Source organism: Aeromicrobium sp. Root495 (assembly GCF_001426755.1).
Lineage (GTDB): Bacteria > Actinomycetota > Actinomycetes > Propionibacteriales > Nocardioidaceae > Aeromicrobium.
Genome location: NZ_LMFJ01000003.1, coordinates 22733 through 116015, shown reverse-complemented (window position 1 = coordinate 116015; position 93283 = coordinate 22733). Strand labels below are relative to the sequence as shown.

At 69.3% G+C, this 93283-nt stretch carries 87 protein-coding genes, 1 tRNA gene and 1 other RNA gene; 32 read left to right on the top strand and 57 right to left on the bottom strand.

Going from position 1 to position 93283, the window contains the following annotated elements; all coding sequences use genetic code 11:
* Positions 1–68: 68 nt before the first annotated feature.
* From ASD11_RS17610 to ASD11_RS17580, 6 genes are all read right to left on the bottom strand, one after another.
* A complete protein-coding gene (locus ASD11_RS17610; RefSeq protein WP_056290773.1) occupies positions 69–1040 on the bottom strand; it encodes an NAD-dependent epimerase/dehydratase family protein in 972 nt (323 codons plus the stop codon).
* A gap of 45 nt (positions 1041–1085) precedes the next feature.
* Positions 1086–2528, bottom strand: a complete 1443-nt coding sequence (locus ASD11_RS17605) for a sugar transferase (protein ID WP_162246517.1) — start codon at positions 2526–2528, stop codon at positions 1086–1088.
* A gap of 270 nt (positions 2529–2798) precedes the next feature.
* The gene (locus ASD11_RS17600) at positions 2799–3950 is read right to left on the bottom strand and encodes an acyl-CoA dehydrogenase family protein (RefSeq protein WP_056290808.1); all 1152 of its coding nucleotides are present in this window, start codon (positions 3948–3950) and stop codon (positions 2799–2801) included.
* Between the two features lie 943 nt (positions 3951–4893).
* Positions 4894–7584 (bottom strand): aminodeoxychorismate synthase component I, encoded by a 2691-nt coding sequence (locus tag ASD11_RS17590; protein WP_056290766.1) that lies wholly within the window; start codon positions 7582–7584, stop codon positions 4894–4896.
* Between the two features lie 7 nt (positions 7585–7591).
* Positions 7592–9607, bottom strand: a complete 2016-nt coding sequence (locus ASD11_RS17585; RefSeq protein ID WP_056290763.1) for a DNA polymerase III subunit gamma and tau — start codon at positions 9605–9607, stop codon at positions 7592–7594.
* A gap of 60 nt (positions 9608–9667) precedes the next feature.
* Positions 9668–10654, bottom strand: a complete 987-nt coding sequence (locus ASD11_RS17580) for an alpha/beta hydrolase (RefSeq protein WP_056290761.1) — start codon at positions 10652–10654, stop codon at positions 9668–9670.
* A gap of 30 nt (positions 10655–10684) precedes the next feature.
* Here ASD11_RS17580 and ASD11_RS17575 point away from each other — a divergent pair, with 30 nt between their 5' ends.
* The 3 genes from ASD11_RS17575 (at position 10685) to ASD11_RS17565 (ending at position 14391) form a co-directional block, all read left to right on the top strand.
* Entirely contained in the window at positions 10685–11989 is a 1305-nt protein-coding gene (locus ASD11_RS17575) for a threonine/serine ThrE exporter family protein (protein ID WP_056290758.1), read from the top strand.
* Positions 11990–12120: 131 nt separating this feature from the next.
* Entirely contained in the window at positions 12121–13275 is a 1155-nt protein-coding gene (locus tag ASD11_RS17570) for an acyl-CoA dehydrogenase family protein (RefSeq protein ID WP_056290755.1), read from the top strand.
* A gap of 9 nt (positions 13276–13284) precedes the next feature.
* Positions 13285–14391, top strand: coding sequence for an acyl-CoA dehydrogenase family protein (locus ASD11_RS17565; protein WP_056290753.1), 1107 nt, complete (start codon positions 13285–13287; stop codon positions 14389–14391).
* A gap of 76 nt (positions 14392–14467) precedes the next feature.
* On the opposite strand, the gene ASD11_RS17560 is transcribed toward ASD11_RS17565, so the two are convergent.
* On the bottom strand, positions 14468–15949 hold the full coding sequence (locus tag ASD11_RS17560) for a SulP family inorganic anion transporter (RefSeq protein WP_056290750.1): 1482 nt from the start codon (positions 15947–15949) through the stop codon (positions 14468–14470).
* A gap of 73 nt (positions 15950–16022) precedes the next feature.
* On the opposite strand from ASD11_RS17560, the gene ASD11_RS17555 reads away from it, so the two are divergent.
* Positions 16023–16412: a MerR family transcriptional regulator gene (locus tag ASD11_RS17555; protein WP_056290749.1), complete on the top strand. Its 390-nt coding sequence runs from the start codon at positions 16023–16025 to the stop codon at positions 16410–16412.
* A 74-nt stretch (positions 16413–16486) separates the two neighbouring features.
* A complete protein-coding gene (locus tag ASD11_RS18325; RefSeq protein ID WP_156464877.1) occupies positions 16487–16654 on the top strand; it encodes a hypothetical protein in 168 nt (55 codons plus the stop codon).
* A 25-nt stretch (positions 16655–16679) separates the two neighbouring features.
* Here ASD11_RS18325 and ASD11_RS17550 read toward each other — a convergent pair whose 3' ends face one another.
* Positions 16680–17912 (bottom strand): MFS transporter, encoded by a 1233-nt coding sequence (locus ASD11_RS17550; RefSeq protein ID WP_056290746.1) that lies wholly within the window; start codon positions 17910–17912, stop codon positions 16680–16682.
* Positions 17913–18141: 229 nt separating this feature from the next.
* Between ASD11_RS17550 and ASD11_RS17545 the strand changes: the two genes are divergently transcribed.
* The gene (locus ASD11_RS17545; protein ID WP_056290744.1) at positions 18142–19149 is read left to right on the top strand and encodes a diiron oxygenase; all 1008 of its coding nucleotides are present in this window, start codon (positions 18142–18144) and stop codon (positions 19147–19149) included.
* Between the two features lie 12 nt (positions 19150–19161).
* Here ASD11_RS17545 and asnB read toward each other — a convergent pair whose 3' ends face one another.
* The 10 genes from asnB to ASD11_RS17495 form a co-directional block, all read right to left on the bottom strand.
* Positions 19162–21333: an asparagine synthase (glutamine-hydrolyzing) gene (gene asnB, locus ASD11_RS17540; protein ID WP_056290742.1), complete on the bottom strand. Its 2172-nt coding sequence runs from the start codon at positions 21331–21333 to the stop codon at positions 19162–19164.
* Between the two features lie 265 nt (positions 21334–21598).
* Complete coding sequence (locus ASD11_RS17535) at positions 21599–22522, bottom strand: ArsR/SmtB family transcription factor (RefSeq protein ID WP_056290739.1); 924 nt, start codon at positions 22520–22522, stop codon at positions 21599–21601.
* Between the two features lie 49 nt (positions 22523–22571).
* Positions 22572–23597: a pyruvate kinase gene (locus tag ASD11_RS17530; protein ID WP_056290736.1), complete on the bottom strand. Its 1026-nt coding sequence runs from the start codon at positions 23595–23597 to the stop codon at positions 22572–22574.
* Complete coding sequence (locus tag ASD11_RS17525; RefSeq protein ID WP_056290733.1) at positions 23594–24421, bottom strand: hypothetical protein; 828 nt, start codon at positions 24419–24421, stop codon at positions 23594–23596. The genes ASD11_RS17530 and ASD11_RS17525 overlap by 4 nt, the downstream gene beginning before the upstream one ends.
* Positions 24422–24437: 16 nt before the next feature.
* On the bottom strand, positions 24438–25625 hold the full coding sequence (locus ASD11_RS17520) for an acyl-CoA dehydrogenase family protein (protein WP_056290730.1): 1188 nt from the start codon (positions 25623–25625) through the stop codon (positions 24438–24440).
* 18 nt (positions 25626–25643) lie between these two features.
* On the bottom strand, positions 25644–26639 hold the full coding sequence (locus ASD11_RS17515) for an aspartate/ornithine carbamoyltransferase family protein (RefSeq protein WP_235503404.1): 996 nt from the start codon (positions 26637–26639) through the stop codon (positions 25644–25646).
* 10 nt (positions 26640–26649) lie between these two features.
* Positions 26650–27972 carry an FAD-binding oxidoreductase gene (locus ASD11_RS17510; protein ID WP_056290726.1) on the bottom strand — a complete coding sequence of 441 codons (1323 nt, stop codon included), beginning with the start codon at positions 27970–27972 and terminating at the stop codon, positions 26650–26652.
* Positions 27973–28174: 202 nt separating this feature from the next.
* On the bottom strand, positions 28175–28456 hold the full coding sequence (locus tag ASD11_RS17505) for a PqqD family protein (protein ID WP_056290724.1): 282 nt from the start codon (positions 28454–28456) through the stop codon (positions 28175–28177).
* Positions 28453–29232 carry a nucleotidyltransferase domain-containing protein gene (locus ASD11_RS17500; protein WP_056290721.1) on the bottom strand — a complete coding sequence of 260 codons (780 nt, stop codon included), beginning with the start codon at positions 29230–29232 and terminating at the stop codon, positions 28453–28455. The genes ASD11_RS17505 and ASD11_RS17500 overlap by 4 nt, the downstream gene beginning before the upstream one ends.
* 31 nt (positions 29233–29263) lie before the next feature.
* On the bottom strand, positions 29264–31045 hold the full coding sequence (locus ASD11_RS17495; RefSeq protein WP_056290719.1) for an FAD-dependent oxidoreductase: 1782 nt from the start codon (positions 31043–31045) through the stop codon (positions 29264–29266).
* A 122-nt stretch (positions 31046–31167) separates the two neighbouring features.
* Here ASD11_RS17495 and ASD11_RS17490 point away from each other — a divergent pair, with 122 nt between their 5' ends.
* A complete protein-coding gene (locus ASD11_RS17490) occupies positions 31168–31821 on the top strand; it encodes an O-methyltransferase (protein WP_056290716.1) in 654 nt (217 codons plus the stop codon).
* A gap of 22 nt (positions 31822–31843) precedes the next feature.
* On the opposite strand, the gene ASD11_RS17485 is transcribed toward ASD11_RS17490, so the two are convergent.
* The 5 genes from ASD11_RS17485 to ASD11_RS17465 form a co-directional block, all read right to left on the bottom strand.
* Positions 31844–33184, bottom strand: a complete 1341-nt coding sequence (locus ASD11_RS17485; RefSeq protein WP_056290714.1) for a flavin-containing monooxygenase — start codon at positions 33182–33184, stop codon at positions 31844–31846.
* The gene (locus ASD11_RS18425) at positions 33181–33849 is read right to left on the bottom strand and encodes a hypothetical protein (protein WP_162246516.1); all 669 of its coding nucleotides are present in this window, start codon (positions 33847–33849) and stop codon (positions 33181–33183) included. The genes ASD11_RS17485 and ASD11_RS18425 overlap by 4 nt, the downstream gene beginning before the upstream one ends.
* The gene (locus ASD11_RS17475; RefSeq protein WP_082554553.1) at positions 33843–34895 is read right to left on the bottom strand and encodes a pyruvate kinase; all 1053 of its coding nucleotides are present in this window, start codon (positions 34893–34895) and stop codon (positions 33843–33845) included. Before ASD11_RS17475 ends, ASD11_RS18425 begins: the two co-directional genes overlap by 7 nt.
* Positions 34892–35905, bottom strand: a complete 1014-nt coding sequence (locus ASD11_RS17470; RefSeq protein ID WP_082554552.1) for a phosphotransferase — start codon at positions 35903–35905, stop codon at positions 34892–34894. The genes ASD11_RS17475 and ASD11_RS17470 overlap by 4 nt, the downstream gene beginning before the upstream one ends.
* A gap of 150 nt (positions 35906–36055) precedes the next feature.
* The gene (locus tag ASD11_RS17465; protein ID WP_056290704.1) at positions 36056–36598 is read right to left on the bottom strand and encodes a GNAT family N-acetyltransferase; all 543 of its coding nucleotides are present in this window, start codon (positions 36596–36598) and stop codon (positions 36056–36058) included.
* 221 nt (positions 36599–36819) lie between these two features.
* Between ASD11_RS17465 and ASD11_RS17460 the strand changes: the two genes are divergently transcribed.
* Entirely contained in the window at positions 36820–37128 is a 309-nt protein-coding gene (locus tag ASD11_RS17460) for a hypothetical protein (RefSeq protein ID WP_056290702.1), read from the top strand.
* A 33-nt stretch (positions 37129–37161) separates the two neighbouring features.
* Here the strand turns inward: ASD11_RS17460 and ASD11_RS17455 are convergent, their stop codons facing one another.
* From ASD11_RS17455 to ASD11_RS17435, 5 genes are all read right to left on the bottom strand, one after another.
* Positions 37162–38751, bottom strand: coding sequence for a phytoene desaturase family protein (locus ASD11_RS17455; RefSeq protein WP_056290699.1), 1590 nt, complete (start codon positions 38749–38751; stop codon positions 37162–37164).
* Positions 38748–39692, bottom strand: coding sequence for an SDR family NAD(P)-dependent oxidoreductase (locus ASD11_RS17450; RefSeq protein WP_156464876.1), 945 nt, complete (start codon positions 39690–39692; stop codon positions 38748–38750). The genes ASD11_RS17455 and ASD11_RS17450 overlap by 4 nt, the downstream gene beginning before the upstream one ends.
* Positions 39689–40870: a zinc-dependent alcohol dehydrogenase gene (locus tag ASD11_RS17445; protein ID WP_056290692.1), complete on the bottom strand. Its 1182-nt coding sequence runs from the start codon at positions 40868–40870 to the stop codon at positions 39689–39691. Before ASD11_RS17445 ends, ASD11_RS17450 begins: the two co-directional genes overlap by 4 nt.
* Before the next feature lie 52 nt (positions 40871–40922).
* Complete coding sequence (locus ASD11_RS17440) at positions 40923–41363, bottom strand: SRPBCC family protein (RefSeq protein WP_056290690.1); 441 nt, start codon at positions 41361–41363, stop codon at positions 40923–40925.
* Between the two features lie 220 nt (positions 41364–41583).
* Positions 41584–43137 (bottom strand): protein kinase domain-containing protein, encoded by a 1554-nt coding sequence (locus tag ASD11_RS17435; RefSeq protein ID WP_056290682.1) that lies wholly within the window; start codon positions 43135–43137, stop codon positions 41584–41586.
* A gap of 197 nt (positions 43138–43334) precedes the next feature.
* Here ASD11_RS17435 and ASD11_RS17430 point away from each other — a divergent pair, with 197 nt between their 5' ends.
* Positions 43335–44036 (top strand): GAF domain-containing protein, encoded by a 702-nt coding sequence (locus ASD11_RS17430; protein ID WP_056290679.1) that lies wholly within the window; start codon positions 43335–43337, stop codon positions 44034–44036.
* 11 nt (positions 44037–44047) lie between these two features.
* Here the strand turns inward: ASD11_RS17430 and ASD11_RS17425 are convergent, their stop codons facing one another.
* Together ASD11_RS17425 and ASD11_RS17420 are read right to left on the bottom strand one after the other, a co-directional pair.
* A complete protein-coding gene (locus ASD11_RS17425) occupies positions 44048–45463 on the bottom strand; it encodes a sensor histidine kinase (protein WP_156464875.1) in 1416 nt (471 codons plus the stop codon).
* Positions 45457–46146: a response regulator transcription factor gene (locus tag ASD11_RS17420; RefSeq protein WP_056290807.1), complete on the bottom strand. Its 690-nt coding sequence runs from the start codon at positions 46144–46146 to the stop codon at positions 45457–45459. Before ASD11_RS17420 ends, ASD11_RS17425 begins: the two co-directional genes overlap by 7 nt.
* A gap of 133 nt (positions 46147–46279) precedes the next feature.
* Here ASD11_RS17420 and ASD11_RS17415 point away from each other — a divergent pair, with 133 nt between their 5' ends.
* The gene (locus ASD11_RS17415; protein ID WP_056290674.1) at positions 46280–46744 is read left to right on the top strand and encodes a DUF2231 domain-containing protein; all 465 of its coding nucleotides are present in this window, start codon (positions 46280–46282) and stop codon (positions 46742–46744) included.
* Positions 46745–46772: 28 nt separating this feature from the next.
* On the opposite strand, the gene ASD11_RS17410 is transcribed toward ASD11_RS17415, so the two are convergent.
* Positions 46773–48926 carry an MMPL family transporter gene (locus tag ASD11_RS17410; RefSeq protein ID WP_056290672.1) on the bottom strand — a complete coding sequence of 718 codons (2154 nt, stop codon included), beginning with the start codon at positions 48924–48926 and terminating at the stop codon, positions 46773–46775.
* 137 nt (positions 48927–49063) lie between these two features.
* Between ASD11_RS17410 and ASD11_RS17405 the strand changes: the two genes are divergently transcribed.
* Together ASD11_RS17405 and ASD11_RS17400 are read left to right on the top strand one after the other, a co-directional pair.
* Entirely contained in the window at positions 49064–49465 is a 402-nt protein-coding gene (locus tag ASD11_RS17405; protein WP_056290804.1) for a DUF302 domain-containing protein, read from the top strand.
* Complete coding sequence (locus tag ASD11_RS17400; protein WP_235503403.1) at positions 49465–49746, top strand: metal-sensitive transcriptional regulator; 282 nt, start codon at positions 49465–49467, stop codon at positions 49744–49746. Before ASD11_RS17405 ends, ASD11_RS17400 begins: the two co-directional genes overlap by 1 nt.
* 28 nt (positions 49747–49774) lie before the next feature.
* Here the strand turns inward: ASD11_RS17400 and ASD11_RS17395 are convergent, their stop codons facing one another.
* Positions 49775–50305 (bottom strand): GNAT family N-acetyltransferase, encoded by a 531-nt coding sequence (locus ASD11_RS17395; protein ID WP_235503402.1) that lies wholly within the window; start codon positions 50303–50305, stop codon positions 49775–49777.
* A 54-nt stretch (positions 50306–50359) separates the two neighbouring features.
* Positions 50360–51706: an NAD(P)-binding domain-containing protein gene (locus ASD11_RS17390; RefSeq protein WP_056290670.1), complete on the bottom strand. Its 1347-nt coding sequence runs from the start codon at positions 51704–51706 to the stop codon at positions 50360–50362.
* A 97-nt stretch (positions 51707–51803) separates the two neighbouring features.
* Here ASD11_RS17390 and ASD11_RS17385 point away from each other — a divergent pair, with 97 nt between their 5' ends.
* Positions 51804–52151: an ArsR/SmtB family transcription factor gene (locus tag ASD11_RS17385; protein WP_056290668.1), complete on the top strand. Its 348-nt coding sequence runs from the start codon at positions 51804–51806 to the stop codon at positions 52149–52151.
* Here the strand turns inward: ASD11_RS17385 and ASD11_RS17380 are convergent.
* Together ASD11_RS17380 and ASD11_RS17375 are read right to left on the bottom strand one after the other, a co-directional pair.
* Positions 52148–52561, bottom strand: coding sequence for an arsenate reductase ArsC (locus ASD11_RS17380; RefSeq protein ID WP_056290665.1), 414 nt, complete (start codon positions 52559–52561; stop codon positions 52148–52150). The two genes, ASD11_RS17385 and ASD11_RS17380, sit on opposite strands and share 4 nt — an antisense overlap.
* Complete coding sequence (locus tag ASD11_RS17375) at positions 52554–53300, bottom strand: aquaporin (RefSeq protein WP_235503401.1); 747 nt, start codon at positions 53298–53300, stop codon at positions 52554–52556. Before ASD11_RS17375 ends, ASD11_RS17380 begins: the two co-directional genes overlap by 8 nt.
* Positions 53301–53345: 45 nt before the next feature.
* On the opposite strand from ASD11_RS17375, the gene ASD11_RS17370 reads away from it, so the two are divergent.
* Positions 53346–54017: an arsenate reductase/protein-tyrosine-phosphatase family protein gene (locus tag ASD11_RS17370; RefSeq protein ID WP_056290660.1), complete on the top strand. Its 672-nt coding sequence runs from the start codon at positions 53346–53348 to the stop codon at positions 54015–54017.
* Positions 54018–54059: 42 nt separating this feature from the next.
* Here the strand turns inward: ASD11_RS17370 and ASD11_RS17365 are convergent, their stop codons facing one another.
* Positions 54060–54923 carry an alpha/beta fold hydrolase gene (locus ASD11_RS17365; RefSeq protein ID WP_056290657.1) on the bottom strand — a complete coding sequence of 288 codons (864 nt, stop codon included), beginning with the start codon at positions 54921–54923 and terminating at the stop codon, positions 54060–54062.
* Here ASD11_RS17365 and ASD11_RS18970 point away from each other — a divergent pair.
* The gene (locus tag ASD11_RS18970) at positions 54880–55344 is read left to right on the top strand and encodes a MerR family transcriptional regulator (RefSeq protein WP_442854203.1); all 465 of its coding nucleotides are present in this window, start codon (positions 54880–54882) and stop codon (positions 55342–55344) included. The genes ASD11_RS17365 and ASD11_RS18970 overlap by 44 nt on opposite strands.
* 456 nt (positions 55345–55800) lie before the next feature.
* Here the strand turns inward: ASD11_RS18970 and ASD11_RS18585 are convergent, their stop codons facing one another.
* From ASD11_RS18585 to ASD11_RS17335, 5 genes are all read right to left on the bottom strand, one after another.
* Positions 55801–57258: an ankyrin repeat domain-containing protein gene (locus ASD11_RS18585; RefSeq protein ID WP_200940208.1), complete on the bottom strand. Its 1458-nt coding sequence runs from the start codon at positions 57256–57258 to the stop codon at positions 55801–55803.
* Between the two features lie 76 nt (positions 57259–57334).
* Positions 57335–57985 carry a DsbA family protein gene (locus ASD11_RS17350; protein ID WP_056290794.1) on the bottom strand — a complete coding sequence of 217 codons (651 nt, stop codon included), beginning with the start codon at positions 57983–57985 and terminating at the stop codon, positions 57335–57337.
* 34 nt (positions 57986–58019) lie between these two features.
* Positions 58020–58931, bottom strand: a complete 912-nt coding sequence (locus ASD11_RS17345; RefSeq protein WP_056290650.1) for a cation diffusion facilitator family transporter — start codon at positions 58929–58931, stop codon at positions 58020–58022.
* Positions 58931–59653, bottom strand: coding sequence for a cation diffusion facilitator family transporter (locus tag ASD11_RS17340; protein WP_056290648.1), 723 nt, complete (start codon positions 59651–59653; stop codon positions 58931–58933). The genes ASD11_RS17345 and ASD11_RS17340 overlap by 1 nt, the downstream gene beginning before the upstream one ends.
* Complete coding sequence (locus ASD11_RS17335) at positions 59646–60005, bottom strand: ArsR/SmtB family transcription factor (RefSeq protein WP_056290791.1); 360 nt, start codon at positions 60003–60005, stop codon at positions 59646–59648. Before ASD11_RS17335 ends, ASD11_RS17340 begins: the two co-directional genes overlap by 8 nt.
* A 689-nt stretch (positions 60006–60694) precedes the next feature.
* Between ASD11_RS17335 and ASD11_RS17330 the strand changes: the two genes are divergently transcribed.
* From ASD11_RS17330 to ASD11_RS17315, 4 genes are all read left to right on the top strand, one after another.
* On the top strand, positions 60695–61192 hold the full coding sequence (locus ASD11_RS17330) for a DUF305 domain-containing protein (RefSeq protein WP_056290645.1): 498 nt from the start codon (positions 60695–60697) through the stop codon (positions 61190–61192).
* Between the two features lie 86 nt (positions 61193–61278).
* The gene (locus ASD11_RS17325; protein WP_162246515.1) at positions 61279–61878 is read left to right on the top strand and encodes a TlpA family protein disulfide reductase; all 600 of its coding nucleotides are present in this window, start codon (positions 61279–61281) and stop codon (positions 61876–61878) included.
* A complete protein-coding gene (locus ASD11_RS17320) occupies positions 61871–62617 on the top strand; it encodes a cytochrome c biogenesis CcdA family protein (protein WP_056290634.1) in 747 nt (248 codons plus the stop codon). The genes ASD11_RS17325 and ASD11_RS17320 overlap by 8 nt, the downstream gene beginning before the upstream one ends.
* A 262-nt stretch (positions 62618–62879) precedes the next feature.
* Entirely contained in the window at positions 62880–63410 is a 531-nt protein-coding gene (locus tag ASD11_RS17315; RefSeq protein WP_162246514.1) for a copper resistance CopC family protein, read from the top strand.
* Positions 63411–64096: 686 nt separating this feature from the next.
* On the opposite strand, the gene ASD11_RS17940 is transcribed toward ASD11_RS17315, so the two are convergent.
* The 4 genes from ASD11_RS17940 to ASD11_RS17300 form a co-directional block, all read right to left on the bottom strand.
* A complete protein-coding gene (locus ASD11_RS17940; RefSeq protein WP_235503399.1) occupies positions 64097–64792 on the bottom strand; it encodes a DUF3152 domain-containing protein in 696 nt (231 codons plus the stop codon).
* Positions 64793–64851: 59 nt separating this feature from the next.
* Complete coding sequence (locus ASD11_RS17310; RefSeq protein ID WP_156464874.1) at positions 64852–65706, bottom strand: WD40/YVTN/BNR-like repeat-containing protein; 855 nt, start codon at positions 65704–65706, stop codon at positions 64852–64854.
* 68 nt (positions 65707–65774) lie between these two features.
* Positions 65775–66338, bottom strand: coding sequence for a DUF305 domain-containing protein (locus ASD11_RS17305; protein WP_056290623.1), 564 nt, complete (start codon positions 66336–66338; stop codon positions 65775–65777).
* A gap of 87 nt (positions 66339–66425) precedes the next feature.
* Positions 66426–66818, bottom strand: coding sequence for a hypothetical protein (locus ASD11_RS17300; RefSeq protein WP_056290621.1), 393 nt, complete (start codon positions 66816–66818; stop codon positions 66426–66428).
* A gap of 203 nt (positions 66819–67021) precedes the next feature.
* On the opposite strand from ASD11_RS17300, the gene ASD11_RS17295 reads away from it, so the two are divergent.
* Positions 67022–67681, top strand: coding sequence for a DUF4396 domain-containing protein (locus ASD11_RS17295; protein WP_235503398.1), 660 nt, complete (start codon positions 67022–67024; stop codon positions 67679–67681).
* A 186-nt stretch (positions 67682–67867) separates the two neighbouring features.
* Here ASD11_RS17295 and mobF read toward each other — a convergent pair whose 3' ends face one another.
* Positions 67868–71623 carry a MobF family relaxase gene (gene mobF / locus ASD11_RS17290; RefSeq protein ID WP_268750722.1) on the bottom strand — a complete coding sequence of 1252 codons (3756 nt, stop codon included), beginning with the start codon at positions 71621–71623 and terminating at the stop codon, positions 67868–67870.
* A gap of 1719 nt (positions 71624–73342) precedes the next feature.
* Here mobF and ASD11_RS18865 point away from each other — a divergent pair.
* Entirely contained in the window at positions 73343–73567 is a 225-nt protein-coding gene (locus tag ASD11_RS18865) for a helix-turn-helix domain-containing protein (RefSeq protein WP_056290614.1), read from the top strand.
* Positions 73564–74784 (top strand): tyrosine-type recombinase/integrase, encoded by a 1221-nt coding sequence (locus tag ASD11_RS17275; RefSeq protein ID WP_056290611.1) that lies wholly within the window; start codon positions 73564–73566, stop codon positions 74782–74784. Before ASD11_RS18865 ends, ASD11_RS17275 begins: the two co-directional genes overlap by 4 nt.
* A gap of 103 nt (positions 74785–74887) precedes the next feature.
* Here the strand turns inward: ASD11_RS17275 and ASD11_RS17270 are convergent.
* A tRNA-Ser gene (locus ASD11_RS17270) sits at positions 74888–74975 on the bottom strand.
* A 62-nt stretch (positions 74976–75037) separates the two neighbouring features.
* Between ASD11_RS17270 and ffs the strand changes: the two genes are divergently transcribed.
* Positions 75038–75134, top strand: an RNA gene (gene ffs / locus ASD11_RS17935) — signal recognition particle sRNA small type.
* Positions 75135–75144: 10 nt separating this feature from the next.
* Here the strand turns inward: ffs and ASD11_RS17265 are convergent.
* From ASD11_RS17265 to ASD11_RS17245, 5 genes are all read right to left on the bottom strand, one after another.
* Entirely contained in the window at positions 75145–75546 is a 402-nt protein-coding gene (locus ASD11_RS17265) for a DUF6069 family protein (RefSeq protein WP_056290608.1), read from the bottom strand.
* Positions 75547–75638: 92 nt separating this feature from the next.
* The gene (locus tag ASD11_RS17260) at positions 75639–76280 is read right to left on the bottom strand and encodes an HAD-IA family hydrolase (RefSeq protein ID WP_056290605.1); all 642 of its coding nucleotides are present in this window, start codon (positions 76278–76280) and stop codon (positions 75639–75641) included.
* 211 nt (positions 76281–76491) lie between these two features.
* On the bottom strand, positions 76492–77109 hold the full coding sequence (locus tag ASD11_RS17255) for a 2-phosphosulfolactate phosphatase (RefSeq protein ID WP_056290602.1): 618 nt from the start codon (positions 77107–77109) through the stop codon (positions 76492–76494).
* A 16-nt stretch (positions 77110–77125) separates the two neighbouring features.
* Positions 77126–77989, bottom strand: coding sequence for a phosphatase PAP2 family protein (locus tag ASD11_RS17250; RefSeq protein WP_082554546.1), 864 nt, complete (start codon positions 77987–77989; stop codon positions 77126–77128).
* Between the two features lie 80 nt (positions 77990–78069).
* Positions 78070–79875, bottom strand: coding sequence for a helicase HerA-like domain-containing protein (locus tag ASD11_RS17245; RefSeq protein WP_056290598.1), 1806 nt, complete (start codon positions 79873–79875; stop codon positions 78070–78072).
* A gap of 48 nt (positions 79876–79923) precedes the next feature.
* On the opposite strand from ASD11_RS17245, the gene ASD11_RS17240 reads away from it, so the two are divergent.
* Both ASD11_RS17240 and ASD11_RS17235 read left to right on the top strand, forming a co-directional pair.
* Positions 79924–80226: a type II toxin-antitoxin system VapB family antitoxin gene (locus ASD11_RS17240; protein WP_056290595.1), complete on the top strand. Its 303-nt coding sequence runs from the start codon at positions 79924–79926 to the stop codon at positions 80224–80226.
* A complete protein-coding gene (locus ASD11_RS17235; protein ID WP_056290594.1) occupies positions 80223–80741 on the top strand; it encodes a LytR C-terminal domain-containing protein in 519 nt (172 codons plus the stop codon). Before ASD11_RS17240 ends, ASD11_RS17235 begins: the two co-directional genes overlap by 4 nt.
* A gap of 119 nt (positions 80742–80860) precedes the next feature.
* Here ASD11_RS17235 and ASD11_RS17230 read toward each other — a convergent pair whose 3' ends face one another.
* Positions 80861–82354 (bottom strand): potassium/proton antiporter, encoded by a 1494-nt coding sequence (locus tag ASD11_RS17230; RefSeq protein WP_082554545.1) that lies wholly within the window; start codon positions 82352–82354, stop codon positions 80861–80863.
* A 108-nt stretch (positions 82355–82462) separates the two neighbouring features.
* Between ASD11_RS17230 and ASD11_RS17225 the strand changes: the two genes are divergently transcribed.
* Positions 82463–83275: an alpha/beta hydrolase gene (locus ASD11_RS17225; protein ID WP_082554544.1), complete on the top strand. Its 813-nt coding sequence runs from the start codon at positions 82463–82465 to the stop codon at positions 83273–83275.
* A gap of 21 nt (positions 83276–83296) precedes the next feature.
* Here the strand turns inward: ASD11_RS17225 and ASD11_RS17220 are convergent, their stop codons facing one another.
* From ASD11_RS17220 to ASD11_RS17205, 4 genes are all read right to left on the bottom strand, one after another.
* Entirely contained in the window at positions 83297–83665 is a 369-nt protein-coding gene (locus ASD11_RS17220) for a hypothetical protein (protein ID WP_056290591.1), read from the bottom strand.
* A complete protein-coding gene (aroQ, locus tag ASD11_RS17215) occupies positions 83658–84113 on the bottom strand; it encodes a type II 3-dehydroquinate dehydratase (RefSeq protein ID WP_056290590.1) in 456 nt (151 codons plus the stop codon). The genes ASD11_RS17220 and aroQ overlap by 8 nt, the downstream gene beginning before the upstream one ends.
* A gap of 370 nt (positions 84114–84483) precedes the next feature.
* Positions 84484–85611: a MalY/PatB family protein gene (locus tag ASD11_RS17210; RefSeq protein WP_442854204.1), complete on the bottom strand. Its 1128-nt coding sequence runs from the start codon at positions 85609–85611 to the stop codon at positions 84484–84486.
* A 10-nt stretch (positions 85612–85621) separates the two neighbouring features.
* Positions 85622–86485: an aldo/keto reductase gene (locus ASD11_RS17205; protein ID WP_056290588.1), complete on the bottom strand. Its 864-nt coding sequence runs from the start codon at positions 86483–86485 to the stop codon at positions 85622–85624.
* Positions 86486–86736: 251 nt separating this feature from the next.
* Between ASD11_RS17205 and ASD11_RS17200 the strand changes: the two genes are divergently transcribed.
* From ASD11_RS17200 to ASD11_RS17175, 6 genes are all read left to right on the top strand, one after another.
* A complete protein-coding gene (locus tag ASD11_RS17200; RefSeq protein ID WP_056290585.1) occupies positions 86737–88620 on the top strand; it encodes a carboxypeptidase regulatory-like domain-containing protein in 1884 nt (627 codons plus the stop codon).
* Positions 88621–88716: 96 nt separating this feature from the next.
* A complete protein-coding gene (locus tag ASD11_RS17195) occupies positions 88717–89802 on the top strand; it encodes an S-(hydroxymethyl)mycothiol dehydrogenase (RefSeq protein WP_056290583.1) in 1086 nt (361 codons plus the stop codon).
* Positions 89799–90428 (top strand): MBL fold metallo-hydrolase, encoded by a 630-nt coding sequence (locus ASD11_RS17190; protein ID WP_056290581.1) that lies wholly within the window; start codon positions 89799–89801, stop codon positions 90426–90428. Before ASD11_RS17195 ends, ASD11_RS17190 begins: the two co-directional genes overlap by 4 nt.
* Positions 90429–90473: 45 nt before the next feature.
* The gene (locus ASD11_RS17185) at positions 90474–91130 is read left to right on the top strand and encodes a DUF6629 family protein (RefSeq protein WP_056290578.1); all 657 of its coding nucleotides are present in this window, start codon (positions 90474–90476) and stop codon (positions 91128–91130) included.
* 53 nt (positions 91131–91183) lie between these two features.
* The gene (locus ASD11_RS17180) at positions 91184–92392 is read left to right on the top strand and encodes a lyase family protein (protein WP_056290575.1); all 1209 of its coding nucleotides are present in this window, start codon (positions 91184–91186) and stop codon (positions 92390–92392) included.
* Entirely contained in the window at positions 92389–93273 is an 885-nt protein-coding gene (locus ASD11_RS17175; protein WP_056290572.1) for an alpha/beta fold hydrolase, read from the top strand. The genes ASD11_RS17180 and ASD11_RS17175 overlap by 4 nt, the downstream gene beginning before the upstream one ends.
* The last annotated feature ends 10 nt before the right edge of the window (positions 93274–93283 follow it).

Here is a 93283-nt window from a genome sequence, read left to right as displayed (position 1 = left end):
CCCGCCGGCGCCTGTCACCAGAACTGTCATTTCGATCCTTTGTCTAGTCGCTTATAGATGATTGCGTGTCAGAGCGAAGTGGCCGGCGTGACATCCACGCCCCACTGATCCACGGCCCAGCCATAGTGACGCTCAAGCCCCTCACGAAGGTCGACCTCCGCCTTCCACCCGAGATCAGACTCGATCAACGAGGTTGAGCCTCGTGTCACGCGCACGTCACCAGCCACGGACGGCTGATACTCGACGAGCAGATCCTTCTGAGACATCTCCTCAATCAATGCAAGTACTTCGCGAACAGAAACGTTACTTCCGCCCGCGACGTTATAGACCGAGCCCGGACGAACTTCGGCACGAGCTGCCGTCACGTTGGCCCGGACGATGTCGTCAACGAACGTGAAGTCTCGGGTCTGGTGTCCATCGCCGTAGATGTGAATGGGCGTTCCCTCGACTGCGGCGCGCACGAAGCGAGTGAAAGCCATATCCGGCCTCTGGCGAGGTCCGTAGACCGTGAAATAGCGAAGCGAGACGGTCGGGACCCCGAAATTCCGAGCGTACAAACCACACATGTGCTCTGCCGCGAGCTTCGTGACGCCATAAGGACTGAAGGGTCTCGGCATATCGGTCTCCACTGTTGGGAAACGTTCGGCATCCCCGTAGACCGAGGACGAGGATGAGTAGACGAACCGCTGAAGACGGCTCGAACCCTTGGATGCCTCGAGAAGCCACTGCGTGGCCTCGATGTTGGCCGAGACGTAGTCCGCAAAGGTCCGTCCCCAAGACGCGCGTACACCTGGCTGGGCTGCCAAGTGGAAGATCGCGTCGAACTCTTGAATCTCCTCGACCGACAGCGAGCGCACATCGGCGCGTCGGAACTCAAACGCTCCGCCTCCGATGGCGTCGAGGTTGCGCTGCTTCAAGTCGGCGCCGTAATAGTCCGTGAAGGAATCGACCCCGACGACTGAGACTCCAGGCGTCGCTATCAGACTCTCAGCGAGGTTGCTGCCGATGAAACCGGCGACGCCGGTGATGAGCGCGCGCATGACACCTTCTCTATAGGGGAAACGGGACGGTGCTGTCCGGAGGGTTTAGTAAGCGCCGTCCGGACGCACCACGGCCCGGATCGTCTTCCACAAAATGATCAGATCGCCGGTCATCGACCAGTTCTCTACGTAATAGGTATCCAACTGAACTGCGTCCTCCCAGTCCATGTCCGATCGCCCGGAAACCTGCCAAAGGCCGGTCATTCCTGGCAGTACACGGAGGCGTCTGGACGCGATGTCGTCGTACAGATCGACCTCGAACTGACGTTGCGGGCGAGGACCAACCAGACTCATGGTTCCTGCGAGAACGTTGAAGAGCTGAGGGAGCTCATCGATAGAGAAGCGCCTGATGAACCTGCCTACCGGCGTGATTCTGGGGTCATCAACTATCTTGGCCAGCGGCCCCGCCAACGTACCCTGCGCCTCAAGCAGTTCCCCAAGCTCAGCGTCTGAGCCCGAGCGCATCGATCGGAACTTCATCATCCCGAACGGCTTGCCGTCTCGTCCGATACGTTCCTGCCGATAGAGGACCGGGCCTCGACTTGTGAATCGGACGGCAGCAGCAGCGAAGAGCAGAATCGGTGCGGCAACCAGAATGATCATGAGCGCCCCGACCTTGTCGAACAGCGTCTTCGGCCATGCCGCGGCATCCTCGTAGGTCGGCTTGGCGACGTGGAGAAATGGCATGCGCGCAACGGTGCTGAGTTGGATGCGTGAGCCGCTGACGTCTACTACGTTCGGAGCCACAAGCAGATCGATGTCGGCGGCTTCTAGTTGCCATGTCAAGGCCTTCAGGCCCGAGGTTCCGAGATGTTCGGTGTCGGTCACGATCACGATCTCCGCCTCCGCCTGATCAATAGCATCAGCGAGAGTGCTATTGGTTCCCATGACTGGGATAAAGCCATCCCCGGCCTTGAGCGTCTTGCGAAACACGGCCTCAGAGTCCGGGGTCCAGACGCCGGTCACCCGGACACCCGCCACCGGATGTCCGCCTAGCCATCCTGTCAAGGCACTCGCGGACCGAGTGCCCCCAATAACCAGCGCATTGGCGATCATTTCGCCGCGACGACGACGCCGATGTAGGAAGACACGCCACGACTTCCGTCCTAGGAGAACAAGAACGACACCCAACGGAAACGCCACCGCCAGATACCCGCGGGAGCTATCAATCTTGAGCGCTAGGGAGGCGATTGCGAACCAGCCAAAGAAGACAAACGAGGCGCGAACGACCCGCCGGTACTCCTCGATGCCATCGCCGATGATTCGGGTTTCTCTCGTCCGCCCGACATGCAGCGCAACCACCCACCCTGCCGCCAATAGCAGACCGAACGTGGTGTAGTTGACCGAGATAAAGCCGTTGGTCTCCATCCTGGAGTCTCCGAACCAGATAACGGAACTCAGCAGCACGGCGGCGACCAAACAGACCACGTCGGTGACGATCAGCCGGAGAATGTAGGCCGAGTGCCAGCGGGCGATAGTGACGTGCACTTCCTGCTGCTGACCGTGGGAGCCGCTTCTCGCGCGAAATACCTCTGGGAGAACTGTCACCCGTTCACCTCGCTCTGTTGACTCGCCGTTCACCGCATGTACACGTCCAACCCCCTGGCGACAGTAGCGATTGCCGCTTGACTTGGGGAGCGGTTTACGTGAACCCGATGTAACATCGCAAGTCGATTCCGTGACGCAGATGCACAATGAAGGGTTTCCTTCGATTGGCGTCCCGGATCAATGTGACGAAGGACCCGGTTGAATCCTTCCTCATACGAAGGCGTTGATGCCCGTCTCTGCCCGCCCGATCAGGAGCTTCTGCACCTGACTCGTGCCTTCGTAAAGGGTCATCACGCGGGCGTCGCGAAGGAACTTCTGCACCGGGTACTCGTCGATGAAGCCGTAGCCGCCGAAGGCCTGGACCGCGAGGTTCGAGGCGCGGACCGCGGCCTCTGACGCGAACAGCTTGGCCTTGGAGGCGGCCGTGCCGAAGGGCTCGCCGCGCTCGACGAGGTCGGCGGCGCGCCAGGTGAGGAGGCGCGCCGCGTCGGCATCGAGGGAGATGTCGGCGATCATGTCCTGCACCAGCTGGAACGACGCGATGGGCCGGCCGAACTGCTCGCGCACGGTCGTGTACTTCACGACCTCTTCCAGGCAGCCCTGGATGATGCCGGTGCAGCTGGCGGCGATGGTGATGCGCCCCTTGTCCAGCGTCTGCATGGCGATCCGGAAACCGCGGCCCTCTTCACCCAGGAGCGCGTCGGCAGGGACGCGCATGTCCTCGAACGAGAGCGCGGCCGTGGCCTGACCGCGCAGGCCGAGCTTGCCCTTCACCTCGGTGCGACCGAAGCCGGGAGTGTCCGTGGGCACGATGAAGGCCGAGACGCCGCGGGGACCGTCGTCGCTCGTGCGGGCAAAGACCAGGGCGACGTCGGCCCAGGTGCCGTTGGTGATGAAGATCTTGCTGCCGTTGATGACCCACTCGTCGCCCTCGCGGACGGCGCGAGTGGAGAGGTTGCCGGCGTCGGAGCCGTTGCCGGGCTCGGTGAGTCCGAAGCAGCCGAGAGAAGTGCCGGCGGTGATGCCCGGCAGCCAGCGCTGCTTCTGCTCCTCGGTCCCGTGCTCCAGCACCGACTTGCCGAAGAGGCCAGCAGAGACCGAGACGATGCCGCGGATGGAGGAGTCGGCGCGGCCCAGCTCCTCGTGAGCCAGGACGTAGGTGATGTAGTCGCCACCCACTCCCCCATACTCCTCGGGGATGGTGAGGCCGAAGAACCCGATCTCGCCGAGCCTGGGAATGATCGCAGTGTCGACCGACTCCCGCCGGTCCCACTCAGCACGGTGAGGAACGACCTCTCGGTCGAGGAACTCCCGCGCAAGCTTCTGGAAGCTGCGCTGCTCGTCGTTCAGGCTCAGGTCCATGGCTCCGATCGTGCCACCCCTGTCGCGACCCTGGAGGTCCTCGCAGAGACTTCCCTCCATGCGACGCTCCGGCCTCTATTGCTGCTTGACCGCTTCGCCTTGACAGTCGCCAGCGGATTTCGTGGCAATTTGCTCATTCTCTTGCGGAATCGACAGTTGAAGGTTCATCCTTGGGAACAGATGCGCGGGAGCCGCATCTTGGTCAGGGAGGGCCACATGTTGCATTCACGCACGCTCACGCCCGAAGGGCGCTTGTCCTGCTGCGGCGTCTCGCCGCTGATGATGCCGCTCAACGATCGCGTCGCTGGCGAGCACGACGAGGTGACGTGCGCCGAGCACGGCCACGTCAACAGCCACGCACGTAGAGGAAATCTCTGCGTGGTGTCCTGACCAGGTCATCGCGACCGGGTCGACCAGCGGTGGTCTGATCCGCCCAGGACCAGCGCAGCTGCGTCCGTCAGCGTCTTCGTCGTGCCGTGGGTCCATCAGAGAACTCACGGCCGCCGGGCTACCTGGGGCGTTGCCGTGGCGAGACTGCCGGGCTGGGAACGGCCCGGCCATGGAAGCCCTGACGGTGCGGGCACCTGGTGCCGTGGCGAAGCCAGCAACGGGTCCGTGACCGGTGCCAACGTCGTCGAAGAGTCATGAATCCATGGTGTGGCGGACCTGACCGCGGCGGCAATGTCATGGCGGACACACCGCCCGCACGAGCGATCCGATCAGGGAGGCGCTCCCCTCCAGGAATCCCCGCAGCTGAGACAGGCGAACGAATGGGTGGACACGCCTCGGTGGGTCTCCGCCTCGACCTGGGGGTGACCACAGGCCGGCTCGCCGGCTCGGATCCAGGCCACGCGGCTTTCCCACACGTCGGTGAACTCCACCATGGCCACCGAGACTAGGAAAGCGATGTTGCCGTGACAGGCGGCTCCGCAAGAAGAAGAGGTTACGCCTCGTCGTTTCCAGCGGGACCGGTGCCGGCCGAGCCCAGGAAGGTGGCCAGGAGCTCGTGGCCATGGCTCGTCAGGATGGACTCGGGGTGCCACTGGACACCCTCGACCGGGCGGTCGCGGTGGCGCAGGCCCATGACCACACCGCCCGCGGTGCGACTCACGACCTGCAGCTCGGGCGGAAGCGTGGCCTCGTCGACCACCAGCGAGTGGTAGCGCGCCACGACGAGCGGGGTGGGCAGGCCGGCATGCAGGCCGAGACCGTCGTGGTGGACGAGCGACGGCTTGCCGTGCACCACCTCGGCGGCCCGGACGACGTGGGCACCGTGGGCCTCGGCGATGGCCTGGTGGCCGAGGCAGACGCCGAGCAGCGGGACCTCCGGCGGCAGCGCGCGGACGAGCGGGACGCACAGTCCGGCGTCGGCCGGGGTTCCAGGCCCGGGTGAGAGGACCACGTGCGTGAAGTCTCCGCGCAGCAGCTCCTGGAGGCTGGTCTCGTCGTTGCGCACCACCTCGGCCTGCGCCCCCAGCTCGCGGACGTACTGCACGAGGTTGAAGACGAACGAGTCGTAGTTGTCGACGAAGAGGACCCGCGCCTGCCCACCCGACCGAACGGTGGGCCCTCCGCCGAAGGAAGGCCCAGACCCGGGCGCATCCACCGCTCGACGGTCCTGCACGACGTTCGGTGGAAGATCCGCCGCCCGGAGGAGGGCGGCGATGGGGCCGGAGGTCCAGCTGCCGACGCCGAGGACCTCGGCCACGGGAACGGCTCCGCGCAAGGCGTTGGCGACGAGCACCTCGCTGGCCCGCTCGAGGTCCGCTGCGGTGAGCCGGCGCTGGTGCACCGGGATGCCGGCGGCCATCAGCCGGTCGACGACCTGGGCACGCATGGTCCCGGGAAGGATCCGTCCGTCGAGGGCGGGAGTGTGCACGCCGTCGTCGTGGACGACGAAGACCGACGCGCGGCCGGCCTCCAGGACCGAGCCGTCGGTGTCGAGCAGGAGGACGTCGTCGGCCGCGCCGTCCCCGACGTGGAGAGCGGCACGGTCGACCCACTTGTGCTCACCCCAGCCACCCGCGACCACGCGAGGCACCAGCCGCCAGGCCGGCGGACCCGCCGTGAGGGGCGCAGCCGTGAGGGGCGCAGCCGTGAGGCTCACCTCGACCTCGACCTTGTCACCGCTGGGCACCGCGTCGACGCGCAGACGGCTCGGCCCTTCGAGACCAGCCGCCTTGCGCCGGACCGCGTCCTCGAGCCCGGCCCGCACGGTCTGCCGGTAGAGCGCTCGCACGCTGGCATCGAGACGGGCGAGGTGCGCGTCGAGGTCGCGGGCCTGTCCGTCGACGACGAGCAGCGTGGTGAAGACGCCTTGGCCGGGGTCGGCGGACCCCGCGACGGGCTGGGTGGCGGACGGGGCGGGCTGCGCCCCGTGGGCCGGCTCATCGGGCAGATCGAGCGTCCCGCCGACGGCCTCCACGAGCGGCCTGGCCTTGACGAGCAGCTCGGCGTACTCCGCCTCCGGCGTGGAGTCGGCCACGATCCCTCCGCCGACACCCAGCCAGATCCGCCCGTCCGACACCTCGAAGGTTCGGATGGCCACGTTGAGCTCGAGTCCGGCGGCGGGACTGACGTGACCGATGGCGCCGGTGTACGTCTCCCGAGCCGTGGGCTCCAAGGACGCAGCGACCTCCATGGCGCGCACCTTGGGTGCACCGGTGACGGATCCTGGGGGGAAGGTGGCCCGCAACAGCTGGGCGTCGGTGACGCCGGGCGGGAGGTGGCTGACGACGTCGGAGACGAGGTGCCAGACCGCGTGCCTCTCCGCCCGGACCAGCGCCGGGACCCGCACGCTGCCGGGCGCGCTCACCCGGCCGAGGTCGTTGCGCATGAGGTCGACGATCATCACGTTCTCGGCGCGGTCCTTGCCCGACGCCTCCAGCTCGGCGGGGTCGGACGTGAGGGGCGCCGTTCCCTTGATGGGCGAGGTGAGGACCTCGTGACCGGTGCGGCGCAGGAACAGCTCGGGCGAGAAGCTGGCCACCGCTCCCTCCGGGGCATCGACGAACGCGGCGTAGGCGGGGTGCAGCGCATCCACCCCGGCGCAGAAGAGCTCGAGGGGGTCTCCAGCGAACGGCGCCTCCAGGCGCGCGCACAGGTTCACCTGGAAGATGTCGCCCGCCCGCACGTGCTCGAGCGCGCGCTCCACGCCGGCCCGATGCCCGGCCGGTGAGGGGGTGAGAACGAAGGCCCCGACCTCGAAGGCTGGACGTCCCGGCTGGAGACCGAGGGTCTCCAGGACGTCGTGGTCGTCGGTGCGGCCCAGGGTCTCGAGCCACCACGTGCCGTTGCTGCGACGCAGGACCCGGTCGTAGAAGCCGATCCGGTGGTCGGGCTGGGGCACGGGACGCGACGCAGGCTCCGGTACCGACTCCACCTGCTGCCCGAGGCGATAGCCCCAGACGCCGATCCAGCCTCCACCGAACGTGCCCGGCGCCTGGACGGGCTCGGTGACGACGTCGTCGAAGGGGTGCTCGGCGAGCCGCACGGGGTCGAAGGCGATGAGCGCCTCGCCGTGGTGCCACGCACCGAGCAGCGCGACGAGCCGCTCGCGCCCCCGGAACAGGCGTAGGACATCGAGCGGCTCGAGGTCGACGTCGAGGCGGACCCGACGCACGGGCGGGGACACGCCCTGGTTACTCGCGGTGCTCGCCAATGACCTTGGCTCCGAGCTCCCGCGAGAGCAGCTGCTCCGGGTCGTCGCCCTGATCGAGGATGGGGTCGTCGGGGTGGGCCCCGGCGTCGGGGTCGTCGGGGACGCGCTCGCCGGCAGGCGCCGCCATGGCCTGGCGCACGGACTCCGGCGCCTTGACGCCCTTGGGCCGGGCCGGCTGCGAGGAGGACGGCTCAGGAGCCTGCTGCACCAGTGCAGGTGCGGAGGCCCCGGACGGGTCGGCGGAGGGATCGACGATGGCCTCGATCTTCCAGCTCACGCCGACCACCTGCTGCAGCGCCTGCTGGACCACCTCGACCGAGCCGCTGCCGAGGAAGGAGTCGCGGGCGCCCGTGTTGACCAGCGCGATGGTGAGGGTGGAGCCCTCCAGCTGGGCGACCTGCGCGTTCTGGCTCAGCATGATCCAGGAGAAGCGGCGCAGTCCCTTGACGACCTCGAGGACCTCGGGCCAGAGCCGCCGGACATCGGCGGTGCCGAGCTGGCCGGGTGCCTGGGCAGCGGGCGGGGCGGGCGCGGGGGGCTGGACGCTCTGGGGTGGTGCGGCCACAGCCGCCTCCCTGCGCTCGTCGGGCGCACCCCCACTCGCTGGGCTCGCGGGAGGGACCCCCGGACCGGCGGAAGGCTGGGGGGCAGGAGCGGGCTCGGCCGCGGGAGCCCGAGGGGCAGGGGTGGGCTCGGGCGCCGAGACCTGGGGGGCCGGAGCGGGCTCGGGCGCCGGGGGCTGGGGAGTGGGTGTGGGCTCGGGCGCGGCGGGCTGGACCGGCCGGGTGTCGACGGGCTGGGCGGGAGCCGGGGTGGGCTCGCCGCCGGCGACGGCGAGCCGCTTCTCGATGCGGTCGAGGCGGGCCGCGAAGCCCTGCGTGGTGTCGTCGGCGCCGGGCACGAGGATGCGCGCGCACATGAGCTCGAGCAGGAGGCGCGGAGCGGTGGCGCCGCGGAACTCCACGAGAGCGGTGTTGACGATGTCGGCCGCGCGCGTGAGCTGGGACGGACCGAAGCCCTTGGCCTGGCTCAGCAGCCGTTCGGCGCGGTCGCCCGGCACCTCGAGCAGACCTGTGCGCAGGGCGTCGGGGACGGCCGTGACGACGATGAGGTCGCGCAGGCGCTGGAGCAGGTCCTCGGCGAAGCGCCGAGGGTCCTGGCCGGACTCGATGATCTTGTCGACGACGCCGAACACCGTGGAGCCGTCGTGCGCGGCGAAGGCGTCGATGGCCTCGTCGAGCAGGGAGTCGGGCGTGTACCCGAGCAGCTGCACGGCGAGCGAGTAGGTGACGCCCTCGGGGCCCGCGCCACCGAGGAGCTGGTCGAGGACGCTGAGCGTGTCTCGGACCGAGCCGGCGCCGGCCCGCACGACGAGCGGCAGCGCCGTGGGCTCGAGCACGACGCCCTCGCTCTGGCACAGCTGGAGCAGGTAGTCGCCCAGGACCTTGGGCGGCACGAGCCGGAACGGGTAGTGATGCGTGCGGGAGCGGATGGTGCCGATGACCTTGTCGGGCTCCGTGGTGGCGAAGATGAACTTGAGGTGCGGCGGGGGCTCCTCGACGAGCTTCAGCAGCGCGTTGAAGCCCTGCGGGGAGACCATGTGAGCCTCATCGATGATGTACACCTTGTAGCGGCTGCTGACCGGCGAGAAGAACGCGCGCTCGCGCAGGTCTCGCGCGTCGTCGACACCACCGTGGCTGGCGGCGTCGATCTCGATGACGTCGACGCTGCCGGGCCCGCCGCGCGCGAGATCGCGGCAGCTCTGGCACTCACCGCACGGGTCGGAGATGGGCGCCTGCTCGCAGTTGAGGGCGCGAGCGAGGATCCGGGCGCTCGTGGTCTTGCCGCAGCCGCGCGGACCGGAGAACAGGTAGGCGTGGTTGACCTTGTTGGCGGCCAGCGCGTGCCGCAGCGGGGTGGTGACGTGATCCTGCCCGATGACCTCGGCGAAGGTCTCCGGCCGGTAGCGGCGGTACAGGGCAAGGGGGGCATCCACGACCCCGAGCCTAGTCGGCACGGCGGACACCCCACACCCATCCCGGGATCGGCCAGGGAATCAGGCCAGGTGGTGACGCGTGAGCCAGCTGTCGACCGTCTCGTAGGCCAGCTTGCGCGGCTCGTCGAGCGACAGGAACAGGTCGTGGCGCCCGTCGGGGATGGGGACGGACTCGACCGGCCCACCGAGGCAGCCGGCCCACCGGGCGATCTGCTTGACGTCGAGCACGACGTCGGCCCGGTCGACCCGCTCGCTCCACTTCCGGGTGAAGTAGCTCTTGTCGGAGCGGAGCACGAGCGACGGCACGCCGACGTCGAGCCCGCGGTGCAGCCGCGCGTGCCCGCGGCGGACCGCGTTGAGCCAGCCGTACGTGACGGGGTAGCCCTCGAGGGGCTTGATGGCGACGTCGTAGTCCCACACCCCGTTGGCTCCGCTGAAGAGGCTGGACCCGTAGGCGTCGGTGAAGGGCAGCTTCATGCGCTCGAACGGACGGACCCGGGCGAGGGCGCGCACCACCTGGGTGCCGACGGTCCGCACCTGCGGCTTGCCCTGCAGGTCGAACCAGGGACTGTTGAGGACGAGACCGCTGATGCCCGCGCCGACGCTGCCGCCGGGCTGCGCGTTGAGCCGGTCGACCCACAGCGGAAGGACGAGCCCGCCGGTGGAGTGCCCCGAGAGCAGCACGGAGGCGTCGGACGTCTCGTGGCGCACGATGGCGAGCGCCTGGCTGAGCTCGGCGTCGTAGAGCGCGAGGTCGGAGACGTAGTGCGGCGTCTGGCCCTCGCGCTTGGAACGGCCGCACTTGCGCAGGTCGAGGGCGTAGAACGCGAAGCCGCGCTCCACGAAGAAGTCGGCCAGCTCCTTCTGGAAGAAGTAGTCGCTGAAGCCGTGGACGTAGATGACGGCCCGCTCCGGCGCCTTCTTGCCCGTCCACGTCCGACGCACGAGGGTCGCGACGATCTCGCCCTGTCCGTCGGGGTCGTCGCCCAGCTCGAGGACCTGCTGCTCGTAGCCCTCACCGAGGACGTCTTCCTGCCACTTCGCCATGGCTTGAGGATAGCCACCACACTGGTGGTGATGTCTGAGATCCTCGACCGCCAACGCACCCTCGACCTCGCCCTGCGCGTGGGCGAGATGTTGTTGTCCAACGGCGCCGGCGCCGCCGACGTGACCGCCACGATGTCATCCGTCGCGCACCACCTCGGCCTGCGGTCGACGCTCGTCGACGTGACGTTCACGACGGTCACGATCAGCCACCAGACCGCCATCGACGAGCCCGCGCTCTCCATGACGCGCCACGTCAACCAGCGCGAGACCGACTTCGCCGACCTCACCGCCGTCGACCACGTCGTGGCGCTGCTCCTCGCCGACGAGATCGACCGTGAGGAGGCGGCGTCCCGCATCGCGCAGATCTCGTCGTCGGGCCACCCGCGACCCCGCTGGGCCATCACGATCGGCTGGGGCGTCTCCGGCGCCGGGGTCGCGCTGCTCCTCGGCGGCGACTGGATCGTGCTCCTCATCGCCGCCATCGCAGGGTCGGCCGTGGAGATCCTGCAGCGCAAGATCGCCCGGCTGCGTCTCCCGTTCTTCTACTCGCAGGCGGCCGGCGGGCTCCTGGGCACGCTCATCGCCGTGGCCGTCGCCGCGGTCGACGTGCCGGTCAACCCGTCCATCGTCGTGACCGCCGGCATCATCATGCTGCTCGCCGGCCTCGGGTTCATCGGCGCGTTCCAGGACGCGCTCACCGGCTTCTACATCACGGCCAACGCCCGCATCCTCGAGGTCGTGATCGCCACGGTGGGCATCATCGTCGGGGTCTCGGCGGGCCTGAGCATCGGCAGCTGGATGGGGGTCGACGTGCGCATCGACCCCGGCGCCACGGGGCTGTCCGACCTCCCGGCCATCATCACCGGGGCTGCCATCACGGCGGCAGGGTTCGCGTTCACCGCCTACTCCCCCGCCCGGGCCATCGCACCCATCGCGACCATCGGCGCAGGGGCCTCGGCGGTCTACGCCGTGCTGCTCCAGCACGAGGTCGGCCGAGCCGCTGCGGCCGGCGTCGCCGCCACGCTCATCGGCCTGGTCAGCTACGCCGCGGCCCGCTGGGCCCGCGTCCCACCGCTCGTCATCATCGTCGCGGGCATCGTCCCGCTGCTGCCAGGCCTCTCCATCTACAAGTCGCTCGCGCTCCTGGCCCAGGACGACTACGCGGGGCTGCTCGCCATGATCACGGCCGTGGGCGTGGCCATCGCGCTCTCGTCGGGCGCGATCCTGGGCGAGTACATCGCGCAGCCACTGCGCCGCGAGGCCCGCCGTCTCGAGCAGCGCCTCGCCGGGCCGCGCCTCGTCGGTCCGTTCCGCGCGCGGTCCAAGCGCCGCTGAGCGCCGGACGGGCCGGGGTGGTCTCGCAGGTTCGGCGGCCCTCGCCGTGCGGACGAGGCGGACCGTGACACCATCGGTGTCACCGGGATCCGGCACGTGCTATCAAGGAACCCCACCCTGCGAGGAGACCCATGAAGCTTCGCCTGTCCGACGAGGACGCCGCCTTCCGCGAGGAGATGCGTACCTTCTTCACGACGCAGATCCCGCAAGACATCCGAGACACCGTGGCCGCGCGCCGCGAGCTCTCCAAGGAACAGATCGTCGAGTCCCAGCGCGTGATGAACGCCGCCGGCCTCGCCGTGCCGAACTGGCCGGTGGAGTGGGGCGGCAAGGACTGGACCCCGCTGCAGCGCCACCTGTGGCACGAGGAGATGCAGCTGGCCGCCGTGCCCGCGCCGCTCGCGTTCAACGCCTCCATGGTCGGGCCGGTCATCGCCGCGTTCGGCTCGCAGGAGATCAAGGAGCGCTTCCTTCCCGCCACGGCCAACCTCGACATCTGGTGGTCGCAGGGCTTCTCCGAGCCCGACGCCGGCTCCGACCTCGCGTCGCTGCGCACCACCGCCGTCCGTGAGGGCGACGAGTACGTCGTGAACGGGCAGAAGACCTGGACCACGCTCGGCCAGTACGGCGACTGGATCTTCACGCTCGTGCGCACCGACCCCTCGGTGAAGAAGCAGGCCGGCATCTCCTTCCTGCTCATCGACATGACGTCGCCGGGCCTCACCGTGCGCCCCATCGAGCTCATCGACGGCGGCCACGAGGTCAACGAGGTGTTCTTCGAGGACGTCCGCGTCCCCGTCGAGAACCTCGTGGGCGAGGAGAACAAGGGCTGGGACTACGCCAAGTTCCTGCTCGGCAACGAGCGCGTGGGCGTGGCGCCGGTCGGCTCCACCAAGCGCATCCTGGCCGAGGCCAAGGAGATCGCGGGCGACCGCATCGCCCAGGAGCCGCTGCTCGCGGCTCGCGTCGCCGAGCTGGAGAACGAGCTGTTGGCCCTCGAGCTCACGGCGCTGCGCGTCGTGGCCCACTCCGCCGACGGGAAGCCGCACCCGGCCTCCTCCGTGCTCAAGCTCAAGGGCACCGAGCTGCAGCAGGCCGTCACCGAGCTCGTCGTCGATCTCGCCGGGCCGCTCTCGCTCGCGTCCGGCGCCGGCGAGGGCTCCGACGTCCCCGACTGGGCGCGCGTGGCCACCCCGCAGTACCTCAACTACCGGAAGGCCTCCATCTACGGCGGCTCCAACGAGGTACAGCGTCAGATCATCTCCAAGACCATCCTGGGACTGTGAGGAAGAGCCATGGACTTCACTCTTGACTCCGAGACCGAGGCTCTCCGCGACGCCGTGCGCGGGCTCATCGGCAAGGCGTACGACTCTTCCGAGACCCGGCGCGAGGTCACCAAGACCGACCCCGGCTTCGGCGAGAAGACCTGGCAGCGTCTCGCGGAGATGGGTGTCCTCGGACTCCCCTTCAGCGAGGAGGACGGCGGCACCGGTGCCGGTCCCGTCGAGGTGTCGGTGGTGGCCGAGGAGCTCGGGCGCGTCATCGCCCCCGAGCCGGTCATCGAGACCCTGCTGGCCGGCGGGCTGGTCGCCGACCTCGGCTCCGACGAGCAGCGCGCCGACATCATCGGCCCCATCTCCGAGGGCCAGCTCGTGGTGGCCTTCGCGCACCTCGACCTGGGCGAGGCCGTCACGGCCTCGGGCTCGGGCGACTCCTGGACGCTGACCGGCGTCAAGGAGCCGGTGCTGCACGGTGCTCGCGCCGACCGCCTCGTGGTCACCGCCATCACCGAGGCCGGCGTGGGCGTCTTCCTCGTCGACCCCGCCGACGCCGACATCACCGGCTATCGGACCTTCGACGGTGGACGCGCTGCTCGCATCGCGTTCAGCGGCACGGCGGCCACCCCGTTGGGTGACCCGTCGGCCGACGCGTCCGACGCCGTGGCCAAGGCCGTGGCGCGCGCCCAGATCGCCTACTGCCACGAGGCCGTGGGCGCCATGGAGACGGCGCTGCGCACCACCACCGAGTACCTCAAGACGCGCAAGCAGTTCGGCGTCCCGCTCAACACGTTCCAGGCGCTCACGTTCCGCGCGGCCGACATGTACGTGTCGCTCGAGCTGGCCAAGAGCGCCACGGCGTGGGCCACGCTCGTCCTGGCTGACGCTCCTGAGCGTGCGGTCGAGGCGGCCTCGCGGGCCAAGCTGCAGGTGGCGCGTTCCGGCCGTCACATCGGTCAGGAAGCCATCCAGCTCCACGGTGGCATCGGCATGACGGCCGAGTACTCCGTCGGCCACTACATGAGCCGCCTCACGGCCATCAACCACTACCTGGGCGATGCCGACGACCACGTGGCCAGCCTGTCCGCCGGTCTGCGGGAGTACGGAACCGTCGACCCGCTCTGACGGACCTTCGCGAAATGTGACGGCCCCACCCGATCCCAGCCCGGGATCGAGTGGGGCCGTCACACGTCTGCCACGACTAGTGGCTGCCGAGTTGGCCGGTCAGGCGTGCGTGCCGCTCGGCGCTCGCCGCGTCCAGGCCGACGATGGTTACGCGCTTGCCCTTGCGCTCGTACTTGGTCGTGATCGCGTCGAGCGACGCCACGGTGGACGCGTCCCAGACGTGCGCGTCGGCCATGTCGATGACGACGCACTCGGGGTCGGCCGCGTACTCGAACTGCGTGTAGAGGTCGTTGCTGGAGGCGAAGAAGAACTCGCCGGTCACGTGGTAGGTCGCAGTGGTCACACCGTGCTCGTCGGTCGAGAGCGACCGACGGGTCTCGGTGAGGTGGGCGACGCGACGGGCGAAGAGCGTCATGGCCACCAGCACCCCGACCCCGACGCCGATCGCGAGGTTGTGGGTGGCCACCGTGACCACCACGGTGGCCAGCATGACCGCCGTCTCGCTGCGCGGCATCCGCCGCAGCGTGGCCGGGCGGATCGAGTGCCAGTCGAAGGTGCCCACCGAGACCATCACCATGACGGCCACGAGGGCGGCCATCGGGATGATCGCCACGACGTCTCCGAAGCCGACCACCAGGACCAGCAGGAGGACACCGGCCAGGAAGGTCGAGAGACGGGTCCTGGCACCCGAGACCTTCACGTTGATCATCGTCTGACCGATCATCGCGCAGCCGCCCATGCCGCCGAAGAAGCCGGTGATGATGTTCGCAGCGCCCTGGCCCCACGTCTCGCGGGTCTTGTCGGAGGGGGAGTCGGTGATGTCGTCGACGAGCTTGGCGGTGAGCAGCGACTCCAGGATGCCCACGAGGGCCATGGCGATGGCGTAGGGGGCGATGATCTTGAGCGTCTCGAGCGACAGGGGGACGTCGGGCAGGAACCACGCCGGAAGGCTGTCCGGCAGGGCGCCCTCGTCGCCGACGTCGGGGACGTCGACCGCACTGACGACCGTGAAGGCGGTCAGCGCCACGATGGCGACCAGGGGCGCGGGGACGACCGCGCTGATGCGGGGGAACCCGACGATGACGGCGATGCCGATCGCGATCATCGGGTAGACCGCCCACGGGACGTCGACCATGTGGTCGACCTGTGCCTCGAAGATCAGGATGGCCAGGGCGTTGACGAAGCCGACCATGACCGAGCGCGGGATGAACCGCATGAGCCTGGCCACCCCGGCCAGCGCCAGCAGGACCTGGATGACGCCACCGAGCAGGACCGTGGCGATCAGGAAGTCGTAGCCGTGCTCCTTCATCACCGGCGCCACGACGAGCGCGACGGCCCCGGTGGCGGCCGAGATCATCGCCGGGCGGCCGCCCAGGAACGAGATGGCCACCGCCATGGTGAACGAGGCGAACAGCCCCACCTGCGGGTCGACGCCCGCGATGATCGAGAAGGAGATGGCCTCTGGGATGAGCGCGAGGGCCACGACGAGCCCCGCCAGGACCTCGGTGCGCAGGAGGGCGGGCGAGCGGAACGCGTCGCGGACGGTCGGCTCGGGCATACTGGTCACGATGCCCCACCCTACCCTGACGTAAGGGTAGAGTTGTCCCGGCCCGAGCGTGAGAGGGACCACCATGACCCAGGCCATGCACATCGGCGAGGTCGCCGCACGCACCGACCTCTCGATCAGGAGCCTGCGGCACTGGGAGGAGGTCGGGCTCCTCACGCCGTCCGGTCGGACCGACGGAGGCTTCCGTCTCTACACCGAGGACGACGTGGAGAGGATCCTCCTCGTCCGCCGCATGAAGCCGCTCGGGTTCTCGCTGGACGAGATGAAGGTGGCCTTGACGCACCTCGAGGCCCTCCGCCGTCGCGAGACGACGCCGACGGAGCGTGACCGCGCCCTCGAGCACTTGGCCGCCGTCAAGGACGACGCCTCCGAGCGCCGCAAGAAGCTCGTCCGTCAGCTCGACATGGCCGACGAGTTCATCGGCATCCTGGAGCGGCAGACCGCGCGACCCTGACCGCGAAGCGACGTTTCGGCCACCTCCGTCCCGGGTAGGTGGACCTCGAGGCGTCGAGACGATCGGGGGATCACATGGACGCGCACGGCAGCACCACCGAGACGGGCCGGCGCGGGCCGCGCAGCCCGCAGGTCCGGTCCCGGGTCGAGGCTTCCGCCACGCCCCTCGACCCCGACCGCCTCCGCTCGCGGACCCTGGCCAAGGCCCGCGCGGCAGGACTGCTGCACGCGCGAGCCGCCTGAGCCGCGCTCGGGAGCGGCCCGAACCTCACACAGGCTCGGCGTCGGCCAGGTCGGTGAGTCGGCGGACCCTGCTGGCCACCAGCCACAACGGCGCAGCCAGACACAGCGCACTCGTGACCCACAACGCGGCGTGGATGCTGACGAGAGACGCGACGACACCGGCGAAGATCGCGCCCACGGGCGAGGCTCCCCACGACACGAACCGCACCGTGGCCATCACGCGAGCCAGCAGCGTCTCTGGCGTCTCCGTCTGTCGATGGGTCCTCGTCACGACACTGCCCACCACCACGCCGGCGGCGAAACCGGCGTTGCCGACGGCGAAGAGAGCCATGCCGAGGTAGCCCTGGCCCAGCGGCATGAGCAGCGCCATGAGCCCGCCTGCGATCGTGGCCACGATCATGGCCCGCGCCGTGCCCCCGGTCCTGCGCACGAGACGCGTCGTGAAGGTCGCCCCGATGAGCGTGCCCAGTCCGTCGGTCGCGATCAGCACGCCGACGACGACGGGAGAGGCATCAAGGACCCTCACCAGGTAGAGCGGTGTGATGGCCAGCAGGGCACCACACGCGAAGTTCGTGACCGTGGCCCACCCCACGCAAGGGAACATCACGGGGTGGCGGCGAACGAAGCTCCAACCCTCCGCGATGGCCGCCCACATGGGCGCCGGGGGGCCCTGCGGCGCTCGCCGTTCAGGAAGACTACGCAGCAGGACGGCGCTCACCAGATAGCTCACGACGTCGAACAGCAGCGTCGGGATCGCACCGATCCCCTGGACCAGGAGACCGGCCACCGACGGTGCACCCATCTGGGTCGCCGCCTGGGTGCCGGAGACGAGACTGTTGCGGGCCGTGAGCTCCTCCCGACTCACGATGGCCGGCAGGAACGTCGAGTTGCCGACGTCGAACAGCACCGTGGCGCACCCCACCACCACCGCCACCGCGATGAGGTGCCCCACGGTCAACGCGTCGAACGCATAGGCCAGCGGGATCGTGACGATGGCGACGGCGCGGACGAGGTCGGTGCCCACCTGGACGGCCCGCAGCGGCAACCGCTGGACGATCACGCCCGACGGAAGACCCAGCACCACCCAGCCGAAGTAGCCGGCGGCGCTCAGGAGGCTCACCTCGAACGCACTGGCGTCGAGCAGACTCACGGCGATCAGAGGGAAGGCCACCAGCGTGAGTCCAGAACCGAACTGGCTCGTCGTGGTCGCACTCCAGAACGTCCAGAAGGTCCTGCTGGAGCTGTGCTGCGTGGTCATGTGACGTTCTCCCCCGAGATGTCCATCGATGACGGTGGCGCGGCGGCCCCAGGCCGGTCGCGCGGTCAGTCGTTTCTATCAGATCGATGTTCCGCCGCGCCCTCGCGCGACGGCGGGGCCACAACCTGGACGCGCCCCTCCTCGACGGATTCGTGCCACGCCGAATTCGTGGTGGCTCCGGGACACGCCGACTAGTCTTCCTGGAGATGCCTGCCGGGGGGAGTGCACTGTGAGCTACGAGGACGCGGCCCGCGCCGACCTCGTCAAGACGCATGCCGAGCACCGCGCGGTCGCCGAGGCCAGGGCCCAGGAGTACCAGAGCCGCTTCGAGCACTGGGAGGACCGAGCGAGCGTCCGCCGCAAGCCGCTCCGCCGGATGCGCCCGGACGCCTCGCCCTATCTCTACTTCCCGCCCGAGCTGATGCCCGTGGCCGACCACCCCCTGGTCCTCTCCGTCGGTCCGCAGGCGAGGGAGCAGCTGCTGCTCCAGAGGTTGTACGACTACCTCGACTTCACCACGGAGCTCGAGTCGCTCGCCGTCATCCCCATCGGGCAGAAGCTCAGCCGTGGCCGCGCCGGGTTCAGCCTTCCCCCGGCGATGCGGGCCGACGCGTTCGCCATCGTGACCGACGAGGCGTGGCACGCTCAGTTCTCCTACGACTTCGTGCAGCATCTCGAGGCAGAGACCGGCGTTCAGCGAGCCCACACCACGCCGGCCCCCACCTTCGCCCTGCAGCTCGACCGGGTGCGGGACCGCCTGCCGGACCGCGTCCAGGGCGTCGAGGGCGTCCTGTTCGCCATCGTCAGCGAGACCCTCATCTCCGGCATCCTGGCCGGGCTGCCCAACGACCGGCGGCTGCCCCCTGCGGTCCGCGAGCTGGTTCGCGACCACGCCGAGGACGAGGGGCGACATCACGCCTACTTCCGACAGCTGTTGCGCTACCTCTGGCCCGCTCTCTCGATCGAGGACCGGGCGGCGGTCGGACCGTGGCTGCCGGAGATCATCCGGATCTTCCTGTCGCCCGACTTCGACCAGATCACCCATCACGTGGCGTCGCTGGGCCTCATGCCGGACGCCGTGGCCCAGGTGATGGCGGAGTCGCTGCCGGCGGACAAGGTCCGTACCGACATCCGGACGGGGTCGCGGTCCACCGTGCGCTACTTCGCCGAGGCGGGCGTGCTCGACGACCCGGCCACCCACGCTGCCTTCGAGGACGCCGGGCTGCTGCCCGACTGACGTCCTTCGTGCTCACACGAGCAGGACGGCTCCGTCACTGATCAGCTGGCGCACGTCGTCGCGGATCGTCTCGGGCTCGAGTCCGGCCGTGGCACAGATCTGCTTGATCGAGCTGGTCGAGCCCTCGAGGGCACGCAGCAGCACCAAGGTCTCGCTGTCGCCTTCCAGCTCGTACTCGATCGAGCCGTCGACGGCCAGGAACCAGGTCCCGTCCTCGGGGCGGGAGAGCAGCAGCACCCGGGGGCTGAGGCCGATGGACCGGTCGTCGGTCAGGGCGAGCGGACCGTTGAGCTCCAGCTCGCGCGTCGAGCTGTCCACCGCATCGCTGGCTCGCGCCATGACCTGGACCGGAGCCGCGTCGATCATGGGCGGGGGCGGCTCCTCGGCCATGCCCGACAGGAGCCCCATGTTGACGAGGCGGAGGACGATCTCGACCTGGGGTGACGACGTGGGCTGAGCCGCCAGCTCCGCGACCGCTGCGTGCAGGGCGTCGCCGTCCAGCATCTGCGCAGCCTGCGGGCCGTCGAGGGCGCGCTCGATCAGCGCCCCACCGTCCTGCTCCAACATGCTCAGGAAGGTTCGATACGTGTGGTGGACACCGGCGCCGTAGAAGAACGGGCCCTTGGGACGGTCGACCATGTCCTGCGGGAGGAAGGGGCTCGTGGCCCGACGCAGGATGGTCTTGTCCCAGAGCAGCTCCGGCCTGAGGTCGAGCGGAAGACGCGACGTGAAGTCCACCAACCGGTGGTCGAGGAACGGCACCCGTGCCTCGATCCCGCTGCCGGCTGCCGTGCGGTCCTCATGCCAGACGTTGTACTGCTGAACCTTCCGATGCTCCCAGGCGACGTACTCCGCGTAGGTATCGTCCACGTCGCCGCCGAGCCCGAGGGCACCGTCGCGCAGGAAGGGGGCATTCTCGCCGTCCCACCAATGCTGGCGCGTGGGGTGGGTCCTACCGCGTCGGGCCAGCTGCGAGACGCTCGAGCCGAAGGCGGACCAGCCCCCGCCGGAAGCCATGTCGAAGCTGTAGCCGGCCGTGAACTCGTCGGCCGCGGCGCCCAGGAGCATCCCACGCAGCTGGGGCCTGGCCTGTCGGGCGTATCGGTGCAGCTGCCACTTGTAGTAGACCTCGGGACCACACATGGGGGTCTCGCTGAGCCACAGGACCTGCTGCCACTCATCGGGCGTCGGCACGGCCTCGGCCGGGAACAGCACCTGGTGGTTGGGGCTGTCGAAGTGGGCGGCGATCGAGGCGGCACTGTCGGCGTCGCCGTTGAGCCGGGTGCTCGCGTTGAGCGCGGTGAACGTGTGCAGCCCCGGGGTGACCCGCGAGGCCAGGGCCAGGACGGCCGCCGAGTCGAGGCCGCCGGACAAGAAGAGTCCCAGCTCGGTGTCGGCCGTGGCACACGCCTCGACGGCGTCGACCAGAAGGTCTCGGTACTGCTCGACGGCATCGTCGGCACTGAGGCTGCCGGACTCGTCGGGGCCGGGCAGCTCCCAGTAGCGGTGCGAGGATCGGGTGCCGTCGACCAGGTCGATGGTCATCACGGTGGCGGCGGGGATGGACTCGATGCCACAGAAGAACGTGGTGAGCTCGAAGTCGTTGGTGCGCGTGGCGGCGGCGACGCTCGGATGGGTCAGCGCAGCGTCCCAGTCGAAGAGGCGAGGCGTGGCGGGATCGCTGAACAGAGCCTTGATCTCAGAGGCGAAGACGAGCCGGTCCTCGTTCTGGTGGAAGAACAACGGCTTGATGCCGAAGCGGTCCTTGGCGAAGATGATCTGCCGCTCGCGGCGGTCCCACAGCACGACGGAGATCATGCCGACGACGTCCTCCAGGAACCGCAGGCCGCGCTCCCGGTAGAGGTAGAGCAGCACCTCGCAGTCAGAGTCGGTGCGGTACCGAGGCCGGTCCCGGAGCGTGGCCGTCAGCTCCCGATGGTTGTAGACCTCGCCGTTGGCGATGAGGACGTAGCGCTCGTCGTCGCTGACGAGCGGCTGCGACCCCAGCTCCGGTGCGACCAGCGACAGCCGGGCGAACGCCATGCCGACGTTGTCCAGCTCGAGGATGTCGGACTCATCCGGCCCGCGGTGCGCCACCGCGCGACTCAAGGTGTTCAGCAGAGCACGGTCGGAGTCGACGAGGGTCGTCGTCCCGATGCGGCAGATGCCTGAGAGCCCGCACATGAGGTTCCTTTCCGAGAAATGAGGCGCCACCCCGCTCTCGCGGCGTGGCGCCTCATCGTTCCAGCACCTGGTCTCAGGTGTGGGCGCGAAGGATCGTGCCCTGCGTGACCGGAGCAGCGGCCGGCTTGGTGTACTTCTTCATGGTGTCACCCCCAGTTTCCGTCAAACGGTTCACCGCCCCCGATGAGTGGTGATGGGTCGAGACTAGGCAGAGGTCGCACCGGATGCCACACATTCGGCATGGGCCGAATCTCTGCGCCGCACCTCACGCCAGACGGCGCAGCAGCTCGAATCCATCGGCCGTGAGCTGGTAGAGGACACGCCGTCCTTCGCGGCCCTTGGCGATGACGCCCGCCTCCGCCAAGGAGCTCAGGTGCTGCGACACCGTGCTGGGAGCGAGCGCCAGCCGAGCCGACAGCTCGGTCGTGGTGGACGGCTCCACGAGGGTGCGCAGCACGGTGGCACGCCCGGACCCGATCAGGATGGCGAGACGGTCAGGTCGCGATCCTCCGGTCGGCGTGGTCGAGCACAGCGGCAGCGATCCGGCCCCTCGCGCCGGAAAGGTGAGGAGGGCGCCACACCGGTCGTCCACCGTGAGCAGGTGCGCCCCCCGCGTGAAGGCCGTCGGACCGACGGTGAGGCCCGACGCCACGAAGTCGCCCTGGGGGATCGAGACTGCCGTGGGGATGCTCAGCACGGGCGAAGCCCACCTCAGCCTGCTCTCCAACGTGTGGAGAAGTTCTTCGCCGTGACCGTGGGCGAGGACCTGCTGACAGCGCTGGGCCTCGGCGTCGAGCAGCCGCCTGAGCTCCGGCCACACCGGCGCGATGGCGACCTCGTGCAGCGTGACGACAGCATCGATGAAGTCTCCCCGACCGAGCTCGAGTTCCGCCGCGGCCGGGCCCACCGCTGCCAGGGCGCTGTCGAGGTCTGTTGCAGCGACCGCCTCGGCCGGCGCCAGGCTCGACGGGATGGGCGGGTCCTGCAGGTGTGCGCCGACCTGCACGAGCTGGCGCCACCGACGGGCCCCCACCTGGCTACGGGTCCGACGCGCCCACCGGGTGTGAGGTGGCGGGGCTTCGTCGCCGTGCCGCCCCAGCAACGCCAGCGCCTCGATCGTCTGGACGAAGGGGCTGACGACGACGGTCGTGCCTCGGAGAGCCTCTTCATCCAACCTGAGGGAGATCATGACGCGCGTCCCCCTGCCCGCGGCCGGGACGTCGCGTCGAACAGCTGACTCATCCGGCGAACATCGGACGCAACGGCGTCCCCCCGTACCGGGAGACGAGAGCCGCGAGCGTGGAGATGGCACGCTCCGGGGACGATGCGATCGTCGTCTCCGTGGCCAGCATGAAGCCCTCCACGCCCTGCTCCACCAAGGAGGAGATGTAGGCCAGCTCCGACCGGTGCGGCAACCAGGAGTGGGCCAGGCTCGAGAGGAGCTGAGTGCCGACGATCAGCGGCCTGCCCTCGTCCTTGCACGCCCGGACCACCTCGACGCACGCCGCGTGGAACTCGAGCTCGCCGGTCTCCAGCAGCAGGTCTCCCCGACCGAGCAGCACGCCGTCGGCGGCACGGGCGATCTCACGGGCCGCCGCCACGCCGGCTGCCGTCTCGATCTTGGCGATGACCGCACCGGCCGTCCCACCGCCGGCGACCATGAGACCCCGGGCCCGCTCGACCGTGGCCGACGACTCGACGAACGACACGATCGCGCCGGTGAACGGGGAGCTGCTCAGCGCCGACAGGGCGGTCTCGTCGTCAGGGGTCAGAGCCACGTGCGGCTGGGGCACCCCCGCCACGGCGATCCCCTTGCGCGGCCCCACGACACCACGCGTCAGAGGAACGACGTCGCAGTGCTGAGGGGTGGCCGCCACCACGCGGCCCGCGTCCTCCCCGTCTCCCCAGACCACGACGTCGCCCACCTGGACACGGCGGCCGAACAAGGAGTCGGAGACGCGGACCTCACGACGCCCGGCCGAGGGCTCCACGTCGTAGAGGAGGCGGACCGAGTCGGCCGACCCGAGGTCGAGGGGCTCGTCGCTCGTCAGCCGCGTCTTGGTTCCCGGCAGGTCGATCCAGAGGTCGACGGCGACCCCGGCCCGCGCAGCCGCTGCCGAGGCGTCGCGAGCCATCTCGAGGAGCTCGGCGAGCTCGAACTTAGACGCCGAGAACCGGAACGAGGTGGCGCCTGCGCCGATGGCGTCGTACAGCTGTCCGACCTCGCGCATCGCAGGTCCCACGGTGGCGACCAGGCTGGTCACCGCTCCACCGCGAGGCTCAGCACCCGGAGACCCGGGATGCGCTCGACGATGTCGCGCCGCACCTCGTCGGCCAGCTCGAGAGCGGCCCGGACCTCGGCCTCCTCGTCGACGTCGTGCCAGACGCACAGCGCCTTCACGAGACGGTCCACGAGGTCGTGACCCAGCACCTCCTGATGACGTCGCGCGAGGCGCAGGTGCCAGCGTCGGTGCGGATTGGTCTCGCCGATCGAGGCCAGCAGGGCGGCCAGCAGGTCCTGGAGCGACTCGCGCAGCATCCACTGCGCCGACTCCAGGTGCTGGTCCACGAGCTGCTGCTCGACGTTCTCGCGGCGGTCGAGGTGTCGCAGCAGGTGGGTCGAGGCCAGATAGGTGGGCAGCTGGTCCACGTACAGCGCCTCACGCCAGGCCTGCGCGATCGACTCGTGGGCGATCGTGATCCCGTTGCGGACCTCGTGCAGGAGCACGTGGGTGGGGTGGTCGAGCGACGGGATGTTGGCCCACGCCGACGGCTCCACCATGGCCTCGGCGAAGTGCATCACCACGTCGCGAACCGGGGCGAGCTCCTGCGTGCTGCAGAAGCGCACCGTGACGGACTGGCCCGATGCCAGGACGTAAGAGCCCGAGCGAAGCCCGGCCACGGACGCCGCGACGCTCTTGGCCGGCGCGCCCGGTCCGATGAGGAGGAGATCGAGGTGGGTCGAGCTGCTGGCGAGTCCGCTCACCACCGATCCCACGGCCAGCAAGGTGTCGGAGGTGCGGATCGCGTCCGCGAGGCCGGCGAGGTCGGACCTCAGGCTCAGGCGCAGGTCGTCATCAGTCGTCACGGGGTTGCCTCGGTCCTCAGATGAACGGAGTGGTCGGCTCGTTGCCGGTCAGGAGCTGACCGGCCCACTGCTGGATCTTGCGCTGTCCGACCACGTGCTCGCAGGCCGTGACCATGTCGCGCATGTTGCGGTCCAGCGGGGTCTTGTGCCGATAGATGGACTCACCACCGACCAGGTCGTAGAGGGTCAGGGTGACCTCGCGCGCCGTGCGGAACGCGTTGAAGCGAGCCAGGGCGGCGTTGGCCCGCTCGTGCGGCGTCATGGGCTCGTCCGCCTCGAGCCTGCTCCACTGGGCCTCGACCGTCGCGAAGACGTACGAGCGGGCCGCCGAGAGTCGCATCTCGCACTCGGCCAGCACAGTCTGGACACTCGCCGACCTCCGCCAGGTCGTGGACCCGTCGGTCTTGGAGTCGAGCAGACCGTGCACGTAGTCGATGGACCCTCGCATGACCCCCAGCGGAACGCCCGACATCTTGCGCAGGATGACATCGCTGCGCCGGTAGAGCGGAGTGTCCAGCACGGGCTCGGCGAACGAGACCGAGTGCTCACGCGGGACGTCGATCCCTGTGGTCGTGTAGTCCCGGCTTCCCGTGCCGGCCAGGCCGGTGGTGTGCCACGTGTCGACGATCTCGTACTGCGAAGGGTCGGCCAGCATGACGCGCCACACCGGAGTGCCGCGCGCGTCGAGGAGCGGCTCCCCGTCGCGGTAGACGGTGCACCCCGCTGCCATGACGTCGGCGTGGGTGCACCCGGACCCGAAACGCCAGTGGCCCTCGACCCGGTAGTGGTCGCCCTCCTCATGTGCCCGCCCCATGGGAGGCACCCAGCCGGCCGTGACCATGTCGAGACGCGGGAAGATCTCAGCGGCGACGCCGGGCTGGAGGTGGGCCGCATAGACCCCGGAGTCCATGCCGATCATGGCGCACCAACCCACCGACGCATCGACGACCGACAGCTGCTCGATGAGCTCGACCTGCTCCATCGAGGACAGCTCCGGCCCGCCCATCGACGCGGGCATGGTGGCCCGGAAGATCCCCGTCTCCCTCAGCTCGGCGACGAGCGTCGCCGGGAGGTGTCGGCCCGCGTCGATCTCCTCGCGAGAGGCGGCGATCCGGGGTGCCAGCGAGCGCACCCGGTCACCGATCTCGGCGAACCCGAGCGGCTCGACGACGACTTCGTGCTGGGCTGCTTCGTGGACGTGCATCAGCAATCCTCCTGGAGTTCAGCTCGGTCGGGAGTACGGACCTGCCCCGCACACGTAGGTCAGCGCTGCCATCCGCATCTGCAGCGAGTCGCGGACCTGGTCGAAGAACAGGCCGTTGGGCAGGTCGTCGACATCGGGGTGCATCTCGTCGCTGCGAGGACCCGGATGCATGATCAGGGCCCGCGAGCCGGTGGCTCGGATCTTCTGGGCGGTGACCCTGTACTGCTCGGGAGTCACGTTCTCGCCCTTGGACAAGGACCGAGGGTCCGACTCCAGGCCAGGGATCGAGACCGGCATCATCTCGATCGCATCGGCCTCGGCCAGCATGTCGCGCACGTCGGAGCAGAACTCGTAGGGAACCTTCGCGGCCTTGAGCGTGGCCACGATGTCGGCCGGCACCGTGCAGTGGGTGATCCCCATCGACCCACCGATCCGCAGCGGCGCGCTGGGCGGCACGAGGAGCAGGATCTTGGCGACCCCCAGCAGGGCCAGGATCTGGATGAGGGAGCGGTGGACCCTGGTGCCGGGGTCGCCGACGATGCCGACCACAGCACCCTCGACCGATCCGAGCCGGTTGGCCATGGTCCATGCGTCGCTCAGCGCCTGGGTGGGGTGCTCGTTGGTCCCGTCACCTCCGTTGATGACCGGGACGGAGGAGACGGCTGCTGCGTGTCGGGCCGCCCCGGAGACGAAGTGCCGCAGGACGATCATGTCCCCCAGCTCGGCGATGACCCGGATGGTGTCCTCGAGCGACTCGCCGATGTAGTCGACCGAGCGCGTGGTGGAGGGATCGGAGAACCCGCTCACGGTGGCGCCCAGCTTGAGGCCCGCGGACTCGAAGCCGATCCTGGTGCGGGTGCTGGGCTGGAAGAACAGGACGGTCAACAGGCGTCCGCGAAGGATCCGGCTGCGGTCCTCCGGTGCCATGGCGCCCAAGGCGGTGGCGGCCTCGAAGATCGACGTGATGGTGGCGACGTCGAGGTCTCGGACGGAGATGAGGTGGCGAGGATGCACCGCGTCGACCTCAGGCATAACGACCCCGCGCCAGGACGCCCTGGGGGTCCAGCGCCTGCTTGATGCGGTCGAGGACCTCCTCCTGGCCGGCGTCGCCCCGGAGCCCGGCTGCATCGTCCATGTGGTCGATGTCGAGCCGGTAGGGCGGGAAGCCGTGCTCCGTGAAGGCGACGTGCAGCTCGTCGAGGAGCAGGTGAGCGACCGCGACGTGCTCCGTCGAGCGTTCGAACCTGATGGACACCACGACGTCGACCCATCCGGAGGGCAGGACGTTCAGGGTGTGCCCGACCACGATCTGGCCGAAGCGGGCCGACGCGACCTGGATGATGTCGACCACCTCGACCAGGGCCGAGGGCGCGAGCGGGGCGACCGGGACGCAGAACAGCCATCCGTCGCGGCCTCGGACGTCGACCTCGTCGAGCGGGGTGTCGAAGATGGCTCGCACCATGGCGTCGTTGGCCGAAGGGTCGCCGGCGTACCCGCGCAGGGCAGCCTGCTCGGCCACCGATCCGACGGGCTGGTCGGGGTCGAGGACGTCGACCTCCTCGAAGGTGCCTTCGGCCGTGGCCTCCTGCTCGATCAGCTCCGTGATGACCGCGACCACTGCGGCTCGTCCGGCCACGGGCAGGTAGACCTGATAGGTCGGTGGGCTGTCCCCGCCATAGGCCGTCACGGCCGACGTGTCGAACACCTTGATGACTCCCGCCACGAGTCGATCGGCGTGCCAACCCTTGAGATGCGTGAGGGCGGCCTCGAGGTGGTCGCGCGTGAAGCGCAGACGGACCACCCTCAGCTCCTCGGTGTCGGGGATCAGTCGCACGACCGCCGCCGTCACCACAGCCAGGCTCGACTGCGCGAAGAGCTGGACCGTGCCCGGGCCAGGCACGTGGTCGTACGGCGTGGTGCGGGCACCTTCGCGCGGCCAGCGACCCACCTTGGCGACGGTGCCGTCGGCGAGGACCACCTCGAGCCCAATGACGTCCTCGGACCGTTGGCGACGCAGCCCGACCCCCCGCTCGAGGATGTTGCCGACGACGCTCGTGGCGGAGGCCGAGGCCGTGACGTTGAGGAGGAACCCCGATCCGACCAGCTCCTGGGCGAGCCGTCCCTGACTGACCCCTGGCTCCACGACGCAGACACCGGCGTCGGTGTCGAGGACCCGGATGGCGTCGAGGCGTCGGAGGTCCATGACGAGCGCGCCGTCGGTCACCGGCTCCGCCGATCCGAAGCCCCAGTTCTTGCCGGAGCTGATGGCGTGGACATGCAGACCCGCCGGGTCGTCCGCCACCTCTTGCACCAGGCGACTCACCTCGGCGACCGACGTCGGCTCCACGCGGGCACGAGCATCCCGCACCCGAAAACCACCACTGTTGGATCGGGGCGGCTCGGTGGCTCGGTCCGCCACCAGGTCGTTCCCTCCGGCGTCCGCGGTCGTCGGCGCGTCCATGTGCCCCCCGATCAGGACCCCCCGAGGGTCACGTCGATCACATCGTCTGTATCAGAATACGCGCCGGCTCCTCGGGCCGCCGGGGTGTCTACCAGGCGACGATGCCCTGTGCGCCGAGATCGCCGAGGAACGACGTGGTGTCCTCCAGGGCCTCGGTCTCGTCGAGACCGTACTCGAGCACCAGCGCCTGCGAGACGTCGGTGACGGTGCGCCGTCCGTCGAGCGTGCTGAACAACAGCCGGGCCGAGTCCGTCAGGTGGAGCGCCTGGTCGGCGACACCGATCACGAGGTCGCCGGAGACCTTGCGGATCTTGATCCCGAGCACGCGGCGCGGGACGTCCTGCGGGCCCGGTCGCCCCAGGGCGGTCATCGGGTCTCCACCGTCATAGCGATGTCTTGGCAGAGGGTGAGCACTGCGGTGATCCACGGCGCCGGGTCTGAGGGGTCGAGGCCGCGCATGGTCTCGTACGCCCAGTAGTCATCGAAGGCAAGGACGGACGGCTCGGCGATGCGGTACTTGTGCGGACGCCACTTGGGCATGTGGCTGCCGTACTCGCCATGGCTCTCGAGGAGCGCGTCGATCGTGTGCCCGAAGGCCAGGCGTGCCGAGATGGTCGCGCTCTCCGCGTTCCCCGCCTCAAGCTGGCCCAACGCGTCCTCCACCGCACCGTCGGCCGCCTCCAACGACCTGGCCACGACGAACGAGCGGAACGCGGAGTCATGGAACTGCTGGCGCCGGGCTGCGAGCCAGTCCTGGCCCAGGAGAGGCAGGCAGTCACTCACGCGGGCGAGTGACACCTCCTCTCGTGGCGTGAGCACGCCGCCGGCCATCACGTCGCTGTCGTAGTGGTCCCAGGAGACCTTCGTCAGCATCTGGTCGATCTGCGCGTCGAGCCAGTAGGTGACCTCCCATCGACGAGCGTCCTCGTAGAACATCTCGCTGCGGATGTGAGGGGGATTGAGCGGCATCGAGATTGAACGGCTCGACTCGCTCTCCCGGTCGGACGGCGACACGACGTAGATGTCGAAGTCGCTCCGGCTGTTGTGCCAGCCCCGGGCCGCGGACCCGACGACGAAGGCCGCGAGGACGTCGTCAGGGATCAGGCCGCGCTCACGCAGCGGCCGCAGCCAGTCTTCGGTCTCCATCGCAGCTTCCCCCTGTGGTGTGCGTCCGTCGTCAGCTCGGTGAGGCACTCGGTCGGTGCAGAATGGTCCCCAGCGCCTGGACCAGAAGCGTAGACGCCTCCTGGACGTCGGTCACCGCGCTGTCGTGTCGCCACGCGACCTGCCCGTCAGGGCGGACCAGGAGGGCCCCGGCCTCGTCCATGTGCTGGGTGACACGGGACCAGGTGCCGTAGACGTCGAGCGCCGTGACCCCGATGCGAGCCACGCGGGGCTTCAGACCCAGCACCTCGCCACAGCTCTGCGCCGCGCCGTCCCACACCACCCCTGACAGTCCCGTCATCAGGGTGAAGGCACCCTTCCCGACGAGGTCCAGGGTGGAGATCCGTCGCCCCTCGAGATCGGTGAGCCAGACGTGGGGCAGCTTGGCCCCGGGCCTCGTCGATGCCTGGTGGTAGAGCTCAGAATCGCGAGCCCAGACCTCTGGGCCGTCGTCCGCGGGGATCACGGCGGACGAGGTGTACCGCTGATTCATCTCGACACCATGGGCGCTGAACTCGTCGTGCTTCAGCTCGACGGCTCGCGCGAGGGCGCGGCGACGGGCCGCTCCCGCCGCGTCCGGCACCTGCAAGGCGTCGAGTCCGTCCTCGAGCCGCGCCGAGGCCTTCCCGTCGCCGAGCCCCAGGGCGTTGAAGAGCTGCCCGAAGTCGGAGGCGCTGCGGCTCGCCCGCTCGACGACCTGCTGACCCACCGGCACCCGCTCGGCGTCGTAGGTGTCCAGGAGCCCAGGCCCAGCGACGCCCTTGATCACGGCGGCGAGCTTCCAGGCCAGGTTGTAGCTGTCCTGGGCCGAGGTGTTGGAGCCGAGACCGTTGGCAGGGGAGTGCCGGTGGACCGCGTCGCCGGCACAGAAGACCCGCCCGTCCGAGTACCGGCTCGCACTGCTCTCGTTCACGCTCCAGACCGAGGCCGACTCGATGACGACCTCGATGCCCCGGTCGCCGAGCAGCTCGTGCACGATCGCGCGGGCGGCCGCATCGTCCATGACCGGGCGCTCCCCGGTGATGTCGTAGCCCCAGACCGCCATCCACCGGTTCCACGGACGCACCATGCGGAGGACGCCCATCCCGACCCCGCCGACACCTTCGCCGGGCCGAAGGACCCAGTACAGGACTCCCGGGCGGTGCTCGACGTAACGGCTCAGGTCGGCCGAGAAGACGATGTTGATGCTTCCACCGGTGGCGAGCCGACCCTCGAAGGGCAGGCCGAGCTGTTCCGCCACGCGGCTGGTGGCGCCGTCGGCCCCGATCAGGTAGCGGCACCGGACCAGCTGCTCATCGCCTCGGACACGGTCGCGCACGAGAGCCGTGACGCCCTCGGAGTCCTGCGTGAACGAGAGGAGCTCGGTGTCGAACCGGACGGTGGCCCCACGGCTCGCCGCCGTGCTGACGAGTACCGGCTCCAGGTACGGCTGCGGAAGGTCGAGCATGGCGCAGGGGCTCGACTCCACGTAGTCGCTGAGGCGGGAGTCGTCGGTGCCCCACGCCCTGAGCCTTGCGATCTCGGTGCCCACCAGGCTGGTGCAGAAGACGTTCTCAGCCATCTGGGTCTGCGGCGTCCCCCGTTCCAGGAGCTCTGCCTCCACCCCCAGGTCGCGCATGACCTCCATGGTCCGCTGGTTCGTGATGTGAGCACGCGGACTGTTGGCCACCCAGCCGTACTTGCTGATCATCGTCGTGCTGACGCCGTAGGTGGCCAGCAGCGACGCGGCCGTGGCGCCGGCCGGTCCGCTGCCCACCACCAGGACGTCCGTCTCGATCGGCTCGGGGGTGCTCATGCGCACGCTCCCCGACGCCCTGTTTCAGTGGACCTGAGGCACAATCGATGTCCTGGCCTCACCGCACGGACCGATCCGGCCCGGCCGCGGCGGGCCGTTCGACGCGACCGTGGGGGAACGCAATGAAGCAGAGCGAGCTGTTGATCCCGGCAGAGCTGCACGCCTACATGATGGCGCACAGCATGCCCTCCGACCCGATCCAGGACCAGATCTCCGAGCGCACTGCGCAGTTCGAGGAGGTCGCTCACTGGCAGACCGCTCCGGAGCAGAGCGGCTTCCTGACCCTGCTGGTGCAGATGCTCCAGGCGCGCCGCGTCGTCGAGGTCGGGACCTTCACCGGGATGTCGGCCCTGGCCATCGCCCGGGGACTCAGGCCCGGCGGGGAGCTCATCTGCTGCGACGTCACCGACGACTGGACCGAGATCGCCCAGGACGCCTGGCGGGCCGCCGGCGTGGACCACCTCATCGACCTGCGCATCGCGCCGGCGATCGAGACCCTGCGCTCCCTGCCTGTCGCGGCAGACGTCGACTTCGCCTTCGTCGACGCCGACAAGCCGGCGTACTGGGGCTACTTCGAGGAGCTCGTCGGCCGCATGCGGCCCGGCGGCGTGATGGCCTTCGACAACGTCTTCCGCAGTGGACGTGTCCTTCACCCCAGCAGCGACGTGGACGAGGCGATCATCGACTTCAACGATCGTCTCGCGCGCGACGAGAGGGTGGACGTCATGATGTTGCCCATCGCCGACGGCATGTCCCTCGCACGGGTGCGCGACTGACGGGCTCATCGGGTCGTCGGCCTCACGGCGCAACGTCCCGGCGCAGGCCGTCGTCCGCACTGAGCTCGCGGACGAGTCGGCGCAGCAACGCGGCATACCGATAGAGGTCGACGCGCAGCGGATCGCCGCGGCGCCCGGCTTCAGGCGGTAGGTAGTCGCTCGGACCGTAGGCCGCCAGCACTGCTCGCACCGGCTTCGACGGTCGGCCGTCCCTCGAGCAGGACGCGATGATCTTCGCGATGATGGCGCCCTGGTCGTCGAAGAGCTGCCAGGTGCCCCCGCTCGGCTGGATGTGCCCTGCGTAGAAGACGCCGTCGTGACGCTCGTCCACCAGGTGCAGGTGCATGGTGGTTCCCAGCCCCAACCCTCCGTCGTCGACGCCCACCGATGCATGGAAGCCCGTCGCGTGGACGATGACGTCGACGTCCTCGACCGTCCCGTCGTCGAAGTGCACCTGACGACCGTCAAGACGCGACACGCCGGGCTTGGGCGTCACCGCACCGCTCGCCACCTGGTGCACCAGCTCGGAGTTCAGGACCACCCGGCCCTCCAGCATCCGGCGTGAGGGCCGGGGCAGTCCGAACGACGACGGGTCGCCGAACGCGGCACGACTGATGAACGAGCACACGAGACGCCGGACGCCGGCGGGGAACCTCCATCGCTCCATCGCGGCCAGGATCTCGTCGATCGGCTTTCCCCAGAAGTACTTGGGCAGGTAGTGGTAGCCGTGTCGCAGCGACTGGAAGGTGCGGTCGGCGATCCGGGCCGACTCCACGGCGATGTCGCTCCCGGAGTTCCCGCCGCCCACCACCAGCACGCGCAGACCGGCCAGCATCGCGGGCGTCCGATAGTCCCCGGAGTGGAGCACCGTGCCGTCGAAGGTCCCGGGGTGATCCGGCGAACGTGGGTCCCAGTGATGACCCGTGGCCAGCACGATGCCGCGGTAGAGCCGCTGGGTCCCGTCCGAGAGGACCACCAGCCAGCCGTCGTCGCAACGACGGACCGACGCGACGCCTCGACCGAGCTCCAGGTTCGGGGTGATGCGGAAGTGGTCGGCGTAGGCCACCAGGTAGGACAGTGCCTCGCGGTGCGTCGGGTAGTCACGCCAGTCCGCCGGCATGGCGAAGCCGCGGAACTCGATGAGCCGACGTGAGGAGATCATGGTGGTGGAGGCATAGACCGTGCTGCCCGGCTCCCCGTAGCGCCAGACGCCTCCCGGGCTGTCGTGGCGATCCACGACGTCGTACGGGATGTCGGCATCGCCCAGGTTCTTCGCTGTGGCCAGTCCTGCCGGCCCCGCTCCCACGACGCACCACCGGTCGCTGCGATCCTCGACTCCGGGACCTCGTCCCGGCGTGGTCACGGCGCACCTCGATCGGCGGCGTCGAACTCGGCCAGCACAGCCCGAGCCAGCTCGCGGGGAGCTCGGCCCTCGGAGCTCACGACGCGTCCTTGGCCGCTCGCGACCAGATGCTCGCAGAACACCCTGTCCAGCTCGATGACCTCGTCGAGGTGCCGCACCAGGAAGGCATTGATCGCGTGCTTCGGGCCACGCTCCGCGGCCCGAAGACGTCGCGTCTCCGGTGAGCACGTCACCCAGACCTGCAGGGTGAAGCGTGGGGCGCTCCGCTCGATCCAGTCGTCTCCGAGGAAGCCCCGACCGGGCGTCATCTGGCGGTTGAAGCAGTGCTGCGTGAGCCAGTAGCGATCCTGCACGTGGATCCGGTCCCTCGACGGTCGGGCGGGCAACCGCGCCGCGTCGATCATGAGCTGGGCCGAGCGAACACTGTTGAACTGGCTCCAGAGATCGGGATCGTCGAAGGCGCGGTCGTGGCGCTCCGCGAAGATGGCCACCTGGTCGCTGTGCAGACGTGCGACGAGGTCGTCATCGGTCATGGTGCCGTGGGCTCGGGAGACAGGGTGCCCTCGCTCCTCCAGCGCGCTCCCCAGGGCCTCGGCCAAGGCGGTCTTGCCGCTGTACTCCAGTCCGTCGAGCGCCACCCCACGGGTGAGTGAAGCCGTCACCACGACCGCTCCACGCGTCCGAGGAGCGGAGCACGCGACGCGGTCGAGTACCGCCCACGCAAGGCGTCGAGCAGCTCGACGGCGCGCGCCGGCTCGCGGCTCGCGGCTGTCTCCTCCGCCAGCATCAAGCCGGAGACGCCCCGACTCATCGCGTCACACACGAACGACAGCTCGGACCGGTGTGGGAGCCAGCCGTCCTGCAGCGAGGTGAGCAGCTGCGTCCCGACGACGACCGGGCACGGCAGCTCGCCGATGCGCGCCAGCACCCCGTCGACCAGCTGATGCAGGTCCAGCACGCCGGAGTCGAGCAGCAGGTCACCCCTGCCGATCAGGATGGCGTCGGAGGCCTCGGCGACCGCGTCGAGGGCCAGGATGCCCGCGCGGCTCTCGATCTTGGCCACGAGTCGGCGGGGCGTGCCCTCGACCACAGGTCCCAGCGCTCGTCGCGCCGTCATCATGGTCTCGGCGGACTCGACGAAGGAGATCACCGCCGCGTCGAACGGCGAGGAGGGCAGCAGGCGAAGGGCCGCCAGGTCGCGCTCGGTGAGCGACTCGTTGCGCACGCTCTCGTTGGGCCAGGCGAGCCCGCGGCGTGGCCCCATCGTCCCGGTCGTCAGCGGGCGCACCCGCCAGCCATCGGTCAGCACCTCGACCACCTCGAGGGCGTCCTCCCCGTCACCCACCAGGAGGACATCGCCTCGTTCCAGGCGCGCGCTGGGGCCGAGGCCGGTGACGCCGATCCGCGGCCCTCCCGGTGACGCTCCCTGGGGCGCCGGATCGCGGAGGAGGTCGAGCGTGGAGACCGCCCCCAGGTCGAGGAGCTCCGTGTTCGCCAGGCGTGGCTTGGAACCAGGGAGGTCGAGCACGAGCTCGGGATCGAGGGACATCGACGCCGCTGTCGCCCTGACCTGGATCGCCTGAGCCGCCAGGTCCTCCACCGAGCTCTTGGATGCGGTGAAACGCAGCACGTCGGCGCCGGCCAGCAGCACCGCGCGCCAATCGTCGGCTGTCGCCGTCCCTGGCCCGAGAGTGGCCACGATCAGGGTCATGTCAGCCGTGGGGCGACGAGGTCGCTGAGGCCGAGGACCTCCGCCGCGCGGGCCGTCTCAGGACTCGCGAGACGGGCGAGGCCGCCAGAGGCGAAGGCCAGGCTCAGGCGGAACACGGACCAGCCCAGCTCCTCGCCCTCGGGTCGGGCGAAGACGAACGGCTCGCCGACCTCGTCGTCCCTCCAGGAGGACATCCGCGATCGAAGATGCTCGGGAACGATGGACAGCGCGCTGATCCCGTAGCGAAGCAGCACGAGGCATGACAGCAGCTGCAGGCGGGCGGTCTCCTCGGCGCTGGCCTCACGTCCGAAGTACTGCTCCAGGAAGGCCGTCCGAGCCGGTCCCGTGATGTCGAGCGAGAGGAACACCGTGGCGACGTCGAACAGGGGGTCGCCGTGCCCGAGGTGGTCGAAGTCGATCAGCCAGGCTCGCGAGTCGTCGAACAGGACGTTGCCCGGGTTGAGGTCGTTGTGGCAGAGCGCGTCGGGCACCTGAAGCGACCTCAGCGCCGCTCGAACGCGGTCGAAGCTCGCGACCGCCTCGCCGTACAGGCCCAGACGGGGGGTCTGCGAGACGAGGCTGAGAGTGACGTCGTTGGCAGCGTCGCGGCGCGCCACGTGGAGCCGTGCATCGTGGTCCCACTCGATCCCGTGCAGCTGCCTCAGCACCTGCGCCAGCGAGACGGCTTGCTCGACCGACGCCGGGCGTGACGGCTCACCGTCGACCTGCTCCATCACGAGCATCCCGGCGTCGACGTCGCTCACGAGCACGGCCGGACCGATCCCTCGGTCGCCGAGCAACGCTGCGGCCGCGAACTCGGTGGCGACGACGTCTGACTCTGCCAGGTCAGGCCTGATCAGTCGGACGACACAGCGCTGGCCGGACCCTGGCCAGGACACCGCGAAGGTGGAGGCCCAAGGCGTCGGGGTCTCCGGGAAGGCGCGTATCTCGACGCCCTCACCACCCCCCACGCGCTCGACAGCCGCGGTCAACCGGTCGTCAGAAGTCACACGTCCCCCTTGGTCGCCTCTCGGCCGGAGACCCCCACACGGATCAGATCGATGCGATCCACCGACCGCATGAGCCGCTGACGGTGCAGCCTCCCGACCCGGCCAACGTACAACAGCCGCTGCCTGACAGACCTTCGCGAGCGGGGGCGGCTAGAGGCGCGGTCGCGGCTCGGGACCGCTGATCCAGTAGCGCCGCTTCCGGCCGCGAGCCGTGTCACGGACGTCCTCCAGGACGCCCCCGTTGCGCTCGATCGTGCGAGCCGAGGCCTCGTTCCCCTCGTCGCAGGTCACCAGGACGCTCGGCAGGCCGAGCGACCAGGCGTGGGGAAGGGTCTCGCGCAGGGCCCAGGTGGCCACGCCGCGCCCGCGAGCACTGGGGCGGACGCTGTACCCGACGTGTCCCACGCCGTCGATCATCGCCGGGGTCAGCTCGTGACGTAGCTCGATGACCCCGAGGTACTCGCTCTCCTCGACGATCCACCAGCGGGTGGAGGGCACCTGACCGGATCCCGGTCTCGTCTCGCCGTCGGCCTCACGGCGGAGACGGTCGAGCCAGCTCGAGAACCCCTCGGGCGTCTCGACGAGGTCGTCGGGGCGCAGCCCCGAACCGTCCTGGTGGCCCGTGGGCCACTCGGCTCGCGCTCGGAGCCAGGAGGCGTGCAGGTCCACGGACGGCGGGAGGAGCGCGAGCATGGGATCGACGCTAGCAACCTCCTCGATCGATGGACCTCGCCCGGGACGCGACGGCGAGCGCGAGCTCCTGCGCGGCCGGGCTGGCGTCCCCGACGTCAGCGACGTACTGTCGAGGGATCGACCTGAGGGCCTGAGCACGTGGCCTCTCGTCGTGACGTGGGCCCTCGTGGCCGGTCTGTCGAGCAGCCGGCAGCGCGTCGACTTCTCCCGAGAGACTTCTCATGCACGAGCTCTCCAGCACCACGTCCCAGCGATCGGCCTCCTGGCTGGTCCTCATCTACCAGGCGCCGACGCACGCGTCCCAGCAGCGCATCCTGCAGCGGTTGACCGGCGTTGGCACGAGCGACCTCACGGTCCTCGGGGCAGCCAGCGGACCCGACGCCTTCGTGGTGGCCGAGTGCGCAGGTCCGCGCGAGCAGGCCCTCATCGACCAGGCGGTCGCCGAGGTCGAGCCCGCCGCGACTCTCGTGTACGCCTCCGCCCCCACCGGGCCGCTGGTCGCGATGGTGCGCGGCGACGACGTGCTCTGAGGTCTCGACGCCGTCTGCAGCGCGACGCACCGGTCAGCGCAGCAGGCCGCCCGTGAGCCGACGGACCCGGGTGTGGGCGAGGGCTGCGCGGGCCGCGTTCATGCCCGGTGCCCCGTGGACACCGCCGCCAGGGTGCGCCGAGGCGGAGCCCAGGTAGAGGCCGCGGATCGACGTCTCGGCCCGTCCCATCCCGGGGACCGGGCGGAAGATCAGCTCCTGGTGGAGCTGCGACGTGCCGCCGTTGATGGCACCGCCGAGCAGGTTGGCGTCGCGGGCCTCGAGCTCGTGCGGTCCGAGGACCCGACGCGCGATGATCCTGCTGCCGAACCCGGGCGCGAGCCGCTCGATACGTGCCTGCATGCGGTCGGCGAAGCGTTCGCACTCGTTGCGGTCCCAGACGCCGCGCAGACCGTCGGGCCCGGCGTCGGCCACGGCCTGCTGCGGCACGTGCGTGTAGGCCCAGAGGGACTCGGTGCCGGCCGGTGACCGGGTGGGGTCGGAGGTCGTCATCTGGCCAGCGAGCATGAACGGTGCGGCCGGGATGACGCGTCCGGCCACCTGGCCGTGCGCCTCCGTCATCTGCTCGACCGAGTCGGCCACGTGGAACGTCCCCACGGCATGGGGTGGAGCGCTGGCCCACGGCACGGGGCCGTCGAGCGCCCAGTCCACCTTCACGGTGGACGGGTCGATCTCGAACGACCTCATGCTGCGGGCCGTCCGCTCGGGCAGGTCCTCGAGGGCCACAAGGCCGCCGAACAGGTGCGGTGCGACGACGTCGGCCACCACCGCGTGACGGGCCGCGTACCGCTCGCCGTCGGCCGTGACGACGGCCGTGGCCCGCCGGTCGACGACCTCGACCCGGGTGACCTCGGCTCCGCAACGGACCTCTCCCCCGAGGGACTCGAGTCGACGCCTCAGCGCCTGCGTGAGCTCTCCCGCGCCGCCCTCCGGCACGGGGAACCCGACGGTCTGGCCCAGCATCGACATCAGGATGCCCATGAGGCCGGAGCCGGGCGCGTTCAGCGGGATGTCGGCGTGACCGGCGTTGCCGGCGATGACGAGCCGGGGACCCACGCCTCCGAACCGCGAGCGGCCCACCTCGCTGGCGGGGGTGAGCAGGGTCTTCACGAAGTCCAGGCCGCCCACGCTGCGCAGCCGGGCCAGGGCACCCACGCCGTGGCGGACCGGCGGGAAGGGCGAGAGCAGCGCCTTGACCATCTGGTCGCCGATCTTGTCCCACTGCTCACACAGGGCGATCCAGGCGTCGCCGTCGCCAGGCCAGGCCTGGTCGAAGAGGTCGGCGGTGATGGTGCGGTCGCGGTGCAGCACGGCCCAGCTGCCGTCGAGCTCCGGATGACCGAGCACCGCCGGAGCATGGCGCCAGACGAGTCCGTGCTCCTCGAGGTCGAAGGACCGGATGGTCGGCGAGGCGTGCGCGAGCGGGTAGAAGGCACTGAAGGTGTCGTGCACGAAGTCCGGGTGCACGTCGCGGGCGCTCTTGACCGCTCCGCCCACGTCCTCCTGTGCCTCGAGCACCAGGACCGACCAGCCCTGGTCGACCAGGTGGTTCGCGGCCACGAGGCCGTTGGGTCCGGCCCCGATGACCACTGCGTCGTGCGTCATCGGCTCGACCTGCTGCCGCTGAGCCCCGCCTTCACGTTGGCGGCGACACCCCGCACCAGCCCGCTCGCCGTGCCGCGCAGGGCGTTGCGCGACTCCTGCGACTCCAGGACGTTGCCCGGCGTCGGCTCCACCGGACGGGTCCCGTCGAGGGCGGCCAGCCGGAAGAGCGGGCCGACCAGCACGTCGAACACGCCCGGCATCGCGCTGAAGCCGAAGCGCATCACGCCGTTGGCGAGGCCGACCTGGGTGCGCTTCCTGCTGTGGCGCAGCTGCCGCAGTGCGGCGCCGGCCACCTTCTCCGGCGAGTCCACCGGCGGCGGGGGACGCCCCAGGAACCCGTCGTACGTGGCGGCCTGCTGGTAGATGGGCGTGTCGACCCCGCCCGGGGCGACGTAGGAGACGTGCACGTGCCGCAGGTCGCGGTTCTCGATCTGGAGCTGGCGCGCGAGGGCTCGCACGCCCCACTTGCTCACGACGTAGGGACTCATGGTCGGGACGGCGATGTGGCCGATGACCGATCCGATGAGGACGAGCGTCCCGTGCTCCTGCTCACGGAACCAGCGGACCGCGTGCCGGGAGACGTTGACCGAGCCGACGACGTTGGTGCGCAGCACGCCCTCGAAGACGTCGGGCGGGACCTCCTCGGTCCGTCCGTACGCCACCACACCGGCCGCGTGGATCACTGCGTCCAGACCTCCGTGGCGAGTGCTGACCTCGGCGAAGCAGCTCGCCACCTCGGCGTCCGAGCCGACGTCGGCAGGAACCACGAGGACGGAGGCGGCGCCGGCTGCACGCGCCTCGTCCGCTGCGGACTCGAGGGCGTTGCGCCCCCGAGCCACCAGCACGACGTGGTGACCGGCCGCAGCGGCCTGGACCACTGCTGCTCGCCCGATGCCGCTCGACGCCCCCGTGACGAGGACGACCTTCGGCTCGGACGTCACGGCTTCAGCACGACCTTGATGCAGCCGTCCTGCTTCTTCTGGAACATCGAGTAGGCGCCCGGCGCCTCGCTGAGCGGCAGACGGTGCGTCGCGAGCGACTCCGTGCCGAGGACGTCGGCGTCCTGCTCCAGGACCTTCGCGATGTCGTCGGTCCAGCGCTTCACGTGGCACTGGCCCAGGCGCATCGTGATGCCGCGGTCGAACATCTCCATGAGCGGCATGGGGTCGACCTCGCCGCCGTACACGCCGCTCACCGAGACGGTGCCGCCGCGGCGCACCGACTTGATGGCCGTGGTCAGTGCTTCCAGACGGTCGATCGCGAGCCGGTCGATGACGGGCTTGGCCACCTTGTCGGGCAGGAGACCGGCCGCCGAGATGGCCTTCTCGGCCACGGGGTTGCCGTGCGACTCCATGCCCACGGCGTCGACGGTCCCGTCGGCGCCACGTCCCTGCGTGAGGTCGAGGACCGCGGAGGCGACGTCGTCGACCTCGTCGAGGTCGATCACCTCGAAGCCCCAGGACTGCGCCAGGTCGAGGCGCTCGGGGACGCGGTCGATGCCGATCACGCGGACGCCGGCGTTCTTGGCGATGCGGGCCGTCATCTGGCCGATCGGGCCGAGACCGAACACGGCGAGGGTCTGACCCTCCGAGACGTCGGCGAAGGCGAAGGCCTGCCACGCGGTGGGCAGGACGTCGGAGACGTAGAGGTACCGCTCGTCCGAGACCCCCTCCGGCACCTTGACGGGTCCGAACTGCGCCTGCGGGACACGCAGGTACTCGGCCTGGCCGCCAGGCACGGCGCCGTACATGTCGGTGTAGCCGAAGAGCGAGGCGCCCTTGCCGTACTTGGTGACCTGCGTGGTCTCACACTGCGCGAACAGCCCGCGGGAGCACATCCAGCAGTGGCCGCAGGAGATGTTGAACGGCACGACGACGCGGTCGCCGACCTTGAGGTCGCCTGCGTCGGGCCCGACCTCCTCGACGATGCCCATCGTCTCGTGCCCGAGGACGTCGCCGGGGTGGAGGTACGGTCCCAGGATCTTGTAGAGGTGCAGGTCCGAGCCGCAGATGGCCGTGGACGTCACCTTGATGATCGCGTCGTTCGGGTGCTCGATGCGGGGGTCGGGGACCTCCTCCACCGAGACGTTCTCGGTGCCTTGCCAGGTCAGTGCCTTCATGCGCTTCTCCTCGTTCGGTTCTCGGGCGGGCAGAGCGGACGGCTGGGGGCCGTCACTGCTGCGGACGGTTCTCGACGACGTACGCCAGGCGGCGCAGCGTCTCGACGTTGCGCCACTTGATGGCCGGGCTCGTGAGGGCAGGCGGCACCACGGCGCCGGGGCCCGCCGTGGGGACCTCCTCGATGGAGATCTCGCTCTGGCTGCCCACCGCGCTGATCACCAGCTCGACGTGGGCCTCCCCCAGCGGCCAGCCCTTCGCCCGAAGCTTGATGCGGTGGCCGGGGACGGACTCCAGGACGACGGTCTCGTCGTCGATGAGGGCGGGCCAGACACCCACCGAGTGCTGGATGGCACTGCCGGGCTCGGGCCAGGAGGGGTCGACGCCGCGGATGCGGGACGCTCCCACGACCCACAGCGGGTACAGCCATCCGTCGGCCAGCACCGACCACACCTGGTCGGGCGTCGCGTTGACGGTTCGGGTGTTGATGGTCATGCGGCAGGAGTACCCCTCCGGCTGCTGGTCAACCGCGGACGTCCAGCACGCAGCGCGGCTCGGGGGGCATCCGCTGCAGCCCGGGTCGCGGACCGACGACGTCGAACGGGACCTCGGCCAGGCGCGGACACAGCGTCATGAGCACGGCGAGCACATGTCGTCGCCCTGGCACCGGTGACCACCCCGGGTGCGATCGCGCAGGCCGTCGGAAGACGGTGCGCTACTTCTTCCGGCCCTTGCCCTTGCCCTTCGCCTTGCCCTTCGAGCTGCCCTGCTTGGCTTTCTTGCTGCTCGACGCCTCACCTTGCGCGGTCGCCCGCGACGAGCCCGTGGTGCTGACCACCGTCGGCTGCGCCATGGCGACGGCGACCTCCAACGTGATGGTCGCGCCGTCGGGAACACGGCCGGTCTTGTCGAGCGACACGACCTTGCCTACCCCAGTCGCCCGGGGGACGTCGACGCGCGAGACCACCAGCCCCAGCTTCGTGAGCCGCGCCGCGGCGGCCTCGAACTCGGCGCCCACGACTCCCCGGGCACCGACCGCGACCTTCCCGGACGCGACGACCACAGCGACGCGGCCACTCTCCGGCAGGTCCGTCCCGGCCGCGGGCGACTGCCGCACGACGAGCCCGGCCGGCGAGCCCGGGTGGTCCACGATCTTGCGCCGGACTTCCATCCCCTCGTCGTCGAGGCGGTTGGAGGCGGAGACGACGTCGAGTCCCACGACGTCGGGCACCGGCAGTCGCTCGGCGCGAAGCTGGTCCACCCCGGCGAAGACGAGCAGGGCGGTCACCAGACCCACGCCGGAGAAGACGGCGGTCCGCCGTCGCGATCGATGGCGCAGCGGCGCCATCGTCGTCGCGGTGCGTTGGGGATCGAGAACGGCCCGTCGATGGACGGCTGCGAGTGCCGGGGGGACGTCGATCGAGGCGTCGGCGCCGACCTCGGCCGCCTCGGCGGCCACGGCGGCGGCGTCGGCAGGCCGGTCGTACGGGCTCTTCGTCGTGAGACGGGCCACGAGCTCGGTCACCCCCGCCGGCACCGACGGCGGGAGCTCGGGCAGGTCGTCGTTCAGGTGGGCGAGCGCCGTGGCCACCTGGCTCTCCCTGCGGAAGGGGGAGGTCCCGCTGAGGCAGTGATGAGCCACCACGCCCAGGCCGTAGAGGTCCGAAGCAGGCGTCGCCGCGCGGCCTGCCGCCTGCTCGGGGCTCAGGTAGTCCACCGTGCCCACCAGCGCGCCGGTCGCGGTGAGCGGCTCGCTGTCGTCGGAGCGAGCGATGCCGAAGTCGACGAGCACGGTCCGACCGGCCGCGGTGAGCATGATGTTGGCGGGCTTGAGGTCGCGGTGGACGACCCCGGCCGCGTGTGCGGCCGCCAGCGCCTCGGCCACCTGGACCACCACCGACATCACCTGGTGGGGTGACATCGGCCCCTGCTCACGCAGCAGCTCCGCGAGGCTCCGCCCATCGACGTGCTCCATCACGATGAAGGACGTACCGGGATGGGTCGCGCTCTCCTCCGAGAAGTCGAAGACCTGGGCCACCCCCGGGTGGAGGATGCCGGCCGCAAGGTGAGCCTCGCTCCGCATCCGGGACCGCGAGACGGGATCGTGCGAGGCGCGGAGGACCTTCACGGCGACCCTGCGCTCCAGGCGGACGTCCTCGGCCACGTAGACCGCACCCATGCCGCCCGAGCCGATGACGTTGCCCAGCAGGTATCGGCCCTCGAGCAGCTCACCGGTCAGGTCGCCGGCTCCGTTCGACACATCGATCACCGCGGGGGCCGGTGGTCAGCGTGGTTCATGGACATGCCCTTCCAGCACCGCCCACAGCCGATCGGCGCGGGGTCGTCAGGAAGTACCCCCGCCCTCCATCGCCAAACGCGGCGACGTGAACGTCGTGCGTGCATCATTCCGGTCACCGATGGGTACATGTCGCGTGGAACCGCACGCACGGCAGGGAGAAGAGAACCGTGAAGCCGATCGAGGAGACCCAGCAGGTCCTGGACGACCTGGCCACCTATGGCGACGAGGGGACCCTGGCCCAGCTCAGCGAGATGAGCGACCTCATCCGTCAGATCGTCCCGGAGTGCGTGGGCCTGAGCGTCTGCATGGTCGACACCGGCATCACCTTCACCCTCGTGGCCACGGACGAGGAGATCGCAGCCCTCGACGCCGTGCAGTACCTGGACGGCGGGCCCTGCCTGGACGCCGTCGAGACCCGCCAGATCATCACCGCGCCAGCCGGCGACGCCCTCGCTCTCGACGAAGACATCTGGCTGATGCACGCCCAGGCGACGGCGGCCGTCGGCATCCGGAGCACCATGTCCATCCCGCTCAACGAGGATGACGAGGTCGTCGGCGGCATCAATCTGTACGCGTCCACGCCCCACGCGTTCGACGAGCAGGTCGAGGTGCTCGCCCGGGCCCTGGGCAGCTCGGCCGCCGAGGCGGTCCGCAACGCCGACCTCACCTTCGGGACCCGGGAGCAGGCCCGACTCGGTCCCACCCACCTCGACGAGTACGACCAGGTCAACCGCGCCGTGGGTGCCCTCGTCCACGCCCGCGGGATCGAGTCAGGGTCGGCGCGGAAGGTCCTCCGCGACGCGGCGGCTCGCGCCGGTCTCAGCGAGGGCCAGGTCGCCCGGGCCGTGCTGGGGCTTCTCGCGGACTGAACCGGCCTCCCTCACGGTTGAGCAGCTCCGTCAGCACCGTGCTGGGGTGACCCCGCCGTGGGCAAGGTGATTCGGACCATCGTGGTCCCGTCCACACGGCCCACCTCGATCGTTCCGCCGACCGCCTCGGTCGTCGACCGGGCGATGTCGAGCCCGAGCCCACTCGAGCCACGGTCGCTCTGCCCCCGCGAGATCGCGCCGGAAGGGATTCCCGGGCCGTCGTCGTGCACCTCGATCGCCACGTCCTCGGGCCCGGGGACGAGCCGCAACCCGAAGGGTGTGCCCTCAGGTGTGTGGGCCATGACGTTCTCGAGCAAGGCGTCGATCGTGGTCGCGAGGTCGTCGGCCGAAGACCTGACCCAGGACTCCCCGCCGGCCACGTCGACCGTGACCGCCCGCTCCTGGTCCTCCGCCAGCGGGGTCCAGAACTCGAGGCGCTCGCGGACCACCGCCGCGGCGTCTGCGCGCGGATGGACGCCCTCGCGCTGCGGTCGGCGGGCCGCGCGGATGACCTGGGTGAGAGTGCGCTGCAAGGACGCGACGTGCTGCTCGAGCTCGACCTTGCGTTCACTCGCCGGAAGCGCCTCGACGCCGAGTCGGACGGCCGTGAGCGGGGTTCGCAGCCGGTGCGAGAGGTCGGCGGTCGACTCGCGCTCCGTGGTGAGCAGCTCGTCGATGCGACCGGCCAGGGCGTTGAGCTCGACCGCGACCTGTGCGACCTCAGCGGGTCCTTCCTCCGGTGCGCGAGCCGCGAGGTCGCCGGCACTCAACCGACCCGCCGTGTCCGCCGTCCGACGCAACGGTCGGACCAGACGGCGCGAGGTGACCTCGGCGGCCGCACCCGCGAGCAGCAGCAGCCCGAGCGCTGCGACCCCCACCAGGGCGTACCGCGTCCGTACCGAGGAGAAGATCACCGAGTTGTCGACCGAGGCCACGACACGCGCCTGGCCATCCCCGTCGTCGGCCAGGATCTCGACGAGCCGGCCGTCGTCCACCGAGATCGTGCGGGCGTCGCTCACGAAGCCGAGGTTGTCGGCGTCGCCGTCGCCGTCGCCCCTCTGGTCGCCGTCGCCGTCGGCGTCGATGGCCCGTCCGCCGTCACGTGTCGCCGACTTCAGCGCTGCACTGGAGAGACCGGCGCCCAGGACGTCTCCGTCGGACATCACGATCGTCACCGGCCAGCTCGTGCGGCCATTGACCCGCTTGAGGTACTGGTCGAGGACCTGGTCGTCGTACGTGCCGGAGCTCAGGTAGTCGGAGACGTTCTGGGCCGCGTACGTGGCCTCACGCTCGGCGTCGTCGTAGGCGGCAGATCGCAGGAGCAGCGCCAGGGGGACCGCGGCCAGGAGGATCACCAGACCGGCGATCCCGACGGCCAGGAGCAGCACGCGGCCACGCAGGCTCGCCAGGCCGGGAATCGTCACCACGGTTCCGGAGCCACGAGCTTCACGCCGACCCCACGGACACTCACGATGTAGCGCGGCTCCGCCGCCGACTCCCCGAGCTTGCGTCGCAGCCAGGACAGGTGGACGTCGACGGTCCGGTCGGCGCCGCCCCACGGAAGCTGCCACACCTCGGCCAGGATCTTGGGCTTCGAGAGCACTTCGCCGGTGTGCTGCATGAGGACGTGCAGGAGGTCGAACTCCTTGCGGGTGAGATCGACGGCAACGCCGTCCACGTGCACCGCGTGCCCGACGGGGTCGAGGCTCAGTCCGCCCACGGTGAGCGTCCGCTCCTCCGCGGGGGGTGGCGTGGCACGGCGCAGGACGGCCCGGATGCGTGCGTCGATCTGCGCGGCCGAGAACGGCTTGACGACGTAGTCGTCGGCGCCGGCATGCAGCAGCCGGACGACCTCGCGCTCGTCGTCGCGGGCGGTGGCGACGATGACGGGGGCGGAGCCGAGAGCCTGGCTCATGGTGAGGACAGCCGTCCCGTCGATGTCGGGCAGGCCGAGGTCGAGCAGGATCACGTCGGGCTGGTTGGCGGAGAGGGACGAGATGGCTTCGGCGCCGGTACGCGCCGCCGTGACCGCATGACCCAGCTGTGCCAGGCCGCGTGTCAGGGCGGAGCGGATCGCGTCGTCGTCCTCCACGAGCAGCACCTGCACCATGCCGCCACAGTAGTGGCGCATTTCGCGCCCACCGAGCGACTTGAGGTCCTCTTAACAGTCGCTTGGGTTGAGCACGATCCTTCGGCTGCCAGCGTCGGTCAGGTCAACGACCCGCACGATCTCGAGGAGCTCCATGTTCGACCTGATTGACGGACTGCCCTGGCACCCCCTGGTGGTGCACGCCGTCGTGGTGCTGCTGCCTCTCGCGGTGCTGGGCACCATCCTCATCGCTGTTGTCCCCCGCTGGCGGCGTCCTTACGGGCCGCTCGTCGTGGCCGCCGCAGCCGTCGCGACCGCTCTCGTGCCCGTGGCCACCTCGAGCGGCGAGGCCCTCGAGAAGCACGTGGGCGATCCCGGCGAGCACGCCGAGCTGGGCGACCAGCTGATCTGGTTCGCGGTGCCGCTGCTCGTCCTCACCCTCGCGCTCGTGGTGCTCGAGCGAAGGTCAGGAGCCGGCGCTCGACGGGGGTTGGTCGCCGGGGTCGCGGTCCTGGCCGTCATCGCCTCGCTCGCCACGGCAGTGCAGGTATATCGCGTCGGCGAGTCCGGAGCTCGAGCCGCGTGGGCCGACCGGGTCTCGTCGAGCGCCGGCCGCTGAACCGCGGCCCCGGACCCGTTCCCGGTCCTCAGCCGTGGGCGAAGGTGATGTTCGGCAGCAGACGTCCCAACCAGGCCGGGACGTACCAGGCAGCGTGGCCGGTCAGGCGCAGCAGCACGGGAAGAAGGACGAGGCGCACGAGGAACGCGTCGAGAAGAACCGCGACGCCCAGCACGACGCCCATCTCCTTGGGCGGCAAGGGCCCTGACAGGGCGAAGGTGAAGAACACGGCGACCATCACGGCTCCTGCTGCGAAGATGACACGCCCTGAGTGCGCGAGCGCACCGACCATCGCTTCCTTCGGGTCGCCAGATCGTTCGTAGTGCTCCTTCGCCGAGGCGAGCAGGAACACGGTGTAGTCCATGGCGATCGCGAAGATCATGGCGAAGAAGAACACGGGCGCCCACGCGTCGAGGAAGCCCTGGGGCTCGAAGCCGAGCAGCCCGGCACCCCAACCCTCCTGGAACACGAGGCGCGCGACCCCGAACGCAGCGGCGGTGGAGAGCAGGCTCACCAGGGTCCCGAGCAGCGAGATCAGCGGAGCCTGCAGCGTGACGAGCAGGAGGAGGAAGCCCAGGGCGAGGATGACGCCGATCACGAGAGGTGTGGAGTCGTCGAGCTGGGACTTGAGGTCCAGGTTCTCGACCGCCGCGCCGCCGACGTAGGCCGTGTCGGGAAGGTCGGCGCGCAGACGTTGAACCGTGTCGGCCAGGCCGGGGTCTGACGGGTCGACGGTGGGCACCGCCTGAAGCATCGCGAGTCCCGAGTCGTCGGCAGCGCTCTGAGCCGGCATCGCCGCGACGATGCCGCCGTCGGACTGGACGACGGCCATGGCCTCGGCGGCTTCCTGCTCGGCCACGACGATCTGGAGGGTGCCAGGCGCACCGTCGCCGAACTCCTTCTGGACGCGGTCGTAGCCGACCCGGGCCGAGGCGTCCTCAGGCAGGACCTTGATCGACGGCATGGCCGTGGACAGACCGACGACGGGCGCGGCCAGCGCAAGCAGGATGACGAGCGAAGCAGCACCCCAGACCAGGGGACGCCGCCACAGCCGCTCACCCCAGGCCGCGAAGCGCGGTGAACGATGCTCCCCGGTCGTGGCCCAGGGCAGGGAGAGCTTGTTGATGCGGTGGTCGAGCGTGAACAGGACCAGCGGCAGAAGGGTGAGGGTGGCTCCGAGGACGAAGACGACCGAGAGCATGATGCCGCCGGCCATCGAGCGGAACGACGGGGAGGGGACCAGCATCACGGCCGACAGCGACACCAGGACGGTCAGCCCGGACAGCAGGACGGCCTTGCCGGCGGTGTCCATCGTCTCGGCGACGGCGTCGCGTGCCGAGAGGCCCGCGCCCATACGAGCGGCCCGGTAGCGGACGACGAGGAACAGGGCGTAGTCGATGCCCAGGGCGAGGGCGAACATCATCGCGAAGTTCATCGCCCAGATCGACACGGGCACCAGCTCGTTGATGAGCACCAGCGAGCCGGCCGAGGCGACGAGTCCTGCGAGGGTCAGCAGCAGTGGGAGGCCAGCTGCCACCAGTGCACCGAAGGCGAGCACGAGGATGGCCAGGGTGACCGGCCAGGACACCATCTCCGACTTCAGCATCGCGTCCAGGTTGGCCTCGTTGAAGTCCGACCACAGCAGGGATGATCCGGTCGGGTTCACCTCGATGCCGTCGCCGGAGAGCCGCTGCAGCGGTCCCTTGAGCTCTGTCGCGACACGCACCATCTCGTTGGTGTCGGCACCCGCACCGGCCAGGACGATGGCCGTCGATCCGTCCTGGCTCAGCGTCGCTCCGGACCGCGGCGCCAGCACGTCGGCGATGCGGGGGTCGGACTCGAGCCGGGAGGTCACCTCGGCCAGCACCTCGGCTCCTCGACCTCCCGTGACCGGACCGTCGTCGCTGTGGACGACGACCTGGATGGCGGAGGACGAGTTGCCGCCGAAGTGCTGACGAGCCAGCTCGCGAGCTGCGACCGACTCTGAGCCGTCGGCCTGCCAGCCGGCGCCGGAGAGGTTCTGCTCGACCTTGGGCGCGAACCCGCCCAGACCGATCACGACGAGCAGCCACGCGACCGTGACCAGTCGGGCATGGAGCGTGACCCAGACACCCAGACGCCCGAGGGCGCCCGGGCCCGGCGAAGCATCACGTCGGGTGTGGGGGCTGGTGGTCGCGGCCATGGGTCCTCCGTCTTGCATCGCGTTCACGGGATCTTTTATCCCCCCGGGGGGATGCGGCCGAACGTAGCATAACCCCCCGGGGGGATGTACAGTCGTCCTTGAACGCACCTCTCCAGGTGCCGACCGAGGAGGACCTGGTGCCAGACCTGACCATCAAGATCGCCACCGACCGGGGGTACGACGAGACCGTCGCCCTGGTGCGCGCCGAGCTCGGCGAGGTGGGCTTCGGCGTGCTGACCGAGATCGACGTCCAGGCCACGCTCAAGGCCAAGATCGACGTGGACGTCGACTCGCAGATCATCCTGGGTGCGTGCCGCCCACAGCTCGCGCACGCGGCGATGCAGGCCGACCCGTCCATCGCGGCGATGCTGCCGTGCAACGTCGTCGTCCGCAGCGTCGGCGACCAGACCGTGGTCGAGGCGTTCGACCCCATGGCCATGACGGCGATGTCGCCGGAAGCGCCGAAGGCCCTGCACGACATCGCGCAGGACGCCCGCCAGCGGCTGACCGCGGCGCTCGAGACCGTGAGGACCGCCTGATGCCCGACGCAGCCGCCATGGGACTCGAGCCCGCTGAGATCAAGGCCATCATCACCCGCATGAAGCGCGCCCATGGCCACCTCGGAAGCGTCATCCGCATGATGGAGGAGGGATCTGACTGCGAGTCCGTCCTCACCCAGCTGGCGGCCGTCAACAAGGCCCTGTCACGGGCCGGCTACGCGATCGTCGCCACGGGGATGCAGCACTGCCTGACCGAGGGGGACGGCCCGGGCGGCGTCGACGCCAAGAAGATGGAGAAGCTGTTCCTCGCCCTGGCGTGAGGTGGGCCGAGGAGCACTCGGGAGCAGGTCAGGCGGGCCCGGCGAGACCAACCACACCGCTACGGCGCTCCACGAGAACCGTGTCACGCCACGCTCCTGCGGCCGGCCCGACGATCGCCCGGGCCACGCGCTCGCGCGTCCCGACGACCCGGAAGCCATGACGGGCGTGAAGCCTCAGGCTCGCCTCGTTCTCGGGGAAGATGCTGGACTGGATGGTCCAGATGCCCGCCTGCTCGGTCGACTCGACGAACGCCTCGAGGAGCTGGCGCCCGATCCCGCGACCCTGCGCGGCAGGACTCACGTAGACCGAGTGCTCCACGACGCCCGCGTAGACCGCACGACTCGAGACGCTCGCACAGGCTGCCCACCCGAGCACGCGTCGGTCACGATGGACGGCGACGAGTCGATGCTCATCCCGCCTGGAGCCGTCGAAGTCCTTCCAGGTGGGTGTCGAGGCCTCGAAGGTCGCGTGGCCGGCCTCGATGCCGGCGGCGTAGATCGCCTCGACCTGGGGCCAGTCCTCGGGAGCCATCTGGACGATGACGACGTCGTCGCTCACCCGGCCATCATCCTTGCCTGGGCAAGGGTGCTTCCAGACCCTGGGACGTGATCGTCACGACGTCCCGAGTCCGCCGAGAGAGATGAGCTCGGGCCCGGCCGTCGGGGCGCAGCAGCTGCCGCCCTCCGCGGCCTCGTCGTCGAACGTCCCGGCGCCGCCGCAGACTCCGGTGTCGGGGAGCGTCAGCTCGACGCGCGCCGCGGCCTCGAGATCACCGGCGATGGCGGCCGCGACGGAGCGGGTCTGCTCGAAGCCCGTGAGAGCCAGGAACGACGTCGCCCGCCCGTAGGACTTCATGCCCACGAGGAAGAAGCTGCTCTCGGGCTGGGCCAGCTCCTTGGCGCCGTGGGGGTAGACCGTGCCGCAGGAGTGCTCGTTGGGATCAATGAGCGGCGCGAGGTCTCGCGGGGCCTGCAGGACCGGGTCGAGGTCGAGACGGATCTCGGAGAGCATGTCGAGGTCCGGACGGAACCCGGTGAGCACGATGACCTGGTCCACGCCGGTGACCGCCTGGCCGTCGAACGACGTGATGGTCAACGAGCCGGAGTCGTCGCCGGTGACCGACGCCGTGCGGAAGCCGTTGAGGGTCGCGACCGGGCCGGCATCGACAGCAGCCTTGGCCTGCTCACCGAGGGCGCCCCGCTCGGGAAGCTCGTCCTGGCCGCTGCCCGCGAAGGCCTCCCCCACGCTCGCTCGGCGGACGAGCCAGGTGATCCGGGTGTCCGGGGCCTCCTTGGCCAGAGCGGTGAGACCGATCAGCGCGCCCTTGGCAGAGGCACCCGTGCCGGCCACCACGACGTGCTTGCCTGCGTACCGGGCGCGGACCTCACCGTCGCGCAGGTCCGGGATCCGGTAGCTGATCCGGGCAGCGGCCTCGCGCTCCCCGATGGCCGGGACGCCGTCGCCACCCAGCGGGTTGGGGCCACTCCAGGTGCCGGAGGCATCGACGACAGCGCGAGCCAGGACGTGCTCGGCGCCGGATCCGGTCCGGACGTGCACGGTGAACGGCGCGTCCTCGCGGCCAGAGCTCACCAGCCGGTCGCGCGACTGCTTGGCCACGGAGGTCACCGTGACGCCGTACCGCACGGACTCGCCGAGCGCGTCGGCCAGGGGCCGCAGGTAGGACCCGACCCAGTCGGCGCCCGTGGGGTGACGGGCCGGATGAGGCGCGGACCACCCCGCCGCGGACAGCAGCTTCTCGGCTGCGGGGTCGATCAGCTCCGACCACGCGGAGAACAGGCGGACATGACCCCACTCCGAGACGGCCGCGCCGGCCGAGGGACCTGTCTCCAGCACGACCACCGGCACGTTGCGGGCGCGCAGATGAGCGGCAGCAGCGAGGCCCGATGGCCCCGCTCCGATGACGACGACGGGCAGGTCCTGGACGGTCGGGGCGGTCATGAGTGGTGCACTCCTCGTTCAACAAGCCATTGACATTCTTCGATGGAAGCCTCCCCCAATCATCGACGATTGTCAATGAAAGGTCTAGACTGGCGGCATGCCTCACGCCCTCCCGGTCCTGGACACGGCCGCTGCCTCCTGCTGCTCGCCCATCACCGGCGGCGTGATTGCCGACCACGATGCCGCAGCCCTGGCCGCGAAGTTCAAGGCGATGGGCGATCCCACCCGGGTCAAGCTGCTGTCAATGGTGGCGGCGTCGGGAGGCGGCGAGGCCTGCGTCTGCGACCTCAACGAGTCGCTCGACCTCAGCCAGGGAACGGTGAGCCACCACCTCGGCCTCCTCGTGAAGGCCGGGCTGCTGACGCGCACCAAGCGAGGCACGTGGTCGTACTACGCGCTCGTGCCGGGGGCCTTGCCTGCGTTGGCCGAGACGCTCCAGGTCTAGCGGGCGTCGGCCGACTCGAGCGAGGCGATGAGCGCCTCGATCCGGACCTTGATCTCGTCGCGGATCGGGCGGACGGCGTCGATGCCCTGACCCGCCGGGTCCTCGAGCACCCAGTCCTCGTAGCGCTTGCCTGGGAAGTAGGGGCACTCGTCGCCGCAGCCCATCGTGATGACGACGTCGGAGGCGATGACGGCGTCGTCGGTGAGCTTCTTGGGCTGCTCGCCCGCGATGTCGATGCCGACCTCGGCCATGGCCTCCACGGCGACGGGGTTGACCTGGTGGCCGGGCATGGAGCCCGCGGACAGGACGTCGACACGGTCCCCGGCGAGTGCGGTCAGGAAGCCTGCGGCCATCTGGGAGCGGCCGGCGTTGTGGACGCAGACGAACAGGACGCTGGGGCGGTCAGACATGCGTTTCTCCCTGGTGGGGTCGCGGTGAGGCCGCGACCGGGTAGAGGAACAGGACGAGGGCGGTGCCGACGACGGCACCGACGAGCTGGGCGACGACGAACGCCGGTGCCGAGCTGGGGGCGATCCCGGCGAAGGTGTCGGAGAACATCCGGCCGACCGTCACCGCCGGGTTGGCGAACGACGTGGAGCTGGTGAACCAGTAGGCCGCGCCGATGTAGGCCCCGACGGCAGGCGCCGCGAGGGCTGCGCGGTCGGTGCGCACGAGCGAGAAGATGAGCAGCACGAGGCCCGCCGTCGCGACGACCTCGCCGAGCAGGTGGCCGCCACTTGCACGCTCGTTGCTCGCGAAGCTCGTGCCGACGTCGAACATCGCGTTGGCGAGCATCGACCCGCAGATCGCTCCGGCCACCTGCGCCGCGAGGTAGGGCGCGATGTGCGAGGCGCTGAAGCCCTCGGGGTCGCGCCGGGACGTGAACCAGTCGACGGCCGTCACGACGGGGTTGAAGTGCGCTCCCGACACCGGACCCAGCATGAGGATCAGGGCCGCCAGCCCGAAGACCGTCGCCATGCTGTTCTCGAGCAGCTGCAGGCCGACGTCGTCGGGCGAGAGATCGGCCGCGGCGATCCCGGAGCCGACGACCACCGCGACCAGAAGGCCTGTGCCGAGGAACTCCGCCAGGACGCGCCGCGACAGCGAGTGGGGCGCGTGTGGCTCGGGTCCGGCAGGAGTCTGCTTCACGGCGCTATCTTGACGGCTGGACATGGCTCAGTCAAACTCGACTCAATGAACGTTGAGAGAAATACCGTCCTGGCCGCGCGCGCAGCACGACATGCTGCGCTCGCGGACATCGGCCGACTCCAGGTGCTCGACGCCCTGGCCCTGAGCGACCGCTCCCCCAGCGAGCTGCAGGCGATCACGGGGCTCCCCTCCAACTTGATGGCACACCACCTCAAGGTGCTGGAGGCGGCGGGCGTCGTCGCTCGGCGACGTTCCGAGGGCGACCGGCGCCGCACCTACATCACCCTGAGCGACGAGACGGCGCTCGACGACGTGGGTCCCAGCCTCTCGGCCGAGCGAGTGCTCTTCGTCTGCTCGGCCAACTCGGCTCGCTCGCAGCTCGCGGCCGCCCTGTGGGCCCAGCTCAGCGACGTTCCCGTGGGATCTGCCGGCACCCACCCAGCCGAGACGATCTCCGCAGGCGCCCGCGAGGTCGCCGCCCGGAAGGACCTCGACCTCGTCAGCGAGAGCCCCCGCCTCTTCGCCGCGTCGCGGACGTCCGACGACCTGGTGGTCGCCGTGTGCGACAACGCCTACGAGGAGCTCGGGAACGTCGTCGACGTCCACTGGTCCGTTCCCGACCCGGTCCGCGTCGGTGGTCAGGGCGCCTTCGACGACGCCTTCGACGAGATCCGCCGCCGCGTCGTCACCTTGGCGCCGCGCCTCCTCGCGTCCTGAGCGTCGATTCGGACCCTGGCCGAGAGGACAGGTGGGGAGGTCTCAACGTCCTGCGCCGACGTGCCGCAACCACGTCACGATGTCGTCGGTCAGGAGCTCGCTCGCCTCGACCGGCACCAGGTGCCCTGCTTCGGGGATCGTGAACACGTCCACCGGGCCCGGCAGGAGCTCGGCGAGTCGAGCGGCCTGCGCCACCGGGATCCACGGGTCACGCTCGCCCCAGCCGATGCGGACAGGGCATCGGACGCGACCGAGGTTCTCCACGATCGGCCTCGTGTGGGCGGGGACGAGCTCCGCCATCTGCCGGTAGAAGCCTCGCTGCCCCTCCGGCGTGCACCAAGGACGCGACAGCTCCTCGATCCATCCCGCCGGGAGGTGGCCATGGCTGGCGCCGGCGACGTACTCCCGCACCAGCGCCGCGTGAAGATTCGCCGGCAGTGCAGCGAACACGTCCTGGTGCTGGGCAACGAGCCGGAAGAACGGCGATCCCCAGGGATCGAGAGTCACGACGTCGAGCAGGTAGAGCGATGCCATGGGGACCGACTCCAACAGATGGGCCCCCAGGGCCACCGCGCCGCCGATGTCATGGGCTACGACGTCAGGACCGGTCAGCTCCCAGTGCTCGAGAAGGAGACCGAGACGCTGGCGCTGGGTCTCGAGATCGACCCTCGGAGCCCGTGACCCGATCGACGCGCCGTACCCGGGCATGTCCCACAGGAACACCCGTCGCTCGGTCGCGAGGCGTCTGGCCACGGGCGCCCAGACCGCCGAGGACCACGGCGTTCCATGGCACAGGACCACGTCCCCACGCGGCTCCCGGTCTGGCGGCTCGATGACATAGGTGGCCACGCACGCTCCGTCGATGTCGACGTGCCGGGGCGGCGGGAGATCGATGGGGTCGAGCATGCGATCCACGCTAGAACCTCAGGTCGACCTGAGGTCAAGATGCCATCATGGAGGGGTGAAGATCGGAGTCGTGGCCGCCAGGACCGGGGTTGCCGTCCACGTCCTGCGCCACTGGGAGGACGAGGGAGTGGTCGTCCCCGATCGGACCGCCGCAGGGCACCGCGACTACACCGAGGAGCACGTCAGTCGGCTCCGGATCGTTCGATCCTGTCAGCGCGTCGGCCTCAGCCTGGCGTCGATCCGACTGATCCTCCACCGCGACGAGGCTGGACGGACCGAGGTGATCGAGCGACACCTCCAGCACGTCCGGAACCAGAAGAACGAGCTCGATGCGGCCGAGGCGTTCCTGACTCACGTCCTCACGTGCCGGCACGACCTCATGAGCCGTTGCGACAGCTGCTCGGCCTACGCCGCTGGATGAGTACATGCTGGGGTCGGCTCTTCGCGGGTACGGCAAGGTTCGGAGGACAGGGGACTCCGTCGCTCGTTCCTCGCTCCTCCCCGAATCCACTCTGCTGCATCACGTGCCAAGGCCCCCCAGCAAAGAACGCTGGGGGGCCTTGGCACGTGGCGGAGGATAGGGGATTCGAACCCCTGAGAGCTTTCACTCAACCCGCTTTCCAACTGCGGGACGGAACAGTTGGTGATGATTGGAAGTCTGCGGTTGCAGTGGATCACGGGTCTCGGGGCTCTTCGACGAACGGTGGTGAACGAGCCCAACTGAGACTAAAACTGAGACTAAAAGGCAGGACGCCGAGGATTCGGTCTGCGGCTTTGCGCCAGCGAGATGGCCTTCCAGACCGCGACTGCGTGGCGGTTGTTCGGGTTGTCCAGAAGTGGACGGCTGGCCTTCCGGACTTCGCTGCCTGAGCTTAGGTCACTCAGTCGCGGACGGCGCTCCTTGACTGAGCAGCCACTCGACGACGTCGTCAGCGCCAGATCGTCGTGCCGCTTCGAAAGGCGTGAGGTCGTCGTAGCCGACCCAGGTCACGTCCGCGCCTCGGTCGAGAAGGATCTTGGCCGTTGCGAGCTGCCCGCCATGGCAGGCGCCCCACAGGGCGCTGGCGAGGTCCGCCTCACTGTGCGCGCCGGCAAGATGGTGCTCAACTCGGGCCTCCAAACCCAGGGCCGCGGCCTCGAACAGGTTCGTGCTCGCACCGCGTTCGAGGAGCAAGTGGGCGGCTTCCCACTGACCGAACGCGGTCGCGTCGGCCATCGGGGTGCCGTCTGCGATGACTGCCCCCGGCGCGTCGATGTCGGCTCCCGCGTCGAGCAGCGCATTGATGGCCTCGAGGTCACCGCTGCTCGCTGCCCAGTGGAGGGGCGTCTCTGCATGGTCACCGACATATGCGGCGCTCGGATCGGCGCCGGCCCTGACGAGTGCGGCGACGACCTCCCCGACCCGGGGGTGGTGACCGGGCCAGTCCGTCGCGACGTGCAGGAACGTGCGACCCTCGTGGCGTGGTAGCCGTGCGGACGCGAGGTCAGGATCTCCCTGCAAGAGGCGCCGTAGCTCTGCGAGATCCCCCGAACGTATAGCCGCAATGGCCGCCTCATGTGGGGGGGTGTCGACCAGGGCATCGACGATCCACTGGTCTGGCGGCGTGCCTCGCATGCCCGCGGGCGTGGGATAGACACGGCACTGGAGGGCGTACCTGTCGGGGTTCTCGCTGCCGACTGAGGGATCCACGTCTCGGCCATTGACTCGGAGGGTGGGCGACCCGAGGAACTTCATCCGAAGCGCCTCCTCATGCCCCTCGACAGGGACCAGCGTGACGGGCAGGTCGATGCCGAGCGATCCGAGGAGGGACTCAAGGTGGGGTAGAAAGGTCTCGTGGTTGGGGCACCCTTGGAAGTAAAGAAGCTCGATCAGCGGAGGCTGGTCAAGCTCGCGGATCTCCGCGATCAGTCCGTCACGCACCGTGAGTCTGACGGTCAAGGCGTCCGGATAGATGTCGGGATCGGCTGATCTAACGCCGAGTGCGATGAGCAGCCTGAGGTCAGAATGGCTCTCCTCCCGCGCGGCCGTCGAGTCGTCCGCCCCGGTGTCGGCGTGCGCATGGTCTTCAGGAGATGCATCCAGGATGCTCAGCGCGACCCCCGCAGTGCGAAGACCTTGATAGTGATCGCCCGCCTCGTCCCGACCATGGCACTCGTTCCCTCCGTGCTCGCCACCCCAGCGGACATCTTCAGCGAGCAAAGCAGTGAAAGCTTCTCTGGTGCCGTCGATCAGTGCGGCGCGAAGGACAGCGACGAACGCGTCGGCACGTCGCCCTTGGTCACTCAGGCCTGGCTCCATGGCGGCCACCCTTCCATGCGCGCGCAGGATGTTCACCAGCAATACCAGTCTTCATCGGTGGCTCAAACCATTCCAGGCCTGCTAGAAATCAGAACCGACCCACCCGTCGTCCCTATTCGGCCAGCGCACCGTCGATGGCTTCGATGAATTCCTCGGTCGTGGACGGTGCGAGCCTCTGGCCGTTGAGGTAGAACGTCGGGGTGCCTGAGACACCTAGACGCCTGCCGTCTGCGACATCCCTCTCGATCCGCGCTGCCACGTCAGGGCTTGCGACGTCGGCGTCGTAGCGTGCCATGTCGAGCCCGAGGTCCTGGGCGAACTGGCGGAACAGGGCCGCCTTGGAGTCCTGGGACTCCCCCCACTCGGCCTGGGTGTCGTACATCTTCTTGTACATGGCTTCGAGCTTGCCTTGACGCGCGGCCGATTCCACGGCATAGGCGGCGTTGTTCGCGTTGGTGTGACTCGGAATGGGGAAGTACCGCAGCACGAAGGTGACCCTGCCCTCGTAGCGTTGGCGCAGCTGCTCGACGAAGGGGTAGGCGGCGCGGCAGGCCTCGCACTCGAAGTCGAGGAACTCCACCAGCGTCACCTTCCCGTCCTCAGCCGTGTCAAGCCTGTGGCTTTCGGCGCGCACGCTGACGTCTCGACGTTCGGAGGCGTCGGCAGGGGCTGGCGCGGTGAGGTTCTCGTAAGCGAAGACTCCTCCGAACAGGGTCACTGCGATGACTCCGAAGATGATGGCGATCTTTGTCTGTCGGGTCATGGTCCTCACCGGTCGTCTCTTTCTCGGTCGTGGTTCACCAGTCGATCTCGTGGCACTCGGGCGCAGCGGAGCGCTCGACCTGCAGGGTGGCGTGCTCGATGCCGTAGGTGTCCTTGAGGGTGGAACGGGCCTGCTCGAGGACCTGGGGGAACTGGTCGGTGTCTTCGGCGACCAAGTGGGCTGTGGCGACGTTCATGCCCGACGTGAGCACCCAGATGTGGAGGTCATGAACATCAGTGATTCCTGGGATTGCGGCAAGGTCCTCGGCCACGGCATCGATTGACATGCCTTCGGGGACGTGCTGGCCGAGGACAGCTAGCACCTGTCGCCCGAGCATGACTGCGCGGACCGCGACGAAGGCTCCGATGGCGAGCGCGACGACGGTGTCCCACCACACCTGTCCGGTGGTCGCGATGAGGATGCCCGCGAAGACGACACCGACGGATCCTGCTGTATCTGCGACGACCTCGAAGTAGGCGCCCTTGACGTTCAGGCTCTCTTTGGACCCAGCTCGCAGGAGGAGCATGACAATGATGTTGACGACCAGCCCGATGCCACCCACGACGACCATCGGGCCGGACGAGACGTCGGGGTCGCTGCCGATACGGCTGAGGGCCTCGATGACGACGTAGGCCGAGACGCCGAGCATGAGCAGGACCGTGAGACCGGATGCGAAGACCTCAGCGCGGTAGGACCCGAAGGTCCGGCGGCCGGTCTTGTCCTGGCGGGTGGCGATCTTGGTCGCGGCCAGCGCGGCACCGAGGGCCACGACGTCCGCTGCCATGTGGCCGGCGTCGGAGATCAACGCCAGCGAATCGGCGAGCAGGCCGTAGACGAGCTCGACGACGAAGAACGTGGCGATGAGCCCGAACGCGACAGCCAGCTTCCCGCGGTAGCGCGAGCCGGCGTGGCCGGCCGGCGGGCCGTGGCTGTGTCCTGTTCCCATCAGCGCGCCTCGTCGATGGTGAGGCTCTGGACCTGGAGCACGTCTGACGGTGCACAGCAGTCGTCCTGGCAGTCGCTGCAGCCGCAGCCATCGTCGGTCTTCTGACTGATCGGCGAGCAGCAGCCATCGCCCCGCCACGCCTCCAGACCCTCGCGTGCAGCGACTGCAGCGATGACGAGTCCGGCGATCGGGTCGGCCCAGGACCAACCGAGCGTCGCGTTCAGCACCAGCCCGACCAGCAGCACCGCGGACAGATACGTGCACAGCAGCGTCTGGGTGCCGTCGGCGTAGACAGCGTTGGACCCCAGCGCCCGACCGGTGCGGCGCTGCGCGTAGGAGATGAAGGGCATCACGACCAGCGACACTGCGGCCAGCACGATGCCGACCGTCGAGGCGTCAGCGTCCGAGCCGACCACCAGGGAGCGGACCGACTCGAACCCGACGTAGGCCGCCAGGGCGAAGAACGAGAACGCGAGCAGTCGAAGCGCCTGACGCTCTCGCGACTCTGGGATCCGGTGGGAGAACTGCCACAAGATGATCAAGCCGCTCGACACCTCGACGACGGAGTCGAGACCGAAGCCGACCAGCGCCACCGACCCGGCCACGATCCCCGCAGTGACGGCGATGATGGCCTCGATGACGTTGTAGGTCACCGACAGTCCTGCAAGCATCTTGGCGCGACGGCCGAGTCGCTGCTTGGCCGCCTGGTCGAGATTATTCATGGGTGCTCATTCCGTGGTTGGGGCACAGCGTGACGGCGAACCCGGTGAGATCCAGCAGCGTCTCGGCTGCGGACAGCAGCTGGGCGGTCGCTTCAGGGTGAGTGACGCTGAAGATCGACGCGCGACCCTGGGGACGGGACGTGACCAGTCCGCAGTCCCGCAAGCAAGCCAGGTGCTTGGACACGGTCGACTGGGCCAAGCCCAGGTGGTCGGTGAGCTCGACCACTCGGTGCTCACCTAGAAGCAGGTGCTGAAGTATCACCAGACGTGAGCGGTCGCTGAATCCGTGGAACAAGCACGCGGCCGCCGTCATCGGATCTTCCGCAGGAAGATCGACCGTATCTAATATCATCGTCACTAGGCGATGGTATCCTCAGACGATGCTGCTAGCAAGAGCGTGACGGCGACTTCGCCCCTCAGCGAACTTCGACATCAACAATCTACTACGATCCGTAGTACTCTACGGGATGGGTTCTAGGTCACGATGGCCTTCCCGGGTTTGGAAAGGCAGTACGGCATCTCTCCCTTCGCTAGTCTGGCGCCGATGAAGGCCCTCAGGCGTTTCCGCGCACGCCGCCACGTGGCGCGTGTCGTGGTGGGCGTCTTAGCGGCACTCATCATGCTCGCGATGCACGAAAGTGTCGCGGGCGCTTCGCCCTCAGACTTAAGCGACGCACCTCCGACCTCCAGCGCTGCGGGTGTACTGGGGGGTACGGAGGACCGAGATATCGCTCCGGCAGATCCCGGAGGCTGGCCGGCAGGTGAGTGCGGTCTGGCGGTCCTGTGCATCGCGGCGCTGGGAAGTTTGGGCGCGCTGATACTTCTCTCCGTCCGCCGTCGCCTCGCCCTTCTGTGGTCCGCTCCCCGAGCTGGTCGAGGCGCGCACGAGAGCGCGCGGGCACGGCCGCTCTCCCTGTCGTTTCCACAGCGCAGCCTTGTCCTGAGGTGCTGACGGGCCGTCGCTGAAGCGACGGCCTGATCCACGTGCACCTCCCACCTAGGACAACCATGCGTATGACAAAACTGTCTGCGGCAACCCTTGTGGCTACGACCACCTTCTCGATCACGGGTTGCTCCGGCACCGGCTCCATCCGCGACACCTACAACACGGCCGACGTCAGGTTTGCCAAGAATCTCATCAGCGCGCAGCAGCGCACGCTGACGCTCATGGAACTAGCCCGAGTCCGAACCCAGGACCGCGGCTCCCTCGGTTCCATTGCCGGCGCAGAAGCTGAGGCGCGCGCGCAGATCAAGATGGTCGCGGGTTACATCAAGGCCTGGGGTGAATCCCCCAATTCCACGACCCTTCGGCACGCAGCCGAGGTAGACGATCCTCTGCTTCGCGGCAAGGAGGAAGTCACCGCGCTGCGCTCGTTGGACGGAGCGAGCTTCGATCGAGCGCTGGAGTTGACGATCGCCGCCCATAAACGCGAGCGCATCGCCCGCGCCCGAAGCCAGGTTGAGGACGGCTACGACCAGCTCATGCTCAGCCTGGCTCGCAGCGTCCTTGCGGCTCCGGGAGAACAGTTCCCGCCATGATTCGCATGCGCCGGTCCAGACGAGGACACCTGCCCCGCCCGCCAACCGACATCAGCAAAGCGCGACTTCCAGAACGGGAAGAACCTATGGTCACGATCACTCGCATACGCGGTCTTCGACCGCTCAGATCCACCGCCAGCGCCGCGCTCGCACTCATGCTCACCACGGGCTGCGGCGGCGGCGCACCCACGCCGAATGACGGCGGCCCCATCCAGGGAGAGGGGGGAATCACCCGGCTGCAGCCCACGGAACGCGGCAAACCCGTGGAGATCAAGGGCTTGGACCTCGATGGGAAGCCGCTGTCGTCGAAGCAGTGGAGCGGCAAGGTCGTTGTGGTGAACGTCTGGGGGTCGTGGTGCCCTCCGTGCCGGATCGAACAACCCATCCTCAGCCGACTTGCCACCGAGATGAAGCCTCGCGGCGTGGAGTTCCTGGGCATCGCCATTCGTGAGAGCGCGGCGAATGCCAGGGCGTTCACAACGGCTCGGAAGGTTCCGTACCCCAGCATCGGTGAAGGCGATTCGGCCATCCTGGCGTTCGCGGATTCCCTGCCGGCCGTCGCCGTTCCCACCACCTACGTCCTTGATCGCCAGGGCCGCGTGGCCACCCGGCTCCTCGACCGCGCCACGTATTCAACCCTCAGGGGCCTCATCGAGGACGTTGTCAGCGAGGCCAACGGTGGGTGACTGGTTCGCGGCCAGCGCCGCCTCCGGGACCTTGCTGCTTGCCGTGCCGGTCGCGGTGGTCGCGGGGCTCGTGTCCTTCTTCTCCCCATGCCTGCTGCCCCTGCTCCCCGGCTACCTTTCATACGTCAGCGGGCTCAGCGGCGCCGACCTCCAGGCCAGACATCGGGGAAGGGTGCTTGCCGGCGCAGCATTGTTCGTGGCCGGGTTCAGCGCCGTCTTCATCTCCTACGGCGCCCTGTTCGGCGCGATCGGGTTCAAGCTTCTGGTACACCAGAGCACCGTGAACCTGGTCCTCGGGATCCTGACGATCGCGATGGGTCTGGTGTTCATGGGATACGTCCCGTTCGCACAGCGTGAGCTTCGCATCAACGCGGTTCCGAGAATTGGTGTCGCAGCGGCTCCCGTTCTGGGCATCCTCTTCGGGGTCGGCTGGACGCCCTGCTTGGGGCCCACGCTGGCCGTCGTCCTCAGCCTCTCGACCACAGCCGCCGACGCCGGACGCGGCTCCTTGCTGACGTTCTTCTACTGCGCCGGGCTGGGACTGCCCTTCATCCTGGCGGCCGTCGCCTACCGCAGAATGCTCGGCACCATCACCTGGGTGCGGGCACACGCCCACATCATCACCCGCGTTGGAGGACTGCTCATGGTCGCGGTCGGAGTCCTGCTGGTCACGGGGCTCTGGTTGGAACTCATCAGCCAGCTTCAGCAGCTCACCCTCAACTACGTCGCACCGGTCTGACCCGGTCACCGTGTCTTCGCGACATATCCGAGCCGGGCCGAACCGAGCGCCCGCGTCCATCGGAGATAACCCGACGAACAAGCGCGGCCAAGGACCACCCGAACGAGCAGAACGGACTGACATGACCCATTTGACTACTAGAGAAACCGATTACTTGTGGGCTGCGAGGACGCTCACTGAGTCAAGGTCTCGACGGCTCCCAGTGATCACAGGGAGCCACGGACGGCCAGCGCCGGCGAGAGCCTTGGCCTGCCTTCTGCTCTTGGCGGCCTTCGTCCTCTGGCCGTCCTCGTCCGCGGTCGCCCACGCCGAGAAGGTCGGTTCGAGTCCGCGCGACGGCGCGACCGTGAACTCGCCCCTGCGTGAGGTCTCGGTCGACCTAAACGAGGACGTCCGAGAGCCTGCTTACGTCGTGGTGACGGACTCATCAGGTAAACGCGTCAATAGCGAGACAGCTTCGGTCAGTGGCAAGCGCGTCACGAGCAGGATCGAAGCCGGGATGGAGCCTGGCGAGTACACGATGAGCTACCGGATCGTGTCGGTCGACGCACACCCAGTCAGTGGCAGCCTCCGCTTTACAGTCTCGTCGAGCGGCGCGACCGAAGCGCCAGCTGCGCCGCAGCCCTCGAACACGCAGACCAGTCCCTCAGCGGGACTGCCCAGCAGCCAGGTTCCGATACCGGACTCCAATAGGTTCGATGGCGCTTACGTCGTCGTCATCTTCTTCTTCGTCGCGATGCTTGTACTCGTCGGCATCCTCCGCGCTGGCCTGAAGTCCAGAGAGGGTGAATAGAGCCTTCGGGTTGGCAGCGCTTTGACTCGGACTGCCGAACCCGCCGCCGCGTCACCACCCCCGGACCGGGCTCGAGGTGAAGATCTCAAAGGACCTCGGCTCGGTCATCGACGTGCACTGGTCAATCCCCGACCCGGTACGGGTCGGTCGCGCTCAAGCCTTCGACGACGTCTTCGACGACCTCGATCGGCGGATCGCGGAGTTGGCACCGCTAGTCTCCTCGCCCTGAGCAGCCACCTCCTGGACAGGACACTTCACGGACCGCGAGTGTCCGTCCCAGGGATGCGATGACTTGAAATCGTGGGCGGCCTTCGCTCTTGCTGCGTCGAGAGTGAAGCGGGCAGTTCTCGAGCCGGTTCGTGCCTTGACGTCAGCGCATTTTCCGGAAACTCCTGGGAGCCCGTCCGGCCCTTGTCTGCCACTGTTGCATTGGAGTGATTTTACCGATGTCACGGAGGCGTCGATGATGTCCACTCCGGGTCCTCGATACGGGCTCGGGTCTTTCGGGACGGATTCGGCCGCCGGCCAGAGCAGGGATCACTCCCATGCAGTGACATCGACCAGCGCGGCGACAACGCCGGTCAGCGTCGCTACCAGTCGAGGACGAGGTAGGTCGGCGCCGCGGCCAAGTGTGAGTTCATGCGTCTTCCTCGGTTCGTTTCGACTGGAGGTCCGTCGACGGGTATTCAGTAGGGCCACGGGTTCGTCAAGCATCCCTGCAGACCTAGGGTTTGTTGCAGCATGACGGGTGCTTTCGCGCCTGCTAAGGGGCATGCGGCGTGAGGCAGGCCCAGGCTGTGGCCTACTTCGTGGTTGATGACGTACAGCCGGTAGCTGGCGAGATCGTCGTCGTAGGACCGCGCACCCAACGTCCATCGTTTGGCGTTGATGACGACGTCGTTGCCGTTGCGACATGACACCTCGCCCCCGGTCTGGAGAGGTGCGCACAGCTCGTCAGTGGTGCCCGGGGTCGCAAGCACTATCCGAAGAGCTGCAGAGGGCTCGCGCCTGAAGGCGTATCGACCCCGGGCTGTCCAACCACGCGGATGAGCCAGGGTCCGGTCGACCGCTGCGGCGAAAGCAGCTGTACCGATCGGGATGGTTTCCTCAACCTCGACTCGGTACGTCACGAGGTTTCCGCGTCCGACGGTCTGCGTGCTGCCCTTTGCTTTGACGAACAGTCCCGGCCCGTTCTCCGGGACCAGCAAAGTTCGGCTCGGCTTCGTCGCCGCGCTAACGACCGCCCGAGCTCGCGGCGTCGGCAATGGCTGCAGGGTTGCTTTCACCATGGACGACGTCTCGACAACTGCACTCCCTGGCGATTCCGATCCGGCTGCGGCTATCACCAGTGCAGTGATGGCGGTGACCACGATGCTCAGCATGCCCAACACGGATGCGCGAAGAAGTCGCGGTCGCTCCTGCCGATGACGAGCGGGCGGAGTCATCTGTTTCTCGAGATCAGCTGCTGCCAACTGCTTCCGCCGTCCACGCTGGAGTAGACACCCCACTCGGTCGCGGCGAGCCATGTGTCAGACCGGACGTTCAGGGCCTCCGGCACGCCCGGCAACGAGGAGAGTCGAGTCCACGATCGAGCGTCCTGGTTGGCAGAGAAGACCCGGCCGCTCTCGTCGATTCCGACGACGTCCCCTTGAGTGGTCCGATCGATGAACGTCAGTTGAGGCGCCCCCGACACAGGACGCAGTCGCGGCGAGCCGGCGACATTCAGCCGCAACAGCTCTCCCGCCTGAGTGGTGACCAAGACCTGGTCGACCTGCTCGGGATTGGTCGCGATGTCGATGAGATCGGCCCCCCGGAGCACCGTCGACCACGACCGGCGGTCGGTGGTCCGCATCAGTCGTCCGTCGGACCCGTAGGCGTAGAGGAGCGGACCCGCCGTGTCGATGGCGTGGAAGTCGGATCGGCCGCCGAGCGCCACAGGCCGCCAGGACTTCGCACGATCGGTCGATCGAATCAGGCCAAGCGGGTTCGGGGTGTCTTCGTCGACGGCGGGGTGTCCGCTCGCCAGGAAGTCATCAGCTTTCACGATGGTGAAGGCCATGGTGTCTTGGAACCTGTTGGCGATGAGAGCCGGCTTTTGCCCTGGCTTCAGTCGGTAGACGCCGGTATGGGTGGCGAGATAGATAAGTTGATCTGCTGGGTTTTGCGCGATTCCGTGGACGTGACCCATCGGCACTGCTGGTTGCGCTGGTGTGGGCGCGTCCGATGAGCTGCAACCAGCGGTGAGGGCGGCTGCCAGAAGAAGCGGCCCGAAGATTGGCGTGACGAATTTCTGCACGATCGATTCCTTGCTAGGCGAAAGCCCGGCCGCTCAGCAGTGCTGAGCGGCCGGACTGGACTTCTTGGTCAAGATCGCAGGAGCGTCTGCATCTCGGAGATCTCCGAGGCCTGGTCCTTTTGAATCTTTTTCGCCAGATCGACAGCTTCCGGGGACTTGCCGTCGGTCTCCTCGGTTTCAGCCATCGTGATGGCGCCCTTGTGATGGGCGATCATCATCGTGAGGAAGGCTTCGTCGAATGCCGCACCGGACGAGGACTCAAGGGCCTTCATGTCCTCGTCGCTCATCATCCCGGGCATGTCCATGTCGGATGACGACCCGTGATCCATTCCCTCCATGCCACCGCTCTCGCTCGGCACCTTCTTGTCCCAGGACTTGAGCCAGTCAGTCATGGACTTGATCTCAGGTCCTTGCGCTGCGGTGATCCTCTTAGCCAGCGAGAGGACCTTTTCGTTGGTGGTGCGTCCGTCGGCGAATCCTGCCATCTCAGTGGCCTGACGGTGATGCGGGATCATCTCTTGGGCGAACGTGACGTCCGCCTCATTGAAGTCGGCAGCGGCCGACGAGTCGTCACTGTTCGAGCAGGCGGTCAGGACTGCTGCCGCCACGGCGACAAGGGTCGCCACTTTCATTCGCGTACGCACGAGCTGTTCTCCTTGGGGTCTGTTGACAGGGTTCTCTTCGAGGCGCGACCGTGAGGTACGCGCTAGAGCTGCCTGTCAGCAGCGGATCACAGTGGTGCGTTGTCGCGTGGTCATGTCCTCGAACGCATCACGCAGTGCTCCCAGTCGGACCGATGTCGGAGGGGGGCGCTGCCACAGCACCCACCTCGACGCCCCCCGGCGCCAACCGATCAAGGCGACGAAGGAGACCAGCAACGCCAGGCACACCGCCAGGAGGCCGCTGCAGTCGGACATGCCGCCCTCGTCGCCGTGACCCATCGGATCATCACCCTGGTCGCTAGCTGCCATGGCTGATTGCATATGGTCTCCATGCACTGCAGCAGAGCTCATGTTCATCGACGCGTCGTGCTCGCTGTTCGAGACCGGCTCGAGCAGGAGGCTGTGCATGAACACGACCCCCAGGATCAAGGCAGCAGCCAGCAACGCCATCGGCCCCACGGGGCCTGAAGGCGCTGTTCGGCGCGCACCTGGGCTCAACATCAACCTCATCCTACGGAACTCATGCGCCGCCTGGTCCGATCAGGACCCGTGAGCACGCGTCTGACATTTCCAACCACAGTTAAAGTATATACCCCAGGGGGGTATAGTCCAGAGGAGAATCGTCCCGTGACGGCAACCCCAGGAGGTCCGCGATGAACGAGCACCACACTCACCACGACATGCACCACGAAGATCACGGTGCGCTGGGCCACCACGACCACGGCGGGGGACTGAAATCGATGGCAGCCAGCGCAACGCTGCACTGCCTCACTGGGTGTGCGATCGGCGAGATCATCGGCCTCATGATCGGTACCGCTGCGGGCCTCTCGAACGGCGTCACGATCGCGATGTCGATCGGACTCGCTTTCGTGTTCGGGTACACCCTGTCGACACTTCCGCTGCTGAAAGCGGGCCTGGGGGCCGGTGCCGCCCTCAGTGTGGTCCTGGCTGCTGACACGCTCTCGATCGCGACCATGGAAGTCGTCGACAATCTCGTCATGGCGATCATCCCCGGCGCGATGGACGCTGGCCTCGTCAACGTCCTGTTCTGGATCGGCATGATGATCGCCCTGACGGTGGCGTTCTTCGCCGCATACCCAGTGAATCGGCACCTGCTCCAGCGCGGCAAGGGGCACGCACTGACGCACGAGTACCACGCAGCGCCGGCCGCGACCTCGGGTTTACGACGCCTCATCCCCTCCATCCCTACCGGCGCACTAGTCGCGGCGATCGTTGCCTTCATGCTGGGTGGTCTCGTCGTTGCTACCGCCGACGATCTGGCCGATACGAGCACGAACTCTCATTCCAGGTGACGTCTTCTGCACGACTGATGCCACGTTCGACCGCCGCAAACTCCACGGGTGCGCTGGTCCTTTCCCGACCTGGTACGAGTCGGCTGTGCTCAAGCCTTCGACGACGTTCCGACGACCTCGACCGGAAGGTCGCCGAGCTGGCGCCGCCAGTAGTCTCCGCCCCCTGACGTGGTCGAGCAGGCAGCATCAGACATGAGGCGGCGCGATGCCTCGAGCGGAGACACGCACCGAACGATCGAGGTAGCCCGACCGTTGCGGTTCGAGCTCCCTCGGCTGTCCTTCTGGCGGCTGTCCAGCGGCCCCCACGCCCTCTCCACGGCACCGCTCGATCCTCCACCAAAGGGCTGCCGAAGCATGGTCATCAGGAACAGGGCCTTCTGCAAACGCTGCCTGGAGCATTGAGCCGGGATCGAGCCCTTCCGCCTCGAGCCTCGAGAGGCGCGCGGACAGCGTGGCGCTGAACGGGTCGTGAAGAGGCTGGAGCTCGTTTACAGCTGCGACCCACCGCGCCCTCGCGACGCCGCGGTGGTCGAGCTCATCGCCAGTCCTTCCGGGCTGTTGAGGCGCTGCTCCGGGTGCAGTCTCTTCGCTGAGGCCCGCGACCAGCTGGGCGCGGCGCAGCAGGTAGTCACCCCAGGTGGGGTCCGCCAGCAGCCTTCGGGGGATGCGCGGTGGGCCCTGCCTGGACGAGCCCGGCGAGGTCGGTGTCACTTCACGCATGCGCCAGTCGATGAGGGCGGCGCGGTCCTCGATGCCATCGAGATCTTTGCGGCGCACAGCACTCTCGAGCTGAGCATCCGCATCGGCGGTGTCGGCTTGCCGCAGGATCAGGTTGGCTCGCAGGGTCGGCCAAGCCGGTTCGCCACTGATCCCCGGCACGAGATCCTCGGCGATCTCGGTGAGAGCCTCAACCGCCTCCGCCCCGACGACATGTCCGGCTGCGAGCCGCATCCCGTCATCCAGACGCGCAACAGCGGCCGCGAGCCTCGTCGTTCCGGTGTCGGCTTCGCGCCGAATGGACGTTGCCGACTTGGCCGACAAGTCACGATCGAGAACACTCTCGAGGATGCCCGTGGCGGTCGGTTGATCCGCCGCTCCCGGATCAGGTGGCGCGTCCCGGTCTCCTTCAGTCGCAGTGATCACGTAGGCATGGTTTTCGAGGCGGCCGCGCGTGAGAAGCGTGTAGAGCTGCCGGCGTGATTCTTGTCCGGTCACGATGCCTCGCACGGTGTCGACAGAAACCCCTTGAGCGGCGTGGACGGTCGTGGCATATCCCAGCTCAACGTGGTCGGCAACGTAGTCAGCCGGCAACGTTGTCCTGAGCCCGGAGCTGACGTGGCGGACCCAGAGCGAACCTGCGTCTTCGAGGCCGACGATGATCCATCGATCCCCATTCTTGACCCAGTCGGTTGCGCTGCTGCGGAGCTTGCGGCTGTTGTGTCGAGTGATCACGAGATCTCCAACGCCGGCTCGGTTTCCGTCGGACAAGAGGAGTTCCTCCGTCGGATGGTCTGCCAGGGCTCGGAAGTACTGGCGGGCTCGCGCGTTGAGTTCCGCGACGACCTCGCGCGTAGGGCCGAGCATGATCGACTCTCGTCCGCTGGCCACGTCCGTTCTCCAGTCGTGGAAGACCTCCTCGATGAGTTGAGTTCGTTCGCCGATATGGACCCGTTGGTTGTCCAAGTAGAACCCGATGGCCTCATGCCGACCCTCTCGGAGCGCGAGAGTGGCCGCTCGTTCGCCCGCGTCCTGAAACCGCATGAGCTCTCGAAGCCGGATAGATCCGTGCTCCGCATCGATGTCGCGCAGGACCCCTCCGGCGCCGACTGCGGCGAGCTGCTGGTCGTCGCCGACGAGCCTGACCGTCGCGCCGCGCGCTCCGGCGTGGCGGATCACGTCGTCCAACGAAAGCGTGTCGGCCATGCCAGCTTCGTCGATGAGCACGAGCGACCGTGCTCCGATTTCCTGGCTCCAAGCCGCTCGGTCCCCTCTGAGATCGTGAACGAACTTGGCGATCGTCTCTGAGGGAGCGCCGATCTGTTGGCCCAGCAGGTTGGATGCTGCGGCTGATGGTGCGAGAGCCACGACTTCGCCGCCGGCCTCGGTCCAGGCCTTGGCCAGGGTGGCCATCGCGGTCGTCTTTCCGCTCCCCGCGGGCGCCAAGGCCACCTGCACTGCTCTGCCGCTGGTCGCCAGTTCCCGCACCAGCGCTTCCTGACCAGAGTTGAGTGGGGTTCCGAGCGCCCGGGCTTCGGCCAGTGCCAGGTCGACCAAGGCATGGGGAACGCGTGGCCTGTCCGTGAGCCCTGCAGCTTCGACGATTCGCGCCTCGGCGTCGAGGATGCCCTGCGATGAGTAGAGATCACTTCCCGCCACGGAATAGATGCTCGACTGATCCTGCCGCGTTAAGGACGACGGTTCATCGATGCCATCCCTGTCAGTCACGATCAGTACGGACATGTCGCGCGCATGATCGAGGACAAGTCTTGTGACGTCGTCGACCTGCTCGGGAAGCAGATCGGCGGTTCGGACCCGCCGTAGAACTTCAGCCTGCAGGTGCCGCGTCTGCCAGGTCGACCGATGACTTTGGACCGTCCTGACGACTTCGCTTGCCGTCCGATTCACCCAATGCGAGTCGACGTGCGACAGGTCGTTCTGGGAGGTCGAGAGTGCCGTGGCCACCATGCGCGCGACCGCCGGTTCGGCGCCGAGAATCTCAGCTGCCTGCCGCCGCCATTCCCGGCGTTGATCCCGCCTGGAGCGGTGCGCGTGCTTTGGATCGCGCGTCTCGAGCGTGGCCCGTTGGCTCAGCTCGAGCGCTTCGGTCGGGGTCGGCGGGCGTCCATGAGCCTGTTGAAAGTCGGCCGCGAGCTCACCCGTTCGGGTGACGATTTCCGCCCGCCGCGAGGACCATCGCGAGTTGAGCGACTCGTCGACGCCCACGATCTCGCGCACCGCCCGCTTGCCGCGTGACTGGCCTGGGCGCTCAGCGAACTGGACTCCGAGGTCTTGCACCAGATGCTTCTCTAGCGCCGTGTTGTAGACCTCCGACGCCGTGACCGCCGATTGGTAGAGCAGGCGGCCGTCGATCGAAAGCCAGGCGCCGTCGTCGACTGCCTGCACCTTGTTGGCGACCGCAACGTGGGTGTGGAGGTCTGGGTCTCCCGCGCGCGAGTCGCGGTGCGTGAAGGCGGTGGCGACGAGGCCTCGTACGTCAACCTGACGCACGCCGTTCATGCCTCGACGCGTGAATAGGGCCTCTCGCTCGATGAACTCCAAGGCGGCGGCGACGGCCGCATCGTGGGCTCGCTCGACTCGGGCCGACACCTGTTCGTCGGCGACAGCCCACAGCGTCGAAACACTCTTGACCGGAGAGAACGTCAGGTCGTACCCAGATACCGCTGATGACTTCGGCCGTGAGTATCGAGCGATCGCTGACGCCAGCTCGCGCGAGTCCGCAGGCGCGCGCCCTTGCCGGCGTTCGAAGAATTCAGCCGCTACTTCACTACGGACCCGAGCCCTGACCTCCAGCGGCAAGGAAGCCTTGCGCGGTCGACCAGCAGCGACATTGAGCGAGTCGAGCCGCCTGGCGACCTCGACGATGTAGTCCGGCGCGTCAGCGTCGAAGACCTTGAACGGAGCGCCGAGATGGCGTGGAGATTCAGACTCCGACGCCGCGTCTTCCGGTCCGTCCTGTTCGGCGGCGAGGGGGTGAAGGCCGTAGGCGAAGAGGGCTCTCATCTGATCTGACGTCACGACATCGCCATGCACGAGGCCATCAATTCCAGCCAGCCCGGAACCCACCCAGCGACCAGGTGCCTCGCCGTTCTCGGAGTAGTAAGCGTCCAAGGTGCTGTGCCCCTTGTCAGTCGCATCCAACGCCGCAACCTGTCGAGTCAGGTAGTCATACCTCGACCCGGCCGACAGTTTGTGGAGGGACATCGTCACTTACCCCCAGGGCAATCGGACCTGCCTCGGAGGACTCTACGACCGACAATGCAAGAGGTGTGTGGCGGTTGTATGGGGTCGGTCGGAGCGGTTGGGACAGAACCGGTAAGCGGCATGATGCTCGGCGACGAGTCGTGGTTTTGGTCATGGGGGCTGTCTGAGGGGTCGTCAAAGTCCGCCCGGCTCGGTGGCCGGGTTCGTTCTGGCTCGATCGGAGCCGCGAGCGGTGTTGTTTGAGTCGGCGGCGGTGCGCGCGCCTGTGTGAAGCGCACGGCTCAGCGCCCCCTTAAGGCCTGGACGAGTCGGATGACGTCTTCTCGCACGCGGCCACTCTGGTTCCTGAACCAGACGAACAACACGGCGCGCCCAAGAGCGCGCAGGGGCCAGTACATAGCGGCGATCCAGACCAAGGCTGTTCCGTCGTCAAATCGCGACAGCGACAGTAGATCAAGCATGGTGTGCCTGCTTTCGGGCATAAAAAAAGCCCGCCGGGGGCGAGCTTCGTTGAACGGGGATGAGTTGGAGGGCGAATTTGGGTAGAGCTACGCCTAGGGAGGTCTCATGAGGCCTCCCTTCTCCGAGTCAGGAGTGGGCCAAGATGGGGCCGCTAGCGGCGGCTTCGACCGTCGCCGCGGCGTGAGGCCGCGAGGACGTCACCGATGCGGATCCTCGTGTGGCGAGGGCGCGAGGTCGGCGATGGTGTGAGGTGCCCGCGGCGGATCCACGAGCGGATGGTGGAGGGCGCTACCGACACGAGGCCTGCGGCCTGATCTATGTCGACGAGGACGTTGTGATGCTTGGCTGGGATGCTGAGTCCGTCGAATGCGTACAGCGACCATCTTCCAGGCTCGACCTTGCGCCCGGGGCGTCGCGTGCGGTCCTTCACGGAGTCGCTCGCCACCTGAACGTCGTAGGCATCAAAGACGTGGGCTGGGCCCTCTTTGCCCACTGGCACGAGGTATCCGCGATGAACCCATTGGCGAATCGTCGACATGCTGACGCCGCAGGCAAATGCAGCGTCGCGAGTCGTCATTCGTTCGGCGCCCCTCGGCCGAGGCCGGCCGACACGAAAGTCACCGTCGCTCTGCCGCGCCTTAAGCATGATGCGGGCTGGTCCCGGTCTCCGCCGCTTGGGCGCACTCACTTCCCGAGGAAACGGTGCAAACGAGTCGCTGCGCAAAGCCGGTCCGGGTGTAGACCGCACCTGCGGCCTGGCTGCGCGCGAGGGCGGGGGCGGGTCGGCGATGATTCGCTGGGCTACCGGATCGGGGACCGAGCTCAGATGCGATGCAACCCATTCACCGTCGCTTCGCAACAGGTCGATGAGCGTGCGCGCCTCGATGTGCAGTTCAGCCGCCAGCTCATGCACTCGCATCGAGCCAGAGTATCTGCGTGACAGTGCAACGAAGGCGACCGTCGGCTCTACAGGCTCTGCCCGCTGGGCAACAAAAAACCCGATCGACACTCGATCGGGTCGGTCTCAGGGCGCACCTCTGGACCACCTCAAGCGTGACATAAGGGTCGTTGCTCGTCAACGTCTCGGTTGATTCCTAGCCATGGCGGCTCCGTCCACAACCCCGACGGGGTCATCAGTTCGCCTGTGGACGAGTTGCCTCGATATCGGTTTAGAGATGCACTCTGCTCGATACTGACCTCTGGACTCCCTCGGCAGACCCTGAGTCGCTAGGAGGAAGAAATGATCCGGGAAACCGCATGACAGCCGATTCTTCTGCACCCGAGCCGCTGCTCGTCACGGTTGAGGACGCGGCACGCCGTTTGGGCATTGCGAGAACATCGATGTTCAGGCTTATCCAGGAGCAAGAGGTCGACTCCGTCCGGATAGGCCGACTCCGCCGCGTTCCCGTCGTCTGCCTCGACGAGTACGTCGCACGGCTGCGCTCCCAGGACGCTCCTGGCGAGAAGCCTCCTCTGCCATGAGTCCACGCAACCCGAATCTCGCCTCGACCGTCTACCTCGGCGCCGACGGGTACTGGCATGGCCGGATCACGGTCGGAGTTCGTGACGACGGGAAGCCGGATCGCCGCCATGTCTCGGCCAAGTCCAAAGCAAATGCCGTTCGCAAGGTTCGTGCGCTGGAGCGGCTTCGGGAGCAGGCCCGCGTTCCGAACGCTGGGTCGAAGTGGACCGTCGAGAGCTGGCTCCGGTACTGGCTCGACGCCATCGTTCGGCCTGGGCTTCGCGACTCGACCTTCCAGGCGTACCGGACCGCAGTCCACAAGCACCTCGTGCCGGCCGTCGGCGCGCACCGTTTGGAGCGACTGACGCCAGAGCACCTGGAGACCTTGTACCGAAGAATGGTCGACGGAGGCGCGCGTCCTGCCACCGCCCATCAAGTGCACCGGACGGTCCGCGCGGCGCTCAGCGAAGCGGTGCGACGCGGCCACGTGGCACGCAACGTCGCGCAGCTCGCCCGCGCGCCGCGCATCGTCCCCGAACCGGTCGAGCCGCTGAGCGTCGCCGAGGTCCAACAGCTCCTCGCCACCGCGCGAGAGGCGCGCAACGGCGCGCGGTGGGCGCTGGCCCTCGCGCTAGGCCTGCGTCAGGGCGAAGCGCTCGGTCTGCGCTGGAGCGACGTCGACCTCGAGACGCGCTCCCTCCGCATCCGATCCACACGACTGCGTCCCTCGTACGAGCACGGCTGCGGAGGAACGTGCGGCAAGACGCCTGGTCGGTGTCCCGAGAGAGTCCAGCGGAACGACCTCATCGGTCCGACGAAGTCCGTCGCGGGCTATCGCGTCATCGGCCTACCCGCCGCGCTAGTAGGGCTGCTGGAGCAGCATCGCGCCGTGCAGACGTCGGAACGACGTCGCGCAGGTGAGCGGTGGGTCGACGAGGGCTGGCTCTTCGCGAGCGAGATCGGCGAGGCCCTGAGCCTGAACACCGACTACGTGGCCTGGCGGGCACTGCTCAAGGAAGCGGGAGTGCGTCGCGTCCGGCTGCACGACGCGCGGCACACCGCGGCGACGGTCCTCCTCGTCCTCGGCGTCCCGGAGCGGACCGTGATGTCGGTGATGGGATGGTCGAGCACGTCGATGGTGGCGAGGTATCAACACGTGACTGACCCGATCAGGCGCGAGGTGGCCGACCGCGTCGATGCTCTGCTGTTCGACGCTGACAACAGCATCAACGACTGACCAACGATGACCCGTCGTGGCCAACTGAGACTAAAACTGAGACTAAGCACGATGCCGGCCCGCATTCGTCGAGAACGTGAACCGGCATCTGCCTTGGTATCGCTGGCGGAGGATAGGGGATTCGAACCCCTGAGAGCTTTCACTCAACCCGCTTTCCAAGCGAGCGCACTAGGCCACTATGCGAATCCTCCGTCGAGAAGGTTACCCGGCCCGGCCGGGTTGGGCTGCGCCGGGGCCGGTCCGTATGATGATCGACAGCCCCTCGCGTGGCGCTATCTCACCCAACTCCCCCAGGGCCGGAAGGCAGCAAGGGTCAGTGGGCTCTGGCGGGTACGCGAGGGGTCCTTTCGTTCCTCCCGCTCAGCGCAGTCGGCTCACGACCCCGGGGATGACGACGAAGGCCGTCACGAGGTGCGCCAGCACGAGAGCCACCCGGGTCGACGTCTCGATGTCGGGCATCAGCACGTCCGGCACGAGCGAGAGCACGAGCAGCACGAGCGTGATCCGCACGAAGACCGTGCGGGGCGACGTCGTCCACCGCCGGAGGCCGGCGGCGATCACGAGGCCGAGGAGCGAGAAGCCGAACGCGAGGACTGCGAATCCCGTCAACGGGACCGCCTCGCCGTCGATCTCCAGCGTCGCTCCTGCAGCCTTCGCGATGGACGCTGTCAGCACGGCCGCGGCGGCACCGGCTGCGGCGAACGCGACGCCCGGGAGCCAGAGCGAGCGGTCATGGGTGCGGGCGGTGGTGTCAGTGGTCATGGTCTTCTCCGATCAGGGGCGGCGGCCTGGAGCTGCCTCTCACCCAGACGACGAACACCATCCCACTGATACGACACCGCCAGCCAGAAGAACTAAGCGGTCGACCAGCGCAGGATCGCGCCGCTCTCCTCGCCGAGCTCCACGGTCAGGCCCGTGAGGTCGGGGAGCTGCACGAGCACGCCGTCCACCGCGGGCTCGTGCTCTCCCACCTGGATGGCCCTCATCCCGGCAGCCGCCGCGGCCGCAAGACCGGCAGGCGAGTCCTCCAGGACGACGCACCGCGACGGGTCCACGCCGAGCGCCTCGGCGGCGCGGAGGAACGGCTCGGGGTCGGGCTTGCCGTGCTCCACGTCGTCGGACCCGACCAGCACGGTCGGCAGGGGCAGTCCGGCGGACCGCATGCGGTGCTGGGCCACCGCGCGCGTGGCCGAGGTGACGAGCGCCCACGGGAAGCCGTCGAGCGAGGCGACCAGAGCGACCGCTCCGGCGATCGGGACCACCCCGTCGCCGTCCAGCTCGTCGCGCTCCAGCACCTCCAGCTCGGCCTCCAGCGCCTCGGCCGGCGCGTAGGCGCTCACCGTGGCCGAGGTGGGACGGCCGTGGGCGAACTCCACCACCTCGTCGCCGTCCACATCCCACCGTGAGGCGAACCGGCGCCACAGCCGAGCGCCGAAGGCGGTGGAGTCGACCAGGGTGCCGTCCATGTCGATGAGGATCGCGTCGCACTGATGCACGACACCTGCCTACCCCTCAGGCCACTGCGTCGCGGGCTCGGGGTGCGCTCTGCCGGTCGGGCGGTGAGTCAGCGTCCGTTCTCGGCACGGCGGCCGCCCAGGACGGACGCCAGGTCACCGCCCGACGGCCGAGCCCCGCAGGAACGGACGCCAGGTCACCGCCCCACGGCCGAGCCCCGCAGGAACGGACGCCACGTCACCGCCCCACGGGTCAAGGGGCGGGGACGAAGCCGCGGGAGCTGAGGATGGGCACGACGGAGTCCACCGAGACCTGGGCTGCCATGTCGAGGGCGAGCTCGCGGCCCGCGGCGGCGTGGGCCTCGCCCGACGACGACGCGAGCAGGTGACCCGGCTCGCGTCCGGCGATGAGCCGGTAGGCGTCCGCCGCCATGGCGGCCTCCGGGGAGAGCCCCGGCCAGTCGAGGTCCTCGAGCGCCGACAGCACGGCACCGGCTCCCCACAGGTCCTCAAGCCCCGGGCGCAGGGTGCCGTCGGGCCAGTGCTCGCCGCACGCGATGACGGCGACCGTCGCGGTCTCGGGGTCGTGCTCGCGCGCCAGCCAGTCGGCCACCGCCCGAGCGTTGCGCAGCGATGCGAGCGCGACCGTGGTGGCGACCTCGTCGAGCACGTTCACGAGAGGCGCAATGGCCATGCCGTCCACCGACACAGGAAGGCCGGACTCGCGCATGAACAGCGCGCTCAGGCGCGTGGTGTCGTCGAGGACGTCGACCACGACAGCGACGTCGGCGCCCTCGGCGATGGTGAGTCCGCCCGTGACGCCCCACTCGAAGCGCACGGCGTACGAGCCCTGGGTACCGACCTGGTCCATGGGACCAGTGTGCCGGTCAGCCGGTGGCGGGCTGCGGCTCGTCGAGGAGGTCGTCGCCCGCGACGTCGGTCTCCGGCAGAGGCGCGTCTCGTCGACTCACCGCCTGGACCACCGCCCAGGCCACCAGCACGACGGCCCAGCCGACCACGGCGTCGAGCAGCCAGTGGTTGCCCGTTCCGATGATGTCGATGGTCATGACAGCTGCGTAGACCAGTCCGATCACGCGCCACGTCTTGGGGACGCCCATCCAGATGAGGACCAGGGCGACCCACAGGGCCCAGCCCGCGTGGAGCGACGGGAACGCAGCCAGCTCGTTGGTGAGCCCGCCGAGCCCCTTGGGGGCGGATGCGTCGGCGCCCCACCAGCCCGCGGCCTGGTACTCGGCCAGCACGTCGACGTACTTGCCGTCGACGAGGCGCGGCGGCGCCGTGGGAAGGAACAGGTAGAAGACGAGACCGATCACGGTGGCCAGCACGAGGGCACGGCGGGCGATGACGTACTGCCAGTGACTACGGCGGTAGAGCCAGATCAGGATGCCGGCGGTGACGATGTAGTGGGTGGTGGCGTACCAGAAGCTGCTGGCCACGCCGAGCCAGTGGACGTCGGCGAACAGTCGGTTGAGCGGGGCCTCGATGTCGATGCGCCAGGCCTTCTCGATGGCCAGGATGTCGAGCGCGTGCCCCCGCGCCGGGGCGAACGCGTCGGAGGCGAGCATCCGCGAGGCGCAGTAGAAGACGTAGAGACCGCCGATGAGCGCGACCTCCACGACCGCCCGCCGGACACCGAGGTGGCGGCGCAGCAGGACCGCGTCGGCGACGCGCTGTGGACGGGTCCTGGACAAAGAAGAACGCCGCTGCACTCCGGCATCGACGTCGACCATGGTTCATATCTTGGCCCTCAGGTCCGACACAGACAACCGGTGGTTACCCCCAGGTTCACCCTGGGGACACCCCGAGGTGGTCAGCGACGACGCTTGAAGAGGTTCTTGACGAGCTCACGGGCGATGGTCCGAGAGGCCTCGCCGACGGCCTTGTCCAGCGTCGACTGACGCCGCGACGAGCTTCGCGAGGTGCGCCTCGACCCTGTGGTCCGCGTGCTGCGACCGGCCTCCTTCTCGAGCCGCTCGGCCTCCTTGCGGGTGCGCTCGGCGGCCAGGTCCGCGTCCTTCTGCGCCTGCGACGCCTGCTGCTGGGCCTGCAGGTCCTCCGCCGCGGAGGGCGGGTCCACCGCGGCACCGTACTTGGCCAGGAGGGGCGACGCGGTGACCGTGGCCTCCATCTGCGGGGCAGGCGTGGGAGACATGGATCCCTGCGGTGCGCGCAGGCGGGTCCAGGCCACCGGGGTGGGCGCGCCCTTCTCGTTCATGACGGTGACGATCGCCTCGCCGATCGAGAGCTGGGTGAGCACCTCCTCGAGGTCGTAGTCCGACTTCGGGTAGGTCGAGACCGTGGCCCTCAGCGCCTTGGCGTCGTCGGGCGTGTGGGCCCGGAGCTGGTGCTGGACCCGCGACCCGAGCTGGGCGAGGACGTCGGACGGCACGTCCTTGGGCGTCTGGGTCACGAAGAAGATGCCCACACCCTTGGACCGGATGAGGCGGACGGTCTGGGTGACCTGCTCGAGGAAGTCCTTGGAGGCGTCGGCGAACAGCAGGTGCGCCTCGTCGAAGAAGAAGACGAGGCGCGGCTTCTCGACGTCGCCCACCTCGGGCAGGTCGCGGAAGAGCCGCGACAAGAGGTACATGAGGAAGGTGGAGAAGAGCTCGGGCCGGTCCTGGACCCCCGGCAGCTCCAGCAGCGAGACCACGCCCTGCTCGCCGTCAGGGCCGGCGACGGTGCGCAGGAAGTCGGCGGGGTCGATCTCGGGCAGACCGAAGAACGCGTCGGCGCCCTGGTCGGAGAACGCGATGAGCTCACGCAGGATGACCCCGGCGGTCGACGCCGACAGTCCGCCGAGCGCCTTCAGCTCGGCCTTGCCGTCCCCGGTGAGGTGCGTGAGCACGGCCCGGAGGTCGACGAGGTCGACGAGCCGCTTGTCGGCGTTCTTGGCGTAGTGGAAGACGAGTCCGAGCGACGACTCCTGGGTGGCGTTGAGCCCCAGCACCTTGGCCAGCAGCACCGGCCCGAAGGACTCGAGACTGGCGCGGATCGGGACACCCGTCCCCTGGCCGCCGAGGGTGAAGTACTCCGTGGGGGCCGCCGCAGGCTTCCAGTCCTGACCGATGCTCGTGCAGCGTGCCTCCAGCTTGGCGTCGGGCGTCCCGGGGGTCGCGATGCCGGAGAGGTCACCCTTGATGTCAGCGGCGAAGACCGGGACGCCGGCGGCCGACAGCTGCTCGGCCAGCACCTGCAGGGTCTTGGTCTTTCCCGTGCCGGTGGCGCCGGCCACGAGCCCGTGACGGTTCACCATGGCCAGGGGGATGCGCACCTGGGCCTCGACGACGGGCTCTCCGTCGACCAGGGCACCCAGCTGCAGCGCCGGGCCGTCGAACGCGTAGCCGGCCTGCACCGCGGCGACGACGGCCGACGCCCCGGCCGCGGGAGCTGCGGGAGCAGCGGGAGCAGCGGGAGCAGCGGGAGCAGCGGTCTCCGGCGCGGTCTCCGGCGCGGCCTGCTGCGCCGCTGTTTCCTCGGCCTCGGCCGCCCGAGCCAGCTCCTCGGCCTTCGCCCGGGCCTCGCCGGCGAGCCTCTCCGCCTCGACGGCTGCCTGCGCTGCGGCCTGGGCGGCGGCCTCGGCCGCGCTCGGTGGGGGTTGGGTCGGCTCGCTCATGCGCGTCAGGCTACCCGCGGCTGGATCCAGCCTGTCTACACTGACGACGTGATCTTTCGGCGGGTGAGTGACGGGCGCCCCTACCCCGCGCACGGCCTGACGGCTCGGGAGTGGGCCGACATCTCCCCCACCCAGGTCCGCCTCTCCGACCTCACCACCACCAAGACCCAGCTCGACCTCGAGCACCTGCTCGACGAGGACTCCACCTACTTCGGCGACCTCTTCGCCCACGTCGTGAAGTGGAAGGACGAGCTCTTCCTCGAGGACGGCCTGCACCGGGCAGTCCGCGCGGCCCTCCAGCAGCGCGGCATGCTCCATGCCCGCATCCACACGATCGGCAAGCACGTATGAACCGAGCCTCCACCCCCGTCGCCATCGGCGTCAGCGCCATCGTGCTCGTGCTCGGGCTGCTCCTGGGCGTGAAGCTCGTGACGGCCAAGGCCGACACCACCGACGACGCCGCCGCCACGTGCACCGACCAGACCGTGGCCCGCGGCGAGACGCTCTCGAGCAACCTCGTGAAGGTCAACGTGCTCAACGCCAGCCAGCGCTCCGGCCTGGCCAACCGCGTGAGCATCAACCTGCAGCGCCGCGGCTTCCTCGCCGGCGACGTCGCCAACAGCACCAGCAAGGTGGCCGGTGAGGGCGTCACGATCCTCGACGCCGACAAGGACGACCCCATCGTCCACCTCGTCGCCATCCAGTTCACCGACGTCAGCTACGTGGAGTCCGACCTGCCCGCCACCGACGGCGTCACCGTCGTGGTGGGCGACGACTACAAGGCGCTGCGCAAGAAGTCGCGCACCTCGTTCAAGACGCCGTCCGAGGTCTCGGTCTGCGTCCCCCAGGTCACGATCGAGGAGTAGGCCCCGGCGGGCGGTGGATCCTCCACCGAATACCAGGCTCGACGGCTGAGCGGTGGATCCTCCACCGAATGAGCCCTCATACGGTGGCAGATCCACCGCCCGCAGGCTTGGCGCCTTGCTCAGGGTGCGGAGGGCTCGCCCCAGCCGGCGAGGCGGCCGCCGCGGCCGACCGCGCGCAGGCGCTGCTCGGTGGCCTCGCGCACGTCGCGGGTGGCCACGACGAGAAGGTCGTCGCCGCGCTCGAGCCGCGTGGTGCGGTGCGGCACGAAGGGCTTGTCCTGGCGCACCACGAGCGAGACCGAGGCACCGTCGGGGAGTCGCAGCTCGCCCACCTCCACTCCGGCGAGGCGTGAGCCGGGCGGGACGTGCACCTGCAGGAGGTCGGCCGAGACCCGCTCCAGCGGCGCTGCCTCCACCTCGACGTCGCGAACCTCGGCGCTGAGGACGCCGCACCAGGCGGCGAGGCGACCCAGCGGGGCCACCTGCACGAGCGTGTAGATCACGACGGCGACGAACACGATGTTGAAGAGGTCGCGCGAGCCCGGCACGTCGGCGGCGAGCGGGATGGTGGCCAGGATGATGGGCACCGCTCCACGCAGGCCCGACCACGCGACGAACAGCTGTTCACGGCGGGTCTGTCCCTGTCCGATCGCGCACACCGCCACCGAGAGCGGGCGTGCCACGAACGTGAGCACGGCTCCCACCCCGAGCCCCGTGTAGACGTGCCACCACTCCACCTCGTCGGGGCTCGCGAGCAGACCGAGCATGACGAACAGGCCGATCTGCGCGAGCCACCCGATGCCCTCGACGAACGAGCGGGTGGCCACGCGGTGCGGGAGCTCGGTGTTGCCGAGCACGAGCGCCGAGACGTACACGGCCGCGAAGCCGCTCGCGTGGATGGCGGTGGCCCCGCCGTAGGACAGCACCGTGAAGGCCAGCACCACCAGGGGGTAGAGGCCGGACGCGGGCAGGGCGACCGAGCGCAGCAACCGGCCCGCACCGAACCCCACGCCGAGGCCCACGACCGCACCGGCCACGAGCTCGAAGACGATGAGCGCGCCGAACTTGAGCGGACCGTCGTCGACGAGGTGACCTGCGCTGATGGCGGTGACCAGCACGACGATGGGTGCGTCGTTCAGGCCGGACTCCACCTCCAGGACACCGGTGATGCGTGACTTGAGGGGGACGGCGCGCAGCACGCTGAACACCGCGGCAGCGTCGGTGGGCGTGAGGACCGCGCCGAGCAGGATGGCGATCTCCCAGCGCAGGTCGAAGAACTGGTGCGCCGCGAAGGCGACCACCAGCACGCTGATGGTGGAGCCCAGCGTCGCCAGCAGCAGCCCGTAGCCCAGGCTCGGCCGGACGTGCTCCCACTTCGTGGTGAGACCACCCTCGGCGAGGATCAGGATGAGGGCGCTGAGACCCAGGCCGAGCGCGACGTCGGCGTCGTGGAACTGGATGCCCGCACCGGAGCTGCCAAGCGCGAGCCCCAGCCCCAGGTACATGAGGAGGGACGGCAGTCCGGCCCGGACCGAGACGCGGACCGCCAGGACGGCCGCGATGAGGACAGCCGCACCGATCAGCAGGAACGTGTCGAGGTCGTGGACATCCACCCGGCCTCCTCGTTCGCGTCGGACCTCCATCCTATCGGCGGACGCCGCGGCCCCGACCACCCGCTCGGCTGCCCGGCGGAGCCCTCCGGAGCGTGGTTGGCTGGGCCCGTGGATCGTCGACGTCTCCTGCTCGGGTCGCTTGCCACCGCGGCAGCGGCCGGGCTCGCCTCCTGTGGCCTGGGCGGCTCCGACGACGCTCCGAGGACGAAGGGCGGGCGAGGCGTGGAGACCATCCGGTACGGCAAGGACGAGTCCCAGCTGCTCGAGCTCACGCGACCCGAGGGCCGCTCCCGCGGAGTCGTGGTGGTGATCCACGGCGGCTTCTGGAGCTCGCAGTACGACCTCTCGCTCGGCCGGCCCCTGGCCGCCTCCCTCGCCAAGGAGGGCTGGACCGCGGCCAACCTCGAGTACCGCCGCGTCGGCAACGGAGGCGGGTGGCCCACCACGTTCGACGACGTGCGCAACGGCATCGACGCCCTGGCCGACGTGGAGGGTCTCGACCTCTCCACCCTCATCACCCTCGGGCACTCCGCCGGCGGGCACCTGGGCGTGTGGGTGGTCGGGAAGACGAAGAAGGTCAAGATCACCGCCGCGGTGTCCCAGGCGGGCGTGCTCGACCTGCAGACCGCTGCTCAGGACGCGCTCGGTGGCGGCGCGGTGCTCTCGCTCCTGGGCGACGCCCCGATCAAGCCGGCCGACCCCATGACGTTCGTGCCCCTCGACGTGCCGGTCCACTGCGTCCACGGCACCGACGACCAGGTGGTGCCTCTGGCGCAGTCGACGGCTTATGTCGACAAGGCGACTTCAGCCGGTGCCACTGCGGTCCTGCACGAGGTCCCGGGCGACCACTTCGTGCTGATCGACCCGAGCACCCCGGCCTGGTCCGAGACCCTCAAGGTCCTCGACGGCCTCGAGCGCTGAGCGCTCCGAGGTGCTCGGGGCTCAGCGGTTCTCGTCGACCCAGCCCCCGGTACGGCGGTGCAGCTCGGCACACACGCTGCGGTAGAGACGCTCCACCTCGGGGCCGCTGAAGCCGGCCGCTCCCGACATGGTGTCGGAGCGGGCCTGGAACCACAGCGCGGCGCGGAGCAGCACCACCCCGAGCTCTCCGTCGTCGAGGGTCCCGGCGTCGGCGGCGGCGAAGGCCGGCCGGTAGGCCACCGTGGCGACCTGTGCCATGGAGCTCGAGAGGAAGAACGAGGCGTCGAAGGTCTGGGCGAAGTCGCGGAGCGCGGCCCAGTCGGCGTCCGCGCCCGGCACGCGGACGCGACGGCTCACGGCGAGCTGCTTCTTGCGGGGTGCCTCAGCCACGAGCAGCCTCGATGATCACAGCGAGCTCCTGGACGGCCTGGGCGTACCCGGGCACGCCCTGGCCGACGACGACCGTCGTCGCGACGTCGCTCAGGTAGGAGTGGTGGCGAAACTCCTCACGCGCGTGGACGTCGGAGATGTGCACCTCGGCGAACGGGAGCGCGACCCCGGTGAGGGCGTCGCGCAGCACCACGGAGGTGTGGGTGAGGCCGCCGGGATTGATGACGATGCCGAGGCAGTCGGTGCGAGCAGCGTGGATGGCGTCGATGAGGACGCCCTCGTGGTTGCTCTGGACCGATCGGACCTCGAGGTCGTGCTCGGCGGCGGTGGCCGTCACGAGCGCCTCGACGTCGGCGAGCGTCTGAGACCCGTAGACCTCGGGCTCGCGGGTCCCCAGCAGGTTGAGGTTGGGCCCGTTGACCAGCAGCAGGCGGCGGGTGTCACTCACCCTCGTACCGTATCGGTCGTCTGGCGATCACCCAGGAGGACGCCGGAACACCCCGAGATGCATGCGCGCCGGCGTCACCGCAAGAACGCCCCGCGCCCGATCATCGGTCGGACCGGTGGCAGCTCCCACAAGCCACCGGTCCGACCTCGATCGTGCGACGCGACAGTCCCCTCTCCCTGGCGACGAGTCGCTTCGTCCCGTCAGCACCTCTCCCGAGTGCTGCCCCTCGATGCCCTCCCAAGCGCCGAATGGACCGGTCCGAACTCCCTCTGGGATCGAACATACCCCGGCCGAACGTCCCGGGTCCCTAGTTCGAAAGGACTAACTTGGAACTACCTCGACACCGATCTTTGCCCGGTATAACAGGGAGTTACAGCACGCGCCCGAGCCGTTCGAGGAGCTCCGTGAGGACGGTTGGGGAGGTGGCGTAGTTGAGCCGCGCGAACCCCCGGCCCTCGCCGAACGGGGGGCCCGATCCGAGCGCGACACCGGCGCGCTCCAGCAGCACGGCGGCCGGGTCGTCGCCCAGCGCGTAGGGCCTCAGGTCGAGCCACGCCAGGTACGAGCCGTCCCCCACGACCGCGCGCGCCCGCGGCAGGTGCTCGGCCAGCAGGGTGTGCAGGAGCTCGCGGTTCACGGCGAGGTCGGCCCGGACGTCGTCGAGCCACTCCACGCCGTCGGACCAGGCAGCCGCCTGGATGCGCTCGCCCACCTGGCTCGTCCCGTGGGACACGAGCTCCGGCAGATCCTCCAGCTCGGCACGGGCCGCCGTGCCCGCGACCATGAGCGCCGCCTTGATGCCGGCCAGGTTCCACGCCTTGGAGGCCGACGTGACGACGACTGCGTCGTCCGTGCCCGGGACCCGGAGGTAGGGGACGAACGAGACGGGGTCGGCGAGCGGGGCGTGGATCTCGTCGACGACCACCCGCACGCCGTGCTCGGCCGCGAGCCCGGCGATGCGCGAGAGCTCCTCGAAGGTGCCGGGGTAGGAGGTGGGGTTGTGCGGGTTGCAGAGCAGGAAGGTGGCTCGACCGGCGTGGCGGCGGAACGCCTCGGCCAGCGCGTCGACATCGAGGCGGAAGTCGGGGCCCAACGGCACCCGGACGGGCTCGGCGCCGGCGAGGCGCACGGCGTCGTGGAAAGGCGGGTAGACGGGCGGGCTCACGATCACCGCTCCCCCGGGCGGCGTCACGAGTCGGAGCGCCTCGACGACGCCGATCATGACGTCGGCCACCGGCAGTGCGAACCCGGGACGCCAGTCCCAGCGTCGCTCCGCGAAGTCGCGGAAGGCGTCGTCGAAGCCGCTCGCGGCGGGGTAGCCGAGGTCGCCGGTCCGCGCCACGTCCGCGAGGACGGCCGAGACGGACGGCGCCAGAGGCGCGTCCATCTCGGCCACCCAGGCGGGCAGCACGTCGGGTCCGTAGGTGCTCCACTTCATGCTGGTCCGGGCGCGGAGGTCCTCGACGGAGAGGGCGGAGAGTGGTCGCACGGAACCCATCATGACGGGCTCAGACAGCGTCGGCGAGGGCCTGCTGCTCGTCCTCGCTCAGCTCGATGGCCGCGGCGCCCACGTTGTCCTCGAGGTGGTCGACGCTCGACGTGCCCGGGATGGGCAGCACGACGGGCGAGCGGTGCAGCAGCCAGGCGAGCGCGAGCTGCGAGGGCGAGGCGTCGTGCTCGGAAGCCAGCTTCGTGAGCGGGCTGCCCTCCTGGGAGAGCTCGCCCGTGGCGAGCGGGAACCACGGGATGAAGCCGATGCCCTCGGCGGTCGCGTAGTCGAGCAGCTCCTCGGCGTCGCGCTTGGCGAGGTTGTAGAGGTTCTGGACCGAGACGATGTCAGCCACCTCGCGCGCCTGCTTCACCTCGTCGACCGAGACCTCGCTGAGTCCGATGTGCCGGATCTTGCCGGCCTCCTGCAGCTCCTTGAGCGCACCGACCTGGTCGGCGAGCGGCACCTCGGGGTCGATGCGGTGCAGCTGGAGGAGGTCGATGCGCTCGAGCTTGAGCTTGCGCAGGCTTAGCTCCACCTGCTGCTTCAGGTAGGCCGGACGTCCTACGGGGATCCACTCGCCGGGGCCCGTGCGGGTCAGACCGGCCTTGGTGGCGATCACGACGTCGTCGGCGTATGGGTGGAGCGCCTCGGCGATGAGCTCCTCGGACACGTTGGGGCCGTAGGAGTCAGCCGTGTCGAAGAGGGTGACGCCCAGCTCGGCGGCCCGGCGCAGGACGGCCACGGCTCCCGCCGGGTCCTTCGGCGGCCCCCACACCCCCTCGCCGGTGATCTGCATCGCGCCGTAGCCCAGACGGTTGACCGTGAGGTCACCGCCGAGGGTGAAGGTTCCGGATGCTGCGGCAGAAAGGGACTGCGTCATGGGTATCTCCTCGAAAGTCGGTTCCCTTGGACAACCACCTGCGGCGGCCCGCTGTTCCCGCGCCGCCCGACAGCCGGCTCCCGACGCCCAGGCCCGATGCCGTGCCCACCGACGGTCGGCACTTGCTCGTTCGGCAGGCGTCACGGATTGGATGCTTGCGACATGTGGTCAGGACGTCTTGAGCCGCTAGGGTGACCAGCACATCGGGGGGCGTGAGCCTGAACGTCTCCCTTTCACCTCGGGGGAACACCATGGCTGTCAGCCGCAGATCTCGTCCTGTCCTGCTCCTCGTCGCGATCCTCGCGCTCGTGGCCGGCCTGCTCGCCGCGTCGCCCGCCGAGGCGGCCACGGGCTCCATCACCGGCCGCGTCCTGGCCAAGCCCACCGGTGGCACGGCCACGGTCTTCGGAAGCAACGGGGCCTCGGTCTCGCTCTACCGCGCCACCGAGCCCGGCAGCTTCGTCGGCGACTACGTCGGCAACTACCGCACCGGCTCGACCGGCCGCTTCACGGCCTCCAGCCTGGCCGACGGCTACTACACGCTCCGCGCCACCGACGACCGGCAGGTCGCGGACACCACGCGACTCACGTCGGAGTACTACGACAACGGCTGGAGCCCCTACGGGACGACGCAGGTGCGCATCCTGAACGGGAACGCCGTGACGGTGCGGGACATCGTCCTCGAGCGCGCCGGCCGCTTCGCCGGCACCGTGCGGAACGCGGCAGGCCAGCCCATCCCGAACGCCTCCGTCACCGTCTCCCCCAGCGACGGCGCGGGCGGGTACGGCTTCCAGGCCGACGCCCAGGGTCGCTACGACAGCAGCCAGCACGACCTGACCGACGACCTGTTCCCCAAGACGTACTCGGTCTCCATCTCGGCCGACAGCGGCATCGGCCAGCCCGTCTACGAGGGCAAGACGGTCCCCGTCACCATCGCCGCAGACCAGACCACCGCGCTCGACGTCGTCCTCACGCGACGCTCCACCCGGACCTTCGCGGTCAAGAACGCCAACGGCACCGCCGCGGCCAACGCCGCCGTGGGCCTCTGGATCCGCCGTGACGGCGTCTGGGGTCCCGCGCAGTACGGGCCCATCTGCACCGACGCACAGGGCCGCTTCCGCCTGACGCAGTCCGGCGACACGGCGTACAAGGCGTTCTTCAACCCGGCGACGGCCACGGCCTGCGGCCAGGGCACGAGCCAGACGCCGAGCCCCGCGGGCACCGTGGGCGAGTACTGGAAGGACGCGTACGCGCTCGAGGACGCGGCCGTCATCGACTTCGCGGGCGCCCAGTCCGACCTCACCTACCCGGTCACCCTGGGCTCCCAGCCGACCATCACCAAGGGCGCCGTCACCGTCACCGGCACGCCGGAGGTGGGACGCACCCTCACGGCGAACCCGGGCACCTGGGGCCCGTCAGGCGTCACGCTCTCCTACCAGTGGTCGGCCGGAGGCACCGCGATCGCGGGAGCCACCGGCAGCACGCTCGCCCTCACGTCCGAGCTGGTCGGCAAGTCCGTCAGCGTGCGCGTCACGGGTCGACTCACGGGCTCGCCGTCGGTCGACCAGGAGGCTTATGCCGGCCAGCCCGTCGCGCCGCGCATCACGGCCGTCAAGCCCACCGTCTCGGGCACCACCACGGCGGGCAGCACCCTCACGGCCAAGTCGGGCGTCTGGGGCCCGTCGGGCGTCACGCTCGCGTACCGCTGGCTCGCCAACGGTGTGGCCATCAGTGGTGCCACCGCCAAGACCTTCGTGCTCACCAACGCCCAGGCCGGCAAGACGATCTCGTTCAAGGTCACCGGGTCGCGCTCGGGGTCCACGAGCGTCTCCAGCACGTCGCTCTCCACCGCAGCCGTGCGGGGCGTGCTGACCGCCCGGAAGCCCACCATCACCGGCACGGCGCAGCGCGGCAAGGTCCTCACCGCGAACGTCCTCACCTGGACGCCCAGCCCGGTGACGCTTCGCTACCAGTGGCTCCGCGACGGCGTGGCCATCACGGGCGCCACCGGCCGCACGCACACGCTCACCTCCGGCAGCGTCGGCAAGCGGATCACCGTCCGCGTCACCGGCAGCAAGACCTCGTACATCACCCGGTCGAGCACGAGCGGCGCGACGGCGGTCGTGAAGAGCTGACGGATCGGTTCACTCCCGCGTGGCGCGCGGGTCCGCGACCCGCCCTAGGCTGGCGGTGATCGGTCACACCGACCCACCATCCCGAGGGAGTCCCGCATGCCGCAGACCGTCCGAGGAGTAGTCGCCCGAGCCAAGGGCGAACCCGTCAGCGTCGAGAACATCGTGATCCCGGACCCGGGTCCGGGCGAGGCCGTCGTGGCCATCCAGGCCTGCGGCGTCTGCCACACCGACCTGCACTACCGCGAGGGCGGCATCAACGACGAGTTCCCGTTCCTGCTCGGCCACGAGGCCGCGGGCCTCGTGGAGTCCGTCGGCGAGGGCGTCACCGACGTCGAGCCCGGCGACTTCGTGATCCTCAACTGGCGCGCGGTGTGCGGCGAGTGCCGCGCCTGCACGCGCGGACGGCCCTGGTACTGCTTCAACACGCACAACGCCACGCAGAAGATGACGCTCGAGGACGGCACCGAGCTCTCGCCCGCGCTCGGCATCGGTGCGTTCGCCGACAAGACGCTCGTCGCCTCCGGCCAGTGCACCAAGGTCGACCCGAGCGCGTCGCCGGCAGCCGTGGGCCTCCTGGGCTGTGGCGTGATGGCCGGCCTCGGTGCCGCCATCAACACCGGCAACGTGCAGCGCGGCGACTCCGTGGCCGTCATCGGCTGCGGGGGCGTGGGAGCGGCGGCCGTCGCCGGTGCGCGTCTGGCCAACGCGGCCACGATCATCGCGATCGACCTCGACGACCGCAAGCTCGAGGGCGCCAAGAAGCTCGGTGCCACCCACACGATCAACGCCGGTGACGGCGATGTCGTGGAGGCCATCCAGGCACTCACCGGCGGCTTCGGCGCCGACGTCGTGATCGACGCCGTCGGCCGACCCGAGACCTGGAAGCAGGCCTTCTACGGGCGCGACCTCGCCGGCACGGTCGTGCTGGTCGGCGTCCCGACGCCGGAGATGCAGCTCGAGCTGCCGCTCATCGACGTCTTCGGGCGCGGCGGCTCGCTCAAGTCCAGCTGGTACGGCGACTGCCTGCCCAGCCGCGACTTCCCGATGCTCGTCGACCTCTACCAGCAGGGCCGCCTCGACCTCGACGCGTTCGTGACCGAGAAGATCGGCATCGACGACGTGGAGGCGGCCTTCACCAAGATGCACCACGGCGACGTCCTGCGATCGGTGGTGGAGCTGTGAGCACGGCACGCATCGAGAAGGCCGTCACGTCGGGACAGTTCGAGCTCGACGGCGGCAGCTGGGACGTCGACAACAACGTCTGGATCGTCGGCGACGACACCGAGGTGATCGTGATCGACGCACCCCACGACGCCGCGCCCATCCTGGCGGCCGTCGCCGGTCGCACGGTCAAGGCCATCGTCCTGACCCACGGTCACAACGACCACATCAACGCAGCCGTCGAGCTGGGCCGCGCCACGGGCGCGCCCGTCTGGTTCCCGCCGGCCGACCGCATGCTGTGGGACGCCGAGCACGACACCGCGCCCGACGAGGACCTCGTGGACGGCACCACGTTCACCGTGGCCGGCACCGAGCTCCGGGCCATCGCCACGCCGGGCCACTCCCCCGGCAGCACCGTTCTCCACGCCGAGGAGCTGGGCGCCCTGTTCAGCGGCGACACGCTCTTCAACGGCGGTCCCGGCGCCACGGGACGCTCGTACTCGAGCTTCGACACGATCATCGAGTCGCTGCGCGACCACGTGCTGGGTCTCCCGCCCGAGACCGTGGTCCACACCGGGCACGGCGACGACACCACGGTCGGTGCCGAGGCGCCCCACCTCGATGAGTGGATCGCGCGGGGCCACTGAGACCGGCCTGACGCTTGACCGCGCGCTCGTCGGGTACCTCCGGGCATGTGCTTCTCGCCTGAGGCGGACGTCGTGGGCGGTCTCGTCATCAGCGCCGCGGGCATCGACGCGCTCCGGCACGCGGGACCCCGCCCGGCACGCCTCGCGCTCGGTGCCCTGCCGCTGCTGCTCGGCCTGCACCAGCTGACCGAGGCCGTCGTGTGGTGGGGGCTCCGCGGCGACCTGCCGGCCGGTTGGACCGGGCCCGCCACGTGGGCCTACCTCTTGGTGGCGTTCGTCGTGCTGCCGCCGTACGTCCCGCTCGTCGTCCGCGCGCTGGAGCCGCGCGGCCTGCGCCGGCACGTCATGACAGTGTTCGCCGTCGTCGGCACCGCCGTCTCGGCACTTCTCCTGGCCGCCCTGTTGAGGGGACCGGTGAAGGCAGCGCTGGGGGACCATCACATCGCCTACAGCACGGGCCTGCCCGCCGAGATCCCCGTCACGGCGGCGTACGTCGCGGCGACGTGCGGGTCGGCCCTGTTCTCCCGCCACCGGGCGATCGCCGTGTTCGGGGCCGTGAACCTGGTGGCCGTGGCCGTCATCGCCTACCTCACCATCGACGGGTTCGCGTCGATCTGGTGCGCCTGGGCAGCCGTCGCGAGCCTCCTCGTCGCCGTCTACCTCCGCCGCACCGATCGACGGGCGCGCACCGTCCCGGTCTGATCCCGCAGGGGGCGGTCCTGGCCCTCACGGTCCGGTGGGGGCAGGCTGTCCCCATGACCGCTGCCCCCGGGACCCACGCCGAGAGCTCCGGCGACCTGATGTCCGACGCCACGCTCCTGCGCTCCATGGTCCAGGTCGAGGCGGCGTGGCTCGACGCCCTCGTCCGGGCCGAGCTGGCCCCCGGCCTTCACCACGACGACCTGGTCGGGCACCTGCTCGGGCTCCTCGACGACGAAGCCGGCGCGGTCCTCCTCGAGGCTCCCGACAACCGTCCTGTCGAGGGCCTCCTGACGCTGCTGCGCTCACGGACCGATGCCGACACGGCCGCCTGGCTGCACCAGGGTCTCGCGCAGCAGGACGTGCTCGACACCGCGCTGGTGCTGGCCGTCAAGGACGTGCTCCACCACGTGGTCGAGCAGGTCAAGGCCCAGATCACCGCACTCACGGCGCTGGCCGAGCGTCACGCCGTCACGCCCATGGCAGCCGGCTCCGCCGAGACGCCCACACCGACGACGTTCGGCGCCGTGGCCGTCGTCTGGCTCGACAGCATCATCGACGCGGCCGACCTCGTCGTCGACGCGCGCTCGCTCCTGCCGGGTCAGCTCGGAGGATCGTCCGGGACCCTCGCCTCCCTCACCGAGATCGCCCGGCTGCGCGGGGAGGCCGACCCGCTCTCCGCGGCGGCCGACGTCGTGACCGACGTGGCGGAGAGGCTCGGCCTGCGGGAGCGCCGCGCCTGGCACACGGCACGCGGGTCCTTCACCCGCACCGCCGACGCCCTGCTCGCCTGCACCGACGCCTGGGGCCGCCTGGCCGGCGACGTCGCTGCGCTCGCCGACCCTGCCGTCCGCGAGGTGGAACCGGCCGAGCCCCGTCTGCCGGCGCTGATCCGTCAGACGGCCGAGGCCGCGCCGCCGCTGGGCGCCACCCTCCACCTCGCCTCCGCGGGCGCAGCCTGGGCCGGGTCGCCCGGGTCCCTCGGGGCGGAGTGGAGAGCGATGCGCGAGCTGGCCCGTGACGCCGCCGCGGCCGCGACCTGGACCACCGAGCTCCTGGACGGACTGGGTGCGGACGAAGCCAGGATGCTGGCCGGGCTCCAGGCCTCGGCGAGCGCGGTGCTCGAGGAGCGCAGCGCGTTGGCCGCGCTCGTCGGCGCAGACGCCGAGGACGACTCCGAGCCGGAGCCCTACCTCGGGATCGCCGAGGACATGGTCGTCGAGGCCCTGGAGCGAGCGGAGACCTTCATGGAGGAGAACGCGTGAGCCTCCCGCAGATCGCTGCGGTGCGGCTCGGCGGCTCGCCGCGACTCCCCCTCCTCGTGCTGGGGCCCTCGGCGGGGACGTCGGCACGCGACCTGTGGTCGTCGAGCGCCGTCCACCTCGCCGAGCACTTCGAGGTCCTGGCCTGGGACCTCCCCGGTCACGGGTCGAGCCCTGCGGCCGACGGCTCGCTCACGCCGGGCGAGATCGCTGCCGGGGTGCTGGAGATGGTGGACGAGATGCTCGCCAACCGAGGTGAGCTGCACCCGTCGTTCTTCCACGCCGGCGCGGGCCTGGGCGGCACGGTGGGGCTGATCCTCGCGCTCGAAGCCCCCCAGCGCATCGAGTCCGTGGTGGTGATCGATCCCGAAGCATCCCCCGAGCTCGAGGCCCGGCTGCCCGCGGTCTCCGCGCCGGTGCTGGTCGTGGCCACGAGCGACCACGCGGCCGCGTCCCACCAGGTCTCGCACGCCGTGATGCGAGGACAGCTGGCCGTGCTCGACGACGTGACCGGCTCGGCACCGCTCGAGGCTGCGGCCGAGGTCGCCCGGCTGATCGTCGCCCACGCGGGCGGCGACGAGGCCATCGAGACCGTGTCCCGCGCGCGGAGCGCGGAGATCCGCGCCTTCGTGTCCGAGCACGACGACCACACCGTCCTGGCGCGTCCGGGTCTCGACCCACGCAGCCGGTCGGTCGCCGCGCTCACGGCAGCCGCGGCGCAGGGCCGCCACGACGACCTGCCCGACCTCCTCCTGGCCGCCCGCGCGAACGGTCTCACGGACGCCGAGCTCCGCGAGCTCGTGCTTCAGACCGCGCTCCACACCGACCTCACCTCGACGGCCGCGGCGCTGGCCGTCACCGAGCGGGCCCTCTCAGCTGACTGACCGAGCTCGA

What these genes read in the sequence shown, in the direction of transcription:
- ASD11_RS17565 (WP_056290753.1), top strand. Translation starts at nt 13,285, where the DNA reads ATGGACTTCACTCTTGACTCCGAGACCGAGGCTCTCCGCGACGCCGTG.
- ASD11_RS17600 (WP_056290808.1), bottom strand. Translation starts at nt 3,950, where the DNA reads ATGGACCTGAGCCTGAACGACGAGCAGCGCAGCTTCCAGAAGCTTGCG.
- ASD11_RS17245 (WP_056290598.1), bottom strand. Translation starts at nt 79,875, where the DNA reads ATGAGCGAGCCGACCCAACCCCCACCGAGCGCGGCCGAGGCCGCCGCC.
- ASD11_RS17520 (WP_056290730.1), bottom strand. Translation starts at nt 25,625, where the DNA reads ATGCACGTCCACGAAGCAGCCCAGCACGAAGTCGTCGTCGAGCCGCTC.
- ASD11_RS17420 (WP_056290807.1), bottom strand. Translation starts at nt 46,146, where the DNA reads ATGGTGCAGGTGCTGCTCGTGGAGGACGACGACGCGATCCGCTCCGCC.
- ASD11_RS17390 (WP_056290670.1), bottom strand. Translation starts at nt 51,706, where the DNA reads ATGACCGCCCCGACCGTCCAGGACCTGCCCGTCGTCGTCATCGGAGCG.
- ASD11_RS17345 (WP_056290650.1), bottom strand. Translation starts at nt 58,931, where the DNA reads ATGGGAACAGGACACAGCCACGGCCCGCCGGCCGGCCACGCCGGCTCG.
- ASD11_RS18325 (WP_156464877.1), top strand. Translation starts at nt 16,487, where the DNA reads ATGGACGCGCACGGCAGCACCACCGAGACGGGCCGGCGCGGGCCGCGC.
- ASD11_RS17300 (WP_056290621.1), bottom strand. Translation starts at nt 66,818, where the DNA reads ATGGCGTTGCTGGCTGCTGCCTTGATCCTGGGGGTCGTGTTCATGCAC.
- ASD11_RS17535 (WP_056290739.1), bottom strand. Translation starts at nt 22,522, where the DNA reads ATGATCTCCCTCAGGTTGGATGAAGAGGCTCTCCGAGGCACGACCGTC.
- mobF (WP_268750722.1), bottom strand. Translation starts at nt 71,623, where the DNA reads ATGTCCCTCCACAAACTGTCGGCCGGGTCGAGGTATGACTACCTGACT.
- ASD11_RS17570 (WP_056290755.1), top strand. Translation starts at nt 12,121, where the DNA reads ATGAAGCTTCGCCTGTCCGACGAGGACGCCGCCTTCCGCGAGGAGATG.
- ASD11_RS18970 (WP_442854203.1), top strand. Translation starts at nt 54,880, where the DNA reads ATGTCGACGTGCCGGGGCGGCGGGAGATCGATGGGGTCGAGCATGCGA.
- ASD11_RS17495 (WP_056290719.1), bottom strand. Translation starts at nt 31,045, where the DNA reads ATGAGCACCCCCGAGCCGATCGAGACGGACGTCCTGGTGGTGGGCAGC.
- ASD11_RS17205 (WP_056290588.1), bottom strand. Translation starts at nt 86,485, where the DNA reads ATGACGCAGTCCCTTTCTGCCGCAGCATCCGGAACCTTCACCCTCGGC.
- ASD11_RS17255 (WP_056290602.1), bottom strand. Translation starts at nt 77,109, where the DNA reads ATGGACCAGGTCGGTACCCAGGGCTCGTACGCCGTGCGCTTCGAGTGG.
- ASD11_RS17195 (WP_056290583.1), top strand. Translation starts at nt 88,717, where the DNA reads ATGCCGCAGACCGTCCGAGGAGTAGTCGCCCGAGCCAAGGGCGAACCC.
- ASD11_RS17365 (WP_056290657.1), bottom strand. Translation starts at nt 54,923, where the DNA reads ATGCTCGACCCCATCGATCTCCCGCCGCCCCGGCACGTCGACATCGAC.
- ASD11_RS17385 (WP_056290668.1), top strand. Translation starts at nt 51,804, where the DNA reads ATGCCTCACGCCCTCCCGGTCCTGGACACGGCCGCTGCCTCCTGCTGC.
- ASD11_RS17580 (WP_056290761.1), bottom strand. Translation starts at nt 10,654, where the DNA reads ATGGCGAAGTGGCAGGAAGACGTCCTCGGTGAGGGCTACGAGCAGCAG.
- ASD11_RS17185 (WP_056290578.1), top strand. Translation starts at nt 90,474, where the DNA reads ATGTGCTTCTCGCCTGAGGCGGACGTCGTGGGCGGTCTCGTCATCAGC.
- ASD11_RS17555 (WP_056290749.1), top strand. Translation starts at nt 16,023, where the DNA reads ATGACCCAGGCCATGCACATCGGCGAGGTCGCCGCACGCACCGACCTC.
- ASD11_RS17560 (WP_056290750.1), bottom strand. Translation starts at nt 15,949, where the DNA reads ATGCCCGAGCCGACCGTCCGCGACGCGTTCCGCTCGCCCGCCCTCCTG.
- ASD11_RS17445 (WP_056290692.1), bottom strand. Translation starts at nt 40,870, where the DNA reads ATGAAGGCACTGACCTGGCAAGGCACCGAGAACGTCTCGGTGGAGGAG.
- ASD11_RS17210 (WP_442854204.1), bottom strand. Translation starts at nt 85,611, where the DNA reads ATGGGTTCCGTGCGACCACTCTCCGCCCTCTCCGTCGAGGACCTCCGC.
- ASD11_RS17265 (WP_056290608.1), bottom strand. Translation starts at nt 75,546, where the DNA reads ATGACCACTGACACCACCGCCCGCACCCATGACCGCTCGCTCTGGCTC.
- ASD11_RS17295 (WP_235503398.1), top strand. Translation starts at nt 67,022, where the DNA reads ATGAACGAGCACCACACTCACCACGACATGCACCACGAAGATCACGGT.
- ASD11_RS17460 (WP_056290702.1), top strand. Translation starts at nt 36,820, where the DNA reads ATGCACGAGCTCTCCAGCACCACGTCCCAGCGATCGGCCTCCTGGCTG.
- ASD11_RS17200 (WP_056290585.1), top strand. Translation starts at nt 86,737, where the DNA reads ATGGCTGTCAGCCGCAGATCTCGTCCTGTCCTGCTCCTCGTCGCGATC.
- ASD11_RS17305 (WP_056290623.1), bottom strand. Translation starts at nt 66,338, where the DNA reads ATGAAAGTGGCGACCCTTGTCGCCGTGGCGGCAGCAGTCCTGACCGCC.
- ASD11_RS17610 (WP_056290773.1), bottom strand. Translation starts at nt 1,040, where the DNA reads ATGCGCGCGCTCATCACCGGCGTCGCCGGTTTCATCGGCAGCAACCTC.
- ASD11_RS17465 (WP_056290704.1), bottom strand. Translation starts at nt 36,598, where the DNA reads ATGCTCGCGCTCCTCCCGCCGTCCGTGGACCTGCACGCCTCCTGGCTC.
- ASD11_RS18865 (WP_056290614.1), top strand. Translation starts at nt 73,343, where the DNA reads ATGACAGCCGATTCTTCTGCACCCGAGCCGCTGCTCGTCACGGTTGAG.
- ASD11_RS17340 (WP_056290648.1), bottom strand. Translation starts at nt 59,653, where the DNA reads ATGAATAATCTCGACCAGGCGGCCAAGCAGCGACTCGGCCGTCGCGCC.
- ASD11_RS17350 (WP_056290794.1), bottom strand. Translation starts at nt 57,985, where the DNA reads ATGACCCGACAGACAAAGATCGCCATCATCTTCGGAGTCATCGCAGTG.
- ASD11_RS17275 (WP_056290611.1), top strand. Translation starts at nt 73,564, where the DNA reads ATGAGTCCACGCAACCCGAATCTCGCCTCGACCGTCTACCTCGGCGCC.
- ASD11_RS17335 (WP_056290791.1), bottom strand. Translation starts at nt 60,005, where the DNA reads ATGATATTAGATACGGTCGATCTTCCTGCGGAAGATCCGATGACGGCG.
- ASD11_RS17250 (WP_082554546.1), bottom strand. Translation starts at nt 77,989, where the DNA reads ATGGTCGACGTCGATGCCGGAGTGCAGCGGCGTTCTTCTTTGTCCAGG.
- ASD11_RS17475 (WP_082554553.1), bottom strand. Translation starts at nt 34,895, where the DNA reads ATGACCCTGATCGTGGCCACTCTCGGGCCAGGGACGGCGACAGCCGAC.
- ASD11_RS17940 (WP_235503399.1), bottom strand. Translation starts at nt 64,792, where the DNA reads ATGCTGAGCATCGTGGTCACCGCCATCACTGCACTGGTGATAGCCGCA.
- ASD11_RS17370 (WP_056290660.1), top strand. Translation starts at nt 53,346, where the DNA reads ATGAACGTTGAGAGAAATACCGTCCTGGCCGCGCGCGCAGCACGACAT.
- ASD11_RS17380 (WP_056290665.1), bottom strand. Translation starts at nt 52,561, where the DNA reads ATGTCTGACCGCCCCAGCGTCCTGTTCGTCTGCGTCCACAACGCCGGC.
- ASD11_RS17500 (WP_056290721.1), bottom strand. Translation starts at nt 29,232, where the DNA reads ATGGAGACCGAAGACTGGCTGCGGCCGCTGCGTGAGCGCGGCCTGATC.
- ASD11_RS17490 (WP_056290716.1), top strand. Translation starts at nt 31,168, where the DNA reads ATGAAGCAGAGCGAGCTGTTGATCCCGGCAGAGCTGCACGCCTACATG.
- ASD11_RS17410 (WP_056290672.1), bottom strand. Translation starts at nt 48,926, where the DNA reads ATGGCCGCGACCACCAGCCCCCACACCCGACGTGATGCTTCGCCGGGC.
- ASD11_RS17575 (WP_056290758.1), top strand. Translation starts at nt 10,685, where the DNA reads ATGTCTGAGATCCTCGACCGCCAACGCACCCTCGACCTCGCCCTGCGC.
- ASD11_RS17550 (WP_056290746.1), bottom strand. Translation starts at nt 17,912, where the DNA reads ATGACCACGCAGCACAGCTCCAGCAGGACCTTCTGGACGTTCTGGAGT.
- ASD11_RS17455 (WP_056290699.1), bottom strand. Translation starts at nt 38,751, where the DNA reads ATGACGCACGACGCAGTGGTCATCGGGGCCGGACCCAACGGCCTCGTG.
- ASD11_RS17235 (WP_056290594.1), top strand. Translation starts at nt 80,223, where the DNA reads ATGAACCGAGCCTCCACCCCCGTCGCCATCGGCGTCAGCGCCATCGTG.
- ASD11_RS17505 (WP_056290724.1), bottom strand. Translation starts at nt 28,456, where the DNA reads ATGACCGCCCTGGGGCGACCGGGCCCGCAGGACGTCCCGCGCCGCGTG.
- ASD11_RS17415 (WP_056290674.1), top strand. Translation starts at nt 46,280, where the DNA reads ATGTTCGACCTGATTGACGGACTGCCCTGGCACCCCCTGGTGGTGCAC.
- ASD11_RS17325 (WP_162246515.1), top strand. Translation starts at nt 61,279, where the DNA reads ATGGTCACGATCACTCGCATACGCGGTCTTCGACCGCTCAGATCCACC.
- ASD11_RS17180 (WP_056290575.1), top strand. Translation starts at nt 91,184, where the DNA reads ATGACCGCTGCCCCCGGGACCCACGCCGAGAGCTCCGGCGACCTGATG.
- ASD11_RS17400 (WP_235503403.1), top strand. Translation starts at nt 49,465, where the DNA reads ATGCCCGACGCAGCCGCCATGGGACTCGAGCCCGCTGAGATCAAGGCC.
- ASD11_RS17440 (WP_056290690.1), bottom strand. Translation starts at nt 41,363, where the DNA reads ATGACCATCAACACCCGAACCGTCAACGCGACGCCCGACCAGGTGTGG.
- asnB (WP_056290742.1), bottom strand. Translation starts at nt 21,333, where the DNA reads ATGTGCGGGCTCTCAGGCATCTGCCGCATCGGGACGACGACCCTCGTC.